The 114,476-nt window shown below is 71.8% G+C and carries 108 protein-coding genes and 3 tRNA genes (2 of these 111 running past the window's edge); 53 read left to right on the top strand and 58 right to left on the bottom strand.

Annotation, left to right across the window (positions count from 1 at the left end):
- Positions 1–733, top strand: partial view of a serine hydrolase domain-containing protein gene (locus O7616_RS06175; RefSeq protein ID WP_282305969.1) — the 3' portion only. It extends 332 nt beyond the left edge of the window; 733 of the gene's 1,065 nt are visible here — the last part of the coding sequence; the start codon falls outside the window, past its left edge; it ends in the stop codon at positions 731–733.
- A 9-nt stretch (positions 734–742) separates the two neighbouring features.
- Here O7616_RS06175 and O7616_RS06170 read toward each other — a convergent pair whose 3' ends face one another.
- Together O7616_RS06170 and O7616_RS06165 are read right to left on the bottom strand one after the other, a co-directional pair.
- Entirely contained in the window at positions 743–2,068 is a 1,326-nt protein-coding gene (locus tag O7616_RS06170) for a deoxyribodipyrimidine photo-lyase (RefSeq protein WP_282305968.1), read from the bottom strand.
- Positions 2,065–2,988: a phytoene/squalene synthase family protein gene (locus O7616_RS06165; RefSeq protein WP_282305967.1), complete on the bottom strand. Its 924-nt coding sequence runs from the start codon at positions 2,986–2,988 to the stop codon at positions 2,065–2,067. The genes O7616_RS06170 and O7616_RS06165 overlap by 4 nt, the downstream gene beginning before the upstream one ends.
- Positions 2,989–3,052: 64 nt before the next feature.
- Between O7616_RS06165 and O7616_RS06160 the strand changes: the two genes are divergently transcribed.
- The 8 genes from O7616_RS06160 to O7616_RS06125 all read left to right on the top strand — a co-directional run bounded on the left by O7616_RS06160 (position 3,053) and on the right by O7616_RS06125 (position 8,608).
- Positions 3,053–4,195 (top strand): polyprenyl synthetase family protein, encoded by a 1,143-nt coding sequence (locus O7616_RS06160; RefSeq protein WP_282305966.1) that lies wholly within the window; start codon positions 3,053–3,055, stop codon positions 4,193–4,195.
- A 28-nt stretch (positions 4,196–4,223) separates the two neighbouring features.
- Positions 4,224–5,705 carry a phytoene desaturase family protein gene (gene crtI / locus O7616_RS06155; protein WP_282263273.1) on the top strand — a complete coding sequence of 494 codons (1,482 nt, stop codon included), beginning with the start codon at positions 4,224–4,226 and terminating at the stop codon, positions 5,703–5,705.
- Positions 5,702–6,319, top strand: a complete 618-nt coding sequence (gene idi, locus O7616_RS06150; RefSeq protein WP_282305965.1) for an isopentenyl-diphosphate Delta-isomerase — start codon at positions 5,702–5,704, stop codon at positions 6,317–6,319. Before crtI ends, idi begins: the two co-directional genes overlap by 4 nt.
- Positions 6,309–7,253 (top strand): MerR family transcriptional regulator, encoded by a 945-nt coding sequence (locus O7616_RS06145; RefSeq protein WP_282307546.1) that lies wholly within the window; start codon positions 6,309–6,311, stop codon positions 7,251–7,253. The genes idi and O7616_RS06145 overlap by 11 nt, the downstream gene beginning before the upstream one ends.
- 76 nt (positions 7,254–7,329) lie before the next feature.
- Complete coding sequence (locus O7616_RS06140) at positions 7,330–8,103, top strand: polysaccharide deacetylase family protein (RefSeq protein ID WP_282305964.1); 774 nt, start codon at positions 7,330–7,332, stop codon at positions 8,101–8,103.
- A 154-nt stretch (positions 8,104–8,257) separates the two neighbouring features.
- Positions 8,258–8,330 (top strand) — tRNA-Glu (locus tag O7616_RS06135).
- Positions 8,331–8,361: 31 nt separating this feature from the next.
- Positions 8,362–8,435, top strand: a tRNA-Asp gene (locus O7616_RS06130).
- Between the two features lie 99 nt (positions 8,436–8,534).
- Positions 8,535–8,608: transfer RNA gene (locus O7616_RS06125), tRNA-Phe, on the top strand.
- A 438-nt stretch (positions 8,609–9,046) separates the two neighbouring features.
- On the opposite strand, the gene O7616_RS06120 is transcribed toward O7616_RS06125, so the two are convergent.
- Positions 9,047–10,330: a hypothetical protein gene (locus O7616_RS06120; RefSeq protein WP_282305963.1), complete on the bottom strand. Its 1,284-nt coding sequence runs from the start codon at positions 10,328–10,330 to the stop codon at positions 9,047–9,049.
- A gap of 156 nt (positions 10,331–10,486) precedes the next feature.
- On the opposite strand from O7616_RS06120, the gene O7616_RS06115 reads away from it, so the two are divergent.
- On the top strand, positions 10,487–11,011 hold the full coding sequence (locus O7616_RS06115) for an SRPBCC family protein (RefSeq protein WP_282305962.1): 525 nt from the start codon (positions 10,487–10,489) through the stop codon (positions 11,009–11,011).
- 40 nt (positions 11,012–11,051) lie between these two features.
- Here the strand turns inward: O7616_RS06115 and O7616_RS06110 are convergent, their stop codons facing one another.
- Complete coding sequence (locus O7616_RS06110) at positions 11,052–11,759, bottom strand: DUF2786 domain-containing protein (protein WP_282305961.1); 708 nt, start codon at positions 11,757–11,759, stop codon at positions 11,052–11,054.
- Between the two features lie 131 nt (positions 11,760–11,890).
- Between O7616_RS06110 and O7616_RS06105 the strand changes: the two genes are divergently transcribed.
- On the top strand, positions 11,891–12,331 hold the full coding sequence (locus tag O7616_RS06105) for a hypothetical protein (protein WP_282305960.1): 441 nt from the start codon (positions 11,891–11,893) through the stop codon (positions 12,329–12,331).
- A 49-nt stretch (positions 12,332–12,380) separates the two neighbouring features.
- Here O7616_RS06105 and O7616_RS06100 read toward each other — a convergent pair whose 3' ends face one another.
- Positions 12,381–12,770, bottom strand: coding sequence for a hypothetical protein (locus O7616_RS06100; protein WP_282305959.1), 390 nt, complete (start codon positions 12,768–12,770; stop codon positions 12,381–12,383).
- Positions 12,771–12,926: 156 nt separating this feature from the next.
- On the opposite strand from O7616_RS06100, the gene O7616_RS06095 reads away from it, so the two are divergent.
- Complete coding sequence (locus O7616_RS06095; protein ID WP_282305958.1) at positions 12,927–14,270, top strand: ABC transporter substrate-binding protein; 1,344 nt, start codon at positions 12,927–12,929, stop codon at positions 14,268–14,270.
- A 66-nt stretch (positions 14,271–14,336) separates the two neighbouring features.
- On the opposite strand, the gene O7616_RS06090 is transcribed toward O7616_RS06095, so the two are convergent.
- Together O7616_RS06090 and O7616_RS06085 are read right to left on the bottom strand one after the other, a co-directional pair.
- On the bottom strand, positions 14,337–15,080 hold the full coding sequence (locus tag O7616_RS06090; protein ID WP_282305957.1) for an enoyl-CoA hydratase/isomerase family protein: 744 nt from the start codon (positions 15,078–15,080) through the stop codon (positions 14,337–14,339).
- A gap of 52 nt (positions 15,081–15,132) precedes the next feature.
- Entirely contained in the window at positions 15,133–15,990 is an 858-nt protein-coding gene (locus O7616_RS06085) for a 3-hydroxyacyl-CoA dehydrogenase family protein (RefSeq protein WP_282305956.1), read from the bottom strand.
- A 177-nt stretch (positions 15,991–16,167) separates the two neighbouring features.
- On the opposite strand from O7616_RS06085, the gene O7616_RS06080 reads away from it, so the two are divergent.
- Complete coding sequence (locus O7616_RS06080) at positions 16,168–16,455, top strand: hypothetical protein (protein WP_282263284.1); 288 nt, start codon at positions 16,168–16,170, stop codon at positions 16,453–16,455.
- 43 nt (positions 16,456–16,498) lie between these two features.
- On the opposite strand, the gene O7616_RS06075 is transcribed toward O7616_RS06080, so the two are convergent.
- Positions 16,499–17,278: a class I SAM-dependent methyltransferase gene (locus tag O7616_RS06075; RefSeq protein WP_282305955.1), complete on the bottom strand. Its 780-nt coding sequence runs from the start codon at positions 17,276–17,278 to the stop codon at positions 16,499–16,501.
- A gap of 53 nt (positions 17,279–17,331) precedes the next feature.
- Between O7616_RS06075 and O7616_RS06070 the strand changes: the two genes are divergently transcribed.
- A complete protein-coding gene (locus O7616_RS06070; protein ID WP_282305954.1) occupies positions 17,332–17,721 on the top strand; it encodes a PPOX class F420-dependent oxidoreductase in 390 nt (129 codons plus the stop codon).
- Positions 17,722–17,796: 75 nt separating this feature from the next.
- On the opposite strand, the gene O7616_RS06065 is transcribed toward O7616_RS06070, so the two are convergent.
- Positions 17,797–18,006 (bottom strand): BldC family transcriptional regulator, encoded by a 210-nt coding sequence (locus tag O7616_RS06065; RefSeq protein WP_007073996.1) that lies wholly within the window; start codon positions 18,004–18,006, stop codon positions 17,797–17,799.
- A 251-nt stretch (positions 18,007–18,257) separates the two neighbouring features.
- Positions 18,258–19,097, bottom strand: coding sequence for a hypothetical protein (locus O7616_RS06060; protein WP_282264704.1), 840 nt, complete (start codon positions 19,095–19,097; stop codon positions 18,258–18,260).
- 193 nt (positions 19,098–19,290) lie between these two features.
- On the opposite strand from O7616_RS06060, the gene O7616_RS06055 reads away from it, so the two are divergent.
- Positions 19,291–20,373 carry a Glu/Leu/Phe/Val dehydrogenase gene (locus tag O7616_RS06055; protein ID WP_282305953.1) on the top strand — a complete coding sequence of 361 codons (1,083 nt, stop codon included), beginning with the start codon at positions 19,291–19,293 and terminating at the stop codon, positions 20,371–20,373.
- A gap of 303 nt (positions 20,374–20,676) precedes the next feature.
- Positions 20,677–20,892: a DUF3073 domain-containing protein gene (locus O7616_RS06050; protein WP_030332207.1), complete on the top strand. Its 216-nt coding sequence runs from the start codon at positions 20,677–20,679 to the stop codon at positions 20,890–20,892.
- 135 nt (positions 20,893–21,027) lie between these two features.
- Here O7616_RS06050 and amcA read toward each other — a convergent pair whose 3' ends face one another.
- From amcA to O7616_RS06025, 5 genes are all read right to left on the bottom strand, one after another.
- Positions 21,028–21,255, bottom strand: a complete 228-nt coding sequence (amcA, locus tag O7616_RS06045) for a multiple cyclophane-containing RiPP AmcA (RefSeq protein ID WP_282263292.1) — start codon at positions 21,253–21,255, stop codon at positions 21,028–21,030.
- Positions 21,236–22,327, bottom strand: coding sequence for a cyclophane-forming radical SAM peptide maturase AmcB (gene amcB, locus O7616_RS06040; protein WP_348773874.1), 1,092 nt, complete (start codon positions 22,325–22,327; stop codon positions 21,236–21,238). The genes amcA and amcB overlap by 20 nt, the downstream gene beginning before the upstream one ends.
- 131 nt (positions 22,328–22,458) lie before the next feature.
- Positions 22,459–23,613 (bottom strand): phosphoribosylformylglycinamidine cyclo-ligase, encoded by a 1,155-nt coding sequence (gene purM / locus O7616_RS06035; protein ID WP_088986889.1) that lies wholly within the window; start codon positions 23,611–23,613, stop codon positions 22,459–22,461.
- Positions 23,614–23,670: 57 nt separating this feature from the next.
- On the bottom strand, positions 23,671–25,209 hold the full coding sequence (gene purF / locus O7616_RS06030; protein WP_282305951.1) for an amidophosphoribosyltransferase: 1,539 nt from the start codon (positions 25,207–25,209) through the stop codon (positions 23,671–23,673).
- 158 nt (positions 25,210–25,367) lie between these two features.
- Positions 25,368–25,730 carry a sterol carrier family protein gene (locus O7616_RS06025; RefSeq protein ID WP_282305950.1) on the bottom strand — a complete coding sequence of 121 codons (363 nt, stop codon included), beginning with the start codon at positions 25,728–25,730 and terminating at the stop codon, positions 25,368–25,370.
- 161 nt (positions 25,731–25,891) lie between these two features.
- Here O7616_RS06025 and O7616_RS06020 point away from each other — a divergent pair, with 161 nt between their 5' ends.
- The gene (locus O7616_RS06020; RefSeq protein ID WP_282305949.1) at positions 25,892–27,868 is read left to right on the top strand and encodes a carboxypeptidase regulatory-like domain-containing protein; all 1,977 of its coding nucleotides are present in this window, start codon (positions 25,892–25,894) and stop codon (positions 27,866–27,868) included.
- A 173-nt stretch (positions 27,869–28,041) separates the two neighbouring features.
- On the opposite strand, the gene O7616_RS06015 is transcribed toward O7616_RS06020, so the two are convergent.
- The 4 genes from O7616_RS06015 to purS all read right to left on the bottom strand — a co-directional run bounded on the left by O7616_RS06015 (position 28,042) and on the right by purS (position 32,512).
- A complete protein-coding gene (locus O7616_RS06015) occupies positions 28,042–28,797 on the bottom strand; it encodes a 2-phosphosulfolactate phosphatase (protein ID WP_282307545.1) in 756 nt (251 codons plus the stop codon).
- A gap of 4 nt (positions 28,798–28,801) precedes the next feature.
- Positions 28,802–31,480 carry a phosphoribosylformylglycinamidine synthase subunit PurL gene (gene purL / locus O7616_RS06010; protein ID WP_282305948.1) on the bottom strand — a complete coding sequence of 893 codons (2,679 nt, stop codon included), beginning with the start codon at positions 31,478–31,480 and terminating at the stop codon, positions 28,802–28,804.
- Between the two features lie 88 nt (positions 31,481–31,568).
- Positions 31,569–32,252: a phosphoribosylformylglycinamidine synthase subunit PurQ gene (gene purQ, locus O7616_RS06005; protein ID WP_282263302.1), complete on the bottom strand. Its 684-nt coding sequence runs from the start codon at positions 32,250–32,252 to the stop codon at positions 31,569–31,571.
- Positions 32,249–32,512: a phosphoribosylformylglycinamidine synthase subunit PurS gene (purS, locus tag O7616_RS06000; protein WP_282263304.1), complete on the bottom strand. Its 264-nt coding sequence runs from the start codon at positions 32,510–32,512 to the stop codon at positions 32,249–32,251. The genes purQ and purS overlap by 4 nt, the downstream gene beginning before the upstream one ends.
- 356 nt (positions 32,513–32,868) lie before the next feature.
- Here purS and O7616_RS05995 point away from each other — a divergent pair, with 356 nt between their 5' ends.
- Both O7616_RS05995 and O7616_RS05990 read left to right on the top strand, forming a co-directional pair.
- Entirely contained in the window at positions 32,869–33,552 is a 684-nt protein-coding gene (locus tag O7616_RS05995; protein WP_282305947.1) for a trypsin-like serine protease, read from the top strand.
- 24 nt (positions 33,553–33,576) lie between these two features.
- Positions 33,577–34,140, top strand: coding sequence for a YbjQ family protein (locus O7616_RS05990; protein WP_282305946.1), 564 nt, complete (start codon positions 33,577–33,579; stop codon positions 34,138–34,140).
- A gap of 152 nt (positions 34,141–34,292) precedes the next feature.
- Here the strand turns inward: O7616_RS05990 and purB are convergent, their stop codons facing one another.
- From purB to O7616_RS05970, 4 genes are all read right to left on the bottom strand, one after another.
- Positions 34,293–35,717: an adenylosuccinate lyase gene (purB, locus tag O7616_RS05985; RefSeq protein WP_282305945.1), complete on the bottom strand. Its 1,425-nt coding sequence runs from the start codon at positions 35,715–35,717 to the stop codon at positions 34,293–34,295.
- Positions 35,718–35,777: 60 nt separating this feature from the next.
- On the bottom strand, positions 35,778–38,168 hold the full coding sequence (locus O7616_RS05980) for a hypothetical protein (protein WP_282305944.1): 2,391 nt from the start codon (positions 38,166–38,168) through the stop codon (positions 35,778–35,780).
- Positions 38,140–39,153, bottom strand: coding sequence for a glycosyltransferase family 2 protein (locus tag O7616_RS05975; RefSeq protein ID WP_282305943.1), 1,014 nt, complete (start codon positions 39,151–39,153; stop codon positions 38,140–38,142). Before O7616_RS05975 ends, O7616_RS05980 begins: the two co-directional genes overlap by 29 nt.
- A gap of 155 nt (positions 39,154–39,308) precedes the next feature.
- A complete protein-coding gene (locus O7616_RS05970) occupies positions 39,309–40,601 on the bottom strand; it encodes an acetyl-CoA C-acetyltransferase (protein WP_282305942.1) in 1,293 nt (430 codons plus the stop codon).
- A gap of 55 nt (positions 40,602–40,656) precedes the next feature.
- On the opposite strand from O7616_RS05970, the gene O7616_RS05965 reads away from it, so the two are divergent.
- The 7 genes from O7616_RS05965 to O7616_RS05935 all read left to right on the top strand — a co-directional run bounded on the left by O7616_RS05965 (position 40,657) and on the right by O7616_RS05935 (position 47,679).
- Positions 40,657–42,012, top strand: a complete 1,356-nt coding sequence (locus O7616_RS05965; protein WP_282305941.1) for a 3-oxoacyl-ACP reductase — start codon at positions 40,657–40,659, stop codon at positions 42,010–42,012.
- A gap of 131 nt (positions 42,013–42,143) precedes the next feature.
- Positions 42,144–42,959: a MaoC/PaaZ C-terminal domain-containing protein gene (locus tag O7616_RS05960; RefSeq protein WP_282307543.1), complete on the top strand. Its 816-nt coding sequence runs from the start codon at positions 42,144–42,146 to the stop codon at positions 42,957–42,959.
- A 93-nt stretch (positions 42,960–43,052) separates the two neighbouring features.
- Positions 43,053–43,805 carry an NUDIX domain-containing protein gene (locus O7616_RS05955; protein WP_282305940.1) on the top strand — a complete coding sequence of 251 codons (753 nt, stop codon included), beginning with the start codon at positions 43,053–43,055 and terminating at the stop codon, positions 43,803–43,805.
- Entirely contained in the window at positions 43,786–44,772 is a 987-nt protein-coding gene (locus tag O7616_RS05950; RefSeq protein ID WP_282305939.1) for a serine/threonine protein kinase, read from the top strand. The genes O7616_RS05955 and O7616_RS05950 overlap by 20 nt, the downstream gene beginning before the upstream one ends.
- A 9-nt stretch (positions 44,773–44,781) precedes the next feature.
- Positions 44,782–45,741, top strand: coding sequence for a hypothetical protein (locus O7616_RS05945; RefSeq protein ID WP_282305938.1), 960 nt, complete (start codon positions 44,782–44,784; stop codon positions 45,739–45,741).
- A complete protein-coding gene (locus O7616_RS05940; protein ID WP_282305937.1) occupies positions 45,738–47,000 on the top strand; it encodes an adenylosuccinate synthetase in 1,263 nt (420 codons plus the stop codon). Before O7616_RS05945 ends, O7616_RS05940 begins: the two co-directional genes overlap by 4 nt.
- A 58-nt stretch (positions 47,001–47,058) precedes the next feature.
- Positions 47,059–47,679, top strand: coding sequence for a DedA family protein (locus O7616_RS05935; protein WP_282305936.1), 621 nt, complete (start codon positions 47,059–47,061; stop codon positions 47,677–47,679).
- A gap of 45 nt (positions 47,680–47,724) precedes the next feature.
- Here the strand turns inward: O7616_RS05935 and O7616_RS05930 are convergent, their stop codons facing one another.
- Complete coding sequence (locus O7616_RS05930) at positions 47,725–48,366, bottom strand: response regulator transcription factor (RefSeq protein ID WP_282305935.1); 642 nt, start codon at positions 48,364–48,366, stop codon at positions 47,725–47,727.
- On the bottom strand, positions 48,363–49,514 hold the full coding sequence (locus O7616_RS05925) for a histidine kinase (protein ID WP_282305933.1): 1,152 nt from the start codon (positions 49,512–49,514) through the stop codon (positions 48,363–48,365). The genes O7616_RS05930 and O7616_RS05925 overlap by 4 nt, the downstream gene beginning before the upstream one ends.
- Before the next feature lie 167 nt (positions 49,515–49,681).
- Here O7616_RS05925 and O7616_RS05920 point away from each other — a divergent pair, with 167 nt between their 5' ends.
- Complete coding sequence (locus O7616_RS05920) at positions 49,682–50,323, top strand: DedA family protein (protein ID WP_282307541.1); 642 nt, start codon at positions 49,682–49,684, stop codon at positions 50,321–50,323.
- Between the two features lie 11 nt (positions 50,324–50,334).
- Here the strand turns inward: O7616_RS05920 and O7616_RS05915 are convergent, their stop codons facing one another.
- The gene (locus O7616_RS05915) at positions 50,335–50,973 is read right to left on the bottom strand and encodes a TetR/AcrR family transcriptional regulator (protein ID WP_282305932.1); all 639 of its coding nucleotides are present in this window, start codon (positions 50,971–50,973) and stop codon (positions 50,335–50,337) included.
- 68 nt (positions 50,974–51,041) lie between these two features.
- Here O7616_RS05915 and O7616_RS05910 point away from each other — a divergent pair, with 68 nt between their 5' ends.
- The 3 genes from O7616_RS05910 (at position 51,042) to O7616_RS05900 (ending at position 54,443) form a co-directional block, all read left to right on the top strand.
- Positions 51,042–51,494, top strand: coding sequence for an SCP2 sterol-binding domain-containing protein (locus O7616_RS05910; RefSeq protein ID WP_282305931.1), 453 nt, complete (start codon positions 51,042–51,044; stop codon positions 51,492–51,494).
- Position 51,495: 1 nt separating this feature from the next.
- Complete coding sequence (locus O7616_RS05905; RefSeq protein ID WP_282305930.1) at positions 51,496–52,710, top strand: acyl-CoA dehydrogenase family protein; 1,215 nt, start codon at positions 51,496–51,498, stop codon at positions 52,708–52,710.
- A gap of 170 nt (positions 52,711–52,880) precedes the next feature.
- Positions 52,881–54,443, top strand: coding sequence for an AMP-binding protein (locus O7616_RS05900; protein ID WP_282305929.1), 1,563 nt, complete (start codon positions 52,881–52,883; stop codon positions 54,441–54,443).
- On the opposite strand, the gene purD is transcribed toward O7616_RS05900, so the two are convergent.
- The 3 genes from purD to O7616_RS05885 all read right to left on the bottom strand — a co-directional run bounded on the left by purD (position 54,434) and on the right by O7616_RS05885 (position 58,260).
- Positions 54,434–55,699: a phosphoribosylamine--glycine ligase gene (purD, locus tag O7616_RS05895; RefSeq protein ID WP_282305927.1), complete on the bottom strand. Its 1,266-nt coding sequence runs from the start codon at positions 55,697–55,699 to the stop codon at positions 54,434–54,436. The two genes, O7616_RS05900 and purD, sit on opposite strands and share 10 nt — an antisense overlap.
- Positions 55,700–55,851: 152 nt before the next feature.
- Complete coding sequence (locus O7616_RS05890; RefSeq protein WP_282307818.1) at positions 55,852–56,415, bottom strand: DUF559 domain-containing protein; 564 nt, start codon at positions 56,413–56,415, stop codon at positions 55,852–55,854.
- A 555-nt stretch (positions 56,416–56,970) separates the two neighbouring features.
- Positions 56,971–58,260, bottom strand: coding sequence for an adenylosuccinate synthase (locus tag O7616_RS05885; protein WP_282305925.1), 1,290 nt, complete (start codon positions 58,258–58,260; stop codon positions 56,971–56,973).
- A gap of 124 nt (positions 58,261–58,384) precedes the next feature.
- Between O7616_RS05885 and O7616_RS05880 the strand changes: the two genes are divergently transcribed.
- Together O7616_RS05880 and O7616_RS05875 are read left to right on the top strand one after the other, a co-directional pair.
- Positions 58,385–59,464 (top strand): hypothetical protein, encoded by a 1,080-nt coding sequence (locus O7616_RS05880; RefSeq protein ID WP_282305924.1) that lies wholly within the window; start codon positions 58,385–58,387, stop codon positions 59,462–59,464.
- A gap of 702 nt (positions 59,465–60,166) precedes the next feature.
- Complete coding sequence (locus O7616_RS05875; protein ID WP_348773873.1) at positions 60,167–61,870, top strand: chromosome partitioning protein; 1,704 nt, start codon at positions 60,167–60,169, stop codon at positions 61,868–61,870.
- A 45-nt stretch (positions 61,871–61,915) separates the two neighbouring features.
- Here O7616_RS05875 and O7616_RS05870 read toward each other — a convergent pair whose 3' ends face one another.
- Positions 61,916–62,344: a DUF3151 domain-containing protein gene (locus O7616_RS05870; RefSeq protein ID WP_282305922.1), complete on the bottom strand. Its 429-nt coding sequence runs from the start codon at positions 62,342–62,344 to the stop codon at positions 61,916–61,918.
- Positions 62,345–62,593: 249 nt separating this feature from the next.
- Between O7616_RS05870 and O7616_RS05865 the strand changes: the two genes are divergently transcribed.
- Positions 62,594–63,787, top strand: a complete 1,194-nt coding sequence (locus O7616_RS05865) for a hypothetical protein (protein ID WP_282305921.1) — start codon at positions 62,594–62,596, stop codon at positions 63,785–63,787.
- A gap of 51 nt (positions 63,788–63,838) precedes the next feature.
- Here the strand turns inward: O7616_RS05865 and fbaA are convergent, their stop codons facing one another.
- Positions 63,839–64,864: a class II fructose-bisphosphate aldolase gene (fbaA, locus tag O7616_RS05860; RefSeq protein ID WP_088986918.1), complete on the bottom strand. Its 1,026-nt coding sequence runs from the start codon at positions 64,862–64,864 to the stop codon at positions 63,839–63,841.
- 136 nt (positions 64,865–65,000) lie between these two features.
- Entirely contained in the window at positions 65,001–65,384 is a 384-nt protein-coding gene (locus O7616_RS05855) for a phage holin family protein (protein WP_282263345.1), read from the bottom strand.
- A 122-nt stretch (positions 65,385–65,506) separates the two neighbouring features.
- Here O7616_RS05855 and O7616_RS05850 point away from each other — a divergent pair, with 122 nt between their 5' ends.
- Both O7616_RS05850 and O7616_RS05845 read left to right on the top strand, forming a co-directional pair.
- Positions 65,507–65,719 carry a hypothetical protein gene (locus tag O7616_RS05850; RefSeq protein WP_282305920.1) on the top strand — a complete coding sequence of 71 codons (213 nt, stop codon included), beginning with the start codon at positions 65,507–65,509 and terminating at the stop codon, positions 65,717–65,719.
- 147 nt (positions 65,720–65,866) lie between these two features.
- Positions 65,867–67,447 carry an LPXTG cell wall anchor domain-containing protein gene (locus O7616_RS05845; protein WP_282305919.1) on the top strand — a complete coding sequence of 527 codons (1,581 nt, stop codon included), beginning with the start codon at positions 65,867–65,869 and terminating at the stop codon, positions 67,445–67,447.
- Positions 67,448–67,560: 113 nt separating this feature from the next.
- Here O7616_RS05845 and O7616_RS05840 read toward each other — a convergent pair whose 3' ends face one another.
- Both O7616_RS05840 and O7616_RS05835 read right to left on the bottom strand, forming a co-directional pair.
- Positions 67,561–68,622: an LCP family protein gene (locus tag O7616_RS05840; protein WP_282305918.1), complete on the bottom strand. Its 1,062-nt coding sequence runs from the start codon at positions 68,620–68,622 to the stop codon at positions 67,561–67,563.
- A 2-nt stretch (positions 68,623–68,624) separates the two neighbouring features.
- Positions 68,625–69,104: a SigE family RNA polymerase sigma factor gene (locus tag O7616_RS05835; protein WP_282263350.1), complete on the bottom strand. Its 480-nt coding sequence runs from the start codon at positions 69,102–69,104 to the stop codon at positions 68,625–68,627.
- A 181-nt stretch (positions 69,105–69,285) separates the two neighbouring features.
- On the opposite strand from O7616_RS05835, the gene O7616_RS05830 reads away from it, so the two are divergent.
- Together O7616_RS05830 and O7616_RS05825 are read left to right on the top strand one after the other, a co-directional pair.
- Positions 69,286–70,857, top strand: a complete 1,572-nt coding sequence (locus O7616_RS05830) for an LPXTG cell wall anchor domain-containing protein (RefSeq protein WP_282305917.1) — start codon at positions 69,286–69,288, stop codon at positions 70,855–70,857.
- A 131-nt stretch (positions 70,858–70,988) separates the two neighbouring features.
- Entirely contained in the window at positions 70,989–71,813 is an 825-nt protein-coding gene (locus O7616_RS05825; RefSeq protein WP_282263352.1) for a DedA family protein, read from the top strand.
- Between the two features lie 169 nt (positions 71,814–71,982).
- On the opposite strand, the gene O7616_RS05820 is transcribed toward O7616_RS05825, so the two are convergent.
- From O7616_RS05820 to O7616_RS05800, 5 genes are all read right to left on the bottom strand, one after another.
- The gene (locus O7616_RS05820) at positions 71,983–72,360 is read right to left on the bottom strand and encodes a metalloregulator ArsR/SmtB family transcription factor (RefSeq protein WP_030332125.1); all 378 of its coding nucleotides are present in this window, start codon (positions 72,358–72,360) and stop codon (positions 71,983–71,985) included.
- Between the two features lie 57 nt (positions 72,361–72,417).
- A complete protein-coding gene (gene pyrE / locus O7616_RS05815) occupies positions 72,418–72,957 on the bottom strand; it encodes an orotate phosphoribosyltransferase (protein ID WP_282263353.1) in 540 nt (179 codons plus the stop codon).
- Positions 72,958–73,126: 169 nt separating this feature from the next.
- Complete coding sequence (locus O7616_RS05810) at positions 73,127–73,936, bottom strand: SDR family oxidoreductase (protein ID WP_282305916.1); 810 nt, start codon at positions 73,934–73,936, stop codon at positions 73,127–73,129.
- A gap of 11 nt (positions 73,937–73,947) precedes the next feature.
- A complete protein-coding gene (locus O7616_RS05805) occupies positions 73,948–74,613 on the bottom strand; it encodes a hypothetical protein (protein ID WP_282305915.1) in 666 nt (221 codons plus the stop codon).
- A 72-nt stretch (positions 74,614–74,685) separates the two neighbouring features.
- Positions 74,686–75,402, bottom strand: coding sequence for a hypothetical protein (locus O7616_RS05800; protein WP_282305914.1), 717 nt, complete (start codon positions 75,400–75,402; stop codon positions 74,686–74,688).
- A 419-nt stretch (positions 75,403–75,821) separates the two neighbouring features.
- Between O7616_RS05800 and O7616_RS05795 the strand changes: the two genes are divergently transcribed.
- Positions 75,822–76,115, top strand: a complete 294-nt coding sequence (locus tag O7616_RS05795) for a hypothetical protein (RefSeq protein WP_282305913.1) — start codon at positions 75,822–75,824, stop codon at positions 76,113–76,115.
- Between the two features lie 108 nt (positions 76,116–76,223).
- On the opposite strand, the gene O7616_RS05790 is transcribed toward O7616_RS05795, so the two are convergent.
- From O7616_RS05790 to O7616_RS05775, 4 genes are all read right to left on the bottom strand, one after another.
- Positions 76,224–76,811 carry a DUF4178 domain-containing protein gene (locus tag O7616_RS05790; protein ID WP_282305912.1) on the bottom strand — a complete coding sequence of 196 codons (588 nt, stop codon included), beginning with the start codon at positions 76,809–76,811 and terminating at the stop codon, positions 76,224–76,226.
- Between the two features lie 116 nt (positions 76,812–76,927).
- Positions 76,928–77,308 (bottom strand): hypothetical protein, encoded by a 381-nt coding sequence (locus O7616_RS05785; RefSeq protein WP_282305911.1) that lies wholly within the window; start codon positions 77,306–77,308, stop codon positions 76,928–76,930.
- 131 nt (positions 77,309–77,439) lie between these two features.
- Complete coding sequence (clpB, locus tag O7616_RS05780; RefSeq protein WP_282305910.1) at positions 77,440–80,028, bottom strand: ATP-dependent chaperone ClpB; 2,589 nt, start codon at positions 80,026–80,028, stop codon at positions 77,440–77,442.
- Between the two features lie 86 nt (positions 80,029–80,114).
- A complete protein-coding gene (locus tag O7616_RS05775; RefSeq protein ID WP_282305909.1) occupies positions 80,115–80,759 on the bottom strand; it encodes a TetR/AcrR family transcriptional regulator in 645 nt (214 codons plus the stop codon).
- 85 nt (positions 80,760–80,844) lie between these two features.
- Here O7616_RS05775 and O7616_RS05770 point away from each other — a divergent pair, with 85 nt between their 5' ends.
- From O7616_RS05770 to O7616_RS05760, 3 genes are all read left to right on the top strand, one after another.
- Positions 80,845–81,981 carry an epoxide hydrolase family protein gene (locus O7616_RS05770; RefSeq protein ID WP_282305908.1) on the top strand — a complete coding sequence of 379 codons (1,137 nt, stop codon included), beginning with the start codon at positions 80,845–80,847 and terminating at the stop codon, positions 81,979–81,981.
- Between the two features lie 162 nt (positions 81,982–82,143).
- Positions 82,144–82,644: a TrkA C-terminal domain-containing protein gene (locus O7616_RS05765; RefSeq protein WP_282305907.1), complete on the top strand. Its 501-nt coding sequence runs from the start codon at positions 82,144–82,146 to the stop codon at positions 82,642–82,644.
- A 5-nt stretch (positions 82,645–82,649) separates the two neighbouring features.
- Positions 82,650–83,855, top strand: a complete 1,206-nt coding sequence (locus tag O7616_RS05760; RefSeq protein ID WP_282305906.1) for a cation:proton antiporter — start codon at positions 82,650–82,652, stop codon at positions 83,853–83,855.
- 9 nt (positions 83,856–83,864) lie between these two features.
- On the opposite strand, the gene O7616_RS05755 is transcribed toward O7616_RS05760, so the two are convergent.
- Positions 83,865–84,329, bottom strand: a complete 465-nt coding sequence (locus O7616_RS05755) for a GNAT family N-acetyltransferase (RefSeq protein ID WP_282305905.1) — start codon at positions 84,327–84,329, stop codon at positions 83,865–83,867.
- Positions 84,330–84,501: 172 nt separating this feature from the next.
- On the opposite strand from O7616_RS05755, the gene O7616_RS05750 reads away from it, so the two are divergent.
- The gene (locus tag O7616_RS05750; protein ID WP_282263370.1) at positions 84,502–84,933 is read left to right on the top strand and encodes a hypothetical protein; all 432 of its coding nucleotides are present in this window, start codon (positions 84,502–84,504) and stop codon (positions 84,931–84,933) included.
- 305 nt (positions 84,934–85,238) lie between these two features.
- Here O7616_RS05750 and O7616_RS05745 read toward each other — a convergent pair whose 3' ends face one another.
- The 5 genes from O7616_RS05745 to dnaK all read right to left on the bottom strand — a co-directional run bounded on the left by O7616_RS05745 (position 85,239) and on the right by dnaK (position 89,963).
- Positions 85,239–85,421 carry a hypothetical protein gene (locus O7616_RS05745; protein WP_282305904.1) on the bottom strand — a complete coding sequence of 61 codons (183 nt, stop codon included), beginning with the start codon at positions 85,419–85,421 and terminating at the stop codon, positions 85,239–85,241.
- Positions 85,422–85,559: 138 nt separating this feature from the next.
- Positions 85,560–86,000, bottom strand: a complete 441-nt coding sequence (locus O7616_RS05740; RefSeq protein WP_088991285.1) for a helix-turn-helix transcriptional regulator — start codon at positions 85,998–86,000, stop codon at positions 85,560–85,562.
- 30 nt (positions 86,001–86,030) lie between these two features.
- Positions 86,031–87,212, bottom strand: a complete 1,182-nt coding sequence (gene dnaJ / locus O7616_RS05735; RefSeq protein WP_282305903.1) for a molecular chaperone DnaJ — start codon at positions 87,210–87,212, stop codon at positions 86,031–86,033.
- A gap of 82 nt (positions 87,213–87,294) precedes the next feature.
- Positions 87,295–88,053 (bottom strand): nucleotide exchange factor GrpE, encoded by a 759-nt coding sequence (gene grpE, locus O7616_RS05730; protein ID WP_282263373.1) that lies wholly within the window; start codon positions 88,051–88,053, stop codon positions 87,295–87,297.
- 47 nt (positions 88,054–88,100) lie between these two features.
- Positions 88,101–89,963, bottom strand: a complete 1,863-nt coding sequence (gene dnaK, locus O7616_RS05725; RefSeq protein ID WP_282305902.1) for a molecular chaperone DnaK — start codon at positions 89,961–89,963, stop codon at positions 88,101–88,103.
- Between the two features lie 221 nt (positions 89,964–90,184).
- Between dnaK and O7616_RS05720 the strand changes: the two genes are divergently transcribed.
- From O7616_RS05720 to O7616_RS05710, 3 genes are read left to right on the top strand one after another with little or no spacing between them, the layout of a single operon-like run.
- A complete protein-coding gene (locus O7616_RS05720) occupies positions 90,185–92,026 on the top strand; it encodes a GTPase domain-containing protein (protein ID WP_282305901.1) in 1,842 nt (613 codons plus the stop codon).
- The gene (locus tag O7616_RS05715) at positions 92,023–93,708 is read left to right on the top strand and encodes a GTPase (protein WP_282305900.1); all 1,686 of its coding nucleotides are present in this window, start codon (positions 92,023–92,025) and stop codon (positions 93,706–93,708) included. Before O7616_RS05720 ends, O7616_RS05715 begins: the two co-directional genes overlap by 4 nt.
- A gap of 57 nt (positions 93,709–93,765) precedes the next feature.
- Entirely contained in the window at positions 93,766–94,989 is a 1,224-nt protein-coding gene (locus tag O7616_RS05710) for a hypothetical protein (protein ID WP_282305899.1), read from the top strand.
- Between the two features lie 82 nt (positions 94,990–95,071).
- Here O7616_RS05710 and O7616_RS05705 read toward each other — a convergent pair whose 3' ends face one another.
- Both O7616_RS05705 and O7616_RS05700 read right to left on the bottom strand, forming a co-directional pair.
- Positions 95,072–95,692, bottom strand: a complete 621-nt coding sequence (locus O7616_RS05705) for a phosphatase PAP2 family protein (RefSeq protein ID WP_282305898.1) — start codon at positions 95,690–95,692, stop codon at positions 95,072–95,074.
- Between the two features lie 65 nt (positions 95,693–95,757).
- On the bottom strand, positions 95,758–96,771 hold the full coding sequence (locus O7616_RS05700; RefSeq protein ID WP_282305897.1) for a hypothetical protein: 1,014 nt from the start codon (positions 96,769–96,771) through the stop codon (positions 95,758–95,760).
- Between the two features lie 515 nt (positions 96,772–97,286).
- Here O7616_RS05700 and pdhA point away from each other — a divergent pair.
- The 6 genes from pdhA (at position 97,287) to O7616_RS05670 (ending at position 106,524) form a co-directional block, all read left to right on the top strand.
- Positions 97,287–98,462, top strand: a complete 1,176-nt coding sequence (pdhA, locus tag O7616_RS05695) for a pyruvate dehydrogenase (acetyl-transferring) E1 component subunit alpha (protein ID WP_278136806.1) — start codon at positions 97,287–97,289, stop codon at positions 98,460–98,462.
- Entirely contained in the window at positions 98,462–99,451 is a 990-nt protein-coding gene (locus O7616_RS05690) for an alpha-ketoacid dehydrogenase subunit beta (RefSeq protein ID WP_282263384.1), read from the top strand. Before pdhA ends, O7616_RS05690 begins: the two co-directional genes overlap by 1 nt.
- Positions 99,452–99,456: 5 nt before the next feature.
- The gene (locus O7616_RS05685) at positions 99,457–100,917 is read left to right on the top strand and encodes a dihydrolipoamide acetyltransferase family protein (RefSeq protein ID WP_282307540.1); all 1,461 of its coding nucleotides are present in this window, start codon (positions 99,457–99,459) and stop codon (positions 100,915–100,917) included.
- A gap of 218 nt (positions 100,918–101,135) precedes the next feature.
- Complete coding sequence (locus O7616_RS05680) at positions 101,136–101,273, top strand: hypothetical protein (protein ID WP_167393602.1); 138 nt, start codon at positions 101,136–101,138, stop codon at positions 101,271–101,273.
- Positions 101,274–101,616: 343 nt separating this feature from the next.
- Positions 101,617–104,349: a hypothetical protein gene (locus O7616_RS05675; RefSeq protein ID WP_282305896.1), complete on the top strand. Its 2,733-nt coding sequence runs from the start codon at positions 101,617–101,619 to the stop codon at positions 104,347–104,349.
- 336 nt (positions 104,350–104,685) lie between these two features.
- Positions 104,686–106,524: an NHL domain-containing thioredoxin family protein gene (locus O7616_RS05670; protein ID WP_282305895.1), complete on the top strand. Its 1,839-nt coding sequence runs from the start codon at positions 104,686–104,688 to the stop codon at positions 106,522–106,524.
- A gap of 34 nt (positions 106,525–106,558) precedes the next feature.
- Here O7616_RS05670 and O7616_RS05665 read toward each other — a convergent pair whose 3' ends face one another.
- Genes O7616_RS05665 through O7616_RS05655 form a run of 3 tightly spaced genes read right to left on the bottom strand, consistent with a single transcriptional unit; the run spans position 106,559 to position 108,940 of the window.
- Positions 106,559–107,308 (bottom strand): 5-oxoprolinase subunit PxpA, encoded by a 750-nt coding sequence (locus O7616_RS05665; RefSeq protein WP_282305894.1) that lies wholly within the window; start codon positions 107,306–107,308, stop codon positions 106,559–106,561.
- Positions 107,292–108,155 (bottom strand): biotin-dependent carboxyltransferase family protein, encoded by an 864-nt coding sequence (locus tag O7616_RS05660; RefSeq protein WP_282305893.1) that lies wholly within the window; start codon positions 108,153–108,155, stop codon positions 107,292–107,294. The genes O7616_RS05665 and O7616_RS05660 overlap by 17 nt, the downstream gene beginning before the upstream one ends.
- Positions 108,152–108,940, bottom strand: a complete 789-nt coding sequence (locus tag O7616_RS05655) for a carboxyltransferase domain-containing protein (RefSeq protein ID WP_282305892.1) — start codon at positions 108,938–108,940, stop codon at positions 108,152–108,154. Before O7616_RS05655 ends, O7616_RS05660 begins: the two co-directional genes overlap by 4 nt.
- A 107-nt stretch (positions 108,941–109,047) precedes the next feature.
- Between O7616_RS05655 and O7616_RS05650 the strand changes: the two genes are divergently transcribed.
- A complete protein-coding gene (locus O7616_RS05650) occupies positions 109,048–109,725 on the top strand; it encodes a hemolysin III family protein (protein ID WP_282305891.1) in 678 nt (225 codons plus the stop codon).
- A gap of 275 nt (positions 109,726–110,000) precedes the next feature.
- On the opposite strand, the gene O7616_RS05645 is transcribed toward O7616_RS05650, so the two are convergent.
- Positions 110,001–110,288, bottom strand: coding sequence for a DUF6458 family protein (locus O7616_RS05645; protein ID WP_282263393.1), 288 nt, complete (start codon positions 110,286–110,288; stop codon positions 110,001–110,003).
- 112 nt (positions 110,289–110,400) lie between these two features.
- On the opposite strand from O7616_RS05645, the gene O7616_RS05640 reads away from it, so the two are divergent.
- Positions 110,401–110,940: a histidine phosphatase family protein gene (locus tag O7616_RS05640; RefSeq protein WP_282305890.1), complete on the top strand. Its 540-nt coding sequence runs from the start codon at positions 110,401–110,403 to the stop codon at positions 110,938–110,940.
- A 52-nt stretch (positions 110,941–110,992) separates the two neighbouring features.
- Here O7616_RS05640 and O7616_RS05635 read toward each other — a convergent pair whose 3' ends face one another.
- The 3 genes from O7616_RS05635 to O7616_RS05625 form a co-directional block, all read right to left on the bottom strand.
- Positions 110,993–111,262, bottom strand: a complete 270-nt coding sequence (locus O7616_RS05635) for a DUF6458 family protein (RefSeq protein ID WP_030332052.1) — start codon at positions 111,260–111,262, stop codon at positions 110,993–110,995.
- Between the two features lie 234 nt (positions 111,263–111,496).
- Positions 111,497–113,353: an acyl-CoA dehydrogenase gene (locus tag O7616_RS05630; RefSeq protein WP_282305889.1), complete on the bottom strand. Its 1,857-nt coding sequence runs from the start codon at positions 113,351–113,353 to the stop codon at positions 111,497–111,499.
- 129 nt (positions 113,354–113,482) lie between these two features.
- A protein-coding gene (locus O7616_RS05625; protein ID WP_282264708.1) for a PP2C family protein-serine/threonine phosphatase crosses the window boundary here: on the bottom strand, positions 113,483–114,476 show its 3' portion. Its footprint extends 131 nt past the window's final position; the window shows 994 of its 1,125 coding nt (coding positions 132–1,125); its start codon lies beyond the right edge, outside the window; the stop codon is at positions 113,483–113,485.

Below are 114,476 nucleotides of genomic sequence, written 5' to 3'. Positions count from 1 at the left end.
GGTGCCCCGTCCGGCCACTGCGGTCGCCGACTGGGCGCTGCTCACCGGCGACCTGGCCGCCGCCGATCCCGAGTGGTCACCGGGGTCGGTGGCCGCGGAACACGCCTGGACGTACGGGCACCTGGTGGGTGAGCTGGTCCGGCGGGTCGACGGGCGGTCGGTGGGCCGGTTCCTGGCCGAGGAGATCGCCGACCGGTGGCAGCTCGACCTCGGTTTCGGACTGGCCGACGCCGACCAACGCCGCTGCGCCGAGATGCGCTACGGCGATCCGGGGTGGCCGACTCGCAAGCTCGGCGAGCCGGGGTCGTTGCGGGCGCGCGCGTTGGGCAACCCGGCCGGCGGGCTGGACCTGGCGGTGCTGAACAGCCCGCTGTGGCGAGCTGCCGAGATGCCGGCGGTCAACCTGCACGCCACCGCGTCCGGTCTGGCTCGGCTCTACGCCGGTCTGCTCGGCGGCGGCACCCTGGACGGGGTCCGGCTGTTCAGCCCGGAGCTGGTGACAGAGGCGACCCGGGTCCAGTACGACGGGCCGGACCTGCTGCTGGACCGCCAGGTCCGGTGGACGCTCGGCATGCAGTGGGAACCGGACGGCAGCTGGGGCATGGGCGGCATCGGCGGCAGCAGCGCGTGGGCCGACCCGGAACGGGGCTACGCCTTCGCGTACGCCACCGCGCACCTGGCCGAGCACGACCGGGTGGACGAGCTGGTGGAGGTGCTGCACTCCTGTCTCTGACCGCTGACCTCAGCGCAGCCAGACGGGGTCGGTGCCGGGCACGGTGAGCGGCGGCGGGTAGTCGAGCGTCCCGCGCAGCGCCTCGGGCAGTCGCCACGGTTGGTGGACGGCCTTGCCCTGCACCCCCGCCAGCTCCGGCACCCACCGGCGTACGTAGTCACCGGCCGGGTCGTACCGCTCGGCCTGCCGGACCGGGTTGAACCCCCGGTACGGCTTGGTGTCGTTGCCGGTGCCGGCGACCCACTGCCAGTTGCCGGAGTTGTTGGCCACGTCCCCGTCGAGCAGCCACCGGAAGAAGACGCCCACCCCGGACCGCCAGTCCTGCCCGAGGTGCTTGGTCAGGTACCCGGCCGTGATCAGGCGGGCCCGGTTGTGCATCCAGCCCTGCGTACGCATCTGCCGCATCCCGGCATCGACGATGGGCATCCCGGTGCGTCCCTCCGCCCAGGCCGCCAACGCGTCGTCGTCGTAGCGCCACTGCTCGGTGGCGCCCCGCCGGTACGCCGAGGTGGAGATCTCCGGGAACGCGGCGGTGACCTGGTAGTAGAAGTCCCGCCAACAGAGCTGCCTGACGAACGGGTTGGACCGGTCCCCGGCGCGGTTGGCCACCGCCAGTGGGGACACGCACCCGAACCGCAGGTACGGGCTGAGCCGGGACGTGTCGTCGCCGGCCATGTCGTCGTGCTGGTCGTCGTACCGGTGCAGGTCGGGCAGCCAGTCGGTGAGCCGCTGCCGGGCGACCCGCTCACCGCCGACCGCCGCGTCCGGCGAGTCTCCCGCCGGCGGCTTCGGCAGACCGCCCACGCGCACGCCGCTGGGCAGCGCCACCCGTTCCGGCGCGGCCAGCTCCTCGCGCCACTGACGGGCGGTCCAGGACCTGTGGTACGGGCTGAACACCCGGTAGTGGTCGCCGCCGCCACCGGGTTGAAGCGCGCCCGGCTCGACCACCGTCAGCCCGGGGAACAGTCGCAGGTGCAGCCGGTGCCGCTCGCACTCGACGCGTAGCCGCCGCTCCCGACGGCGGGCGTAGTGGCTGACGTCGGCGGAGAGCGCGACGGCGGTGGCTCCGACCTCGCCGGCCAGCCGGATCGTCTCGGCCACCGGGTCACCGTGCCGCACCACCAGGTCACCGCCGCGCTCGCGCAGCTCGGCGCGCAGCTCGGCGAGTGCCTGGTGCAGGAACCGGGTGCGGTTGGCCGACAGGTCGGCCAGCGCCGGGTCGAGCACGTACAGCGGCACCACCCGGTCGAACGCCGCACAGGTGGTGGCCAGCGCCGGGTGGTCGTGCACCCGCAGGTCGCGGGTGAGGAGCACGATCGCGGTGCTCGCGGTCACCGGCTCTCCGGTTGGACCGTCGGCCCGGGGATGGTGACCGGCGTACCGGTCGGGGTGAGCAGCGCACGGGCGGCGACCGCCATCCGTCGCCGCTGCGGCACCAGTGCCCGGCGGGTGAAGACGTCGTAGCCCTGCGCGGCCACCTCGTCGAGGATGCCGCCGTACAGGGCGTACGCGGTGCGCATGCAGGCCTGCGAGGCGGGCGCCAGCATGGTGATTCCCGGAGCGGCGGCGGCGTAGTGCGCCTGGGCGCGGGTCACCTCGTACTCGATCAACTCGCGGGTCTTCTGCGTGCCGCGACCTCGGGCGCTGGCCTCGGCCAGCTCGTCGCGGGTGACGCCGAACTTCGCCAGGTCCTCGTCCGGCAGGTAGGTGCGGCCCCGGTCGAGGTCCTCGGCGACGTCCCGGATGAAGTTGGTGAGCTGGAAGGCGAAGCCGAGCTGCCGGGCCGGCTCCCGTGCCGCCGCCGGGTCGGAGCTGCCCAGGATCGGCAGCATCATCGTTCCGATCACCGCCGCCGAACCCTCCATGTAGTCGAGCAGGTGGTCGTAGGTCGGGTACGCGGTGACCGTCAGGTCCATCGCCATGCTCTTCAGAAACGACGCGAAGTCGTCCCGGTCGAGATCGAAGACGGCGATCGTGTGCAGGACCGCCGGCAGCAACGGGTCGTCGACTGGCGCGCCGTGCAGCCCGGACACGAAACGGCTGGCCCAGTCGTCCAGGAGGGCGGCACGCTCGGCCTGGGGAAGGTCCTCGGTGCGGTCCACGATCTCGTCCGCGTACCGCGTGAACCCGTAGAGGGCGTGCACATGTCGTCGTTTCCAAGCGGGGAGCAGTCGGGTGGCGAGATAGTAGGTGCGGCCGTGACGTTTGTGCAGCTCACGGCACCGGTCATAGGCAGCGGTGAGATCAGTTTCCACCGGCCCTCCTCAATTATCGACGCACCAATCGACGCAACTCGTAGCCTAGGGTACGCTCGATCGCATGGCCAACGACGCAGTTGCGGGCAACGCCACCCGCGTGGCGCCGGCAGAGCCAGGGGACCGGGACGACCCGGTCCGCGCCGTTCTGGCCGCGTACACCCAGGACCTGATCGCGGCGGTCCACGAGACGCTGAGCACGTTCCTCACCACCGAGGTCGACACCCTCACCGAGATCGACGCATCGATGGGCCGATTCGCCTCGGCCGCGCGGGACGCCGTCCTCGTCGGCGGCAAACGGATCCGGTCCACGTTCGCCTACTGGGGGTGGCGCGGCGCGGTCGGCGGCGCCGAGGCACTGCCCCCCGTGCTGCCCGCGCTGGCCGCGCTCGAGCTGCTGCACACCTTCGCCCTGGTCCACGACGACGTGATGGACGCCTCCACCACCCGTCGAGGCCGACCCACCGCCCACGTCGCACTCGCCGAGCAGCACATCGCCGCCGGCCACCGAGGTGACCCCGGCCGGTTCGGCGAGGCGGTCGCCGTGCTCATCGGTGACCTCTGCATGGTGTGGGCCGATCGGCTGCTGGCCCAGGCGACGGTGCCGTCGGCCCGACTGTTCGAGGTGCGCCGCTGCTACGACCAGATGCGGGTGGAGACGGTCGCCGGGCAGTACCTCGACGTGCTCGGCGAGAACGACCCGGCCAACTGGTCGGTCGACCGCGCGCTGCGGGTGGCCCGCTACAAGACCGCCAGCTACACCGTCCAGCGACCACTGCTCTACGGTGCCTGCCTGGCCGGGGTCCCCCTCGACGATCCGCTGGCCTCCGCGTACACCCGCTACGGCCTGGCCGTCGGCGAGGCGTTCCAACTCCGCGACGACCTGCTCGGCGTCTACGGCGATCCGGCCGCCACCGGCAAGCCGGCCGGTGACGACCTCCGCACCGGCAAGCCGACCACGCTGCTCATGCTGGCCCGGGAGTTGGCCACGCCGGCGCAGCTCCGGGCGTTGGAGCGCGCCGCCGACGGGCCGGTCGACCGGCTCGCCGAGCTGGTCGTGGAGACCGGTGCGGTGACCCGGGTGGAGCGGATGATCGCCGAGCGGGTGAGTGACGCGCTGGCGGCGCTCGACGCCGCACCAGTGGACCGGACGGCGCGGACCGCGCTGACCGGGCTGGCCACCGCCGCCACCAACCGGCGGGCCTGATGAGCGACTTTCTCGAGGAGGTGGTCACGTGCGGACGGTGACAGGGCGGACGGACCGGGTGGTGGTCGTCGGAGCCGGGCTGGGTGGCCTCGCCTGCGCGTTGCACCTCGCCGGCAGCGGCCGGCAGGTGACAGTGCTGGAGCGCGAGCCGGTGCCCGGCGGGCGCGCCGGCCGACTCGCCGTGGACGGCTACGAGTTCGACACCGGCCCGACCGTGCTCACCATGCCCGACCTGATCGCCGAGGCGCTCGGCGCGGTCGGTGAGGACATGCGCGACTGGCTCGACCTGACCCCGCTCGATCCCGCCTACCGGGCGTACTACCCGGACGGCTCGACCCTCGACGTGCTCACCGACACCACGCGCATGGCCGCCGAGATCTCCCGGGTCTGCGGGCCGCGCGAGGCCGACGGTTACCTGCGCTTCGTCGACTACGCACGGGAGCTGTGGCGGCTGGAGCGGGCCGACTTCATCGAGCGCAACCTGGACGCGCCGACCGACCTCCTCACCGGCAACCTGCTGAAGTTGCTGGCCGGCGGTGCCTTCCGGCGCCTCCAAACGAAGATCAACCAATTCTTCCGGGACCCGCGTACCCAGCGGATCTTCTCCTTCCAGGCGATGTACGCAGGCCTCGCGCCGCACGACGCGCTGGCCATCTACACGGTCATCGCGTACCTCGACTCGGTGGCCGGGGTCTACTTCCCGCGCGGCGGCATCCACGCGGTCTCCAGGGCGATGGCCGGCGCGGCCGAGAAGCACGGCGTGCAGATCCGCTACGACACCACGGTGACCCGGGTGGAGACCGCGAACGGCCGGGCCACCGGTGTGCTCACCGCGGACGGCGAACTGATCCGGGCGGACGTGGTGGTGCTCAACCCCGACCTGCCGGTCGCCTACCGGGACCTGCTCCCGGCCGCTCCGGCACGACGGCTCACCTACTCGCCGTCCTGCGTCGTTCTGCACGTCGGGTCCCGACAGGGATATGACAAGATCGCCCATCACAACATCCACTTCGGACGCGCGTGGAAGGGCACCTTCGATGAGGTCATCCGGCGGGGCGAACTGATGACCGACCCGTCGCTGCTGGTGACCAACCCGAGCCGGACCGACCCGTCGGTTGCCCCCGCCGACCGACACACCTACTACGTGCTCGCTCCCGTACCCAACCTGCACCGGGCTCCGTTCGAGTGGCGCGGCGACCTGACCCAGCGCTACAGCGACCAGCTGATCGGCACGTTGGAGGAGCGCGGCTACGTCGGTTTCGGCGCCGGCGTCGAAGTGCTGCGGGCGATCACCCCGGCCGAGTGGGAGGAGCAGGGGATGGCCGCGGGCACGCCGTTCGCCGCCGCCCACACCCTCTTCCAGACCGGCCCGTTCCGCCCGTCGAACCTGCACCGTGACCTGTCGAACGTGGTCTTCGTCGGCTCCGGGACCCAGCCGGGTGTCGGCGTACCGATGGTGCTCATCTCCGGCAAGCTCGCCGCCGGTCGGATCACCGGGGAAGGCCGATGAGCAGTCGCGAAGGGCACCTCGTCGAGTTGGTCGACGAGACCGGCGAGGCCCACGGCGAGACGACCGTCGCCGCCGCGCACCAGCCGCCGGGGCAACTCCACCGGGCCTTCTCGGTGCTGCTGGTGGACCCGGACGGTCAGGTGCTGCTCCAGCGCCGGGCCGCCGTGAAGACCCGGTTCCCGCTGCGCTGGGCCAACTCCTGCTGCGGTCACCCACGACCCGGCGAGTCGCTCGCCGAGGCCGCCAACCGGCGGCTACGCGAGGAGTTGGGCGCGGGCCCGGTCGAGCTGACCGAGGTCGGCGTCTACGTCTACTACGCCGAGGACCCGGCCACCGGTCGGGTCGAATTCGAGTACGACCACGTGCTGCGGGGCGATTTCCTTCCCTCTGCCCCGCTGCTGCCGGACCCGGGCGAGGTGGCCGAGCTGCGGTGGGCCGACCCGACCGCGCTGGAAGCCGAACTCGACCGCGACCCCCGGTCGTACGCGCCCTGGCTGGGCGGGGTGGTGAACCGGCTGTTGCGCCCCTCGGGGTCCACGTCCGGCACACCCGGCCTGGCCGTGGCCCCGCCCGGATCGGCGGATGACGCGGCGGAGCGGTCGGGTGGTCGATGAGGCGCTGAGCGCGGGTGCGGTCGCACGCCGGCTGGGGGTCGCGGTCACGACCCTGCGCACCTGGCACCAGCGCTACGGGCTCGGGCCCAGTGAGCACGTCCCCGGTCACCATCGCCGCTACACGCCTGCCGACCTGGCCCGTCTCGAAATAATGCGGCGACTGACCGCCGAGGGGGTGAGCCCCGCCGAGGCGGCCCGCTGGGCCCGCCAGGCACCCGACCCGTCACCGAACGGCACCGCCACTCCCAGCCGCGCCCACCCGCCCGCTCGCGACGGTGGTGGAAGCATCCCGGTCGGCCGCGCCGGGCCGGCAGCCCGAGGGTTGGCCCGGGCCGCCATGCGCCTGGACGCGGCGGTGATCAGCGAGACGATCGCCCACTCCCTCGCCACCAACGGGGTCGTCGCCACCTGGGAGGGTCTGCTGCGTCCGGTGCTCGCCGGCATCGGCGAACGCCACGCCGCCACCGCCGGCCTGATCGAGGTGGAGCACCTGGTGTCCCGCTGCGTCTCGGAGGCTCTCGCGGCGGCCAGTCGGGCCAGGGTTCCCACCGGCCCCGCCCGCATCCTGCTCTCCTGCGCGGACGAGGAGCAGCACACCCTTCCACTGGAGGCGTTGGCTGCGGCTCTCGCGGAGGCCGGGGTCAGTTACCGGATGCTCGGCGCCCGGGTGCCGGTCGCCGCTCTGGTCGAGGCGGTCAACCGGACCGGACCGGCCGCCGTGGTGCTCTGGTCGCACACCCGGGCCACCGCCGACCCGGCTCAGCTCAGCGCGTTGCTCGCCGCACCACGCCGCCCGTTGTTGGCGCTCGCCGCCGGCCCCGGCTGGCGAGCCGACACCCTGCCCGCCGGGGTGGTGCGGCCGGTGGACCTGGCCGAGGCGGTCTCCCTGGCCGCCGCCGTCCGTGACTCCCTGGACCAGTCGACGCGTGACTGATCGCACTGTCGCCCGCTGATCGGGTGAACTACCGTCGGGCGGGTCCGCCCTACCCCGACCCCCCGGGAGCAAGCAGATGCAAGCCCGCGCCGTCCTGGCGTCCGTCCTCGCCGTGGCGCTGGTCCTGTCCGGTTGTGCGCAGCCGGAACGCACCATCGCGTCGCACCCGGCGGTGTCGACAGCGTCACCGGCCCCGCCGTCGCCGCATCCGACGCTCACCAAGCCGCCCAAGCCTCCGCTGCGTCCACTGCCGGCGAAGCTCCCCGCCGGCCTGCGCCGCAACACCGGCGAACGCCCGGTGGTCCTCACCTTCGACGACGGGCCCAGCCCCGCCTGGACGCCCAAGGTGCTCGACCAACTGCGGGCCGCCAAGGTGACCGCCACCTTCTGCGTGGTCGGCCGCGAGGTGCAGCGTCACCCGGAACTGGTCCGGCGGATCGTCCGCGAGGGCCACCAGCTCTGCAACCACAGCTGGCGACACGACCTCGACCTGGCCCGCCGGCCGGTCGACGAGATCCAGGCCGACCTGGCGCGCACCAACAAGGCCATCCAGACGGCTGTTCCCGGTGCCAAGGTGCCGTTCTACCGGCAGCCGGGCGGCCGGTGGACGTCGGAGGTGCTGAAGGTGGCGAAAGGGCTCGGCATGCGCCCGCTGCACTGGTCGGTCGACCCACAGGACTGGGACAAGCCGACCGCCGCCACGATCGGCAAGCGAATCCACGCCGCCGCCCGCCCCGGTGCCATCGTGCTGCTGCACGACGGGGGCGGCAACCGGGCCGCCACACTCGCCGCCTGCCCCCACCTGATCGCCGACCTGAAGAAGCGCTTCGGCATCGCCAAACTCCGCTAGACCGACTCTGACCTGCGGTTATCCCCCATTTCCCGCCCCTGCCGATACCGATTTTGTCGACCGACCGGGCATCACGTATGCTTTCGAAGCCTCCGGCGGGGCCGGATGGGAGCAAGTCCGCTTGAAGTTGCGAGTGTGCAATGATGGCGGGGCCGCCCTCATCGTCTAGCGGCCCAGGACGCCGCCCTTTCAAGGCGGTAGCACGGGTTCGAATCCCGTTGGGGGCACGACCGGCGCAAGCCGGAGCAACACAAGCTAGGTCCTGTGGAGCAGTTGGAGTGCTCGCCGCCCTGTCAAGGCGGAGGTCGCGGGTTCAAGTCCCGTCAGGACCGCAGCGCTGACGCCGCGCCCCGCGCGGCGTTCTGCGTATCGGAGCAGGTCGCCCTGCCACCGGTTCGTCCGGTAGCCGGGTAGCATGAGCCGAGCGACACGGCCAGGTAGCTCAGTTGGTACGAGCGTCCGACTGAAAATCGGAAGGTCGGCGGTTCGACCCCGCCCCTGGCCACATAGCCTTTCGCCGGGCTACAGAGGTCCCCACCAGCGAATACGCAGGTGGGGATCTTGCTGTTTCCCGCCGTTACGCCGACAGGGTGACGCAGACCCGCGCTCCGGCCCTCGGTCCCCGCCCTCCGCCCTCCGCCCTCCGCGCTCCACCCTCCGCGGTCCGCGCCCGTTCCCGCGCCCGTTCCCGCGCCCGTTTCCGCGCCCGTTCTCGCGTGATCAACTCCACTTCCCCGAAGTCGCGGTATCCCAGCACCTCCGACACCGCAATTTCCCCGAACCCGTGTCGATCACGCGGGAGCGGGGACCGAGGTGGAGGCCGGAGCGCCGGGGCCGGGGGTGGAGGCCGGAGCGCCGGGGCCGGGGGTGGAGGCCGGAGCGCCGGGGCCGGGGGTGGAGGCCGGAGCGCGGGAGCCAAGGACCACAGGCCGGGCCGGCGGCGTCAGTCGTCGCGGTGCCGCTGGGGGCGGTGCTGCGCGATGCCGCCCTGGATCGCCTCCCACACGCTGCGTCCGGCCTGTCGCAGCGTCTCCCCGGCCTGCTCGGCGAACTGGGCCGCGTTCTGGGCGGCAGCCTGCGCCGCAGCCGACAGACCGTCGTCACCGTCACCGTCACCCGACGGTCCCGGACCGGACGGGCCCGAAGCGGATGAGCCCGGACCCGACGGTCCCCGACCGGATGAGCCGGTCTGGTCCGGCCGGTGACCTGATCGCCCGGACGGCTCGCCCTCACCGCTCGATCGCTCCCCCTGCTGATGACGCGGCCCCTCCTCCGGGCGCTGGCCCGCCGGTCGCGCCTGGTCGGCTTGCCCCGGACCCCCGGTCCGCGGCTCCGGACCCCCGGCCCTCGACTCCGAGCCGACCGGACCCGGTTGTGGCCGCCCAGGAACCGGTCGGTCAAGGCCCGGCTGGTCGAGAGCCGGTCGGCCAGGACCCGGCCTTTCAGGACCTGGCCTTTCGGAACCAGGCCGGGCGACGCCAGGCCGGGCGACGCCGGGCTGGCCGACGCCAGGCCGGGCGACGCCAGGCCGGGCGACGCCGGGCTGGCCGACGCCAGGCCGGGCGACGCCAGGCTGGGCGACGCCAGGCTGGGCAGCACCCGGCCGAGCCGCACCCGGCTGGGCGACGCCAGGCTGGGCCGCATCCGGCTGGGCCGCACCCGGCTGGGCTACACCCGGCTGGGCGACGCCAGGCTGGGCCGCACCGGGCCGGGTCGCACCCGGCTGGGCCGCACCCGGCTGGGCGACGCCGGGCAGGTCACGGTCGGGGACAGCACCCAGCCGCTGACCCCGTTCGTCGACTACGCCGTCGGAGCGCCGCGCCGACGCCCGGACCTCGGCCGCACCCGCCGCCAACTGCTGCACGCTGCGGTTCACGTCGTCGACGGGGGCGGCGGTACGCGCGAGCGATTCGATGATCTGCGGGTTGGTGTCGAGGGTGTCGAGCGCCCGCCCCAGGATCCTGGTCAACTGCTCCAACCGCACCCGTAGCTGCGCCTCGGCGTGCACCCCGTTGATGTCCAGCTCGACGCCGCTCAGGTGCACCCGTACGCCGGCGTCGACCTGAAGGAGGTTGGCCACCCGGGCCCGCAGTGACAGGTCGGCGTCCAGACCGTCGACAGCCAGCCGGATCGAGTCGACGGAGACCTTCGGGATGTCGAGCAGGACGTCCGGATCCGCGCTGTCGGCGTTGGTGTCCGGCCCTCGTTGCTGCGCGTTCTCGCTCATCGTCTCCCGCCCCGCCTGCACGAAGTCCCGGTCGTCCGCGCGGTTACCCGCTTTCCGGCAGGGCATCCCGTGGGTGACGGCTCGGCAACCCTCTGTCTGGAACCGGGCACCGCGCGAAGCTGCACAGCCGGGCATCAGCCGGTATGGTCCGGGCCTATGGGACAGGAAATGACTGATCCGGCCGACATCCGGCAGGACGTCGACCGGTTCTCCCTCCGCTGCGGTCTCCTCGTCCCGGGCTCGGCCGAGCACGCGTTCGCGGTCTTCACGGCCCAGCTGACTGACTGGTGGGTCATCGAATACACCTGGTCCGGCCCGGGCGCCCTGGACGAGCTGGGCATGGAGCCGCGGGCCGGCGGGATGCTCTACGAGATCGGCCCGTACGGCTTTCGCGCCGACTGGGGGCGGGTGCTCACCTGGGATCCGCCCCGACGGCTGGTCTTCGCGTGGCAGATCGGCCCCGACCGGGCGCCGGTGCCCGACCCGGCCCGGGCCAGCGAGGTCGAGGTGCTGTTCCAGGCGGAAGGGCCGGAGCGTACCCGGGTGGAGCTGGAGCACCGGCACTTCGACCGGCACGGCGAGGCTGCCGAGGGATATCGCAAGGCACTCACCGCCGGCTGGCACGAACTGCTCACCCGCTACGTCGACACGGTGTCGCGCCACCCCGGCGTCTCCGCCTGACCGGCCGAGCCGCCGACCGGCAGCGGAACGGCGCGTCGGCTCACCGGCCGATTCGCCGATCGGCAGCGGAGCGACCGGCGAGGTCCCGGCCGCCCAGGTTCGCGCGCTGACCGGCTTCCGCACCCGCGCCGAACCCGGTGCCGCCCAGGCGTCGCGGCGGCGCGGTGCGCAACCGTGGGTACTGCTCGCTGAGGCGTCGCTGCACCCGGTCGGACCGGTCGGCGAGCACCAGCGCCACCGAGGGCGTGCCCGACTCGCTGACCGCCGCCGTCTCGGCCGCCCAGAGCCGGCCGCCGATCACCTCCGCGAAACCGGCCAGCCAGGAGCGGCGGAAGGCGGCGGGATGGTCGTCCTCCGGCACCGGGGTGGCCGCCAGGCCGTGCGCCGCCTGCACGAGCAGTGAGGTGAAGAGCAGGTCGACCCGTTCCAGGTCACTGGCGAAGCCGAAGAGGTGCAGCGCGAAGCCGTTGCCCTGCCGACGGCGTACGCAGCGACAGCGCAGCGGCTCGGCGACGGCGGCGAGCAGGCCGACCTTGTCGCGGGCGTACGGCGCGACGATGTCCAGCACCCGGTCACCGACGGGGTCGGTGGTGGGGTCCTGGACAGCCAGCAGCGCCCGGTCCACGCCGTAGCGGGCGATCAGCTCGGTGGCCTTGGCGGTGAACGCGGCGGCCTCGGCCGGCGTGCAGGCCGGGTCCTCGGCCTGGGCCAGCAGCTTGCGCACCTTGCTGAGCATGGCCTCGGACATGCCTACAGAGCTATCACACGGGGCGGACATCGACGGGGTCACGACGCAATCGATCGATACGTATCATCGTCACCGTCCGATGATCAGTCCTATCCGGACGGTCAACTTACTGTTCCCGGAGGCCCGCACGCATGCCATCTCCGACCGCTCGCCTGTCCGCCGTCGCCACGGTCGCCGCGCTGCTCCTCGCCGGCACACCCGCACAGGCCGCCCCGACCGCGCCGATCACACCGGCCGCCCCTGGCACGAACGCCTTCGCCCCGCTCGCCACGTGTTACGGCGGGGCGGTCCGGTCGTACTTCGAGAACGGCCGCTACGGCGGCTCGGCCGGCCAGTACCGCACCACGACCCGCTGCCGTGACATCAACGTCCGCAATGCGAGCGTATACGCCACCGAGGCGTGCGTGATCTTCGTCGACAAGACGAGCGCCTGTAACTACTGGACCTACCTGCCGGCCAACTCGGGCTGGACCACGGTGGCGACCAACGTCCGGGACGGGGTCAACTTCCGGGTCCGCTTCGAGAACCTGCGGTACGAGTACGAGCCGCTGATCGCGTACCACGCGTTCTGAGTGCGACGGTCGCGGCGTCCGCTCCCCGACGGACGCCGCGACCCGGTCGTCACCCGGCGCGGCTGCGCAGGGTGGCGATCGTCGAGCCGGCGAGGGTGAGCAGGCAGGCCGGCAGCAGACCGTCGGCTGCCGCAGCCCCGAACAACGCCTCTCCGGTCGGCTCGTCCCGGTTGGCGTACGCGCTGACGAAGCGGGCCACCCAGCGGGTGTCGTACTCCGCCTGGTCGATCCCCGGGAAGTCCAGCGCCGCTCCACCGGCCGCCGGGGCGTCGCCGAGCATCGTCGCGGCGAGACACCAGGCGACGCCGTACGCGCCGCTCAGGCCGGCCCGGTCGACGACCGCGTCGAACGCTCCCACCACCGCGTCCCCATCCCCGGTCAGCGCCGAGCGGAGCACGGCGGCAGCGTCGTCGAACGTCTGCTGTGGTAGGTCCGTCACCCAGCGCACAGTAGGACGGACCGTCAAGCATTCCCGCCGATCGTCACTGTCCGTGTTCAACGCGAGCTACCTGCGCTTTACGCCACCTCCACGGTCCCACCGACGGCTTCGGCACGCTAATGTGCGCAGCGGACCTTCGCCGGAGGAAGGACGACCATGCTCGTATCTCGCCGATCGCGGGTGGCCACACTGGCCGCCTGCGCGACGATCCTGCTCGCCACAAGCGCCTGCGGGGATGACAAGGCCAAGGAGGCCAGCGCCCAACAGGTGCGTCTCTACGGCACGGACGGCAACATGCTCAACTCCTATCCCGCGGAGTTGAAGGAACGCGCGAGCCTCGTGGACGGGATGAAGGGCACCACGCCACTCACCCCGCTGCCGGACAACTTCAAGAGTCGGCTGAAGGGCGTCGATCCGGCGCTGACGGACTACCTGTATGCCGCCGAGTCGTACGACGCCGTGGTGATCGCCGTGCTCGCCGCCCAACTGGCCGGGAGCACCGACCCGGCGGCCATCGCGAAGCAGATCGTCGCGGTGACGAACGACGGGCAGCGCTGCGAGGACCCGGCGAGTTGCCTCGCGCTGGCCCGTAACGGGCAGGACATCGAGTACCGCAGCGTGTCGCTCACCCGGGCGGGCTTCACGGACAAGGGTGAGCCGGCCACCGCGAGCTACGCCACCCTGACCTTCGACGGGCAGCAGATCAACGACGGCAAGACCGAGTTCGTCGGCGCGGGCATCGAGTCGGCGGCGAGCACCAAGACGCCCCCGAAGCCGAAGAAGCAGCGCGCGGGTGGAGACCCCGACCAGGAGCCACTGAAGTTGGGCGGCCTGCTGCCGAAGACCGGTGACCTGGCGATCGCGTACCCGCCGATGGCCGCTGGCGCCGCGCTGGCGATCAAGGAGGTCAACGCCGCCGGCGGCGCGCTGGGCAAGCCGGTGACCTGGGTCGAGGGCGACGACGGCACCAACCCGGCGGTGGCCAAGGCCACCGTGGCCAAGCACGTGACGAGCGGCGTCAGCGTGATCATCGGCGCCGGTGGTTCGGGCATCTCCCGGGAGGTGCTGCCGGACGTGGTGCGGGCCGGGAAGATCCTCTTCTCCCCGTCCAACACCGACAGCGGTCTGACCGACGTCGAGGACAACGGCCTCTACTTCCGCACCGCGCCGCCGGACAGCCTCCAGGGCCGGGCGCTGGCCGACGTGATCCTCCGCGACGGGTCGCAGAAGATCGTGATCGTCGCCCGCAAGGACTCCTACGGTGAGGGCCTCCAGGCCACCGTCCGTGACGAGCTGGAGAAGGCCGGCGTCGCCGCCGACCGGCTCAAGCTGATGACGTACGACCCGCCCGCCGATGCCAAGGCGCCGCCGGTCGACTTCAGTGGTGGGGCGAAGGAGATCAAGGACTTCGGCGCGGACGCCGTGCTGATCATCGGCTTCGGTGAGTCCGCCCAGGTGATCCGCGGCCTGGCCGACGCCGGGGTGCAGATCCGGCAGTAGCACGACCTCAGAAGCACGACGGCCGCACCGGCGCTCTCGCCGGTGCGGCCGTTTCGGGTCGGCGAGTCACCGCGGCCGGCGACGCTCCAGGAACTCGGTCATCCGCCGGTGCTTCTCCTCGTCCTCGAAGAGCACCGCCTGACTGACCAGGTCGAGATGCGGATGCGCGGCGGCGGGCGCGTCCACCGCCAGCTTGGTCAGCCGCAGCGCCAACGGCGAGCCCAAAGCGATCTCATCCAACAGGGCGTGCGCCACGGTCAGCAGCTCGGCGGGCTCGTCCACCACCCGGTTCACCAGACCGATCCGCAGCGCCTCCGCGGCGTCCACCCGTCGGCCGGTGAAGAGCAACTCCTTGGCCCGGCCCTCACCGACCAACGCGGGCAGCCGATGGGTCGCGCCGGCACCGGCCAGGATGCCCAACCGCACCTCCGGCTGGCCGAAGACCGCCCGCGCCGTGCACACCCGAAGATCGCAGGCGTACGCCAGCTCCGCGCCACCGCCCAACGCGGGGCCGTCGACGGCCGCCACGGTCGGCATCGGCAGCGCCCGGATCCGCGCGAACGCGGCGGAGTTGATCGCGGCGAGGGCGTCCGTGCGGCCCCGTTCGCGGAGTTGGCCGATGTCGGCGCCCCCGGCGAAGATGCCCTCCGCACCACCGGTCAGCAGCAGGAGCCGGGGCCGCGCCTCCAACTCGGCGCAGACCTGGTGCAACTCGGCGATCAGGTCGGCGTCGATGGCGTTGCGCTTCTCCGGCCGGTTCAGCGTGACGACCAGCCGGTCCGGCCGTTCCTCGATCCGCAGCCCGCTCACTGTGCCCGCCCTTCGTTCGCGACTGCGGGGCTCGCAAGCTCACTCCTCGCACTCACTGTTTGACGCCGCCTTCCCAGCGGTAGAAGCCCCGCCCCGACTTCTTGCCCAGCCGCCCCTCGGCCACCATCTCCACGAGCAGGGGCGGCGGCGCGAACCGCTCCCCGTACGCGGCCTGGAGGGTGCGGGCGATGTCCAGCCGCACGTCCAGACCGACCAGGTCGGTGAGTTCCAGCGGGCCGATGGGGTGCCGATAGCCCAACACCATGGCCTTGTCGATGTCGGCCGGGTCGGCCACCCCGTCGGCCACCATCCGGATCGCCTCCAACCCGAGGGTGACGCCGAGTCGTGACGTGGCGAAGCCGGGCATGTCGCGTACCACGACGGGGTCCTTGCCCAACCGGCCGGCGAGCGCGACGGCCGCCGTCGTGGTCTCCTCGGCGGTGGCCGGGCCGACCACGATCTCCAGGAGCGCCATCGCCCAGACCGGGTTGAAGAAGTGCAGGCCGAGGAAGCGCTCGGGCACGTCCAGCCCGTCGGCCAGCTCGCCGATGGAGATGCTGGACGTGTTGCTGCCGAGCAGAGCCGGGCGCAGGGCGGCGGCGTCGCGCAGCACCGCCCGTTTCAGGTCCAGCCGCTCCGGCACCGCCTCGACGATCACCTCGGGGGTCGGGGCGACGTCGGCCAGCGTCGGACGCAGCGTGATCCGTTGCCGGTTCGCCGCGGCCTCGTCGGCGCTCAACCTCCCGCGCTGCACCGCCCGCTCCCACAGGTCGGCGAGCCGGTTCAACGCGGAGGCTCCCCGCTCCGGGTCCACCTCGACCAACTCCACGGCGTGCCCGGTCCCGGCCGCCACGTACGCGATGCCGAGGCCCATCGTGCCGGCACCGACGACCACGAAACGATCGCTCATCACGCCTCCCTGTCCGACCCGACGGCGCGCGGGGTCTCCGCCACGCCGACCCGGGTGTCCCGCCCGTTCCGCTCGCTCATGGTGCGACCCTATGCAGCACGGCGATCCCCGCCATGCGTGGGGGAGCGCGGGATCGGGTAATGACGGCCCGTCAACCGAGGGAAGGACCGCATCGACATGAGCCAGGCACCGGAGAGCGTCACTGACGGGGAGATCGTGGAGACTCGGGGCGAGGAGCGGGTCGAACTGCTGCGCGCCGACACCAACAACGACGGCAAGACCGACGTGTGGGTGGTGGACACCGACGGCGACGGCAAGGCCGACCTGTTCCAGTTCGACACCGACGGTGACGGCAAGGTGGACATCACCATGGTCGACATCGACGAGGACGGCACCCCGGACGAGGTGGTCGACGGCGACGGCGGTCTGCCGCCCGAGCAGCTTCCCCCGACCGTCCAGGTCTGAGCCGTACGACGGCCCCCGCGCCGGCGAGCGCGGGGGCCGTCGGTCAGTCGGCCAGACGCAGGGTGGCGAGGTAGTAGGGCGCGTCCCGGTCGTCCACATCGGTCAGCCGCCAGCCGGTGCCGTGCACCAGCGCGGCGAACTCGTCCGCCGAACAGACCAGGTAGTCGAACCACTCGGTGCTCAACTCGCGGTAACGCAGCCGGAGCCGGAGCTGGCCGCCGAGCCGCCCTCGGCGGCGGTTGCGCTCGTGGTAGCCGGTGTGCACCGGGTCGCGCGTGCCGTACGGGTCGGTGCCGTGCGCGATGATCTGCGCGCCCGGTCGGGCCAGCGCGGCGAGCGCGGCCAGGAACTCGGGTGCCCGTTCCCGGCCCTCGAACAGCCCGAGGTTGTTGCCCAGCAGCAGGAATGTGTCGTACCGCCGACCGTCGGCCACGTGCGTGTCGACGGTGCCGTGCACCAGACGCCGGACACCGCGACGCCGGCTCACCGCGAGTGCGCCCGCGGAGGTGTCCAGGCCGGTGACCGGCACGCCGCGCTCCTGGAGCAGCAGGGCGATCCGCCCGGCGCCGGTGCCGACGTCGAGCGTCTCGCCACGGACCCGGTCCACCGCACGGTGGTCGTACGGCTGCCAGTCCTGCGGTTCGTCGAGGTAGTGCGCGGCCGGCGCACCGTTGACCAGCCCGTCGTCCCGTTCGATGATCTCGATGACCGGTCGGGGCAGTCGACCGCCGACCAGCGGTCGGGGGCCCACTCCGGTGGCCACTGCGAGAGTGTCCCGCAGCAGCTCACCGACCACGTCACCGATTCGAGGCTGCACCGTCACGGCGTTCACGCTATCCGGCCACTCAGTCGCCGCAGCGGTCGTATCCTGGCGGCGTGACCATGCTGGACCGGCTGTCGGCCGAGAAGTACATCCTGCTCACGACCTTCCGCAAGGACGGTCGGGCGGTGCCGACGCCGGTGTGGGCGGTACGCGACGGCGACGCGTTGGCGGTCTGGACCCGGGCCGACTCGGGCAAGGTCAAGCGGATCCGCAACAACGGCGAGGTGACAGTCGCCCCGTGCGACGTACGGGGCCGGCCACACGGGGCGGAGGTGTCGGCTCACGCGACGCTCTACGGCAGTGGTGACATCGGCCGGGTCCGTGACCTGCTCAAGCACAAGTACCGCCTGATCGGTCGGCTGAGCCTGCTGGGCAGCCGGCTCCGCCGGGGCGAGGGCGGCACGGTCGGCATCCGGGTGACGCTGGCCGAAACGCGGCGCTGAGACCTGTCGCGGGCGTGGAAAGGGGCGGCGGATCGAGATCCACCGCCCCTTGCCCGGAAAGAAACTGGTGCCGACTCAGTCGCCCTGTCGCTGCTGCGGGATCTGACCCTGCAACAGCGCCCTGACCTCCGACTCGCGGTACCGGCGGTGGCCACCCAGGGTGCGGATGGCACTGAGCTTGCCGGCCTTGGCCCACCGGGTCACCGTCTTCGGGTCGACACGGAACATCGACGCCACCTCGGCCGGTGTCAGTAGCGGCTCTGGTTCGTGCGTTCGCGATGCCATCGGTCACTCCTCCACATGTATAGACATCGGCCGGGGTCCCGCCGGCCGACGCGTCTCCCATGGTCCGGCTAGTCCCCGATGTCCGACATGGGCCGAACGGATGAAGGTCCCTAGACGGACGGATGAACCATGCCCGATTTTTACGACTTTTACACGGCAGAAAGTACCTTATTCGGACTCATGATCACGGTTCGTGATGCGTCAACTACGAGTGCACCTCACCTTGGGAGCGCTCCTAAGGCGATTTGCCCCTAGTTGCACCGCTCCAACAACTGCACCGCGCGCCACCGGGCCACCAACTTGTCGTACGCGGCCGACGCCTCGTCGGCCTCGCCGCGCGAGAGCCCCGCAAGGCCACCGGCGACCAGCTCGGGAGAGTCGTCAGCCTGCAGGGTCTCGTCGGAGAGCAGGTCCACCAGGCCGCCGTAGTCCAACTCGACGACCGAGCGGGGATGGAACTCCTCCAACCAACGGGCCGCCTCCTCCACCGCCTCGGTGATCGGCGCATCCCCCACCGACTTGCGCAGCACCGACAGTGCCCGCGAGGACCGACGACGGGCCTTGGAGATCTCCGTGCGGTAACGCAGCGCGCGTCGGCCCGGCTGGGTGACCAGGTCCCGCTCGGCCGGCTCGAAGAGCACGAACCACCGCAGCGGCACCCCCCACGTGGCGATCTGCTCGTGCACCCGGGGCACCCCGTGCTCCAGCACCCGCGCGCCGCTGCGCCAGTCGTCGACGACCGCCCTGGCCTGCCCGGCGAGCACCGGCGGCACGAAGGCGTCGGCCAGCACCGAGGGCACGCCGTCCCGCGCGCTGAGCGCCGCCTCGGCGACCCGGATCCGCAGGTTCCACGGGCAGACCAGCAGGCTGTCGTCCGTCTCCAGGACGTACGCCTCCTCCGGCAGATCGGGCAGGCGGGTCCAGCCCGCGCCCAGCGCCTCGATCACCGCCGTCCGCTGCCGGCCGGGCCCCTCGACGGGGGCGATCGCCCGCCCCTCCGACACGTAACGGCGCCAGTAGCTCTGCCGGTCCCGGTCGAAGGCGGTCAACGGCTCGTACACGCGCAGGTAAGAAGCGAAGAGCGACGGCACGGCGCGATCCTCCCACGAACCGTGGCCGTACGCGGTCAGCGGCCGGACCGCGCGCGCCGCAACGTGGGACGACGGCGGCGCGTCGAGCACCTTCACGGCGGCCGATACTAGGCTCGATCACACCGGCAGCATCCCCGCCGGGGTCCACCAGGTCCGCGTCCCACAAGGGCGCACACCACTCCAGGAGCCAACCATGGGCGTATTCGCGAGCACCGACGACCCGGTATCGACCGGCCACGAACAGGTCGTGTTCTGCCAGGACAAGCAGAGCGGCCTGAAGGCGATCATCGGGATCTACTCCACCGCGCTGGGGCCGGCGCTCGGCGGCACCCGCTTCTACCCGTACGCCAGCGAGGAGGACGCCCTCGCCGACGTGCTGGACCTGTCCCGCGGGATGGCGTACAAGAACGCGCTCGCCGGCCTGGACCTGGGCGGTGGCAAGGCCGTCATCTGGGGCGACCCGGAACAGATCAAGACCGAGGCGCTGCTGCGCGCGTACGGGCGCTTCGTGGAGTCGCTGGGCGGTCGCTACTACACCGCCTGCGACGTCGGCACCTACGTGGCGGACATGGATGTCGTGGCCCGGGAGACCCGCTACGTGACCGGTCGCAGCGTCGAGCACGGCGGCGCCGGTGACTCGTCGATCCTCACCGCCTGGGGCGTCTTCCAGGGCATGCGGGCCGCCGCCGAGCACGTCTGGGGCACCCCGAGCCTGCGGGGCCGCCGGGTCGGCGTGGCCGGCCTGGGCAAGGTCGGCAAGTACCTCACCGGGCACCTGCTGGAGGACGGCGCCGAGGTGGTGGCCACCGACGTCAACCCGAAGGCGCTGGAGTGGGTGCGCAGCAACCACCCGCAGGTCACCCTGGTGGACGACGCGAGCGCGCTGGTCGCTGCGGACATCGACGTGTACGCGCCGTGCGCGCTGGGCGGCGCCCTGAACGACGACACCGTGCCGGCGCTGCGCGCCAAGGTGGTGGCCGGCGCGGCGAACAACCAGCTCGCCCACCCGGGCATCGAGAAGCTGCTGGCCGACCGGGGCATCCTCTACACGCCCGACTACGTGGTCAACGCCGGTGGCGTGATCCAGGTCGCCGACGAGATCGAGGGCTTCAACTTCGACCGGGCGAAGCTCCGGGCGACCCGGATCTACGACACCACCCGCGAGATCCTCCGGCTGGCGGACGCCGAGGGCGTCCCGCCCGCGGTGGCCGCCGACCGGCTGGCCGAGCGACGGATGGCGGAGATCGGCCGACTGCGCGGGATCCACCTGCGCTGAGCGTCCCCGGAGGCGGGTCGACGGGATCCGCCTCCGGGCCTCCGGTACGGGCACGGCTGGGTAAGCTGAGGGCCAGATCGAATTTTTGGTGCGGTTTGTCCGGTGTCACGGGTGCTAACCGTTCCGCTCCTTACCCGGTACACTGGGTGACGGCCGGATCGACGCGACGCGCAGAGCCGGCTGACGGTAACCCGAGGTGCCGAACGGTGGCATCCCCATGTACCGTAAGAGCCACGAGAGATGCCTGACGTCATCGGGGCCCGCCTTCGGGCTGCCCCGCATTCTGTGCGAGGGGGTCGAGCCATGGGGCGCGGCCGTGCTAAGGCCAAGCAGACGAAGGTGGCCCGGGAGTTGAAGTACCACTCCCCGAACACCGACCTCACCGCCTTGCAGCGCGAACTGGCGGGTGCTGGTAAGTCTGAGCACCACTTCGACGACGACTCTAAAGAGTTCGTCGACGACGATGATGAGGATCACGCGGACGACGACCCGGATCCCTGGGTCCGTCCGACTCGTTGACCTCTCGACGCAGCTGAGCACGCGGTAATCCCCGCGTGCTCACGCACGTCCCGTGCAGGTGCAGTCGCCGACGATCAGGGGCCTGACCCGACCGGAACCACTCCGGCCGCTCGACAGGCCCCTGATCACGGTCCCTCAGCGCGGGCGGTTGTTCCAGTTGTAGAACGTCGGGATGTTCTCGAAGTGGTTCCAGGCGCAGACAGCGCTCGCGCCGTCGCCACCTGACACCTCCGAACGCCGGCGTCGCGCGGCCTCGGCCTCGCGCAACAGCGCGACGAGGGCAGGAGCAGCCTCCCGCACGCGCTCGTCGACTCGGTCATCCGCTGCGCGCTCGGGCCGCCGGTCACTGGTGCTCTCGGGCATGCTCCAACACTCCCTCCAATAGGCGGATCTTGCTGTTGCGGCAGTGCTCGGTCTCCGTACCGTCGAAACGCCCCAGCTCGAAGTAGCGGTTGGCGGCATGGCCGCCCCCGCAGAAGCCGAAGTAGGGGCAGGACACCCGGCACGCCTCCACACCGGTCAGGAACTCCCCCACCCACGGCGTCGCCGCCGCCGCGCCGAGGATGTCCGCCAGTGGGGTTCTCAGGACGTTGCCGCTGCTGAAATCGCCGTACCGCGGGTCCTCGAAACCAGCCAACTCCGGGGACAACACGATCACCGAGCCGTCGTGACCGATCGTCGGGATCGGGTCCAGTCGGCGGGGCAGCACGCCGTCGGCCGAACCGTCGAGCACCGCCGCGGCGTACCGCAACGACCACTCCACCTCGCGGAGGTGGATGCGGGGCGCACGACGCCACGCCGCGACCAGCTCCGCCCAGAACGCGGTCACCGCCGACTCCTCGTGGCGGTTGTCCCGCGTGTTGACTCCCTCGGTCTCCTCGATGTTGACGCCCAACACGTCGCAGCCCAGGTCGAGGAAGTAGTCGTACAGCTCGGTGGCCAACCCGCGCTCCGGCCGGGACACCACGGCCAGGGCGGAGAAGGGCAGACCCCGTCGGCGCAGCGCCGCGACGCCGCGCACGATCCGGTCGTACGCCGGCTGGCCTCCCCGGTTGACCCGGTCACCGTTGCGCGCCCGCGGCCCGTCGACGCTCACGCTCACCCGCATCTCGTGCCGGGCGAAGAAGTCGCACCACTCGTCGTCGATCAGGGTGGCGTTGGTCTGCACGTGGTGCTCGACCTCGGGCCCGAACGGCGCGATCAGGTCGGCCAGGTGCTCCCGGCCGGCGGCCAACGGTTCGCCACCGTGCCACACCACGGAGAACCGGCCGGCCGCCGCCCAGGGGTTGACCGCCGCCGCCACCGCCTCTGCCACCGCCACCGGCATGCGCTGGTCGGTGGCCCGGAACGGCAGGTAGCAGTACGCGCAGTCGAGGTTGCAGAGGGTCGTGGGCTGCATGACGACGTAGGACGGGACGGCGGCAAGACCGCGCATCCCGCTGAACGACTGTCCCCGAGCAGCCATCACCCTCCTCCGCCTAGCCTGAGGGGTGCCCTTCAGGCTAGGCGGCATTGGCCACTCGGGTGAAGCCCTGATCAGGTGCCCGTACGATCACCGGAGGGTGATCATCCCCGGGTGTGCTGACCGACCATCTGCACGTTGCCGGTGCCCTCGATGATCTCGCCGGCCTGCCACGCCTCGACCCCACGGCCGGTCAGCGTGGCCAGGGCCCGGTCGGCGTCCTCGGCCGACACGATCGCGAACATGCCGACGCCCATGTTGAAGGTCGACTCCATGTCCTGATCGTCGATCCGACCCTTCGTCTGGATCAGGTCGAAGATCGGCTGCGGCTTCCAGGTGGACCGGTTGACCACCGCGTCGACGTGCTCGGGCAGCACCCGGACCAGGTTGCCGGGGATACCGCCGCCGGTGATGTGGGACAGCGCCCGCACCTCGGCCTCGGCGATCAGCTTGAGGCAGTCCTTGGCGTAGATCTTGGTGGGGGTGAGGAGTTCCTCGCCCAGGGTCCGCTGCCGACCGAAGTCGTCGATGACGATGTCCAGACGCATCCGGGCCGCGCCGAGGAGCACGTGCCGGACCAGCGAGTAGCCGTTGGAGTGCAGGCCGGAGGAGCGCATCGCGATCACGACGTCGCCCACCTCGACCCGCTCCGGGCTGAGGATGTCGGCCTCCTCGACCACGCCGACGCCGGTCGCGGAGATGTCGTACTCGTCCGGGCGGAGCACGCCCGGGTGCTCGGCGGTCTCGCCGCCCAGCAGGGCGCAGCCGGCGTAGCGGCAGCCGTCGGCGATGCCCGCCCCGATCTCAGCGACCTTGTCCGGCACGACCTCGCCGGTGGCGATGTAGTCGAGCAGGAACAGCGGCTCGGCGCCGCAGGCCACCAGGTCGTCCACGACCATCGCCACCAGGTCGATGCCGACCGTGTCGTGGATGTCCATCTGCTGAGCGATCACCAGCTTGGTGCCCACCCCGTCGGTGGAGGACGCCAGGATCGGGTTCTTGTACTTCTTCGTGTCCAGCCGGAACAGGCCGGCGAAGCCGCCGAGGTCACCCAGCACCTCGGGCCGGCGGGTCTGCCGGACCTTCGACTTGAGCAACTCCACCGCGCGGTCGCCCGCGTCGATGGAGACCCCGGCATCGGCGTACGAGACCGAGCGTTTGCGCGCCTGGCGGCCGGCACCGCCCGTCCACGGCTGACGGTCGCCGCCGGCGCCGGTCGGGCTGCTTCCTGCGCCGCTGCGCTCGGACACGTGCGTCACGGTTCTCCCCTTTGGTTCTCGGTGCCGCCGGCGGTAGCCGGGCCGCGCCGGTTGGTGCTACGGGCGGTTTGCGGTAACGCCACCCGGAGTGGCGACGGACGAGCCGTTCGTGTGCGGGCCTTCCAACGCCGAGTTGGCGACGCGTCGGCTCACACCTTCGAGCACGTGCTTGCCGATCAGGTTGCCGGCCGGCAGCTCGATCGGGTACTCCCCATCGAAACACGCCCGACACAACCGGGTCTTCGGCTGCTCGGTCGCGGCGATCAGGCCGGGAAGCGAAACGTAGCCCAGCGTGTCGGCGCCGATGGAGCGCCGGATGCCGTCGTTGTCCAACCCGTTGGCCAGCAGCTCCGCCCGGGTGGCGAAGTCGATGCCGTAGAAGCACGGCCAGCTGACCGGCGGCGAGGAGATCCGGACGTGTACCTCGAGCGCCCCCGCCTCACGCAGCATCCGCACGATGGCGCGCTGGGTGTTGCCGCGAACGATCGAGTCGTCCACGACCACCAGGCGCTTACCCCGGACGTTCTCCCGCAGCGGGTTGAGCTTGAGCCGGATGCCGAGCTGACGCAGGGTCTGCGACGGCTGGATGAAGGTGCGACCCACGTACGGGTTCTTCATCAGGCCGGCGCCGTAGGTGATGCCGGACGCCTCCGCGTAGCCGATCGCGGCCGGGGTGCCCGACTCGGGCACCGGGATCACCAGGTCGGCCTCGACCGGGTGCTCCTTGGCCAACTGCCGACCGATCTGCACCCGCGCCGCGTGGACGTTGCGCCCGGCGATGGTGGCGTCCGGGCGCGCGATGTAGACGTACTCGAAGAGGCAGCCCTTCGGCTCCGGCACGGCGAACCGGGTGGAGCGCAGGCCGTTCTCGTCGATCGCGATCAGCTCACCCGGCTCGACCTCGCGCACCACGCTGGCACCGACGATGTCCAGTGCGGCGGTCTCGCTGGCCACCACCCAGCCCCGCTCCAGGCGGCCCAGCACCAGCGGGCGGACACCGTGCGGGTCGCGGGCCGCGTAGAGGGTGGACTCGTCCATGAAGACGAAGCTGAACGCGCCACGCAGCTGAGGCAGAACCTCCAGCGCCGCCGCCTCGACCGACAGATCCGGTCGACCGGCCAGCAGCATCGTCACCAGGGAGGTGTCGTTGGTCGAGCCGTCCGCGACGAGGCCGCGCTCGGCGACCTCCTTCTCCAACTCGGCCGTGTTGACCAGGTTGCCGTTGTGCGCCAACGCGATGGTCGTGCCCGAGGTGGTGGAACGGATCGTCGGCTGGGCGTTCTCCCAGTTCGACGCGCCGGTGGTGGAGTAACGGGCGTGCCCGATCGCCAGGTGGCCACGCAGGCTCGCCAGGGTGGGCTCGTCGAAGACCTGGGCCACCAGGCCGAGATCCTTGTAGACCACCACGCCGGAGCCATCGCTCACCGCGATGCCCGCCGCCTCCTGCCCACGGTGTTGCAGGGCGTACAGGCCGAAGTAGGTCAGGTTCGCGACCTCTTCGCCGGGGGCCCAGACGCCGAAGACGCCACAGGCGTCCTGGGGGCCAGGTCGTTGGGGGTCAAGGTCGTGGCTCAGCCGGCCGTCGCCTCGGGGCACCTACCGCTCCCTCATGCTGGTCTGGACCGGCCGGGCGGGATCACGGGCGGATCCACACTTCTCTGCCGGGACCACTGTCGTCGCCTGACAGTGTACGCGAATCGCTATCAACACAGATAGTGACGATTTCTGCGCTGAGCGTCACGGTGAGTAGGACATCATGACAATTCGAGGGGCAGATACGCCGAGAGGTCCGCCCGGACCCCGCTCATCTGGACGCGACCCTCGGCGACCGCCTCCGCCCAACCGATCCTCCCGGTCGCCACCATCAGCCACGTTTCCGGAGCCATCTCGACCACGTTCGGCGGATTTCCCCTGGTGTGTCGAGGTCCGGGTACGCACTGGATCGCCCCGTATGGTGGGACGCGCACCTCCACCGATCGGCCGGGGGCGCGCTCCGCGAGGACGGCCAACAACGACCTGACCGCCTCTCGGAACACTGTCCGTTCGGGCGTAGACCCCTCGTCGAGGGCCGACAACGCGGCGGCTACGGCAGCGGACTTACTGTGCGGAGAGGACACGACGGGACGATACGACCCGCAGGCCGACTACCCGACGCCAGCCCTGGGTCGCGCCGATCCAGTCGGACAAGGCATAGTTGCCGACGGCGTATTCGAACCGTGATGATCCCCGGCCCGGCGCCCCGCCGGCGAGAGGGAAGTCAGCCCGGAAGGCGGTGGACGTGTCAACACACCGACGTGCCTGGAAGCAGCGGGCCGGTGTGGTCGTAGCGCTGGTTGCCGGCGCTCTGCTCGCCGTCCCCGCCACACCAGCCCTCGCCGCTCCCAAAGTCACAAATGTCTCGGCCTCCCCCGGCACCGTCCAAGCGGGCGGCGAGACGACAGTGAGCTACACGCTCAGCTTTGACGACCCGGTAGTGCCCGCCGATGTGACTGTCAACTCGGACAACTCCAAGCTGCAGTGCATCGAGGGCTGCTCGCAGGGGAATGTGACCGAGGCAAAGACCTACACCGCCAAGTTCAAGTTGGCGGACGACGCTTCGAACGGGTCCGCCCGCATTACCGTCAGGGCCAGCGCTGGGCTCGGGAACGGGAACGGCTCGACGACGGTCAACCTCACGGGCAAGGCCGCGCCGCCACCGCAGAAGCAGACCGTGCAGTCGGTCTCCGGCAAGGTGGTCGCGCAGGCCGACGGCAAGGCCGTCCCCAACGCGGTGGTCATGCTGCTGGACAGCACCGGCAAGCGCTTCGACACCACCAGCGACGGCAGCGGCAACTTCCGCTTCACGGGCACCACTGGCAACCCGATCGCACCGGGTCGGCTCGACCTGGGTGCGAGCTTCGACAACGTGGTGGCCCGCAAGACCATCAACGCCGCAGCCGGGCAGTCCCTGACCGGTCAACGCATCAGTCTCGCGATCAAGACCGAGGTAACGCCCAGCCCCACCCCGTCGGCCAGCACCGACGCGACTCCCACCGACGAGGCGACCGAGGAGGGCACCGAGGAGGAGCCCACCGAGGACGCCAGCCCGGGTGCCCCGGCGAACGCCTCGAACAACGAGGACAGCGGTGGCGGCGCCGGTTCGTACCTGATCATCCTGCTCGGCGGTCTCCTGGTGGCCGCCGGTGTCGGCACCATCGTGCTGCTCTGGATGAAGCGCAAGGAGAACGGCGACGACGAAGACGGGGTTCCGGCTGCCGGTGGCCCGGTCCCGCCCACCCGCGGGGGCGGCTTCCGCGGTCCCGACGACCAGACCCGGGTGGTCGGTGGTCGGCCCGGCGGGGCGGACCCGACGATGGTCGGCGGCGCGGCGCTGAGCGAGGCACCGACGATGATGCACCGCCCGGTCGTGGACGACGTCCCGCCGGACCCGTACGGCGCACCGGCGCCGACGTACGGCGGTGCGGGTCAGCAGGGCTGGGGCGGCGCCGGCTACGGCGACGAGCCGGTGCCCGGTGGCTACGGTGCCGGCGGCTACGGCAACGCGCCCGCGTCGGGCGGCGGCTACGGCAACGACCCCGCCTCCGGCGGCGGCTACGGCGCCGGCGCGGCCGGTGACGGTTACGGTTCCGCGCCCAATTCCGGGGCCGGCTACGGCGGCGCGCCCACCTCCGGTGGCGGCTACGGCGGCCGGGACTACACCGCTCAGGCCGGTGCGGCCGGCTACCCGCCGGCTCCCGCCGGCGGCGGAGCCTACGGAGAGCGGTACGACGAGCCGACCGGCCGTTACACCGGCGACAACACCCAGTACCCGGCCCCGGCCGACCCGTACGCGACAGGTGTCTACCAGCCCGAGCAGGGGCAGGGATACGGCCAGCCGGACTCGGCCCCGTACGGCGGCGGACGGGCCGCCGAGCCCACCGCAGGGTATGGCGGCCAGCCAGCCGGTGGCTACGACCAGGGTGGCTACGGGCAGTCGGCCGGTGGCTACGAGCCGCAGGGCGGCGGCTACGGCCAGGAACCTCCGCAGCAACGCGGCGGCTACGACGACCGGGGCTACGACCAGGGCGGCTACGGCCAGCAGGCCGGTGGGTACGACCAGGGCGGCTACGGCCAGGAACCCCCGCAGCAACGCGGCGGCTACGACGACCGGGGCTACGACCAGGGCGGCTACGGCCAGCAGGCCGGTCGGGCCCGACCGGATACCCCGCCGCCGACCGAGCGGGGCGGCCGACGCCTCGACTGGCTGGACGACTGACCGACCACAACGCACGAAAACGGCCATCCGGATGACTCCGGGTGGCCGTTTCGTCTGCTCCACTCGGGTTTCAGGAAGTCGGGGTATCACCCGGACCCGGAAACCCCGTTTTCCTGAAGGGCGAGTCGATCACCGCCGACGGCAGGCGTAGAAGGGCGGGCGACGCAAGTCGATCAGGCGGCGGAAAAGACGCCCTGGCGGAGCACCGGCACGACGTCCGACACGCCGACCCGGACGGCGACGTCGACGTCCGCGCCGAAGCCGCCCTCGGTCAACTCGCGCCCGGAGACGCTGCCCCGCACGGCGGCGGGCACGTCCGGAGTGCTCGCCAGCGCGGCGAGCGCCATCGCCGCCTCCACGGACAACCCGCCCGGCACTCCGGAGAGGGCGTCCAGCACCGAGGCGGCACCGAGTTGGTCCTCGACCGACGGGCGCAGCGACCCGTCCGGCCACCGCTCCCCGGAGGCGATCACGCCGATCGGGGCGTCCACAGTGCCGTACCCCTGGCGGCGCAGCCAACGCCCGACGGCGCCCGCGTTGCGCAGGCACGCCGCGACCACCGGCAGGCCGGTGGCACTGGCGGCGGCGCTGATGGCGGAACCGTTCGGCGAGGGCAGGACCAGGTCCGCCACCACCGGCGCGGCGACCAGCGCGGCCGGCGAGAGCGACCACGGATGGTCCGCGGTCACCTGCCGCCGACCCACCGCGGCGACCGCGCCGACGCGGAGCGCGTACTCGGCGGCCTGCTCACCCCAGGGGAACGGGTGCACCCGCATGCCACGGGCGACCGCTACCTCCACGGAGGTGGTGAACGACAGGACGTCCACCACCACCAGCGCCGCGCAGACCCGACCGAGTTCGGCCGCGCCGGTCAGGCCCCAGTCGAACCTGGCGCCCGAACCGGGTTGGCCGTAGACGGCGGCCGTCAACGCCTCAGCGCTCGTCAGGCGACGGCTCGGTGGCACCGGTCTCCGACTCGGTGGGCCCGTCGGAGGACTCCGACGCGATCGGTTCGACAGCGCCGGTCTCCGGGGAGGGGCCTGACGAAGCGATGGGCTCGGAGACCACCTCGGCCGGGTCCACCGGTGCGGCCTCCGCGTCCGGGACGACCGGCAGCGGTACGGCCTCGACCGCACCCGCCACACCGGCGGCCGGCGCGGGCACCTCGACGGCTGCCGAGCCCCCGAAGAGGCGCGGCAACGTCTCGGTGTGCGCGGCGCGCAGCTCGTCCAGGCCGATGCGGAACTGCCCGTGCACCTCGAGCGCGCCGCCGGACGGGTCGGTGACACCGATCAGCTCGAACGGCACGCCCCGCTCGGCGCAGAGCGCCGCGAACGCCTTGTCGTGGCCGCGCGGCACCGACACCAGCGCCCGCGTGGCGGACTCGCTGAACAGGTAGACGAACGGCATCGAACCCTCGGTGAACTGCTCCGGCACCGCGACCCGGGCGCCGACGCCGCGACGCAGGCAGGACTCGACCAGGCTCTGGGCGAGACCGCCGTCGGAGAGGTCGTGTGCCGAGCTGAGGTGCCCGACCCGGGCCGCCTCGGCCAGCAGGTCGGCGAGCGCCTTCTCCCGGGCGAGGTCGACCTGCGGCGGGATGCCACCGAGGTGCTCGTGCGTCACCCAGGCCCACTCCGAGCCGGACAGCTCGACGTTGGTCTCGCCGAGCAGGTAGAGCTGGTCGTGGTCGCCACCGGCGCGCGGCACGAAGCCCATCGGCACCCGGTCGGCGACGTTGTCCAGCACACCCAGCACGCCGACCACCGGGGTCGGGTGGATGGCCGCCGCGCCGGTCTGGTTGTAGAAGCTGACGTTGCCGCCGGTCACCGGAATGCCCAGCTCCAGGCAGCCGTCCGCGAGGCCACGGACGGCCTCGGCGAACTGCCACATGACGCCCGGGTCCTCGGGGGAGCCGAAGTTGAGGCAGTTGGTCACGGCGATCGGCTTCGCGCCGGTCACCGCCACGTTCCGGTACGCCTCGGCCAGGGCCAGCTTGGTGCCGTTGTACGGGTCCAGTCGGGCGTACCGACCGTTGCCGTCCACCGACAGCGCCACACCGAGCCCGGTGCGCTCGTCGATCCGGATCACGCCGCCGTCCTCCGGCTGGGCGAGCACGGTGTTGCCCAGCACATAGCGGTCGTACTGCTCGGTGACCCAGGTCTTGTCGGCCAGGTTCGGCGAGGCGATCATGCGCAGCACGGTGTCCCGCAGCGCCTCCGGGTCGGCCGGGCGGGGCAGGGTCTCGGCCCGGTCCGCCTGGAGCAGGATCAGGTCGGCCGGCTCACGCATCGGCCGGGCGTAGACCGGGCCGTCGTCGACGAGCGAACCCGGGGGTACGTCGACGACCAGGTGGTCCTGCCAGGTGATCAGCAGCCGACCCGGACGCCCGTCCGGCTCCGGCGCGGTGACCTCACCGATCGCGGTGGCGAGCACGCCCCACTTCTCGGCGGTCTTGAGCACCGCGTCGAGCTTGTCCGGCTCGACGACCAGCAGCATCCGCTCCTGCGACTCGCTGGCCAGGATCTCGTGCGGCTCCATCGACGGCTCACGCAGCGGCACGCGCTCCAGCCAGACCCGCATGCCGGTGCCGGCCGCGGCGGCGGTCTCGGTGAGCGCACAGGTCAGGCCGGCGCCGCCGAGGTCCTGGATGCCGACGACCAGTTGGCCGTCGTACAGCTCGAGGCAAGCCTCGATCAACAACTTCTCGGTGAACGGGTCGCCGACCTGCACAGCGGGGCGACGGGCCTCGCTGCCCTCGTCGAAGGTGGCGCTGGCCAGCACCGAAACGCCGCCGATGCCGTCGCGCCCGGTCTTGGCGCCCATCAGCACGACAACGTTGCCCGGGCCGGCAGCGGCCTTGTTCTGCAGCCGGTCGACCGGCAGCACGCCCAGGCAGAGCGCGTTGAGCAGCGGGTTGCCCTGGTAGGAGGGGTCGAAGACCAACTCGCCACCGATGTTGGGCAAGCCGAGGCAGTTGCCGTAGCCGCCGACGCCGGCGACCACGCCGGTGAGGACCCGGGCGGTGTCCGGGTGGTCCGCGGCGCCGAAACGCAGCGGGTCCATCACCGCGACCGGGCGGGCGCCCATGGCGAGGATGTCCCGGACGATGCCGCCGACACCGGTCGCCGCGCCCTGGTACGGCTCGACGAAGCTCGGGTGGTTGTGCGACTCGACCTTGAAGGTCACCGCCAGCTCGTCGGAGATCTGCACGACACCGGCGTTCTCGCCGATGCCGGCGAGCAGCCTGTCGCTCTGCGGGGCCTTCTCACCGAACTGGCGCAGGTGCACCTTGCTCGACTTGTAGGAGCAGTGCTCGCTCCACATGATCGAGTACATGGCGAGCTCGGACTGCGTGGGCCGGCGGTCGAGGATCTGCCGGATCCGCTCGTACTCGTCGTCGCGCAGGCCCAGCTCGGTGTACGGCTGGAGCTCGCCCGGGGTGCCACCGGCGCGCGGCACGGTGTCCACGCCCTCGGTCCACACGGCTGCGGCCGGCTGGGCGGCAGCGGCCGCCGGGGCGACGGGCTGCGCCGCGCTCGGCTCGGCCGGCTGCGCCGGGGCGGAGTACGCCTCCGGGTTGTCCCGTACCGGGTCCGGATGGGTGGTCATGACCTCTCCTCGCTGCGCTCGTGCCCGCCGGACCGGCGGTCGAGCAGACCGATGATCGTGACGCTGGTCACCGCGGCGCTCCTCGCACTCACGCGGGCGCCCCGACCAGGTGCTTGAGGACCGACGTGAAGAAGCCGAGGCCGTCCAGCGACGGGCCGGTCAGCGCCTCCACCGCGTGCTCGGGGTGCGGCATGATGCCGACCACGTTGCCGGCGGCGTTGGTGATCGCGGCGATGTCGCGCAGGGAGCCGTTCGGGTTGCCGCCGACGTAGCGGGCGACCACCCGGCCCTCGGCCTCGAGCTGGTCCAGGGTGGCGGTGTCCGCGACGTAGCAGCCCTCGCCGTTCTTGACCGGGACGAGCACCTCCTGGCCGGGCTGGAACGCGTTGGTCCACGCGGTGCCGGCCGACTCGATGCGCAGGACCTGGTCCCGGTTGCGGAAGTGCAGGTGCTGGTTGCGCGTGAGCGCGCCGGGCAGCAGGTGCGCCTCGCAGAGGATCTGGAAGCCGTTGCAGATGCCGAGCACGGGCAGGCCACCCTGGGCGGCGTCCACGATCGTCTCCATCACCGGGGCGAACCGGGCGATGGCGCCGCAGCGCAGGTAGTCACCGTAGGAGAAGCCACCGGGCAGCACGACGGCGTCCACCCCGTGCAGGTCCGCGTCGCCGTGCCAGAGCCGGACCGGCTCGGCACCGGCGATCCGGACGGCCCGGGCCGCGTCCCCGTCGTCGAGCGAGCCCGGGAAGGTGACTACGCCGACCCGGGCGGTCACGAGCGGGCGCCCGCGGTCTCGTCGGCCTCGACCAGGCGGACGGTGAAGTCCTCGATGACCGGGTTGGCGAGCAACTTGTCGGCAATCTCCCGAGCGCGGTCCAGGTCCGGTTCACCGGTGAACTCGATCTCGATCCGCCTGCCGATCCGGACCGAGGCGACGTCACCGACGCCGAGCCGGGGCAGCGCGTTTGCGACGGCCTGGCCCTGCGGATCGAGGATCTCGGGCTTGAGCATGACGTCGACGACGACGCGAGGCACTGGGCACTCCTGACTGTGTACGCAGTTGGGTGCCGACCCACATGGGGCGAGCGCAGCCAGCGTACCTGGCAGATACGGCCACGGACGCACCGGCCGGGTGCAGTTCAAGCAGTGATCGACATTGCCCGCGCTCCCGACGGCCCGACAAGCGCGGCAGGTGGCCTCAGCAGGGCATATACGGCGCCACGGGAGGCCGAATCGTTACATTGAGTAACCTCGATCAAATCCTTGATAACGATCGGCGCGAGCCCTACTGTACATCGACGTAAGTCGATTGAGGCGACGGCGGGGACCTCCCGCCGTCGCCCATCCGCACCCGGCGACCCCGGGTCCGCCCCGTCCAAGGAGTCCACCCGATGCGCATCCGCCCCCTGCTCGCCGTCGTCAGCATCGCGATGGTCGGCGCCCTCGGCGCTGCCTCCGGCGCGTCCGCCGCCCCGCCCGGCCCGCAACCCATCATCGGTGGCACCACCGTCTCGTCGGCGCCCTGGGCCGCCGCGGTGCTCAGCAACGGCTCGTTCACCTGCTCCGGCAGCGTCATCGCCGCGCAGTGGGTGCTCACCGCCCGGCACTGCATCAACGGCACCATGTCCGTCCGGATCGGCAGCGTGAACCGCACCTCCGGCGGGGTCACCCGCACGATCAGCGCCACCTACACCCGCTACGACCTGGCCCTCATGCGGCTCTCCAGCAGCGTCAGCACCTCCACGGTGAGCCTGGCCAACAGCAACCCGCCGATCAACTCGACGAACTCGATCTACGGGTGGGGGATGACCTGCTACAGCGGCTGCTCGGCGTCGACCCAGCTGAAGACCGCCACCGTCCGGGTGACCAGCAACAGCGTCACTGACGCGTACGGCGGGCAGGCGATCCGCAGCACCGAGATCAGCGGCAACGCCTGGCGGGGCGACTCGGGCGGCCCGCAGTTCTACAACGGCCAGCAGGTCGGCGTCGCCTCCACGGCCGACGGCTACAGCATCCAGAACTACGGCAGTGTCGCGTACAACCGGGCCTGGATCACCTCGGTGGCCGGAGTCTGACGGTTACCACCCGGAGCGGCGCGGATGGTCGGCCCCGTGCCGGGCGTCCGCGCCGCGCCGTTTTGCAGCATCCGATCAGGTGAACAATGCGCCCGATCGGGTCGGGCCGCTCCTGACAGCATCGGAAACGTGCTGGTCGTGACGACGGAGCAACTGCCCGGCTACGAGATCCGCCAGATTCTCGGTGAGGTGGTGTCATCGATGGCCAGGACGCGCAACCCGTACCGCGAGGGGGTCAAGAACCTGCGCGGTGGCGCGTACGACCCGATGGCCCCGGACAACCTGACCCGGTGGCGCACCGACTCGGTGTCCCGGCTCGGCGAGGAGGCCCTGCGCCTCGGCGCGAACGCCGTGATCGGCATGCGGTTCGACAGCCGGGACTGCGGTGAGATGTGGATGGAGATCTGCGCGTACGGGACGGCCGTGATCGCCGTACCCGTCATGCCCGAGGTCATGCCGGCCGACCAGCCCGCGGTCGCCGCGGAGACCGCCACCGACCCGGCCTTCGCCGAGTCTCTCGGCGGCATCGCCGAACCGGCCAGCGCCCCCAACCTGAGAACAGCCGCCGAAACCCCCACCGGCGAATAGCCCCCACCGGGACCCCGGCGCCCGCCGTCGCCCTGTTGATCAAGAGGTTTCGGTCACCAGGGAGATCAAAGATGACGCAAACCTCTTGATCACCGGGGTGCGGAGGGGCGCCAGGGGCGCCCGGGGGGGGGTGGGGGTGGGGGTGGGATGGGTTAGAGGATGGGGGGTGGGCTGTAGGTGGCGGCTTCGGGGTGGGTTTCCACCACCTTGGTGATCCGCTTGGTCACCGCTGCCACCTGGGCCTGGGCGGCGCCGACGAAGGCGCTGCGGTCGGCGACCAGGGTGTCGATGTCGGCGCGGGACAGGCCGAGTCGGCCGTCGGCCGCCAACCTGTCGAAGAGGTCGTTCTCCGGGGAGCCCTTCTCGCGCATCGCCAGGGCCACCGCGACCGCGTGCTCCTTGATCACCTCGTGGGCGACCTCCCGACCGACGCCACGCCGGACCGCCGCGACCAGGATCTTGGTGGTGGCCAGGAACGGCAGGAACCGCTCCAACTCCCGGTTGATCACCGCCGGGTACGCGCCGAACTCGTCGAGCACCGTCAGGAACGTCTGGAACAGCCCGTCAGCGGCGAAGAACGCGTCCGGCAGGGCGACCCGACGGACCACCGAGCAGGACACGTCCCCCTCGTTCCACTGGTCGCCGGCCAGCTCGCCGACCATCGACAGGTAACCCCTGATGATCACGGCGAAGCCGTTCACCCGCTCCGACGAGCGCGTGTTCATCTTGTGCGGCATGGCGCTGGAGCCGACCTGGCCGGGCTTGAAGCCCTCGGTGGCCAATTCCTGGCCGACCATCAGCCGGATCGTGGTGGCCAGCGACGACGGCGCCGCGGCGGTCTGCGCCAGCGCGGCCAGCACGTCGAAGTCCAGCGAGCGGGGGTAGACCTGGCCGACGCTGTCCAGCACCCGGGAGAAGCCCAGGTGTTCGGCGACCCGGCGCTCCAGCTCGGCGACCTTGTCGGCGTCCCCGTCGAAGAGGTCCAACTGGTCGGCGGCAGTGCCGACCGGGCCCTTGATCCCCCGCAGCGGGTAGCGGGCGATCAGCTCCTCCAGCCGCTCGTACGCGATCAGCAACTCCTCCGCCGCCGACGCGAAGCGCTTGCCCAGCGTGGTGGCCTGCGCCGCCACGTTGTGCGAACGGCCGGTCATGACCAGCTCGGAATGCTCGTACGCCAGGAAGGCGAGGCGGGCCAGGGTGGCGACCACGCGGTCCCGGATCAGCTCCAACGAGGCACGCACCTGGAGCTGCTCGACGTTCTCGGTCAGGTCCCGCGAGGTCATGCCCTTGTGCACGTGCTCGTGCCCGGCGAGCGCGCTGAACTCCTCGATCCGGGCCTTCACGTCGTGCCGGGTGACCCGCTCCCGCTCTGCGATCGAGGCGAGGTCGACCTGGTCGAGCACCCGCTCGTACGCCTCGACCACGCCGTCCGGCACCGCGACACCCAGGTCACGCTGGGCGCGGAGCACGGCGAACCAGAGTCGCCGCTCCATCCGGACCTTCTCCTCCGGAGACCAGAGGGCGACCAGTTCGGGCGAGGCGTACCGGTTGGCGAGCACGTTCGGGATCGTCGTCACGTACCTCATTGTCCCGCACCCGCCGGTCGGTGCCTGGACCGGGCCGGAACCCCGGAGCGGTCAGGAACGGGTGAGCTCGTAGACGGTCACCGAGCCGGCGACCAGCCGAACCTGGGCCAGCCGGGCCAGCTCCGGCGACACCGCGCCCGCCCTGGCGTCGGCGAACAACCACCGGACCCGGTGAAGCGTGCGGAGGCGGTCCAGGTCGGCGACGGTCGGCGAGGTGAACACGCCGTCGTTGAGCGCGAGCAACTCCTGGTCGGGGAAGTTCTGCCGGGCGTACCCCAGGTTGTCGACGCCGTGGGCGGCCACTACCGCGTCGGTGTAACCCCAGCTCTCCACCACTGTGCGGTGCCCGCCCAGCCCGGTCACCCAGAACGCCCGGGCGTCGCAGTGCGGGGTGGTCCGCACGGGACGGCAGTGGACGTTGGTGGCGACCACGTCCTCGTCGCCCGCGTTCTCGTCCAGCCACAGCGCCGCGCGCATCTCGTCGACGGTCAGCGCGTACGGCTGGGGCCCGGTCGCCGGCACCGGCTCGGTGAGCACCGAACGGACGAGGCCGCCCAGGGGGACGGCGGCGCTGGCGCCGAGCATCGCCGCGGTGACCCCGGCCACCGCGATCGTGGCCATTCGCCGCCGTCCTCCCGCTACGGGCACCCGTCGACGCCACAGGGCGGCCACCCCGACGGCGAGCGCGGCGGCCACCGCGAGGAACAGCACGTACCGGACCGCCGAGACGCCGAGCACCCGCAGCCAGCCCTCGATGGTGGACGTCCCCGGACGGGCGATCCTCGGCAGCGCGAAACCCACGGTGCCGGCGGTGACGAGCGCCGTCACCGCGCCGGCCAGACCGGGCACCACCAGTACCGGCCAGGGCGCCCGGGCCGCGGCGAGCGCCCAGACGGTCAGCACCGTGCCGACCGGGATGACACCCATCCAGAAGTAGATCTGGCTGATCGACGGGTGCTGGAAGACCCAGGTGGTGGCGGCACCGGCGAGCACCGTGCCGGTGAGCAGCCAAACGGCCTGATCGGCTCTGCGCCCACTGTCGGCGAGCATGCTCATGCCCACCCACCGGGGTGCCTGGCCCAGCACCCACCAGACAACCACGCTGAACGCCAGCAGCCACCCGAGGGCACCGCCGTCGTTGATGCCCGGCGGCAGTGGCGCATCCGGCCAGATCCCGTCACCCCCGCCGAGGGTCTCGGCGTACGGGGCGATGAAGTGCAGCAGCGCCAACGCCTGCACGCGCAGCGTGGACGCTCCACCGCCGGCGAACAGCCGGAAACCGAGCGCCATCGCCGCGACGAGGCAGGCCAGCGCCACCAGGGCAGGCCGGGGAAGCCGCCGATCCCGCCACCAGAACACCGCCGCGGTGAGACCCAGAGCGGCGATCAGCGGTGGCAACGCGCTGGACTTCGCTCCCGCGCAGACCAGGCCGAGCGCCGGAACCATCCCCCAGGCCAGGCCGAGGGGACGTCCCCGGACGACGTCGACGCAGAGCCCGGTGAGCAGCAACAACGGCACCAGCACGTACGTCTGGGACGGGCTGCCGTACGACAGTGGAATGTCACCGGACACGCCCACGGCCGAGCCGAGCGTGACGGTCGTCCCGACGAAGCCGGTGACGCCGACCACCGGGCCGGTCCAGATGGCACCGCCCAGGTCGCGGGCGAGCCCGGCGGCGAGCACCACCGCCACGCCGACCACCGGTACCAGCCACAGCCGCAGCAGCACCGTCGTCGGTGCGATGCCAGTGATCATGCTGCCGCTGGCGATGTGGGCGTCGGAGAGGTAGTGGTAGCGCAACGCCTCCCCCGCGACGTGCGGCAGCTCGAACGGCATCGCCCGCGTCAACTCCTGCACCAGACCCAGGTGGTAGAGCACGTCCTGGTAGTAGCCGCCGGACACCGGGGGCAGCGGGACCATCCGCCACTGGACGTACCCCCAGGCCAGCACCACCAGCAGCGCCCCGCCCATGCCCCAGTGCCAGCCGACCGGCAGCGGGCGGCGCTCGCCGACCCGCCAGTGCCGGCGCAACCGGGGCACGGCGGCGAACGCGACGAGTACGGGTAGCGGCCACCACCGCAGCAGGGTCTGTTGACCGGTCGCCGCGGCCGACGCCCAAGCGATGATCTCCAACAGCAGGCCGGTGGCCGCGCCGAAGCCGAGGTCCTCGGCGAGGTTGCCGCGACTGCCGCGCAGCGCGCGGTGCACCAGGGTCCCGGGGAGCACCAGCCCGAACGCCCAGTACGCGGAGAACCGGGCGAGGTCCGGCACCGGCACGCCGCCACGTGACCACACCACGAGCAGTGCGCCGATCACGAGCACCCACGGGAGCGTGCTGAGAACCAGCGCGAGAGCATTCCGGCGCGGGGCCGAGGCGGGGGCCGGAGTGTCGACCCGCTCGGCCAGCAGGGCGTCAGCCACGGAGGCGGACGACGTCGTCACCGACACGACCACGTGCACCTGCCTCCGCGCCCGGAACACCGTCCCGGGAGTCGAACCCGACGTGGAAGGCGGGCCGGTTCTGCACTGTGGCGTAGATCCGGCCGACGTACTCGCCGAGCAGGCCGAGACAGACCAACTGCACCCCACTGAGCAGCAGCACCGCTACGAACATCGAGGTCCAGCCGGGGATGGTGGCACCGGAGACGTGGACGACCACGCCGAACACGATCAGGGCCAGGCAGAGCAGGAAGCTCGACATTCCCATCCAGGTGGCCAGGCGCAACGGCGCGGCCGAGAAGTTCGCCGTGCTCTCCCAGGCCAGCGCGACCATCCGGCGCAGCGGGTACTTCGTCTCCCCGGCGGCACGGGCCTCGCGGTCGTAGCGCACCTCGGCGCTGGGGAAGCCGAGCGACGGCACCAGCAGCCGGTAGACCGGGGCACGTTCGGGCAGGTCGCGCAGCACCTCGATCACGTCCCGGCTGAGCAACCGGAAGTCACCAGCCTGCGCGGGCAGGTCGACACCGACGAGCCGACGCATCGCCCAGTAGTAGCCCCGGGCGGTGTTGCGCTTGAAGACCGTGTCGGTGCTGCGGTCGGCGCGCACCCCGTAGACGACGTCCACCCCGTCCTCGCGGGCCACCCGAAGCATCTCGGCGATGGTCTCCGGCGGATCCTGAAGATCGGCGTCCAGGCTGACCACCCAGTGTCCGACGGCCCGGTGGAGGCCGGCGGTCAACGCCGCCTGGTGACCGCTGTTGCGCCGCAGCCGGAGCACTCGGAGTTGGGGCCAGTCGCGGCCGTGGTCGAAGAGCACCGACACGGTGTCGTCCCGACTGCCGTCGTCGACGGCGACCACCTCGTACTCGACACCGAGCGCGTCCAGGACCGGCCGCAACCGGGCGACCAGAGCCGGGATGACGGCGGTCTCGTTGAACATCGGGATGACCACCGAGAGGGTGATCGTCTGTGGAACGACAGACTCCATGGAGATACGGCCCCGTTCCGCACGCAGGAGTGATCGATTCCGCGCCGAGGGCGCGGCAAGGATCACCGTTGCGCGGTGAACTCTCCGCCAGCGGGCCGACTACTGAACGGACCGTTAACGTCTGGTGCCAGGTGACTCGGTAACCGACGTTCCGCTCAACGCTCCAGGATCGCGGTCACGCCCTGACCGCCGGCCGCGCAGATGGAGATCAGCCCGCGTCCGCTGCCCTTCTCGGCCAGCAGCTTGGCCAGGGTCGCCACGATCCGCCCGCCGGTGGCGGCGAACGGGTGGCCGGCGGCCAGCGAGGAGCCGTTCACGTTGAGCCGATCGGTGTCGACAGTGCCCAACGGGGCGTCCAGGCCGAGCCGGTCCTTGCAGAACTCCGGCGACTCCCAGGCCGCGAGGGTGGCCAGCACCTGCGAGGCGAACGCCTCGTGGATCTCGTAGTAGTCGAAGTCCTGCAACGTCAGCCCGGCCCGGGCCAGCATCCGGGGCACCGCGTACACGGGGGCCATCAGCAGCCCCTCGTCGCCGTGCACGAAGTCCACCGCCGCCGTCTCCGACCAGCTGAACCAGGCCAGCACCGGCAGGTTGTGCGCGGCGGCCCACTCCTCGCTGGCGAGCAGCACGGTGGACGCGCCGTCGGTGAGCGGTGACGAGTTGCCGGCGGTCATGGTGGCCTGCTCGGCGTCCGGGCCACGGGTGCCGAAGACCGGCTTGAGCGAGCCGAGCTTCTCCACGCTGGTGTCGGGGCGCAGGTTCTGGTCGCGGGTCAGTCCCAGGTACGGCGTCATCAGGTCGTCGAAGAAGCCCCTGTCGTACGCGGCGGCGAGCCGCTGGTGCGAGCGCAGTGCCAGCTCGTCCTGGGATCGCCTGTCGATCTGCCAGCGCAGCGCGGTGCGGGCGGCGTGGTCACCCATGGACAGGCCGGTACGCGGTTCGGCGTTGCGCGGGATGTCCGGCTTGAACGGCTGGAGCGGGCGCAGCTTCGCGGCGATCTTCAACCGCTCGCCGAGGGTGCGGGCGCTGTTGAGCTTGAGCAGCGTGCGACGCATCTCCTCGTTGACCGCGAGCGGCGCGTCGGAGGTGGTGTCGACGCCGCCGGCGATGCCCACGTCGAGTTGACCGAGGGCGATCTTGTTGGCGACGAGGATCGCCGCCTCCAGGCCGGTGCCGCAGGCCTGCTGGATGTCGTACGCGGGGGTGTGCGGGTCGAGCCGGGAGCCGAGGACCACCTCGCGGGTGAGGTTGAAGTCGCGGGAGTGTTTGAGCACCGCCCCGGTCACGACCTCGCCGACCCGTTGCCCGGCCAGCCCGTACCGGGCGATCAACCCGTCCAGCGCCGCGCCGAGCAGGTCGGCGTTGGACGCGTCCGCGTAGCGGGAGTTGGAACGGGCGAAGGGGATGCGGTTGCCCCCGATGACCGCGACCCTCCGGATGCTCTGCACGATCCGCCTCCTCGCAAAGTGTTGCTCGAACCCTACTCGCCAGTAGGCTACGCCCATGACCGACAGGTACGCGAGCTTCGTCCAATCGGCCGCCGGCCGCGCGCTGGTCAAGCGCCTCGGGCTCCCCGATCCGCCTCGACTGCGCCGGCACCACCCCGGCGACCCGCTGCTGCCCGGACCGGCAGTGCTCGGCGCGGCCACCGGCGGTCGGCTCGCCGAGCCGGTCGGCACGATCCTGACCACCGCCGGGGTCGAGCTGCGCGATGCCGCCGACGCCGGACCTCAGGACCGCTTCGGAGCACTGGTGTACGACGCCAGCGGCATCACCGACTCCACCCAGCTCCGCCAGCTCTACGACTTCTTCCACCCGCACGCCCGGGCCGTGCTGCCCAGTGGCCGGGTGGTCGTGCTGGGCACCCCGCCGAACGAGTGCCCGACGCCCCGCGAGGCGACCGCCCAGCGCGCCCTGGAAGGGCTGGTCCGCAGCATCGGCAAGGAGTTCGGTCGGGGCACCACCGCCCAGCTCGTCTACGTGACCCGGGCCACCGGGGACGGCGTTCTCACCAGCCTCGAATCGACTCTCCGGTTCCTGCTCTCCGGGCGGTCGGCGTACGTCTCCGGTCAGGTGATCCGGGTCGGCGCGGGCGAGGCGAGCGTCCCGGCCGACTGGGAGCGCCCTTTGGACGGGCAGGTGGTGCTGGTCACCGGCGCCGCCCGGGGCATCGGGGCGGCACTGGCGACGGTGCTCGCCCGCGACGGCGCGCGGGTGGTGGCCCTGGACATCCCCGCCGCCGGGGACGCGCTCGCGGCGGTGGCGAACGACATCGGCGGCACCGCCGTGCAGCTCGACCTGACCGCACCGGACGCGCCGACCCGGCTCGCCGACCACCTGGCCAGTCGGCACGGCCGGGTCGACGTGGTGGTGCACAACGCCGGTATCACCCGGGACAAGACGCTCGGCCGGATGGACGCCGACCGGTGGGACCAGGTCCTCGACGTCAACCTCTCCAGCCAGGAACGGATCAACGACGTGCTGCTGGAGCGGGGGTTGATCCCGGTCGGCGGGCGGATCGTGTCGGTCTCCTCGATCGCCGGGATCGCCGGCAACCGGGGCCAGACCAACTACGCCACCAGCAAGGCCGGGGTGATCGGGCTGGTCGACTCGCTCGCCCCGACCCTGCGGGAGCGGGGCATCAGCGTCAACGCGGTGGCTCCCGGCTTCATCGAGACCCGGCTGACCGCGCGCATCCCGCTGGTGGTCCGGGAGGCGGGGCGGCGGATGAACAGCCTGGCCCAGGGCGGCCTGCCGGTGGACGTGGCCGAGACGATCGGCTGGTTGGCCTGGCCGGCGAGCGCCGCGGTCAGCGGGAACGTGGTCCGGGTCTGCGGCCAGAGCCTGCTGGGGGCGTGATGCGGGAACCGGACGACGACCTTTCCCTGCACGAGCTGATCGACGGCCCGACCGAGGCGCTGACCGCCGAGACCCTGGCCGCGGCTCTCGACCTGGCGGCGGACGGCCGCACCCGGGTCGACCTGCCGCGGATGCCGGCGGTCGGGGCGTTGAACCGGCGGGCGCTGCTCGGCGCGCTCCCGGGTCTCGGCGGCGGACGACGAGGGGGCGGCCTGCCCCCGGTCGAGCTGACCGTCAGCGGGGTGACTGTCGACCGGGCACGCCTGGCCGACTACGACCGGGTCTGCGGGTTCCGACTCAGCGATCGACTGCCGGGGACCTTCCCGCACGTCCTGGGTTTCCCGCTAGCGCTGCGGCTGATGACCCTGCCGGCGTTCCCGCTCCCGCTCACCGGCCTGGTGCACATCGGCAACCGGATCGCCGTGCACCGCCCGATCACCGCCGACGAGACACTCGACTTCACGGCGTACGCCGAGAACCTGCGCCCACACGACCGGGGGCGGCAGGTGGACGTGGTGCTCGTCGGCTCGGTCGACGGCGAGACGGTCTGGGAGGGTGTCTCGACGTACCTGGGTCGGGAACGCAAGCCTGGCGGCGGCGACCGGGGTGGGCGGCCCGAGGCGCCGGTCGGCACGGCCCGCTGGCGGGTGGAACCTCGCGTCGGCACGGAGTACGCGCGGGTGTCCGGAGACCACAACCCGATCCACACCTCCCGGCTCGGTGCGCGGCTGTTCGGCTTCCATCGGCCGATCGCGCACGGCATGTGGAGCAAGGCGCGCTGCCTGGCCGCGGTGGAGAACCGACTGCCGGACTCGTACGCCGTCGAGGTCGCCTTCAAGCTGCCGGTGCCGCTGCCGAGCACGGTGAGTTTCGCGCTGCTGCCCGACGGCGGGTTCGCCCTGCACGACTCGCGCGGTCGACCGCACCTGGCGGGTCTCGTGCGCTGACGCGCCCCTGCCGAGCAGTTCGGGCTTGGCAGGGGCGCGCTCATGCGCTAAGTTCTTCTCACATAGAGATGTTCTCAATATGAGAGGGACGACGTGGACGAGCAGGAGTTCCTGGACGCGTACGACCCCCGGGCCTACCCCGCGGTGGCGGTGACCGTCGACGTGGTCGCGTTCACCATCCGCGACGACGCCCTGCACCTGCTGCTGATCCGGCGCGGCCAGGCACCCTTCGAGGGGCACTGGGCGCTGCCCGGCGGCTTCGTCCACCCCGACGAGGACCTGGCCGCCGGTGCCCGGCGCGAGCTGGCCGAGGAGACCGGGCTCGGCGGTGACGGGCTGCGCCGCGTACACCTGGAGCAGTTGGGCAGCTACGGCGCTCCCGACCGCGATCCGCGGATGCGCATCGTCTCGATCGCCCACCTCGCGTTCGCCCCCGACCTGCCGGACCCGGCCGCCGGCACCGACGCCGACGAGGCGATCTGGCTGCCGGTGACCGCGCTGAGCAGCCGGCAGCTCGCCTTCGACCACGGTCGGATCATCGACGACGCGCTGGAGCGGGCCCGGTCCAAGCTGGAATACACCCCGCTCGCCACCCGCTTCCTCCCCGGCGAGTTCACCATCAGCGAGCTGCGTGCCGTCTACGAGACGGTCTGGGGTCACCCGCTGCACGCCGGCAACTTCCATCGCAAGGTGCTCTCCGTGCCGGGCTTCGTGGAGAGCACCGGCGCCAGCACCGAGCGCGGCGGCAGTCGGGGCGGCCCGCGCGCCCGGCTCTACCGGGCCGGCGACGCCCGGCTGCTGCACCCGGCCCTGCTGCGCCCGGCCCGTGAGGAGACGGTGCGATGAGGACGGCGGAGGCCATCGGCCTGGTCTCGCGGCGGCCCGCACCGACGCCGACCTGTTCGGCGCGGACCAGCCGGCCCGGCGTTACCGCGAGCTGGTCGCGGCCCTGCACCCCGACCACCTGCCGGCCGACCCGGCGGTACGCGCCGAAGCGACCGAGGCGTTCATCCACGTCACCACCAGGTGGCGGGCCCGGCAGGTCACCGTCCTCGGCGACTACCGGCTCGGCGCGCCGGCCCACACCGGTGACCTGGCCGACCTCTACGACGTGGGCGACGACCGGCTGCTCAAGCTGCCTCGGCGGCCCACCGACAACGACCTGATGGCCCGCGAGGCACACGCCCTGCGCACCATCGCCGAGCGCGGCGACCCGCGCTACCTGCCGTACGTGCCCCGGTTGGTCGACGAGTTCCGGCACCGCGACGCCGCGACCGGCGCGGAACGTCGGGTCAACGTGCTGGCCACCGCACCGGGGCTGCACGACCTCGACGAGGTGCGGCGCGCGTACCCCGACGGGTTGGACGCCCGGGACGCGGCCTGGATGTGGCGTCGGCTGCTGGTGGCACTCGGCCTGGCCCACCGGGCCGGCGTGGTGCACGGCGCGGTCCTGCCGCGACACGTGCTGATCGAGCCGGACGCCCACGGCGTGGTGCTCGTCGACTGGTGCTTCTCGACCCCCGTCGGGGGCACCGTCCCGGCGGTCGTGCCCGGCCACGGCTGGGACCCGGAGGAGGTCGTCACGAAACAGCCGTGCGGCCCGGGCACCGACATCGCCATGGCCAGTCACTGCATGAGCTGGCTGATGGGGCCGCGTGCGCCCCGGGAGCTGCACACCTTCGCGCAGGGCTGCCGACAACGGCCACTCCACGCCCGGCCCGACGACGCCTGGCGGCTGCTGAGCGAACTCGACCAGGTGCTGGACCGCCTCTACGGGCCCCGCACCTTCCGACCCTTCACCCTCACCCCCTAAGGAGCTGTCATGGGCAGTGGAATCTGGTCCACCGACGTGTACGACGCCGCCGACCGCTACCGCCGGTCCACCGGCAGGAGCGCCTTCTCCTACAGCGACAGCGGGGCGCGCACCGTGCACGCCGCACTCGACCCCCGCGAGGCGACGCGCGAGAGCCGCGACTCCGACGAGCACCCCCGCTCGACGCCCATCGCGGTGCTCTTCGACGTGACCGGCTCGATGCGCACGGTGCCGCGCGTCCTGCAGACCAAGCTGCCGCAACTGCTCGGGCTGCTGCAACGGCAGGGCTACGCCAGTGACCCGCAGATCATGTTCGGCGCGATCGGCGACGCCACCTGCGACCGGGTGCCGTTGCAGGTCGGGCAGTTCGAGTCGGACAACCGGATGGACGACGACCTCGGCCGAATCGTCCTCGAAGGCGGTGGCGGCGGTCAGATGTCCGAGTCGTACGAGCTGGCGATGTACTTCATGGCCCGGCACACCAGCACCGACAGCTGGGAGAAGCGTGGCCGGCGCGGTTACCTGTTCATCATCGGCGACGAGTTGGCGTACAAGCAGGTGAAGGCGCGGGAGGTGGCCCGGCTGATCGGCGACGACCTGGCCGAGGACGTGCCGTTGCGGCAGGTCGTCGACGAGGTGACCCGCCGCTGGGACACCTACTACCTCCTCCCCGCCGGCAGCCACTACGCGGGCAACGCCACGGTGCTCGACTTCTGGCGGGACCTGCTCGGGCAGAACGCCGTCGTGCTCGACGACCTGAACGCGGTGTGCGAGACCATCGCACTCACCATCGGCCTCGGTGAGCAGGCCATCGACCTGGACGAGGGCCTGCGGGACCTGGACCGCGCCGGATCCGGCGCCACCGGCACCGTGTCCAAGGCGCTGGCGCGCCTCGGCCGGGGGCGGCGGGCCGAGGTGTCGACGCTTCCCGCGTTCCGCGACACCACCGGCGGGGTGACCCGGCTGTGAAGCACGTGGCGGTGGTCGACCTCGGCTACGGCGACGCCGGGAAGGGCACGGTGGTGGACTGGCTCTGCGCCACCCGACCCGTGCACACGGTGGTCCGCTTCAACGGGGGCGCGCAGGCGGCACACAACGTCGTGCTGCGCGACGGGCGGCACCACACGTTCGCGCAGTTCGGCGCCGGCACGTTCCACAGCGGTGTCGGTACGCACCTGTCGCGGCATGTGGTGGTGGACCCGCTGGCCCTGGCCGCCGAGGCCGACCATCTCGCCACGGTGGGGGTGACCGATGCGCTCGACCGACTGACGGTCGACTCCGAGGCGTTACTCGCCACCCCGTACCACCGGGCCGCCAACCGGGCCCGGGAGATCGCCCGGGGAGCCGACCGGCACGGCTCCTGCGGGCTCGGGGTGGGCGAGGCCGTCGCGTACGGTCTCGCCCATCCGGACGACGCGCCCCGGGTCGCCGACTGCCGCAGCCCGGCACTGCTGCGCCGTCGGCTGACCGTTCTGCGGGACCGGTTGACCGCCGAACTCGGCCCGCTGGACGCGCCGCCGGTCGAGGACTGCCTGCCCGCGTACACCGGGTTCGCCGGTCGGGTCGCGATCGTCGACCGGAGCTGGCTCGCCGGTGCGCTACGCTCCGGGACCTGCGTCTTCGAAGGCGCGCAGGGGGTGCTGCTCGACGAGTGGCACGGCTTCCACCCGTACACGACGTGGAGTACCACCACGTTCGCCAACGCCGACAGCCTGCTCGCCGAAGCGGGTCTGCCCGGCGACGTGACCCGGGTCGGGGTGCTGCGCGTCGTCACAACCCGGCACGGTGCCGGTCCGTTGGTGACCGAGGACCCGGCGCTGCCGTTCACCGACCGGCACAATGGCACCAACCCGTGGCAGGGCCGGTTCCGGTTCGGCCACTTCGACGCGGTCGCCCACCGGTACGCCCTCGCCGCCGCCGGTGGGGTCGACGGCCTGGCGTTGACCCACCTCGACCTGACCGGCCCCGACCTGCGGATCTGCCGCCGCTACGACACCACCGACCACCTCACCCCCGGCCCGCCCGGCGACCTGGACCGGCAGGCCGCGCTCACCGACCGTCTGCTGCGCTCCCGCCCGCTCTACGACGACCCGCCGACGGACTGGGCGGAGGCCGTCGGCGCGGAACTTGGCACAGCCGTGGTGCTGACCTCGCAGGGGCCCACCGCCGACGACAAGATCGCGCACGGCCCGCTGCTCGCCCCACCGGCCCTGGTCCCCGCGGGCTGAGGCGTTGTGTTCCGGCGACTCGGCCACCGGGCGGCCCCCACCCGGCGAGCATGGGGGCATGGACGCCCTGCTCGACCTCCTCCGTGGGACGGTCACATCGCCGTGGGTGTACCTGGTGATCTTCGGGCTCACCGCGATCGACGCCTTCTTCCCGGCGGTGCCGGGCGAGGCAGCGGTGATCACCGCCGGGGTGCTGTCGGCCAGCGCCGGTCACCCCAGCCTGACCTTGGTGATCGTCAGCGCCGCCGTCGGCGCGCTGGTCGGCGACCACATCTCCTACGCCATCGGTCGGGGCGGCGGGTCACACCGGCTCGCCCGGCTGCCCGACGGCAGCCGGCGGCGGGCCGGCTCCGACTGGGCCCGCCGGGCCGTCGACCGGCGCGGCGGCGTCATCCTGACCACCAGCCGGTACGTGCCGGGCGGCCGGACGGCGGTCACCCTCACCATGGGCGCGGTGCGCTATCCCCGCCGGGCATTCCTGCTGTACGACAGCATCGCGGCGGTCACCTGGGCGCTCTACTGCGGGCTGCTCGGTTACTTCGGCGGGCTGGCCTTCGAACGTGAGCCCGTGAAGGGCGTACTGGTCGGAGTGGGGATCTCGCTGGTCATCACGTTCGGTCTGGAGGGGATCCGCTGGCTGCGCCGCCGCGCCCACCGCCACGCCGCCGCCCGCCGCTGACCGCCCCGCCGCCTCCCGTTGACCGTCCCGCCGCCGGGGAACTCGTCACAGCAGGTCGGCGTCGTGCACCAGGATCGCCAACTGCACCCGGTTGTCCACGTGCAGTTTCGCCAGCGCCCGGCTGACGTGTGCCTTCACGGTGGCCTCGCTCATCGCCAACCGCCGGGCGATCTCCGCGTTGCCGTGCCCGCGCGCCACCTCGCGCACGACCTCCAACTCCCGCGTGGTGAGCGGTGCGAGCCGCTGGCGAGCCGCGTCCCGGCGGGCCGGGCCACGATCGGCGAACGAGCTGATCAACCGCCGGGTCACGGTCGGGGCGAGCATCGCTTGCCCGGCGGCCACCGTCCGGACGGCGGCGGCCAACTCACCGGGCGGGGTGTCCTTGAGCAGGAAGCCGACCGCACCGGCCCGCAGTGCCCCGTGCACGTACTCGTCGAGGTCGAAGGTGGTCAACATGATCACCTTCGCGTCCGCGGCGACCACCTCCGGCGCGATCGTCAGCCCGTCGACGCCCGGCATCCGCACGTCGAGCAACACCACGTCGGGGCGCAACCGGTGGGTCTGCTCCAGCGCGGCGGCGCCGTCCGCCGCCTCGCCGACCACCGTGATGTCCCCGGCCGTCTCCAGGATCAGCCGCAGCCCGGCGCGGACGAGCTGCTCGTCGTCGACCACCAGCACCCGGATCACGCCACACCCGCCAGCGGGAGCAGGGCGCGGAGCAGGAAACCGCCGTCCACGGGTGCGGCCTCAAGCCGGCCGCCGAGCAACTCCACCCGCTCGCGCAGCCCGAGCAACCCCTGCCCGGCACCGGGCAACTCCGGCCCCCGAGAGGACGGACCGTTGCGCACCACCACCTCCAGCCCGTCGGGGAGGTGGCGCAGGCGTACGACCGTCTCGGCGTCGGCCGCGTGTTTGCGCACGTTCGTCAACGCCTCGCGGACCACCCGGTACGCGGTGCGTTCCACCGTCGCCGGTAGGGCGGCCGGCTCACCCTCGTCCTGCCGGGAGACCCGCAGACCAGCGGCACGGGACTCCCCGATCAGCTCGTCCAGCGCGTCGAGCCCTCGCTCCGGAACCACCGCCGGGCCGTCCTGTCGCAACACGCCCAGCACCTCGCGCAGGTCGGTGAGCGCCTGCCGACCGGTCGTCCGGATCAGCGCGGCGGCCTCGACGGTCGACGGGTCCGCAGCGGTCACCTCCAGCGCACCGGCGTGCACCACCATCAACGAGACCCGGTGCGCCACCACGTCGTGCATCTCCCGGGCGATCCGGGTCCGCTCCTCGGCGCGGACCCGGTCGGCGTGGGCCTCCTGCTCGCGTTCCAACCGTTCGGCCCGGTCGCGCAGGGCGGCGAGCACGTCTCTGCGCGCCCGCACCCAGAGGCCGAAGACCAACGGGAGCCCGACCAGACAGGCGGCTAGCAGCAGCACATTGCCCGCGGTGGCGGTGGTGATCCGGCGTACGCCGCCCACCTGCACCCCGACCACGACCCCACCGGCGAGCACCACGGCGGCACCGGCGAGGTAGGTGGCGAGCTGCCGACCGCGCAGCCGAAGACCCGCCTGGTACGAGGCGACCACCCCGGCCGCCGCGGCGGCGAGCACCAGCCAACCGAGCGCCGCGGCCAGGAACAACGGCCAGCGGGAGGTGCCGACCCTGCTGGTGGCCCAACCCGAGAACACCGCGAGCAGAAGCACGACCGCGCCCGGCAACGGCGAGCGGACCCCGATCGCACCGGCCGCGCTGGCCCAGACGGCGACGGCGACCACGACGGCGAGCAGCAGCACCCCATAGCGCTGGACGACCCACCGAGGAGCGGTGCTGCTGGAGGCCACGCAGCAAGCGTAGGACTCCACGAGCGAACTCGGCCGCCCCGCGCCGTCAGACCGGGGTGTGGTGGGGGAAGACCCCGATCCGCCATCCGGGCCGGTCACTACCTAAGTAGTGCCGCCCACCTGACCGGTGGCCGATGGCGGGCACCGCCGCGCGCACCAGCATCAGGATCATGGATTTGCTGGACCTGCTGCACGACACGATGTCCTCGCCCTGGGTGTACCTGGCGATCTTCGCGATCGCGGTGCTCGACGGCTTCTTTCCGGTGGTGCCGAGCGAGACTGCGGTGATCACGGCCGGAGTGTTCGCCGCCTCGGGAGCGCCGTACCTGCCCGCGGTCATCCTGGTGGCCGCCGCCGGGGCACTGGTCGGCGACCACGTCTCGTACGCCATCGGGCGCAGCGGTGGAGCGCGACTGCTCGACCGCCTGCCGCCCGACGGCCGACGCCGGAAGGCCGTCGACTGGGCCCGTCGGGGGATCGCGACGCGCGGTGGCCTGATCCTCACCGTGGCCCGCTACGTGCCGGGTGGCCGGACGGCGGTCACCCTCACCATGGGTGCGACGCACTTCCCCAGGCGTCGGTTCCTGGCCTTCGACGCTCTCGCCGCCGGCTCGTGGGGGCTCTACTCGGCGCTTGTCGGCTACGTCGGCGGGATGGCGTTCGAGCAGGATCCCCTCCGTGGTCTCCTGCTCGGTCTGGGCCTCGCCCTGACGGTGACGGTGGTCGTCGAGGTGGCCCGCTGGCTGGGCAACCGTCGCCGAGCCGCGCGGTCGGTGCCCGAGCCGGTGAACCGGACCCCGGTGCGGTGATGCCGGTGCGGTCAGTGCGTCGGCGGACGCCAGGTCACCCCGTGCAGGAGTTGGGCCGCACCGAGCCAGGCCACGTTCATCATCCGGGTGGCCGTCTTCTCCGGGTCGGCCTCCGGGTGGTCCGCCAGCCAGTCGGCCAGCGACTCGGTGGCACCGACCAGGGCGTACGCGACGACCTCCAGGTCGGTGGACGCGATCTCACGACCCTCGGCGCGCAGCGCGTGGTCGAGCATCCCGGCGACCACCTCGACCAACCGGGCACGCATGGTGGCCAGCTCACCGGCGAACGGCTGCTCGCCCCGGGCCTGCCGGTAGAGCACCGCCCAGCCGTCGCGGTGTGCGCCGACGAAGCCGAAGAAGGCCCGCAACCCGCGCCAGAGCCGTTCGTCGGCCGGTAGGTCGGGGGCCGCCGCCCCGGCGATGGCCTGCATCATCCGGGTGCCCTCCCGGTGCAGGCAGGCGACGAAGAGCTCCTCCTTGGTGCCGAGGTACGCGTACACCATGGGTTTGGAGATGCCGGCGTCCTCCGCGATCTCGTCCATGCTGGCGGCGTGGAAGCCGCGCCGGGAGAAGACCTTCACGGCTGCGTCGAGCATCTGCTGCTCGCGGACGGCGCGTGGCAGGCGCTTGAAGGCGGGAGGGGTGGACACCTTGCGAGCATACCTACTCGTGCGTAGGGTTACGCGCGAGTAGCCAATTCTTCCGGAAGGCGCACCTGATGACTGACTTCGACCCGGCCACCTTCGCCAACGTGGGCCCCAAGGAGTTCGCCCAGCTGGTCAAGTCCACCCCGGACGACAAGATCGCCCAGGTGATGTCCGGTGACCTGCGCGGCAAGGTCCTCGGTGAGGTGTTCAACCGGATGCCGTCGCTGTTCCGTGCGGACCGGGCCGGTTCCACCAACGCGGTCATCCACTGGGTCATCACCGGTCGCCCGGACGGTGGCAGCGACACCTACGAGGTGGTCATCGCCGACGGTAAGTGCGTGGTGAACGAGACCCCGCAGCACGACCCGAAGCTGAGCCTGACCATGGGCCCGGTCGAGTTCCTGAAGATCGTCTCCGGTGGCGCCAACCCGGTGATGATGTTCATGACCGGCAAGCTGAAGGCGAAGGGTGACCTCGGCCTCGCCGCCAACATCGCCAACCTGTTCGACATCCCCAAGGCCTGACATGGCCGAGTTCTCGCTCGACCTGAACGAGGAACAGCGGGATCTACGCGACTGGGTGCACGGCTTCGCCGCCGAGGTCGTGCGCCCGGCCGCGGCCGAGTGGGACGAACGCGAGGACACCCCGTGGCCGGTGATCCAGGAAGCCGCCAAGGTCGGCCTCTACGGCTTCGAGTTCCTCGCCACCTGCTGGGCCGACCCGACCGGGCTCTCCCTACCGATCGCCAGCGAGGAGCTCTTCTGGGGTGACGCCGGCATCGGCCTCTCCATCTTCGGCACCTCGCTCGCCGTCGCCGCCATCTACGGCGCCGGCACCCCGGACCAGATGGTCGAGTGGGTGCCGCAGTGCTTCGGCGACGCCGACTCGCCAGCCGTCGCCGCGTTCTGCACCAGCGAGCCGGAAGCCGGCTCCGACGTCGGCGCGATGCGCACCCGTGCCGTCTACGACGAGGCCACCGACGAGTGGGTGCTCACCGGCCAGAAGGCGTACGCCACCAACGGTGGGATCGCCGGCGTGCACGTGGTCACCGCCTCCGTCGACCCCACACTCGGCTCCCGGGGCCAGGCCGCGTTCGTCGTACCGCCCGGCACCCCCGGCCTGGCCGCCACCCGCAAGCTGCGCAAACTCGGCCTCCGCGCGTCGCACACCGCCGACGTCTTCCTCGACGGGGTACGCGTGCCCGGCCGTTGCCTGCTCGGCGGGCGGGACGCCCTGCTGGAACGCCTCGACCGGGCCCGCTCCGGTCAACGCGCCACCGGACAGGCCGCCATGCGGACCTTCGAGCTGTCCCGACCCACGGTCGGCGCGCAGGCGTTGGGCGTGGCGCGGGCCGCCTACGAATACTCCCTGGACTACGCGAAGGGCCGGGTCCAGTTCGGACGACCCATCATCGAGAACCAGGCTGTCGCGTTCACGCTGGCCGACATGCGGATGGAGATCGACGCGGCGCGGCTGCTGGTGTGGCGGGCCTCGTGGATGGGCCGCAACAACCGCCCGTTCACCGCGGGCGAGGGCTCGATGTCCAAGCTCAAGGCCGGTGAGGTGGCGGTGTCGGTCACCGAGAAGGCGGTGCAGTTGCTCGGCGGGGCCGGTTTCCTGCGCGACCACCCGGTCGAACGGTGGTACCGCGACGCCAAGATCTACACCATCTTCGAGGGCACCTCCGAGATCCAACGACTGGTCATCTCCCGGGCGATCTCCGGGATGCAGATCCGCTGAAACCCGGCCCGACCGTCGCGCCGAACGCCCCACCAACCGTGCCGTCTTCGTCACCCCGTGCCGACGCCGACTGGGCCCTCGGCCGTGCCCCGTGCATGATCAAGGAAAGAAGCCCTGATGGACGGGGAGCCGCGTCGCCCGTCCGCGCACCACCGTAGGAGGTCTGCGGCATGGACCTGCCGTTCGTCGTCGCCACGCTGACCCGTCGCGGACTGCTCACCCCGGGCAGCCCGATCCGGGTCGCCGCACAGCTCAACGCCCTGCGTACGTGGGGTTGGAGCCTGGCGGGCGAGCTGCGTCAGGCGGCCGCCCGGGACCCCGGACGAACTGCGGTCATCGACGAGAACGGCGTCGAGCTGACGTACCACGATCTGCTCGACCGGGCCGAACGGATGGCCCGATCGATGCGGGCCGGGCTCGGCGTGCAGGCGGGCGACCGGATCGGCGTGCTCTGCCGCAACCACCACGGTCTGATCGAGACGATCGTCGCCGCCACCCTGCTCGGCGTCGACGCGGTGCTGGTCAACACCGGGCTCTCCGCGGCCCAACTGGGCACCGTCGCCGAGGAGCAGCGGCTACGTCTGCTGGTCCACGACGACGAGTTCGCCGAGCGGGTCCTCGGACTCCCCGCCGAACTCACCCGGCTCGACGAACGCGCCCGCGAGGAGCTTGTCGCCGGAGCCCTGCCGGGTGACCTGCACCCACCCGAGCGCGACGGCCGGATCATCGTGCTCACCTCCGGCACCACCGGCACGCCCAAGGGCGCGCGCCGACCCACGCCGAGCGGCTTCGGCCCGCTGGTGTCCATCATCGACCGCATTCCGCTGCACGCCCGGGGCCGGGTGATGATCGCCGCGCCGATCTTCCACACCTGGGGCCTCGCCGCCCTCCAGGTGTGCCTGGCCCTGCGGGCCACCATCGTGCTGCACCGACGCTTCGACCCCGCCGCCACGCTCGCCGCCCTCACCGCGCACCGGTGCGACGCGCTGTTCGCCGTACCCGTGATGCTGCAGCGGCTGATGGAGGTGCCGCCCCCCGACCCACGTCCCCCGCTCACTGTCGTCGCGGTCAGCGGGTCGGCCCTGCCCGGTGGGCTCGCACCGAAGTTCATGGACGCCTACGGCGACGTGCTCTACAACCTGTACGGCTCCACCGAGGTCTCCTGGGCGTCCATCGCCGGCCCACAGGACCTGCGCCAGGCACCCACCACAGCCGGTCGGCCCCCGCACGGCACCCGGCTGGAGTTGCTCGACGACGACGGGCAGCCGGTGCCGCACGGCCGGGTCGGGCGCATCTTCGTCGGCAACGAGATGCTCTTCGAGGGCTACACCTCAGGCGCCAGCCGAGAAACCCGCGACGGCCTGCTCGACACGGGCGACCTCGGCCGACTCAACACCGACGGGCTGCTCTTCGTCGACGGCCGGGCCGACGACATGATCGTCTCCGGTGGCGAGAACGTCTTCCCCTCCGAGGTGGAGGATCTGCTCGCCCAGCTTCCCCAGGTCCGCGAGGTGGCCGTGATCGGCGTACCCGACCCCGAGTACGGCCAGCGCCTCTCCGCGTTCCTCGCCCTGCACCCCGGCGAAACCCTCGACCCCGAGGCGGTACGCGAGTACGTCCGGCACTACCTGGCACGCTTCTCGGTGCCCCGGGACGTGGTCTTCGTGAAATACCTGCCCCGAAACGCCACCGGCAAGGTGCTCGCCCGCGAACTACGCCGCTACTACGGCTGAGTCGCCCCACCGGGGATGGTGATCCGCCCCTCGATCGCGGCGGCGGCGATGTCGGTGCGATGCTGCGAACCGGGCAGCTCCACCCCGTCCACCAGCACGTACGCGGCGTCCCGCGCGGCGGCCAGGTCGGGGCCGGTGGCCGTACCGCAGAGGACCCGGCCGCCGGCGGAGAGCAACGCGCCGTCGTCGTCCCGGCGGGCGGTGCCGGCGTGGATGATGCCCGGACGGTCCGCGCCGCTGATGACATCGCCGGTACGCGGCGCGGCCGGATAGCCTTCGGAGGCGAGCACCACGGTCACCGCGCTGCCGTCGCGCCACCGCAGCGGTGGGTGCTCGCTCAGCGTGCCGGTGGCCGCCGCGTGCAGCAGCCCGCCCAGTGGGGTCTCCAGCAGCGCGAGCACCACCTGGGTCTCCGGATCGCCGAAACGCGCGTTGAACTCGATCACCCGAGGGCCGGCGGCGGTGATCGCGAGCCCGACGTAGAGCAGGCCGGCGAACGGGGTGCCCCGGCGGCGCATCTCCGCCAACGTCGGGTGGACCACGTCGCGCATGACGTCGTCGACCAGGCCCGACGGTGCCCAGGCCAGCGGCGCGTACGCCCCCATGCCGCCGGTGTTCGGCCCGGTGTCGCCATCGCCCAGCCGCTTGAAATCCTGTGCCGGCAGCAGCGGCAACGCCGCCTCACCGTCGGTGACCACGAAGAGACTGACCTCCGGGCCGTCGAGGAACTCCTCGACCACGACCCGTCCACACTCGCGAGCGTGGGTCAGCGCGGCGGCCCGGTCGTGGGTCACCACCACACCCTTGCCGGCGGCGAGCCCGTCGTCCTTCACCACGTACGGGGCACCGAACTCGTCCAGCGCCCGAGCGGTGCTCTCGTCGTCGGTGCAGACGTACGCCCGGGCGGTCGGCACGCCGGCGGCGGTCATCACGTCCTTGGCGAACGCCTTCGAGCCCTCCAGTTGGGCGGCCGCGCCGGACGGACCGAACACGGGGATGCCCTTGGCGCGTACCGCGTCGGCGACCCCGGCGACGAGCGGCGCCTCCGGCCCGATCACCACCAGGTCAGCCGCGGTCTCCACGGCCAACGCCGCCACCGCGGCAGGATCTGTCGGAGTCACCGTCCGCAGCTCGGCGAGCGAAGCGATCCCCGGATTACCGGGTGCGGCAATCAGCGCAGAAACACCCGAATCAGCCACCAGCCCGAGCGCGAGCGCATGCTCCCGCCCGCCACCACCCACCAGAAGAACCCGCACGCCCGGCATCCTACTGCCCCCACCGCACCCACCCGCCCCTCACCGCCCCTCCCGGTTGATCAAGAGGTTTGCGTCAGAATCGAGCGTTGATTTGACGCAAACCTCTTGATCACCTTCGCTGGGGGGGGTCGGTCACCTTCGCTGGGGGTCGGTCACCTTGGCTGGGCGGCGGCGATCGCTTGGCGGACGGTCCAGGGGATGTAGTCGGGACGGAGAGTGTCCTGCCAGGTGAAGCGGAGGACGGTCCAGCCGGCGTTGACCAGACGATTCTGTCGGCGACGATCAGCGAAGGCGGCCTCCGGGGTGCCGTGGGCGTCTCGGCCGTCCGCCTCCGCGATGACCCTCGGACCGCGCCAGCCCAGGTCACCGATGCCGAGCAGATAACCGTCGTCGTCGCGTACCTCCAACTGGAGCACGTCCGGTGGCACCCGGCCGTCCACGCACCGCAGCCGGCTACGGGTCTCCAGCGGCGACTGCGCCCGACCGTCGGCCTCAGCCAGGTAAGCCCGTGCCGAGACCGCGCCCCGCCGTCCTCGGATGAGGCTCGGGATCACCATCAGTTGGGTGGGATCGATGCGACCTTGATTCAGCGCCGAGTCGAGGACCGAGACCGCCGGATAGCGATCGACCAGGAGGACGACATCAGAGACAGTGCGAAGCGGTGCGGTAGCGCGAATGCCCGCAACCTCGGTGATCTCGCCGGGACCAACTGTCATCTGATGCACGGTCAGCCACGGAACCGGGACGCGCTGATGCCTCGGTCGATCGACCGGCACCGAGACGTGGACCTGTCCAGTCCGCCGAAGACCCGCGATGCCGTGCAACTCGAGTGCGGTGTCCAGAACAGCGAAGGCGCCTGGGCCAAGGCTCACGACCGCAGCGCGGATCCGTGCCCGCCGTCGCGTCGAGTCGCCCAGATCCGCGTCCGGAACGAAGCAGCCGCGCAAAAGCCGCTGCCATCTGCCGGACCGGTGGAGTTGTCGAACCTCATCCCTGGTCAGGCCGGCACGCAACGCCTGCGCCAGGGTGACCATCCCGTCCTGCCGGGCCGCGACGTCACGAAGAAGCTGGTGTGGTCCCACACCCACACCCTGCCCATCCACCCCGCCCCACCGAAGCCCCTGTGGACAACCCAGGAACCCCTGTGGATAACCCCCACCCTCACCTCGGTGATCAAGAGGTTTGCGTCAGAATCCGGCCTGGATTTGACGCAAACCTCTTGATCACCGGGGAGAGGCGGGGGCAGCCGGGGGCAGGGGTGGGGGTGGGACCTAGGGGAGGAGGGGGGTCAGGATTACGTTTTCGTCGCGGCCGGGGCCTACGCCTACGACGCTGACCTTGGTGTTGCAGAGTTCTTCGATGCGCGCGATGTAGCGGCGGGCGTTCTCCGGGAGGTCCTCGGCGGTTCTCGCCTTGGTGATGTCCTCCCACCAGCCGTCGAGTTCCTCGTAGACCGGCTTGGCGTGGTGGAAGTCCGTCTGGCTCATCGGCATGTCGTCGACCCGCACACCGTTGATCTCGTAGCCGACGCAGATCGGCACCTTGGGCATGCCGGTGAGCACGTCCAGCTTGGTGATGACCAGGTCGGTGACGCCGTTGAGGCGGCACGCGTACCGGGCGACGACCGCGTCGAACCACCCACACCGGCGTTCCCGCCCGGTGGTCGTGCCGTACTCGGCACCGATCTTGCGCAGGTGGTCGCCGTTGGCGTCGAACAGCTCGGTCGGGAACGGCCCCGCACCGACCCGGGTGGTGTACGCCTTGCTCACCGCGATCACCTTGTTGATCGCGGTCGGCGGGATGCCGGCGCCCACGCAGGCCCCACCGGCGGTCGGGTTGGACGAGGTCACGAAGGGGTACGTGCCGTGGTCCATGTCGAGCATGGTGGCCTGCGCGCCCTCCAGCAGCACCGTCTCACCCCGGTCCAGGGCGTCCCAGAGCATCGCCCGGGTCTCCGCGATGTACGGCTTGAGCCGCTCCGCGTACTCCAGGTACTCCTCGACCGTCGCGTCGACGTCGATCGCCTTGCGGTTGTAGACCTTGAACAGGATCTGGTTCTTCTCGCGCAGCGCGAGTTCCAGCTTCTTGCGCAGGATGCCCGGGTCGAGCAGGTCCTGGAGTCGGATGCCGATCCGGGCGACCTTGTCGCCGTACGCGGGGCCGATGCCCCGGCCGGTGGTGCCGATCCGGGACGAGCCGAGGTAACGCTCGATCACCCGGTCCAACGCCCGGTGGTGCGGCATGATCAGGTGCGCGTCGCCAGAGATCCGCAGCCGGGACACGTCGACGCCGCGCTCGGCCAGGCCGTCGATCTCGGCGAGCAGCACCTTCGGGTCGACCACCACACCGTTGCCGATGACGATCATCGCGTTCGGCGAGAGCGCTCCGGAGGGCATCAGGTGCAGGGCGTACTTCTGGCCGTCCGGGGTGATCACCGTGTGGCCGGCGTTGTTGCCGCCGGAGTAGCGCACGACGTAGTCGACCCGCTCACCCAGCAGGTCGGTAACCTTGCCCTTGCCCTCGTCGCCCCACTGAGCGCCGATGAGCACGATCGCTGGCATCTTTTCCGCCTCCAGAAGGCTCGGGTGCCAGGTGGCGACCGGTTGGCGAGCCCGGGGTGTCAGGTTAACAAGTAGTGACGGCGCGGCCGGCAGGGGTCGCGTCGAGAGGCAGGAGGCTCCTTCCGTGTACGACGTGGTGCTGCTCACCCTCGGTTCGGAGCGGGACGCTCCCGGGGGCTGTGGCAGCGGAGGGGCCTGCTGCGGCGGTGCGGCCGACACCGACACCGACACGACCAGCCAGGCCGAGACCGACACCGGCACGACCAGCCAGGCCGAGACCGACACCGGCACGACCAGCCAGGCCGGAGGTGACAGCGGGCACTGCGCCACCGAGCGTCCACGGGTGCCGGTGCTGGCCTGCGCCGACGCGTTGACCGAACGGGGCGCCCGGGTGGAGACGGTCACCGCCCGCTCCGACGCGGAGATCGACGCGGTGTTGGCCCGGCTCGACGGCCCGGCCCGCCCGGACGGTCTCACCTGGCCGGATCCGGACGGCAAGACCCGGCTGGTCGTCGCCACGGCCAGCGACGGGCAGTTGCGCGCCGTGCTGCGCCGGCTGGTCCGGCGGTACGCCCCGGCGCCGAGTCGGCGTCCGGCGGACCTGCCCGGCAACCGGACCCTGCCCGACCTGCCGCCGGTGGCCGTACTCCCGCTCGATCCGGCCCGGGCCGGCAACCAGCGGGACCTCGCCGCGCAGCTCGGGCTGCCCCGCGACCCCGCTGCGGTGGCCGGCGCGGTGTTGGACGGCACACCTCGCCGACTGGATCTGCTGCGCAACGACGCCGGTTCGGTGACGCTCGACGGCGCGTTGCTCGGTGCCGCCGACGACGCCGGCCGACCGTTGCAGTGGCGGGCTCGGGTGGAGGTGGACGACACCATCCTCACCGACGGTGACGAACCGTTGCTGGCCTGCGCGGTCGCCAACGCCGGCGGGTACGCGGCGCTCGACGACGTGACACTGCTGACCGCACCGGATCCGGCCGACGGCCAGGTCGAGGTCGCGGTCGCCGTGCCGGTTGTCGTCCGGTCGGCGTTGGGCCGCAAGAGGGTACGCCTCGAGGTCCGGCGGGCGCGCGGTCGCGCGGTTTCGGTGCTGCCGAGGGAGGGGAAGGTGCCCTACCTCGACGATGGGGTCGAGGGCGAGCTGACCCGGAAGCGTTCGTGGTGGGTCGAGCCGGGTGCCTGGGCGGTGTGGTCGAGCTGACCTCGGCCGCGTAGAGCGGTCGCTCTCCGCTGCGCCGACCGGCCTCCGTGGGCGGTTGCGCCTATCCTCGCAGGAGGACTGGGGAGGGCCGTAATGGACGAGAACGCCGACCGGGCACAGGTGCACGGCCAGCAGCCGGTGCCGGAGCGGGACATCGAACCACTCTGGCCGCCGGAGCCGACCGACCGGGGCGAAGTCGTACCGCCGTGGGCGGCGGTCGCCGAGCAGCGGAGCACGCCGCCGCCGGTCGCGTCCGGTCCGGTGACACCTCCGGTGGCCGCGCCGCCGATCAGCCGACCGCCGGTTCCCGGCCAGCCGGGGGCGGCGCCCCTGCCGCCCCCGTCTCCGTCCGACTACCCGTCGCTCACCGGTGCCGTTCCACCACCCGGGGCGTGGGGGGCCGGCGGCTCGGCCGGCGCCGGGTCGGGGTGGGCGCCCCAGCCGAGTTGGCCGCCACCGGCGGATCCGACCACCGCGTCGACGCCGCCCGGCCCGACCACCACGTCGACGCCGCCCGGCCCGACCACCGGGTCGACGCCCCCCGGCACCGGCGCACCGCCGACGAGCAACACTCCCGCGAACAGCGGCGTGCCGGGCGGCAACGGGGCTGGCGGCGCTGCCCCGGGCGCGGCGACACCGCCCACCGCCTTCGCGCCGGGCAGCCGAGCCGAGTCGACCGGAGCGGCGACCGGAGCGGCCCCGGTGCCGACCGGTGACCGTGGCACGGCGGCCGTTCCCGTCCCGCCGAACAGCCCGGGCGGCGTCGACCTGGACCTGCCCTTCACCCTGGACCGCCCCACCGCAGCCGGCACGCCGGCCGACCCCAGCGCGCGCACCGACCGACCCACCACGGCTGGCACCGCCGCCGGGCCTGCCACGCCGACCGACCGCCCCGCCGGGCCTGCCACGCCCACCGACCGCCCCGCCACTCCGGGCACGCCCGCCGGTCGCGGCAGCGCCGCAGAGCCCGCGTCGGCGGAATCCACGCCGACCGCACCGACGCCCCCGGCTGACGGCGGCGCTGACGACGCTTCCGCCGGGGCGGCGGCACGGCCGGCCAACGAGTCGCCGTGGGCGTACCCGCCGCAACGCCCGGCGGGCGCGCCGGCACCCGACGAGGCCGCCACCGCCACACCCCCGGTCCCACCCCCGCCGGGGCCGCACACCGGCGTCGCGCAGCCCGGCCCTGCCCCGGCCGATCCGGCGATCCCCGGTCAGGTCAGCCCGGCGTCGATCCCGCCCCCGCCCGACCTGACGCAGTTCGGCAATCCGCCCCAGCAGGCGGCTGCTCAGCCGGCCACACCGCCCGGACCGTACCCGCCGTCCCCCGGTTGGTACCCGCCGCCGTGGCAGCAGGGCACACCTGGTGCCCCGCCTGGTCAGCCGTACCCGGAAGCCGAGGGCGTGAGCCGGGCGCCCACCCCTGGATATCCCGCCGCCACGGGTTACCCGGACGCGAGCTGGACTCCGGAGTCCACGCCGGTGCCGACCGCCGAGGACTTCAGCCGACGTCGGCAGGTCCGACCCGCCGACCCGGTGGCGACCATGGGCGTACGCGCCGTGGTCAACAAGATGGGCCTGCTCCGGCTCTCGCCCGGTCGTCACGAGCAGGAACTCAAGCGGGACATCGAGATGGTGCGCCGCAACTTCGGCGGGCTGCGGCAGGTGACAGTGGTCAACCCGAAGGGCGGCGCCGGTAAGACGGTGGCCATCCTGCTGCTCGCGATGACGTTCGGGCAGAAGCGCGGCGGTTACGTGCTGGCGTGGGACAACAACGAGACCCAGGGCACCCTGGGGATGCGCGCCCAGCAGGACTTCCACTCCCGCACGGTGCGGGACATGCTGCGTGACCTCGGCCAGTTCCAGGGTGCACACGGGCGGGTCGGCGACCTGTCGCAGTACGTGCGCTCGCAGGGCGAGGGGATGTTCGACGTCCTGGCCTCGGACGAGTCGGCCACGGGTGGCGAGATGTTGACGGCCGCCGCGTTCGCGGAGATCCGCGAGGTGGTCAGCCGGTTCTACAAGTTGATCTTCGTGGACACCGGCAACAACGTCCGGGCGCAGAACTGGCAGGCCTCGATGGACGCCACCGACCAGTTGGTGGTCACCATGTCGGCCCGGAACGACTCGGCGGAGACCGCCGCCCGGATGCTCGACCACCTGGAGCAGAGCGGCCGGCAACGACTGGTCCGGCAGGCCGTGACCGTGGTGTCGATGCCGCCGTCCCGCAAGGAGATCGACCTGCCGGCCATCCAGGAGCACTTCGCGGCCCGTACCCGGGCGGTGCTGCTGGCCCCCTACGAACGGCTCATCGACACCGGCGAGCCGATCCGTTACGGCGGGCTCTCCTCGGCCACCCGGGACGCCTGGCTGAAGATCGCCGCCGCGGTCGCCGAAGGGCTGTAAGCCACCGACGGCCGGCCCGAGACCGGGCCGGCCGTCGGAGCGGGATCAGTTGCTCGCGAGCGCGTCCGCCGCCTCCGGGTCGCAGTCGCGCAGGAACTGGGCACAGCGGGCCGCCTCGTCGGCCTCGCCGATCTCGTCCGCGGCCCGGGACAGCACGTAGAGGCAGCGGAGGAAGCCCCGGTTGGGCTCGTGCGACCACGGCACCGGGCCGTGCCCCTTCCAACCGCTGCGACGTAGTTGGTCGAGGCCCCGGTGGTAGCCGGTGCGCGCGTAGGCGTACGCCGCCACCACCTGGTCCTGCGCGAGCGCCCGGGCCGCTAGCTCAGCCCAGGCCGCGCTGAAGGTGGGGAAGCCGGCCGCCACGCCGGCGAACGCCTCGTCGGTGCCGGCGTCTCCGGCGGCAGCCAGGGCGGCGTCGGCCTCGTCGTTCGCGGGCAGCCGGGTGGCCGGTGGCTCTGGCAAAAGGTTCTGCATCGCCCCATTCAACCCGCTGGACAGGGCGACACGCGAGCGGGTCGGCCGACACGTTCCGCTGAACGGCTGAGGAGTTGGTCACGCCTGCGGCCTATGCCGCCGTCAGGTGTTTTCCACTACAACTAATGGTCCGGAGCCTCCCCAGGAACCGGTAACGCAGGAGCCCGGTGACCACGGTCACCGGGCTCCTGTCGTCTCCCGCCTGGCCCGAGGTTTGGCCGGGCCCCGGCGAAGGGGCAGGATGGCCCGGTGCCGACCCCACCTCCCGCCGACGTCATCGAGCCGCATCTGCACGCCGGCGAGATCCAGACCCCGGACGAGCTGCGCCGGCAGCTGGCCACCGGCCGGCTGACCGGGTTGACCGTGCAGGGCCTGCGTCTCGACCTCGCCCCGGTGCCCGACCTGACCGGCGTCGACGTGGTGGGCACCCTCTTCGTGGGCTGCCGCTTCGCGTCCCGGGAGGTCGGCGCCGACCTGGTCCGGCGCGGCGCGAACGTGGTGCCGCCGTTCTCGGGGCTGCCGTACCCGACCCAGCCGACACACCTCTACACCCCCGAGGACCTGGCCGCCGGGTTCGCCGAGGGCGGGTTCGCCGGGATGTACGACACCCGGGTGTACGACCACTACCGGGCGCACGGCGGCGCGTTGCCGGACGTCAAGGAGGCGCTGGGCCAACGGTTGCACGACCACGGGGTGGACAACGCGTTGGCCGACGCGACCCGAGCCTGGCTGGCCGGGCACGGTCCGCAGTCGGTGGTGGGCATCATGGGTGGCCACGCGGTACGGCGAGGCAGTCCCGCGTACCGGATGGCGGCGGTGTTGGGTTGGGAGCTGGCCCGGGCCGACCGCCTGGTGGTGACCGGCGGCGGTCCCGGGGTGATGGAGGCGGCGAACCTCGGCGCCTATCTGGCGGACCGGCCGGCGACCGACGTGACGGCGGCGATCGACCTGTTGGCCACCGCGCCCGACTTCACCGACCACCACCGCTACACGGCGACGGCGCTGACGGTCCGGCAGCGGTACGCGGGCGTACCCCGGCAGCGGGGTGACGACCGGGGTTGGGCGCGGGCGGGTGGGCTGGCCATCCCGACCTGGCTGTACGGGCACGAACCGGCGAACCTGTTCGCCGGGCGGATCGCCAAGTACTTCTCGAACGCGATCCGGGAGGACACCATCCTGCGGCTCGCCCGGGGAGGCATCGTCTTCGCCCCGGGGCGGGCGGGCACGGTGCAGGAGGTCTTCCAGGCGGCCACCAAGACCTACTACGGCACCGACGGTGCCAGTGGCGCGTACATCTTCCTGGACCGCCCCTACTGGACCCGGGAGCTGCCGGTGGAGTCGTTGCTGCGTCCGCTGCTGGCCGCGTCCCCGTTCGGGGACCTGTCGGCGTCGATCCACCTGACCGACGACGTCCACGAGGCCGTCCGCCTGTTGACCGCGTGAACGACGAACGGCCGGCCCCCGCGTGGGGAGCCGGCCGTCGGTGGTACGTCGTTACTTGGTCATCGTGGTGCCGGTGGAGCGCAGGTGCTCGCACGCCTCGACGACCCGGGCGGCCAGACCGGCCTCGGCGGCCTTGCCCCAGGCACGCGGGTCGTACTGCTTCTTGTTGCCGACCTCGCCGTCGATCTTCAGCACGCCGTCGTAGTTGCGGAGCATGTGGTCCGCGACGGGCCGGGTGAAGGCGTACTGGGTGTCGGTGTCGATGTTCATCTTCACCACGCCGTAGTCCAGCGCCTCGCGGATCTCGCTGAGCAGCGAGCCCGAGCCGCCGTGGAAGACCAGGCTCAGCGGCTTGTCCTTGCCGTACTTCGCGCCGACCGCCTCCTGGATCTGGTTGAGGATCTCGGGGCGGAGCTTCACGTTGCCCGGCTTGTAGACGCCGTGCACGTTGCCGAAGGTCAGGGCCGCCATGTAGCGGCCCTTCTCGCCGAGGCCGAGCGCCTCGACCATGGCCAGGCCGTCCTCGGTGGTGGTGTAGAGCTTGTCGTTGATGGCGTTCTCGACGCCGTCCTCCTCGCCACCGACGACGCCGACCTCGATCTCCAGGACGATCTTGGCCTTGGCGGCCTCGTCGAGGAGCTGGGCGGCGATCTCGAGGTTCTCCGCGACCGGCACGGCCGAACCGTCCCACATGTGCGACTGGTACAGCGGCTCCTCGCCGCGCTTCACCCGCTCCTGGGAGATGCCCATCAGCGGACGGACGAACTTGTCCAGCTTGTCCTTCGGGCAGTGGTCGGTGTGCAGGGCGATGTTGACCGAGTACTTCTTGGCCACCTCGTGCGCGTACGCGGCGAACGCCACCGCGCCGGTGACCATGTCCTTGATCGACGGGCCGGAGAGGTATTCGGCACCACCGGTGGAGACCTGGATGATGCCGTCGCTCTCCGCGTCGGCGAAGCCCTTGAGCGCCGCGTTCAGCGTCTGGGAGGAGGTCACGTTGATCGCGGGGTACGCGAACCGGCCGGCCTTGGCGCGGTCCAGCATCTCCGCGTAGGCCTCGGGGGAAGCGATGGGCATGTGATGTGCTCCTTACTTACCACTCTCGGCCGTGCTGGCCGCTGTTGTTCACGTGTGCGCCGGACCGCGCTGTCCTCCGCCCGGCAGTATCCCGCAGGTGGCGTGCGCCGGAACAACCGACCCGGGTGTCAGCCGTTCACCGGCGGTCCCAGTTGTCCGGCACGATGACGCTGATCAGCCAGGTGACCACTGTCATCACGATGGCTCCCCAGAACGCCGCCCAGAAACCGTCCACCTGGAACGGCAGGTCGAGCCCGCGGGCGATCCGGTCGGTGAGCAGGAACAGCAGAGCGTTGACCACCAGCGCGAACAGGCCCAGGGTCAGCAGGTAGAACACGCAGCCGACGACCTTGATCACCGGTTTGAGCACCGCGTTGATCACGCCGAAGATCAACGCCACCACGATCAGGGTGAGGACGGTGTTGCCGCCCGAGCGGCCGTGCACGTCCACCCCGGGCACGATCAGAGTGGTTATCCACAGCGCGACCGCCGTGATCGCCAGTCGGATGAGGAAGCCCACGGCACCATCCTGGCATCGGGTCGCGTCGTCGAGGGCTGATTCCGCCTACTCGCTTCCGGGCGCGGCGCCGCCCGAGCCCGTACGGTGGGTGGGAACCGTGCCCCGAGACCCCGGGAGGGACGATGGGTCAGCCCGACGAGGACTTCACGCCCGGCGACCACCTCGCCCCGGACGAGCGTGACCCGGAGGCCGAGCCGGTCGACGCGGTCGAGCAGGCCACCGCGGTCGGTCCGGACGACGTCGACGGCGAACCCCACCGTGGCCTGGAGGTCGGCGACTGGGACGCGATGGAGCAGGCCCGAGTGGTCACCGGCGACGAGGACGACTACCGCTGACCCGGTCGCCGGGTGGGCTGCCCGTTGCGACAGAGCCGCTCAGCCGTTCGGTTCGTTAGACGTCCATCGATCCCCTGTGGGGTGCCGGAGGAGCCTGGGCCTGCCTAGGTTGGACGAGCGTCACCGGTATCCCCACGGGAGGACCTCATGTTCAGGCAATCGATCCGCTGGCTGACCGGGCTCGGTGCCGCAGGCGCGTTGGTCGCCGCCTCCGCCACCCCCGCCGTCGCCGCGACCGTCGTCGAGCCCTACTTCCAGGACAGCACAGTGGCCGTCGGCTCGGCGGGAACCACCCGCACCCTGTTCCTGTACGCCGACGAGCCGACGGTGCTCACCGACGTCTCCGTGCGGTACGACTACCGCTCCCTGGCCGACGAGATCACCGTGGCCCCCGCCGACGGCCAGGAGTGCACAGCCCCGGAGTCGGGCGTGCTCGTCTGCGAGGAGCCCTTCGACGTCGCCCTCGACGAGCTGCCGCCGCTCGGCAGCGGGATCTACCGCGCCGTCGTCAAGCGGGTACACATCGGTCTCACCGGAGATGCGCAGCTCGGCGACTCCGGCGACGTCGCCGTCAGCTTCCAGGCGGCCGGTGGGCGGCAGGGCGGCTACACCTCGCGCGTCCGCGTCGGCGAGGGGGTCGACCTGGCCGGCGGGCCGTACACCACCGCCTCCTCCACGCCGGGCGGGAAGTTCAGCGTGCCGCTGGCGGTGACGAACGTCGGCGAGCGGACCGTCACCGGATTCGTCGTGGTCTTCGACCTCGGTTACTCGATCCGGACCACCGACCGGTTCAGCAACTGCCGCTACTCCGACGACCACCTGCTCTCCTGCCGGTTCGACCAGGAGATCCCGGCGGGCTCCGGGCTCGCCGGGACACTCAACCTCGAACTCGCCAGGGACACCTACGCACCCAGCAACCAGGCCGGCTATGCCCAGTTCATGACGGTTGCCGATTTCGAGGACCTGACCCGGGTACGCGAGGCCGTGGGCGCCCGGGCGGCCACCCCCGGCAGCGGCCCGGAACTGACTCTGGCCGAGGCGCCCGGCAGGGTGCGGCAGGCCGACCAGACCGACGTCGACCCGGGCAACGGCGACACCGGATGGACCATCAAGGTCACCGGCACGAACGGCACCGACCTCGCGGCGATCGGTGCCGCGCTCAAGGGCGGCGCGGGCACCGTCGCCACGGCGACCGTCGGCTTCCGGAACAACGGCCCGGCGACACTCGACAAGGTGAACGCCGATTACGAGGCCGCCACCCACACGGACGTCGAGCTGCCGCCGGGCACCACCGCCGTCGAGGTCCCCGAGAGCTGCCGGTTGCGGCAGGGCACCCGGACGTACCTGTGCGACTCGGAGATGCTCCTGGTGGCCGGTGCGACCTACACCATGGAGTTCCGGCTACGCATCGACAGGGTCATCCCCAACGCCCGGGGCTCGGTGCGGGTCAACGCGCCGTGCGAATGCCCCGGCGGGGACGGCTTCGCGGACGACATCAAATCGGCCAACGACACTGCCCGGATCGTGGTCAACGCGGGCCAGGGCGGCGGTGACCAGGGCGGGGACGACGGTGCCGGGGGTGGCGGCGGTGACGCGGGTGGCGGCGGTGCGCTGCCCATCACCGGTGCCCCCACCGGCCTGATCGCCGGCCTCGGCGGCCTGCTGCTCGTCGTCGGAGTGAGCGGCTACCTGCTCGCCCGACGCCGCAGCACCCACTTCGTCGCCTGACCCGCCCCCCCCCCCCCCCCCCCCCGTCCGACCGGAGCCCCGCCGTGCCGCAGCCGGACGACGGGGCTCCGTCGCGGTCCGCATGACTGCGCACCACCGCGAACTCTCGTCCGTCAACGGGTTCGGTTGACCTGCTCCGGGTGCTGCTCCACCCACTGCGCCAACCGGTCCTCACGCAGGGCGGCGAGGAACGCCCGGCCCTGCTTCGGGTCCAGTTGCAGCCGCGAGGCGTTGCCCACCGGCGGGCCGACCGGAAGGCTGAGCCCCACCGGGTCGACGCTTCGCAGCTCGGGCAGCACCGCCACCAGCCCGGTCAGCGGCAGGCCGTCGTCGTCGACGGTCAGACCCTTGCCGGCGGCCGACAGCAGCGCGGCGAGTCGGACGGGGTTGCTCAGCACGTCCTGGGCGACCGCCCGCCTGACCAGCCCGGCGACGTAGCGCTGGGCGTTACGGTCCCGGTCGACAGCGCCGTCGGGCAGGTACCGCCGTTGCCGCAGCAGATCGACCGAGGCAGCTCCGTCGAGCTGCTGACAACCGGCCGGAAAGACCCGGCGGGTGTGCCAGGACCGGACCTCGTCCGGCAGGCACACCTCCACCCCGTCGACGGCGTCGGTGATCCGGCGCAGCCCCGAGAAGGTCAGCACCGCGCCGGCGTCGACGCGTACCCCGGTCAGGTCGGTGACCACCCGGCGGGTCAGGTCGTAGCCGGCGTCCAGGTCGGGCCGGGGCTCGGCGGCACCGCCGTAGAAGGCGCTGTTGAGCTTGTCGACCCCCCGGCCGGGGACCGTCACCTCCAGGTCGCGCGGCAACGAGATGAGGTACGGCCGACTCCGGTCGGCCGGAACGTGCAGCAGCAGGACGGAGTCCGCCAACCGGTACGACGGGTTCTCGCCGAAGCCGTCCACGCCGAGCAGCAGGACGTTCAGCGCCCCGGACGGCGGGGCAGCCGGTCGAGCGGGCAACAAGGGGCCCTCCTCCGCCCGATCGGGGCGCAGTTGCGGTACCCCGACTCCGAGCGCGGCGAGCAGGGCGAACGCGACACCGGCGGCCTGGAACCGCTGCCGACGGCGACGGCGGGTCGCGGCGAGCCGGTCGATCGCGGCCCGCACCGGGCCGGTCGACGGGGTCAACTGCTCGTGCCGGGCGAAGGCGGCACGCAGGTCGTCCTCGATCATGTTCACGCCTCCACGTACTCGGCCCGCAGCGTGGCCAGTGCCCGGGAAATGGACGAACGTACGGTCCCGACGGCGCAACCGAGGATGTCGGCGATCTCGGCGTCAGGCAGGTCCTCGTAGTAGCGCAGCACCAGGGTGGCGCGTTGGCGACGCGGCAGCCGGGACAGCCAGGACCAGATCTGGTCGCGGTCCACGGCCGACTGGGCGTGGTCGGCGAGCGCCGGCACCGCCGCGTCGGGCTCCGCGCGCAGCAGCACCCGGCGGACCCAGGAGCCGCGCCGCCAGTCGACGTACTGGTTGGTGAGCATCCGGCGTACGTAGCGCTCGGGCGAGTCCGCCCGGGCGACCCGTCGCCAGTTGAGCTGGACCCGGACCATGGTCTCCTGGACCAGATCCTGAGCCTCGTGCGGATCACCGGTGAGCATGACCGCGTACCGCAGTAGCGGTGCCAGCCGCAGGTCCACGAACTCCTCGTACGTCACTGCACCTCCTGGGGGTCCTGCCTCAGATGACGGGAGTGGACCGACCGAACATTGCGGTGACGCCGATCAACCTTTCGGTTGGTCTTGCCCAGCGGGTGGCTTAGCGGGCTGCAGCCAGCCTTAACGGTTCCTTAAGATCCACAGGCTTCACCTTTCGTCCCCCGACATGAGGGAACCCCCAATGCTCGAGCACTCCACCCGGCGCTGGCTCGCCGGGCTGGGCGTCGCAGGCGCGTTCGTCGCCGCCTCCGCCACCTCCGCCTCCGCCGCACCGGCCTCGCTGGCAGCGGATCTCGACCTGTACGCCAACAATGTGATCGTCGCGCCCGGCGGCACCGAGAAGTGGCTCACCCTCTTCTCGCTCACCACGGAGCGACAGCCCGGCGACTACGCGATCACGGTGGACCGGAGCAAGGTCGACGGTTTCGCCGACGTCGAGAGCAGCGCGGATAACTGCACCGAGTCCGGTGCGATCCTGACGTGCAAGGTCGAGGACCAGGACGACGACGGCTCGTACCTGAACCTCGTCTCCCTCGTCGTTCGCGCGAAGGCCGACGCCAAGCCCGATCAGAAGGGCGAGCTGCGTTTCACCGTCACGCCGGACGACAAGTCCGGACCCGTCTCCTACAGCTCGACCGTCGAGATCGGCGAGGGCGTCGACCTCACCACCAACGAGTTGTTGGAGCTCGAGGGCGCGCCCGGCAGCACGCTGAAGGCCCCGTTGCAGGTGACCAACCGGGGCGAGGTGCCCGCGAAGGACGCCGTTCTCTATGTCGTCGGCGCGGATGGTCTTCAGCCTTCGAAGCGCTACGAGAACTGCGAGTACACCGAGGGCCTGCTGCACGACTTCGCGTTCGCCTGCCGCTTTGACGCGACCATCGACACGAACGCCGGCTTCCGCCTCGACGACAGCTTCGGGTTCACCGTGCCTGCCGACAGCTGGGCACCGAACACCTTCGGCGGGTTCTCCACCTGGTTCACGCCTGCCGACTGGGACGAGTACCGGTCCCAGGCCGAACTCCCGGCCAAGCTCGGGCCGAACGGTACCGAGGGTGAGCTGAGGCTCGAGCCGGTCGCGAACCGGCGCTCCCAGCAGACCGACGTCAACCCGTGGGACAACTCGACCTGGATCGACCTTAAGGTGACCGGTAACCAGAGGGCCGATGTGGCAGCACGCGGTGCCACGGTGACCGGTGATGTCGGCGCCACCGTCGGGCTCACTGTCGGTTACGTCAACAACGGGCCGGCGGCCGTCAACACGGGTGGCAGCGAGTCGCCCTGGGTCGGCACCACCGTCACGCTGCCGAAGGGCGTCACCGCCGTCCGCGCTCCGCAGAACTGCTTCGACTCCGACGACGACGAGTGGCAGCCGGGCAAGCCCGGCGCGCGGGTCTACCGGTGCTTCGTGGACGGCTCGATCAGGAAGGGCGAGAAGGTCGATTACGAGTTCCAGGTGCGGATCGACCAGGCCGGCAAGCACGCCGGTGAGGTCATGCTGCGCACCGGGCACGAGGAGACCGAGATCAAGGACCTGAACCCGGCCAACGACATCGCCGAGATCCTGGTGAACGCCGCCAACGGCGGCAATGGTGGCGACGGCGGCAACGGCGGGGGCCAGGGCGGTGACGACGGCGGTCTGCCGGTCACCGGCCAGTCCACCGGTCTGATCGCCGGTCTCGGCGCGCTGCTGCTCGCCGTGGGCGTCGGCGGCTACCTGGTGGCCAAGCGCCGTCGGACCCGCTTCGTCGCCTGATCCTTCCCCGCACCACCGGTGCCCCGTCGACCCGTCGCGGTCGGCGGGGCACCGTCGTCGGGCCACCCGGCGCGGGCGGGTGGTGACGGGCCGGTCCGGCGCGGCCGGGGCCTCGGGCTTCGGTACCCTTTGTGGCCGTGGACACAGCTGAGAACATCCGCGCTCTCGGGGAGAGCGTCGCCCTGAACCCGCTCGATCCCAAGGAACTCCTGCAGACCTTCGGGCTGATCGGTGTGTGGGTGATCCTCTTCGCCGAGACCGGCCTGCTGGTGGGCTTCTTCTTCCCCGGCGACTCGCTGCTGTTCCTCGCCGGAGTGGCCTCGTCGCCGGTGGCGGACGCGATCTTCGGCGACGGCACCCGCCTCTCCCTGACCGGCCTGCTGATCGGCGGGCCGATCTGCGCGATCGTCGGCGCCCAACTGGGGCACTGGCTCGGTGCCCGGTACGGCCGGCCGATGTTCGAGCGGCCCAACTCCCGGCTCTTCAAGAAGGAGTACGTGGAGAAGGCCGAGTACTACTTCCAGAAGTTCGGCCCGGCGAAGGCAGTTGTCCTGGCGCGCTTCATCCCGATCGTCCGGACGTTCCTCAACCCGGTCGCGGGCGCGCTCGGCATGCCGGCCAAGAAGTTCCTGCTCTGGAACGTCGTCGGCGCGATCCTCTGGGTGGACGGCATCCTGCTGATCGGCTACCTGCTGGCGGAGCAGATCTACCAGGCCATCGGCGACAAGATCGACCACTACATCCTGCCGGTGGTGGCCCTGATCATCGTGATCTCGGTGCTGCCGATCTTCTTCGAGTTCCTCCGCGACCGGCGGGCTCGTAAGCGCGGCGAGGCGGTCGCGGTGGTCGCGGCGGCCAGCGCCGCCGGGGCCGTGGAGGCGGCCCGTGAGGCGTTCGACCACGACGGGCACCACCAGCACGACCGCCGCCGACCGGAGCACGGCCAGGATCGCTGACCCCGGGTACGACGACGGCCGGCCCCCTAGCGAGGGGGTCGGCCGTCGGCATGTCGTGCCCGGCCTCCGGTGGTGCGACCGGGGACGAGCAGGTGTCACCCACCGGTGACGCCACCCCTGGCTCGTCACCGGACGCCGCCTCGACGCAGGGCGGCGTGTTGTGCCTACGTCAGCGGGCCTTCTTGGTGGCTCGCTTACGCGGCGGGGTCAGCAGGTCGGCGATCGTCGCGATCGCACTCGGGACCAGGCTGTAGTACGCCCAGACACCGCGCTTCTCCCGCTGCAGCAAACCGGCCTCGGTGAGGATACGCAGGTGATGACTGACCGTCGGCTGAGAGAGGCCGAGCGGCGCGGTCAGGTCACAGACGCACGCCTCGCCCTCGGGGGCCGACTGGATCAGGCTGAGCAGCCGCAACCGAGCAGGGTCGGCGAGGGCCTTGAGGACCCCGGCGAGACGCTCGGCATCGGCACGTTCGATCGGCTCGCCGTTAAGCGGCGAGATCTGAGGCATAGTCATTTCGGCCAACGCAGTTCCCACGTATTCCATCCTTCCACCAGCAGCATCGATCCGCCTGCATATCAGCAGATCCGAATCGGCAAACTTTTACGCCACAAGGCCGAGGTCAGCCAACGTATAGGCCGCCCGGTACGGCAATCCGGCGGCTCGCACCGCGTCGCCGGCGCCTCGATCAACAATAACCGCCACGCCCACGACTTCCGCCCCGGCCTCACGAAGTGCCTCGACAGCGGTCAACACACTTCCGCCTGTCGTGGACGTATCCTCCACCGCCAACACCCGGCGGCCGGCCACCTCCGGTCCCTCGATCCGTCGCTGTAGACCGTGCGCCTTGCCCGCCTTGCGCACCACGAAGGCGTCCAGGGCCCGACCGGTCGGTGCGGCGGCGTGCAGCATCGAGAGCGCGACGGGATCCGCGCCCAGCGTGAGGCCGCCGACGGCGTCGTACTCCCAGTCGGCGGTCAGGTCCAGCAACACCCGGCCGACCAGAGGAGCGGCCCGGTGATGGAGCGTGACGCGCCGCAGATCCACGTACCAGTCGGCCTCACGCCCCGAGGAGAGCACGACCCGTCCGTGGACCACAGCCAGGTCGGCAATGAATTTACGCAGGTCGTCGTGGTCCCCCATGGCGATAGAGGTTACTGCTCAAGTCTGAACGCCGTGTGCGGGGTCCACCCTGACCAGCCCGGCGGGGCACCGATGACTGGCTATGTTCGACTACGCTCAGCTACTGGCCTGACAGCGGCGCGCCAGCAGCGCCTCGGTGACCCACCGGGTCGGACGGGCCGGTCGAGGGTCAGCGTTCGTCGCGACCGATGCGACCGCGAGTGTCTTTCGCGACAGCCTGGAGTAGCCGCCGTGGCGCATGCCGCATGCCCGCGACGACCATCTTGTACTTCCACGCCGGGACGCTGACCATCTTGCCTTTGCGCAGGTCACGCAGGGCTTCGTCGACCACATCCTCGGCCCGCAGCCACAGCCATTCCGGCGTCTTCGACATGTTGATCCCGGCCCGCTGGTGGAATTCGGTGCGGGTGTAACCGGGACAGAGAGCCATCACGCGCACACCGAATGGTCGTGCCGAAAGGCCGACCGACTCGCTGAAGTTGGTGACCCACGCCTTGCTGGCCGAGTACGTCGAGCCGGGCATGGCCGCGCCGAAACCGGCTACCGAAGAGACATTTATCACTGCCCCGTCTCGCCGTTCGGTCATCGGTCGCAGCGCCGCGAGCGTCAGTCGCATGACCGCGTGCACGTTGAGCCGCAACAGGCGGGCCTCGTCCTCGGCCGTCGAGCGCAGGAACGGCTTGTTCAGGCTGATCCCGGCATTGTTGACGAGCAGGTGCACCGGGCTGCCGTCGGCGATCCGCCGCTCCACCGCGACGCAGCCGTCGTCGGTGGACAGATCCGCCGAGATGGTCTCCACGACCCGGCCGTCGGTCGATCCCAGCTCGGTGGCCATCTCGGTCAGCCGGTCGGCGTCACGGGCGACGAGCACCAGTTGCCAACCGTCGCCGGCCAGCCGCCGGGCGAACGCCGCGCCGATGCCCGCCGTGGCCCCGGTGATCAGGGCCCGACGCTCAGCGGTCGAGGGATCGAGCGGCACGGCGGATTCCTTCACCTGGGCGGGTACGGGGGCGCGGGTGGCGCCGACGGCGGCTGGTACGGGGCAGGCGTGAACGCCTGTGGTGCGGACGGCATGGTCGGCGCGGTCGAGCGGTGGCGACCGAACCAGGCGTTGGCCGCCGGCAGGACCAGCAGCGTAGCTACTACAAGGTAACCGAGCCCCTGCGCGACGGAAAGCCCGGCGTTCAGCGGGATCCACCACGACGGGTACGCGTCGCCGACCAGCCCCAGCAGCTCGGCGACCGCCTCTTCACCGGAGCCCAGTTGCAGGGGCGCGGCCCGCTCCCCGATCAGCACCGCCACACTGCAACAGCCGGCGAGCAGGCCCAGCCCGCTGACCACCCAGGTCGCCACCCGCGCGCCGTTGCGACCCACCAACAGACCGAGGGCCAGGCCGGCGAGCACCGGCGCGGAGAGCGCGGCCACCACCGCCGACAGCACGATCGACGCCCGGAGCAGAGTCACCACGTCGGCGATCTGCTCCGGACCGGCCGAGGTGTCCCGGGCCGCGGAGCGGAACGCGTCGACCGTCCCGCCCAGCACCGCCAGGTCGACCACGGCGTACGCGAGCGCGGCGACCGCCATCACCAGGAGCGCGACAGCGGCCAGCAGGACGACGGCGGGCCGGCGGGCCGGTGCCGATTCCGGGTACGACACGACGAATCCCTCCGGTAGGCGTCGGGTTGCAACCTACTCGGAGGGATCGTCGGAGTCGTGCTTATCCCTCGGTCAACTCGTCGACGGCGGAGTCGACCCGGGACGGTCCGCGGGCGGCGTGTCGTCCGGCCGGTCCGTGGCCGGCGGCGGGTAGCTCGGCTCGCCGCTCGACGGGTAGCCGGGCTCACCCGTCGACTGCGGGTAGCCAGGCTGACCAGTGCCCTGCGGCTGCCCCGGGTAGCCGGCGCCCGGGGTGGGCGGCTCCCAGGCCGCGGTGGGCTTGCGGAAGAACTCGTTGGACTTCGGAAGCGCCAGCAGGATCAGCGCCGTGATCAGCGCCAACAGCCCGACGATGTTCACCGCGGTGCTCGCCGGGCCGTACCAGGACGGCAGGGCGTCGGACATGCTGCGTTCGATCTCTGCGCCGCTCGGCGCATTCGCGCCGCCCGACCCGCCTGGCGAGAATCCGGCCGCACCACTGACGACCGAGCCGCCTACGCAGCAGACCATGATGCCGCCGACAATCCAGGTGGTGATCCGGGTGCCGTTGCGTCCACGGTTGTTGAACATCGCCAGGGTCACCAGGACGAGCGCGAGCACCAGGATTACCGCGACGCTGGCCACCGAGAAGGCAGCAGCGACCGATCCAATCGTCTCGGCATCCTCCGGGGTGCCGCTGTACGCATCCTCGAAACCCTGCCGGATACGGCCACTCACGCCGATGACCATGATCAAGCTAACCAGCTGAGTGAGCGCGAACAGCAGCAGCAGATAGGTCGAGATCGTCACGACACCCGGACGCACCGGGGCCGGCTTGCTGAGAGGATTGGCCATGGCTCTCCTTATGTGATCAGGGTGACACCGTATCGAGACGGTCCCGCGAACGACAGTGCAGGGACGAGACCCAGGCAGAGGCGTGCGTGCAATCCGTGACGCCGGGCCACCGTGGACAGAGCGTCGCCCCTTCGACGGCTGCCTGCGCCATAAGCCGAGATCCCAACATTTTAAAGAGCCTTTGAAGTGCAAAGACATGAGCGGCTACGGCGATCGGGGTTGCCAGCTAGAGCACGGCATGTTTGCATAGACGGGTGTTGACGACCGGCAATAGGTAGTCAGCGCGGCTTCGTGGGCCCGCGGGGGGTTTGCAAGCTGTTTTGGACAGCCGACCTGTCCAAACAGGGAATGTCAGACGCTCAGAAGGAGCAAGGATGCAAAAGATTGTTCGCGCTACGGTCCTGTCCGGCGCGCTCGCTGTCGGCTCGCTCACCTTGGCCGCACCAGCGCAGGCTGCCCCGACCGTTTCACCAGCTCCGACGTCCAGCGCCGCAGGGGATTTCCAGGCCCAGGGCTGGCCGGCGTGGGGCGTCTACCCAAATCTCGGCAGCTGCATCGCCGAAGGCGTGAGCCTCCAGAACGCCGGAGTTCTTAGCAACTTCACGTGCGTTTCCAATTTCTTCGGCGTCACCAGTATGCCGCACACCCTCCTTGGGCTGTTGGCTTAATTTCTAAATATCTGCGCCGCGGCCGGGTCGGTTCACCTTTGAATGGCCGACTCGGCTGCGCCGCGGCAATTGAGCGAGGACCGAACCTCAGCCTATTCGGCCCACCATTCAATTCGCTTGAGCGTCGCCGCCTGTGTGGATCGTCATGTCGGCGGTGTCGAGCAGCTCGCCGCGGGCCACCCGCCACCCCTCTTCGCCGTACGCCTCGAAGGAGAGCCGCGCGGCACCACCCGACTGGTAGTCGTGGTAGCGCACGGTGCCGGCCGACGGCAGCCCGGTCTCCCCGGTGGCGGTGTAGCGCGCCTGCCCGGTCTCGGTCCAGGTGTAGCGCCGCCTACCGAGTTCGATGGTCGGTGCACCGGGGCTGACCGTCGCGCCCGGCTCGTCCGTCCAGAGCACCAGCTCCACCTCGGGGCCGTCCTCCACGGAGAGCCGGTGCCGGGTGCCGGAGTCGTCGTCGAGCAGGTGCTGCACCCAACTCCAGTCCCCCTCGACGAGGCGGATGGTGCCGCTCACCGCGTACTCCCGGTCGCGGATGCGGAGACGGTCGTGCAGGGCCAGGCGCAGCGGGCCGCCGCGCGCCGGCCGTCCGGGCGTCGGCGTCCGGCCGGGCCGGGCCCGCACGACGATCACGACGACAACGGCCACCACGAGTACGACAACCGCCACCACCAGGTACGCCAGTGACCCGCTCACCCGACAACCTCCCCAGGTACGTCGGCGCAGACGGTAACAACCGTCGGCACTGTCGGGACCCGTACCGTGACCGACAGCTCAGCTACCGACGGCACCCGTGGTGTCCGGCGTGCGGGTCACGCCGTGGCGAGGCGTTGGGTGGCGTAGTTGCCGATGGTCTCGCGGTCCATCACACAGCCGACGAAGGTGGTGAACTCGCTCGGGTCGTCCCGCAGCGACGTCCACGCCGCTCGGGCCGCCGCCGGGTCGAGCCGCTCCAGGAGCGTCGCCGCGTACGCCCGGCCGGCGGGTGTGCCGTCGGCGAGCAGCCGGTCGAGCTGCTCGCGTACCTCCTCGGGGTGGTCGTCGAGGATGGCCGCAACCTGGTGGTACGCCTCGGTCACCGGCAACAACGTGCCGGCGATGCCGACCCCACCAAAGGCGAGCGTGTCAGCCGCGACCAATGTGTCGACGGCCGCCGTGAGGTCCCGCTCCCACTTCTTGCCGATACCAAACATGCCGAACCCATTTCCCCGCCCAGCCGCTCCCCACCCTGTTGATCAAGAGTTTTGCGTCAGGAAAGGGCAACTTCTCGACGCAAACCTCTTGATCACCGCGGTCAGGCGGGGTCAGGCGGGGTCGGGCGGGGTCAGGCGGCGGTCACCTCTAGGGTTCCGGTTTCGGCGCGGTCGACCTTGACCGTGTCACCGTCGCGGATCCGGCCGGCCAGGAGGGACTTCGCCAACTGGTCACCGATCGCGGTCTGGACCAGGCGACGCAGCGGGCGAGCACCGTAGATCGGGTCGTAGCCGTGCTCGGCGAGCCAGTCCCGGGCCGCGTCGGTGATCTCCAGGCCCAGCCTGCGGTCGGCCAACCGCCGCCGCATCCGGTCCAACTGGATGTCGACGATGGAGCGCAGATCGTCACCCCGCAACGAGGCGAAGACCACGATGTCGTCCAGCCGGTTGAGGAACTCCGGCTTGAAGTGCGACCGGACCACGGCGAGGACGCCCTCCCGGCGCTGCTCCTCGGCCAGCGTCAGGTCACCGATCACCGACGACCCGAGGTTGGACGTGAGGATCAGGATCGCGTTGCGGAAGTCCACGGTGCGGCCCTGGCCGTCGGTGAGCCGACCGTCGTCCAGCACCTGCAGCAGCACGTCGAAGACGTCCGGGTGGGCCTTCTCCACCTCGTCCAGCAGCACCACCGAGTACGGCCGACGCCGCACCGCCTCGGTGAGCTGGCCGCCCTCGTCGTAGCCGACGTAGCCGGGCGGGGCACCCACCAGGCGGGCGACGGAGTGCTTCTCGCCGTACTCGCTCATGTCGATGCGGACCATGGCCCGCTCGTCGTCGAAGAGGAACTCGGCGAGGGCCTTGGCGAGTTCCGTCTTGCCGACACCGGTGGGGCCGAGGAAGAGGAAGCTGCCGGTCGGGCGGTCCGGGTCGGCGATGCCGGCCCGGGCACGGCGTACCGCGTCGGAGACCGCGCCCACCGCCTCGGCCTGGCCGACCACGCGGCCACCCAGCGACTCCTCCATCCGGAGCAGCTTGGCCGTCTCGCCTTCGAGCAGGCGACCGGCGGGGATGCCGGTCCAGGAGGCGACCACCGCGGCGATGTCGTCCGCGCCGACCTCCTCCTTGAGCATCGCGCCGTCGGCCTGGAGCTGGGCCAGCTCCTCCTCGGCCCGGGTCAGCTCGACCTTCAGCGCGGGGATCCGGCCGTAGCGCAGCTCGGCGGCGCGTTCCAGCTCACCGTCGCGCTCGGCCCGCTCGGCCTCGCCGCCGAGACGCTCCAACTCCTCCTTCGCGGTGGAGAGCTTGGTGATGTGGCTCTTCTCGGTCTGCCACCGCTCCGAGAGCACGGTGAGCTGCTCCCGCTTGTCGGCCAACTCCTTGCGCAGCCGCTCCAGCCGCTCGGCGGAGGCGGCGTCCGGCTCCTTGGCCAGCGCCATCTCCTCGATCTCCAACCGGCGGACCGCGCGCTCGATCTCGTCCACCTCGACCGGGCGGGAGTCGATCTCCATCCGGAGCCGGGACGCGGACTCGTCGACCAGGTCGATCGCCTTGTCCGGCAGGAACCGGTCGGTGATGTAGCGGTCGGAGAGCGCGGCGGCGGCGACCAGCGCGGCGTCGGTGATCCGTACGCCGTGGTGCACCTCGTAGCGTTCCTTGAGACCGCGCAGGATGCCGATGGTGTCCTCGATCGTCGGCTCGCCGACCAGCACCGGCTGGAACCGCCGCTCCAGCGCGGGGTCCTTCTCGATGTGCTCGCGGTACTCGTCGAGCGTGGTGGCGCCGACCATCCGCAGCTCGCCACGGGCCAGCATCGGTTTGAGCATGTTGCCGGCGTCCATCGAGCCCTCGCCCTTACCGGCGCCGACGACGGTGTGCAGCTCGTCGAGGAAGGTGATGACCTGCCCGTTGGAGTTCTTGATCTCCTCCAGGACGGACTTCAGCCGCTCCTCGAACTGGCCCCGGTACTGCGCGCCGGCGACCATCGCGCCGAGGTCCAGCGAGATCAGCTTCTTGTCGCGCAGCGACTCGGGCACGTCGCCGGTGACGATCCGCTGGGCCAGTCCCTCGACGATCGCCGTCTTGCCCACGCCGGGCTCGCCGATCAGCACCGGGTTGTTCTTGGTACGCCGGGAGAGCACCTGGATCACCCGGCGGATCTCGGAGTCCCGCCCGATGACCGGGTCGATCTTGCCGTCCCGGGCGCTGGCGGTGAGGTCGACGCCGTACTTGGTCAGGGCCTGGTAGGTCTGCTCCGGGTCGGCGGTGGTCACCCGACGGTCGCCGCCGCGAACGGTCGGGAAGGCCGCGACCAGTGCCTCCTCGGTGGCACCGGCCGCCTTCAGCGGGCCGGAGACCGCGCCGCCCACCCGGGCCAGACCGGCGAGCAGGTGCTCGGTGGACGTGTACTCGTCGCCCAGTGGACGGGCGATCTGCTCGGCGGCACCGATGGCGTTGACGAACTCCCGGGCCAGTGTCGGCTCGGCGATGCTGGAGCCCCGGGCGGCCGGGAGGGCGTCGACCGCACGCTGGGCGGCCCGGCGCAGCTCGGTCGGGTCGGCCCCGACGGCGCGCAGCAGGCCGGTGGCGGTCGATCCGTCGGTGTCCAGCAGGGACAGCAGCAGGTGCCAGGGCTCCACGGTGGCGTGGCCGCGCTGGTTGGCCAGCGCGACGGCGCCGGTGATGGTCTCGCGGCTCTTGGTGGTGAGTTTCTCGGTGTTCATGGGCTCCCCCGGATCGGCGATGTCCATTGGGTTGGACACAACCAGAGTTGAGCGTATTCCGCTCAACCTTAGCGCTGTGACGCCCGTCACTCTCGGCGACGCCACCGCCAGTCGAACTCGCCCGCGGCGGGTGCCGGACCGGGCAACGGGTCCGCGGTCGGCACGGCCGACAGGCCCGCGAGCAGCACCGCGAGCTGGCGGCGGCGCAGCTCACCGGTCCGCTTCGAATCGGGTACGCGTACCGCGGCGCACGCCTCCAGCAGCAACCCCAGGTCCTGGACGACCACGTCCGGGCGCAGCCGACCGCTGGCGCGAGCCCGCTCGAACAGGGCGGCGGCCAACTCGGCGGCGCGCCTCGCGTCCCGGCCCATCTCCTCGGTGGGAGTGAAGGTGCCGGCCAGGTGGACGGTGAGCGAGTGCACGTCGGCGTCGACCACCCCGGCCAGGAAGGTGCGGAACGCCGTCCAGTCGTCCGGCTCGGCGAGAGCCGCGTCGGCCTCGGCGATGTACCGGCGCAACCCGTCGTGGCAGAGCCGCCGCAGCAGGTCCTCCTTGCTCGCGTACCTCCGGTAGAGGGCGCTGATGCCGACCCCGGCGCGCTCGGCGACGGCGGCGATCGGAGCCTTCGGGTCGTCCAGGAAAACCGCGCGGGCGGCTTCGAGGATGACCTCGTCGTTGCGGGCGGCCTGGGCGCGGCGGCCACCCAGCGTCTTCTCGGGTGAGGTCGGCATGACATCAGACTATCAGTGGAACGGATCGTTCCGGTCTGCTACCGTGATTGCAGAACGAAACATTCCGTTCCGAAGGAGTCCCGAGATGACCGGCACCGCGATCCGCCCGTTCCGCGTCGAGATCCCGCAGACCGCCCTCGACGACCTGGCCGCCCGCCTGGACCACACGATCTGGCCCGCCGACCTGCCCGGAGCCGGCGACACCTACGGAATGAGCACCGACCGGGTCCGCCGCCTGACCGAGCGGTGGCGCAACGGGTTCGACTGGCGTGCGGTCGAAGCCCGCCTGAACGCCCACCCGCAGTTCGTCACCGAGATCGACGGCGAGCAGATCCACTTCCTGCACGTCAGGTCGTCCCGACCGGACGCCACCGCGCTGGTCCTCACCCACGGCTGGCCCGGCTCGGTGCTGGAGTACCTCGACGTGATCACGCCGCTCACCGAGCCCACCGACCCGGGCTCGCCGGCCTTCCACCTGGTCATCCCGTCGCTGCCCGGCTTCGGCTTCTCCGGCCCGACCCGCAGCGCCGGGTGGAACCACCAGCGCACCGCCCGCGCCTGGGCCGAGCTGATGAACCGCCTGGGGTACGACAGCTACGGCGCGGTCGGCAACGACGCCGGCTCGATGATCGCCCCGGAGCTGGGCCGGCTCGACCGGAAGCACGTGGTCGGCGTACACGTCACCCAGCTCTTCTCCTTCCCCTCCGGCGACCCGGCCGAGTTCGCCGGGCTGAGCGAGGCGGACCAGGCGGCGCTCGGGCACCTCCAGTGGTTCTACGAGAACAAGTTCTCCTTCAACCAGGTGCACAGCCAGCAGCCGCAGACCCTCGCGTTCGGCCTGGCGGACTCGCCGGTCGGGCTGCTCGCCTGGAACGCCCAACTCTTCGACGAGAGCCTGGACGCGGACTTCGTCCTGGGCAACGTGGCGCTCTACTGGTTCACCGGCACGGCCGCCTCGTCGATCCGGTTCTACTGGGAGGACGCCCACGCCGACCAGCGACCCACCGAGCCGACCACCGCGCCGACCGCGGTGGCCATGTTCCCCGGCGACTTCCAGTCCATCCGCCGCTTCGCCGACCGGGACCACTCGAACATCGTCCGGTGGACGGCGTACGAGGCCGACGTCGACGGTCGCGGCGACGTCGGCGGCCACTACGCCGCCCACCAGGCGACCGACGTCCTGGTCACCGACATCCGCGAGTTCTTCGCCAGCCTCACCTGACGAGCAAGCGCTTGATCGACTCGACTTCCTGAAAGTTGCGGTATCCCGGCGCCGGGACACCCCGACTTCGCCGAAGTCGAGTCGATCACGGCGGGGCCGGGTCAGGTTGAGCGCTGTCACTCCAGGATCTGCGCTTTGTTCACCAAGCGGTAGCCTTGGCGGGTGCGAGTACGTGTCGAGCAGACCGCCTTACCCGGGATCGGGGTACGCCACGATCTGGTGACGGAGTCCGGACGCCGCCTTGGCGTCGTCTCCCACCGCAACGGCCGCCGGGATCTCGTCCTCTACGATCCCGACGACCCTGACTCCTGCCAGGCGGACATCCCGCTGACCGACGACGAGGCCGAGGCTCTGGCCGACATCCTCGGCGCGTCGCTGATGCTCGGCCAGCTCTCCGGGCTGCGTGAGCAGGCTGCCGGCCTGCTCACCGAGCAGATCGCCATCCCGGCGGGGTCGCGGTACGTCAACCGCAAGCTCGCCGACACCAAGGCGCGTACCCGCACCAGCGCATCCATCGTGGCGGTCCTGCGCGAAGGCGAAGTGATCGTCTCGCCACTCCCCTCCTTCCGCTTCGCGGCCGGCGACGTGGTGGTCGTCGTCGGGACCCGACGGGGTCTCGACGGTGTGTCCGCCATCCTCGCCGACAGTGACCCGGACGGCTGAGGCGGATGCACGATTCCACCACGCTGCTCGTCGAAGTCGGCGCGCTGCTGTTGCTACTCGGCGTCCTCGGCCGACTGAGCCGCCGCGTAGGCCTCTCACCCATTCCCCTCTATCTGCTCGCCGGGCTGGCCTTCGGGCACGGCGGGTTGCTTCCGCTCGCCGCGAGTGAGGAGTTCTTCGCGGTCGGTGCCGAGATCGGCGTCATCCTGCTGCTGGTGATGCTGGGCCTGGAGTACTCGGCCAACGAGTTGGTCGGCAACCTCCGCTCGGCGGCACCGGCCGGGCTGATCGACGGCGTCCTCAACGCGCTGCCCGGCGCGGGTTTCGCCCTGCTGCTCGGCTGGGACTGGGTCGCCGCCCTGGTGCTGGGCGGCATCACCTGGGTCTCCTCCTCCGGGGTGATCGCCAAGGTCCTCGCCGACCTGGGAAGACTCGGTAACCGGGAAACCCCGGTGATCCTCTCGGTCCTGGTGATCGAGGACCTGGCGATGGCCCTCTACCTGCCACTCGTCACCGCCGTGCTGGCCGGCACTGGCCTGCTCGGCGGCGGCATCGCACTCATCGTCGCGGTGGGCACGGTGCTGCTCGTGCTGGTGGTCGCCATCCGGTACGGCCACCTCATCTCGTCCGCCCTGTCGGCGAAGGACCCGGAGGCGCTGCTGCTCGGCGTACTCGGTCTGACCCTGCTGATCGCCGGCCTCGCGGCGAAGCTGCAGGTGTCCGCGGCAGTCGGCGCGTTCCTGGTCGGCATCGCTCTCTCCGGTCCGGTGGCGCATCACGCGACCGAGTTGCTCTCCCCACTTCGGGACCTGTTCGCCGCCGTGTTCTTCGTCTTCTTCGGCCTGGTCACCGACCCCCGGGACATCCCGCCGGTGCTGTTGCCGGCGCTTGCCCTGGCCATCGTCACCATGGCGACGAAGACGCTCACCGGCTACCTGGCCGCTCGCCGCGTCGGCATCGCCGAACCGGGTCGATGGCGGGCCGGTCTGTCACTCGTACCCCGTGGTGAGTTCTCGATCGTCATCGCCGGTCTCGCGGTCGCCGCCGGGAGCGTCGAGCCGAGGCTGGCGGCGCTGGCCGCGACGTACGTCCTGATCACCGTGGTGACCGGGCCGATCCTGGCCCGACTGCCGGACTTCCCGTGGTTCAAGCGGTGGCTGCGTACCCGCGCGGCCGCGCAACGGCAACTGTCGGTGCCGATCCACGACTGACCGCACGCGTCAGCGGGTGGGTCCTCCGGTCCACCTGAACGCCGCGGCGGCCTGGGTCGCACCCTCGCGAAGGTAGAAGCGGTGCGCCTCGGTCCGGGCCAGCCCGGACTCCAGGAACACGTAGTCGGCGCCCTTCTCGTGCGCCCACGTCCTGGCCACCGTCAGGAGGGTCGAGCCGACACCCCGGGAGCGCCACCCGGGGTGTACGGCGAGATCCTCGATCGAAGCCCGCCGGCCGAAGCGCACCGAGAGGATGTCCACGTAGACGCTGGCCACGCCGACCAACTGATCCTCGTCCGATCGCGCCCCGAAGAGTGCAACGTCTTCGTCGGCGAGCAATTGCGCGGTCCGCTCGATGGCACGGTCGTTGTCCCAATCCACGGGACGGCTACCGGGAGGGGCGAAAAGCCATTCCAGCCCCATCACGAACTGAGCCTCGGCACCGGGCTGGAACCGTTGAACGTGGATTGTCATAGGAGCATGATCGGCCGCACTGTCGATGCCTACGACCCGCCCGTGCCAACGGTTGCGGAATTGCTCCCCACGGGGGCTACCGCAGCACCCGACGGCGGGTTACCGTTTCGCCCCAGCAGCCAGGGTCCGCAGGCAGCGTTGCCACCCGCGGGCCAGAGCGGAAGGTTGGCCGGTGAGCGTGCAGGAGTCGACGTTCCACGGCTTCGCTAACCCCGTCGATCCGAGCCCGGCGGAGTTGCGAGCTTGGGCGTACAAGCCCGATTCGGTGCCGTTGGCCTCGATGCCACCCGACTGGGACCTCCTGGTCTCCGGCGACCGACTGGTGCTGACGCTCTTCGAGTTAGCCATGGATCCGACCTGCCCGGCGCGCCGTTTCGCGTTGCACTGCCTCTACATCTACGCGGCCGACGGCATCCGGACGAACTTCCGCGCCCATCCCAAGCGCCGCTTCCGCAAACTCGTCGAACAGGCCGAGCGTGAGGGCGACGAGTTGATGAGGATCTGGGCGCACAACGGGCGGGTGTTGCTGGCCCGACCGGACCTCTTCGTCTATCGCGACTGGTGCGAAGGCGGCCTGGTCCGCGAGAACCGCCGCCTCGGCTGAGGTCGAGCTGGTCGTCGCGGTGACGGCGGTGTCTGTCTGCGCCACTGTCGAGCTGATGTCGTAGACGATTCACGGGCTGCAGGGCTGGGGGCACCAAGGCCCTCGCCCCGACGTGATGTCGTAAACGATTCAGCTCCAAAGGCTCGCCGTAGGAACTGGGCCCTGACACCACGCACGCCCGGCCCGCACTCCTCGAACGCGAACGGGCCGGGACCCCCGCCCTGAGGTCACCAGCGTCCCGGCCCGCACATCGAACGAACGGGCCGGGACCCCCCGTGGGTCCCGGCCCGCACGTCGGTTACCGGTCAGTCCTGCTTGCGTTCCGCCTCGGTTCGACTCTTCTCGCCCGGTTCGGCGAACCTGCCGCCGGCGAGCCGGTCCCGGTAGGTCCCCTTGGTCACCTTGTCGAACTTCTCGCGGACGGTTTCGGCCAGGTCTTCCAACCGGTCCTCGGTCTGCTGGGCCACGTTCTTCGCCGGCTCCGCCATCGCTCCCCCTCGCCATGCCGGTAGGTCCGGATTAATCCGATTGGACCCGTATCGACAGGTTAACCGAAGCGGCCCGGGCCGCGCCGGGAAATCCGGTACGGCCCGGGCCGAGGAGACGGATCCGGGATGAGCGGCGAGTCAGCGACCGGGCGTGCGGCGAGGCCGCCACACCACCAGCGCGGTGGACGTGCGGTTGGTCGGCACCAGGTCACTGCCCGGGAAGCGGGCCAGCGACTCCAGTTCGGCGATCCGGCGGTACGCGGCGTCGAGCTCCGCCTCCAGCCGAGCCACCCGCTGCTGGGCCTGCTCCAGCAGTCGCTCCAACCCGATGATGCGCTTGACGCCGGCCAGGTTGATCCCGTCGTCCTGGCTGAGCCGCTGCACCTCGCGCAGCAGCACCACGTCACGGACGCTGTACCGGCGACCCCCGCCGGCGGCCCGGCCGGGCTGCACCAGCCCGAGTCGGTCGTACTGCCGCAGGGTCTGTGGGTGCATCCCCGCCATCCGAGCCGCAACCGAGATCATCAGCACCTTGGCCTCGTAGGCAGGGTCACCCGAACCGAGGAACTCGCCCGACATCCCGCTCACCTCCGCGTCCATTCCATCGGACTAACTGACCCGACGCACCCGAGCGTCGAGATGTTCCCGCGCCGCCGGCGGGCTCTGCTCGGCGAACGCCTCCAGGGCCGCGCGCGCCTCGTCGGACAACCGGGCCGGAACCACCACGTCCAACGTGACCAGCAGGTCACCGGCCTGGCCGTCGCGGCGAACCACACCCTTGCCGCGGGCCCGCAGCACCCGGCCGCTCGGCGTCCCCGGCGGAACCCGCAGGGTCACCGCGCCGTCGAGCGTCGGCACCCGCAGGTCCGTGCCGAGCACGGCCTCCGCGAAGGTGACCGGCACGCTCAACGTCAGGTCGTCGCCGGTACGCCCGAACAGCTCGTCCGGCCGAACCTTGACGTGCACGAACAGGTCGCCGGCCGGACCGCCGCGCTCGCCCGGCTCACCGCGCCCGGCCAGCCGGATGCGTTGACCGTCGGCCACCCCGGCCGGGAACCGCACGTTCATGGTCCGGGTCTTGGTGACACCGCCACTGCCGTGGCACTCCGGGCACTTCTCCTCGACGACCGTGCCGACGCCCTGACAGTTGCGGCACGGCTCGGAGAAGCTGAACGCCCCCTGGTCGCGGGTGGTGACCCCGGCACCGTGGCAGACCGGGCAGGTGCGGGGCTGGGTGCCCGGCTTCGCCCCGTTGCCGTGGCAGGTCTCGCAGACTCCCGGCGCGCGCAGCGTCAGGGGCAGCGTCACCCCGCGGACCGCGTCACCGAAGTCGAGCGCCACCTCGGTCTCCACGTCCCGACCACGGGCCGGACCGCGTGGCGCGGTCTGACCACCGGCCTGACCACCGCTGAAGATCGAGCTGAACAGGTCCTGGAAGCCGGCGCCTCCGAAGCGGCGGTCGCCGCCACCGGCACCACCGAACATGTCGGAGACGTCGAACGGCATGCCGCCCGGCTGGCCCCCGCCCCGTGCGTTGCGGCGGAAGGCTCCCGAGCCGAACAGCGAGCGCATCTCGTCGTACTCACGGCGGCGACCCGTGTCCGACAGCACGTGATGTGCCTCGGAGGCAGCCTTGAACCGCTCCTCGGCCTTCGGGTCGCCCGGGTTGTGGTCCGGATGCGACTCTCGGGCGATCTTGCGGTACGCCTTCTTGATGTCATCGGCGGAGGCGGCCTTGTCCACGCCGAGCACGGCGTAGAAGTCCTTCTCGATCCAGTCCTTGGAACTCACCGGTCCACCTCCTCTCGACCTTCGTGGCCCGGCCGTCCCGCCCACCCTCGGGTGGGCGGGACGGCCCGGTCACTGTCTCGCACTATTCCGGATCCGCGACCGCGACCAGCGCGGGGCGCAGCAGCCGCTCACCGAGCTGGTAGCCGCGCCGCATGACCTGCACGCAGGTCGGCTCGCTGACGTCGGCCGAGGTCTGGTGCGCGACCGCCTCGTGCCGGGTCGGGTCGAACGGGTCACCCTGCTCGCCGAAGGCGTTCAGGCCGAACTTGCCCAGCGCGGTGGTGAGTTGCTCCGCCACCGTGCCGAACGGCCCGACCAGGTCGCCGTGTTCCCGAGCGCGGTCCAGGTCGTCCAGGATCGGCAACAGCGCGGCCAACACCGAGCCGGTCGCCTGCTCCTGCACCAGGCTGCGGTCCCGGTCGACCCGCTTGCGGTAGTTGGCGTACTCCGCCGACACCCGCTGCAGGTCCCTGGTCCGCTCGTCCAGGTCGGCCCGGAGCGCCTCCAGTTCGGCGCCGAGCGAGCCGCCCGTGCCGCCGCCGTCGACCGGCTGCGCCGGGGCGTCCACCACCGGCGGCCCGGAGGGTTCCGGACCGTCGGTGGCGTTGACCTCGACCTCGATCTCGTCGACCACGACCTCGGCGTCCTCGACCAGACCCTCGGCCGGCACGCCGGTCTCCGCATCGGCGGCGGTGCCTTCCGGCTCCGACGTGTCGATGAGCTTGCGGTTGTTGCGGATGACGACCCCTTCCCCGTCGCCGGTGGTCGGCTCCGTGGGCGCGGAGCCACCCGGCGTCGACCCGGTGTCGCCCGGGTCGGCGGCTCGTGGCTTCTGCGTCATGCGGCTACCTCATCCCTTCGCCGTGGATACGTGTCGGAGGCCGACGGTCACTTCTTGCCGTCCTCGTCCACGATCTCCGCGTCGACCACGTCGTCGGCGCCGCCGGCCTGCGGGCCGCCGGTCGCACCGGTCGCACCCGGGCCGGGCTCGCCACCCGGCTGCTGACCCTGCTCGGCCTGCTGCGAGTAGAGCAGCGAACCGGCCTGCTGGGAGACCTGCGCGAGCTTCTCGTGCGCGGACTTGATCTTCTCGATGTCCTGCCCGCCGAGGGCGCCCCGCAGCTCGCCGAGGGCCTCGTTGAGCTGCTCCCGGTTTTCGGTGGGCAGCTTGTCGCCGCTCTCCGCCAGGAACTTCTCGGTCTGCCACTGGAGCGCCTCGGCCACGTTGCGGGTCTCGGCGTCGTCGCGGCGGCGCTTGTCCTCCTCCGCGTGCTCCTCGGCGTCCCGGCGCATCCGCTCGATGTCGTCCTTCGGCAGCGACGAGCCGCCGGTGATCGTCATCTTCTGTTCCTTGCCGGTGCCCAGGTCCTTGGCGTGCACGTTGACGATGCCGTTGGCGTCGATGTCGAAGGCGACCTCGATCTGCGGCACGCCACGCGGCGCCGGCGGGAGACCGGTCAGCTCGAAGGTGCCGAGCTTCTTGTTGTAGGCCGCGATCTCACGCTCACCCTGGAAGACCTGGATCAGCACCGACGGCTGGTTGTCGTCAGCAGTGGTGAAGACCTCGGAGCGCTTGGTCGGGATGGTGGTGTTGCGCTCGATCAGCTTGGTGAAGATGCCGCCCTTGGTCTCGATGCCCAGGCTCAGCGGGGTCACGTCGAGCAGCAGGACGTCCTTGACCTCACCCTTGAGCACACCGGCCTGGAGGGCGGCGCCGACGGCGACGACCTCGTCCGGGTTGACGCCCTTGTTGGGGTCGCGACCGGTGAGCTGCTTGACCAGGTCCGTCACGGCGGGCATCCGGGTCGAACCACCGACCAGGATGACGTGCTCGACGTCGGAGATCTTGATCCCGGCGTCCTTCACGGCCTGCTCGAACGGGCCCTTGCAGCGGTCCAGCAGGTCCTGCGTCATCCGCTGGAACTCGGCGCGGCTGAGCGTCACGTCCAGGTGCAGCGGGCCGGCCGCGCCGGCGGTGATGTACGGCAGGTTGATGTTGGTGGTGGTGGCGGCGGACAGCTCGATCTTGGCCTTCTCGGCGGCCTCGCGGAGGCGCTGGAGGGCCATCTTGTCCTGGCCGAGGTCGATGCCGTGCTCACCACGGAACGTCTTGACCAGGTGGTCGATGATCCGCTGGTCCCAGTCGTCGCCACCGAGGTGGTTGTCACCGCTGGTCGACTTGACCTCGATGACACCCTCGGCCAGCTCCAGCAGCGACACGTCGAAGGTGCCGCCGCCGAGGTCGAAGACCAGGACGGTCTGCTCCTTGGAGCCCTTGTCCAGCCCGTACGCCAGGGCGGCGGCGGTCGGCTCGTTGACGATCCGCAGCACGTTGAAGCCGGCGATCTCACCGGCCTCCTTGGTGGCCTGCCGCTGGCTGTCGTTGAAGTAGGCCGGGACGGTGATCACCGCGTCGGTGATCTGCTCACCCAGGTACGCCTCGGCGTCCCGCTTGAGCTTCATCAGGGTCCGGGCCGAGATCTCCTGCGGGGTGTACTTCTTGCCGTCGATGTCGACGGACCAGTTCGTGCCGACCTCGCGCTTGACCGAACGGATCGTCCGATCCGGGTTGGTCACTGCCTGACGCTTGGCGACCTCACCGACGAGCACCTCGCCGTTGCGGGCGAACGCGACGATCGACGGGGTCGTCCGCGAGCCCTCAGCGTTGGCGATGACGGTGGGCTCACCGCCCTCGAGAACGCTGACGCAGGAGTTCGTCGTGCCGAGGTCGATACCGACCGCACGTGCCATCTTCGCTTCCTCGCTTCGTAAGGTTGTGCAGGTGACGGGCACTGCCCGTGGCTGCCTGGCGAGCACCGCCCGCAGCGGGCCCCACCACAAGTTGAGTGAACTTGACTCAATAGTGCCACGCGTTGGCCAATCGTCAAGTCGGGTTGAGTCGACTCGACGCAACCCCGTCCGCAATTCTCGTCCGGTTGTCTTCCCTTGCATCGGTCGGGCACGCTTTAGCGGTGACGACGCACGGCGATCCCGCCACCCGTTCCGGCGCGCCTGCCGTCGCCACCCGCACCGGCCCGCCGCACGTCGCGGAGGAGCCGTCCGCCACCACCGGGGACGACAGCCTCCCCAGCGCGCTGTCGGGCCTCCGGGAGGCGATAGGTGCGGCCCGGTACCCTCTCGCGCTGCCCTCGGCCGGCGCCGCCCGGCAGACCGCCGCGGCCCTCACCGACCAACTCGACGACTACCTCCTACCCCGGCTCGCCCGGCTGGACGCACCCCTCCTCGTGGTGGTCGGCGGCTCCACCGGAGCGGGCAAGTCGACGCTGGTCAACAGCCTGGTCAAGGCCCGGGTCAGCGCCGCCGGGGTGCTCCGGCCGACCACCCGCTCCCCGGTGCTGGTCTGCAACCCGTCCGACGCCGCCTGGTTCCGCCAGGGCGACCTGTTGCCCGGGCTGACCCGCACCACCGAGCCGAGCGAAGACTCGCGCACCCTGCAGCTGGTCACCGCGCCGGCCCTGCCCGCCGGGCTGGCCTTCCTCGACGCGCCCGACATCGACTCGGTCGTCGACGCCAACCGGGCACTCGCCACCCAACTGCTGGCCGCCGCCGACCTCTGGCTGTTCGTCACCACCGCCGCCCGGTACGCCGACGCGGTGCCCTGGGAGCTGCTGCGCAGCGCCCGGGCGCGAGGCGCGGTGATCGCCATGGTGCTGGACCGGGTGCCCGCCGAGGCCACCGACGAGATCGCCGCGCACCTGGGCGAGATGCTCGCCGAACAGGGCCTCGGCCAGGCGCCGCTGTTCGTGCTGCCGGAGACCTGGGTCGACGGGCAGGGGCTGCTGCCCGAGGCGGTGACCGCGTCGCTGGCCGACTGGTTCGCCCGGCTGGCCGCCGACGCGGACGCCCGGACGGCGGTGGTCCGCCAGACGTTGGACGGGGCGCTGGCCGCGCTGCACCCCGCCGTCGAGGAGTTGGCCGACGCCGCCGACGAGCAGATCGCCACCGCCGACGCGCTGGACGAGCGGGTCCGGGCCGCGTACCGGGGTGCCGAACGCACCGCCGAGCAGGGGCTCCAGGACGGTCGGCTGCTCCGGGGTGAGGTACTCGCCCGCTGGCAGGAGTTCGTCGGCACCGGCGAGCTGTTCCGCACCCTGGAGGCCCGGATCGGCCGCCTACGCGACCGGGTCGTGGCCGCTGTCACCGGGCGTCCGGCACCCGCCACCGAACTTCGCAACGCCATCGAGTCGCAGCTGGTGACACTGCTGCGCGGGGTGGCCTCGGAGGCGGCCGAATCCGCGTACACCGGGTGGAAGGCACACCCGGCCGGTGCCGAGCTGCTCGACCCCGCGCTCGCCCACCCGAGCGACGATCTGCCGGAACGCGCCGAACGGATGGTCCGCGACTGGCAGCGCGGGGTCCTGGAGCTGGTCCGGGTCGAGGGCGGTGACAAACGGTTCGTGGCCCGCACGGCCGCGTACGCGGTCAACGCCACCGGCTTGGCCGTGATGATCGCGGTCTTCGCCTCCACAGCGTTCATCCCCACCGGCTTGGAGGTGGCCACCGGCGCCGGCACCACCGTCGCCGCGCAGGCCGTCCTCCAGGCGATCTTCGGCGACCAGGCGGTGCGTACCCTCGCTGCGAAGGCCCGCACCGATCTGCTGAGCCGGGTGCGGACGCTGCTCGACGCGGAGGCCGACCGCTTCCTGAGCCGCAGCGCGGAGGCCCGCCCCGCCGTGGAGGTCGGCGACGGCCTACGTCGGGCCGCCGGGCGGGTCGAGCTGGCCCGACACCGCAGCGGCCTGTCCGCCGACGGTGACACCCCGCCCGCCGTCGACGAGGAGGGTTCCCGGTGACGAACATCACCGGCCGGCTCCGCGAGGCTTTCCGCGGGGACCAGCGGGTCGACGCCGACGAGCTGATCGGCCGCCTGGAAGCGGTACGCCGGTTCCTGGCCGCGGTGGACGGCCTGCTGCCGGACGCCGAACTCGTACCCGCGCACACGGTGGTCGAGCGGGCCGGCACCCGGCTCGCGCTGTCCCGGGACCACACCGTGGTGGCCCTGGCCGGCGCCACCGGCAGCGGCAAGTCGAGCCTGTTCAACGCCCTGGCCCGGCTCCAGCTCTCGCCGGTCGGCGTCCGCCGCCCCACCACCGGCGTCACCCACGCCTGCGTGTGGGGTCCGTTGGAGGACGCCAACCGACTGCTCGACTGGATCGGCGTGCTGCCCCGACACCGCTTCGTCCGGGAGAGCGCCCTGGACGCTGACGACGAGACCGCGCTGCACGGGCTGATCCTGCTCGACCTGCCCGACTTCGACTCGGTGCAACGGTCCCACCGGCTCGAGGTGGACCGCCTTCTCGGCCTGGTCGACCAGGTGGTCTGGGTGGTCGACCCGCAGAAGTACGCCGACCGGGTCGTCCACGACAACTACCTGCGGGAGTTCCACCGGCACCGCGACGTCACGGTCGTCGTGCTCAACCAGGCCGACCGGCTGCCCCCGACCGAGCTGCCCCGGGTCATGGACGACCTACGGCGGCTGCTCGACACGGACGGGCTGACCGGGGTGCCCCTGCTGTCCACCACCGCCATCGACCCGGCCGGGATGGTCGGGTTGCGCGACGCGTTGGAACGGACCGTCGCCGAGCGGCAGGCCGCGCTGCGGCGGCTCGCCGGTGACGTCGACAGCGTCGTCGTCGCGCTGGACGAGCTGGTCGGCTCGGCCCGGCCCGCCGGTGGGCCGGACGACGGCGCCGTCGCCGGGTTGAACCGGGCGTTGGCCGATGCCGCCGGTGTGCCGGCGGTGAGCGAGGCGGTGGAGCGGGCGTACCGGCATCGGGCCGGCGCGACCACCGGCTGGCCGGTGGTTCGGGGCTGGCGGCGGTTGCGGCCCGATCCGCTGCGGCGGCTACACCTACCCGGCCCGGCCGGCGCGGACGCCGACCCGTCGGAGAGCCTGGTGGCGGCGACCTCGGTGCCGGACCCGACTGTCGCGCAGCGCTCCGCCCTCGGGCTGGCGATCCGCGCGGTGGCCGACCGGGCCGCCGGCGGCCTGCCCGCCACCTGGCCGACGGCGGTGACCGCCGCCGCCCGGTCCCGCCTGGACGACCTGCCGGACGCGTTGGACCGCGCCATCGCCGGCACCGACCTCGGTTTGGACCGTCAACCGGTGTGGTGGCGGGTCGTCGGCGGTGTGCAGTGGCTGGTGACGGTGGCCGCCGCGGTCGGCCTGGGCTGGCTGGTGCTCGGCTACGCGCTACGGGCGCTCGGCCTGCCCGCGTTGGACAACCCGATGGTCGGGCAGGTGCCGATGCCCACCGTTCTGCTGCTCGGCGGCCTGCTGGCCGGGCTGCTGGTGGCCGCGCTGACCCGACCGGTGGTGCGCTGGGCAGCCCGGAGAGCCCGGGCCCGGGCCCGGCAACGGCTGACGGTCCGGGTCTCCGAGGTGGGCGAGGAGTACGTGCTCGCACCGGTGCGAATCGTGCTCGGCTCGTACGCGCAGGCACGCGACGCGCTGCGGGAGGCCGCCCGCCGCTGACGTTCCGGGCGGCTCGCTACCGCTCTGCGTACGCCCCGGGCGGCGTAGGGTCGGAGCATGGCCACGCCACAGACCCCCTACGACGCGGTGCTGCACGCCGCACGCGACGTGACCAAGCTGGAGTCCGCCCTCGACGCCGAGATGCTCGGCAGCGCGCTACTGGGCAGTGTCTACGCGATCGCGGAGACCGACCGCGACACCGCCGTACGGGAGTTCGTCACCGGGTTCCTCGCCGCCACCGCCCGCCGCCGGATCGCGTCGGCGACGACCATCCGCCAGATCTTCGCCAGGCTCGTCCCGGACGCCACAGGCACCGAACGGGTGCGCCCCGGCAGCCAGGCGCCCAGCTGGACCGGTCAGCTCGGTCGGGTGCACCTGACCGGCTCCTGGGCGTACGGCGACGTCTACGGCGACCAGACCTCCTACCTCGCCACCTTCGCCTACGACGACGAGTCCGGCGGCGCCGAGCACGCGCTGGTCGCGCTGGTGGACCACAACATCGGCATCACCAAGGACATCTTCGTGGGCGGTCCGGCGGAACGGATCCTGGACCAGGTCCGGCAGATGTGCGCGGACGACGAGCTGACCTGGTTCCGCACCGAGAACCCAGCCCGGCTCCGGGGTGAGGTGGCCCGCCACCTCGCGGTGACCGACGAGCTGAGCGAGCTGCCCGGCGAGGGTTCGCTCGCCACCGACCGGGCGTTGGTCGGCGCCCGACTGGCGATGCTGCCCGCCGCGGCCGACCCGACCGGCCCGGCGGAGGTCGAGCCGCTCTCCGCCGCCGAACGCACCGACCTGGTCCGGCGGTTCCTGGCCGCACCGGAGGCCACCCGGTTCGGCCTCGATTCCGTCGACGGCCCCGAGTTGGCCTCGCTGCACTTCTGCCTGAGCCTGCTGTTGGACCACTCCGCCACCTTCCCGGACGCCGACCCCATGCGCTGGAGCCCGGCGGTGTCCGGGCTCTTCCTGCTCGACTGGGTCCACCGCCGGGCCGTGCTCGACATGGACGACGCGGCGATGCTGCCCCGCGTGCTGCGCGCCTGGGCGCGGTACGCGTCCCGTCAGCGCGGCCTGCCCGAGGCGGCGACGACGCGTACCGACGAGGCGATCGAGGAGATGGTTCCGGAGTTCGCCCGTCTCTACTCGACGGGCGAGCGGCGCAGCGCCGCCACCGCCGCCGTGGCACAACTGATGGCCGACGGGGTGGACCCGGACGACCCGGCCGCCCTGGACGCGTGGATCGAGGCGAACCGGCACCGCCTCGCCGACGACGGCGCCTGACGACATCCCGAGGCGGGCGGCGTGACGCCGCCCGCCCCGACCCGGCCCTCGGCGTCGGGCCGCCTCAACGCGGCGGGCGGGTTCAGCGCAGGGGGCCGAAGACCGCTGCGGCGATCAGCGCGCCGAGCAGCCCGCCGGCGAGCACCTGCGGCACCGTGTGGTCCCCCAACCGCACCCGGGACCAGCCGACCAACGCCAACACCGGGGCGGCGATCACCACGTGCGTGCCGAAGGTCAGCGTCAGGATGACCAGAGCGCCGGCGGCCACCGCCGAGTGGATCGACATCTTCCACCAGTGGCTGACCGACACGGTGACCGCGAGGCCGACCAGCCCGGCCAACGCCAACGCCAGCACCGGGCGGGGTGCGTCGAGCACGGTGAGCAGGCCGAGCCCGCCCGCGACCGAGCCGAGGCCGACCAGCAACGGGGCCCGGCGCTGCTCCCGCCGCCCGACGTGGTGGTCGGTGAGCCGGCCACGGCGTACTCCGCCGACGATGTAGGCGAAGGGGATGCCGGTGACGAAGACGGTGGCGAGCAGACCCCAGACGAGACCCTGACCGGGGCGGCTCGCGCTGTGCCAGCTCACGGTGAGGATCAGCAACGACACCAGCACCGCCGGTGCGGTCACCTCGGTGACCAGCCGGGCGAGTCGCTGCCCCGGGCCGGGTCGGGTGACCGGGCGGAGTTTCGCACCGCCGCCCACGCCACCCCCCGCGGTACGCGCCTACCGTCGAACGCCGTCGGCACCGGATGGGCCGCGCCTGCTCGTCACCGTACCGCTGGGGACACCGCGGAGCGCATCGGTCGGGCCGGCGGCACCGGGCCGGTCGCGGCAGCCGAGGCGTCGGCCGGCGACGACGGAATCGCGGGACCGCGCCGGCTGCTCGGTGCGGCAGTCGTCCCGGGTGTGGTGGGCGGCAGTGGCGCGGGCATCGCGGACGGCGGCACGGGTGTCCTGGACGGCGGCACGGACCGGGTGCCGGTGGGTGTGGCGGTCACGGCGCCCGTCGGGCAGGTCGGAGCCGGCGTGGCGGTCGGGTCGACAGTCGGCGTCGGGTCGAAGGTGGGCGTCGGGTCCAGCGTCAGGGTCGGGGTCGGATCGGGCCCGGTCGAGCCGGTCGGGTCCGGATCCGGCGGGTCGGTCGGGTCCGGGTCTGACGAGCCGGTGGGGTCCGGGTCTGACGAACCGGTGGGGTCCGGGTCGGTCGGGTCCGGGTCGGGTGAGCCGGTGGGATCCGGGTCGGTCGGGTCCGGGTCGGGTGAACCGGTCGGGCCCGGGTCGGTCGGTGAAGCGGTCGGTGGTGGCGGAGCAACGGGCGGGCGGGCGGGGGGCGAGTAACCCCGGGTGGGATTCGGCGCGAGCGGCCGGGTCGTCGTCCGCGGGGCAGGACCCCGGTCCGCCGGGGCCGGCTCCTCCGCCGGGCGTCGCGGAGCGGCGGGCAGCCAGCCGCTGGTCGGTACGACACTGGGGGTGCCGAGCGGCGGGAGCGCCGGCTGACTGGTCATCGGCATCGGGATCAACACCGGCCCGACCGACGGGGTCGGGATGAACGGGGTGCTGCTGTCCGGCAGTGCGGTGCTGCCCGGAGTGGCCGAGCCGGCGCTGATCGCGGCGAGGATCGGCATCGACGCGGTCCCGGCCAGCAGGGCGACGGTGAGCAGGTAGCCCCGGGTGGGGCCACCGCCCGGAGCACGGTGGACGCCCACCACGCGGCGGTAACCGCCTGCGGACCGGTGCCGGCCGAGCGCCGGTGTGCCGGGACCGTCAGCTGGCTCGTGCACCGCACACCCCTTGTCGTAGCCGTCGAGGAGATGAAGACGCCCCGCCTAAAGCTGGCAAACAACCCGATAGGCGCGATCCTGCGGGAATCAGCCTTACGTAGTCACCCTGCGTCAGCCAACCTCCACCGCGTGTCGACACGCGGGCCTGACCGAACGGTGACGAATCATCGCCGGATCGCCCTGGAAACGCAGGACGGCATGATGACGACAAACAATCGCAAAGCGTGGCCGGTCGGGATGCGGGGCGGGCGTACTGTGGGCGCGCTCACCTGCTCTGCGAATATGGAGCACGACGGCAACGCAGCCGTGACCTCCGCGCACCCTCGCGGCAGGCGCGGCCCGGCGCCGGCGCTCCCGATCCGGGTTCGGCCAGAACCCGGCTCACGCCGCGCGGCAACCCCCACCGGGGCTAGGCGCGGCCGCCAGGAACCGGTCCGGCAGCAGCCGGACAGGCGCACGAGTTGCGCGGCCGGGTGACCCCCCGGTGCCGACGCAGACACGACAGGGAGAGACCGATGGCAAAGGGCGACCCCGGGGGCACCACCCGCAGCAGGCGGGCCGCACCCCGCTCCAGGAAGGGCGCGGCCGGCGACCCTGAGCTGGTGCAGCTACTGACCCCCGAAGGCGAACGGATCGACAGCGTCACCGGTCCGGACGGCACCGAGTACCGCGTCGACTTCACCGACGAGGAATACCGCGGGCTCTACCGCGACCTGGTGCTGGTCCGGAAGCTGGACGCCGAGGCGACCGCTCTCCAGCGTCAGGGCGAGCTGGGCATCTGGGCCAGTCTGCTCGGCCAGGAGGCCGCCCAGGTCGGCTCGGGGCGGGCGCTGCGTACCCAGGACATGGCCTTCCCGACCTACCGGGAGCACGGTGTCCTCTACTGCCGGGGCATCGACCCGATCATGCCGCTCGGCCTGTTCCGCGGCGTCGACCAGGGCGGCTGGGACCCGAACGAGTTCAAGTTCAACATGTACACGATCGTGATCGGGGCGCAGACCCTGCACGCCACCGGTTACGCCATGGGGATCACCATGGACGGCAAGACCGGCACCGACGACGGCGAAGCCGTGATCGCGTACTTCGGCGACGGGGCCACCAGCCAGGGCGACGTCAACGAGGCGTTCGTCTGGGCGGGCGTGTTCAACGCGCCGATGGTCTTCTTCTGCCAGAACAACCAGTACGCCATCTCCGAGCCGTTGGAGCGGCAGACCCGCATCCCGCTCTACCAACGGGCCGCCGGCTTCGGCTTCCCCGGCGTACGGGTGGACGGCAACGACGTGCTGGCCACGTACGCGGTCACCCGCACCGCGCTGGACAACGCCCGGCACGGGCAGGGCCCGAGCCTGATCGAGGCGTACACGTACCGGATGGGCGCGCACACCACCTCCGACGACCCGACCCGCTACCGGATCGCCAGCGAGGTCGAGGCGTGGCAGGCGAAGGACCCGATCAGCCGGGTCAGGGCCTTCCTGGAGAAGCAGAAGATCGCCGACGCGGACTTCTTCGCCGAGGTCGACGAGCAGGCCCGCCGCGAGTCGGTGCACCTGCGTGAGCGGGTGCTCGCCATGCCCAACCCGGAGCCGGTGACGATGTTCGACCACGTCTACCCCAACGGCTCTCCGCTGCTCGACGAGCAGCGCGCGCAGTTCAGCCGCTACATGGAGTCGTTCGAGGGGAGCGCACACTGATGGCCACGGAGACGCTCACCCTCGGCAAGGCCCTCAACACCGGTCTGCGCCGCGCCCTGGAGACCGACCCCAAGGTCATCATCATGGGCGAGGACGTCGGCAAGCTCGGCGGCGTCTTCCGGATCACCGACGGGCTCCAGAAGGACTTCGGCGACCAGCGGGTGATCGACACCCCGTTGGCCGAGTCCGGCATCATCGGCACCGCTGTCGGCCTGGCCATCCGTGGCTACCGGCCGGTCTGCGAGATCCAGTTCGACGGTTTCGTCTACCCCGCGTACGACCAGATCGTGTCGCAGGTGGCGAAGATGCACTACCGCTCGCGCGGCAAGCTCAGCATCCCCATGGTGATCCGGATCCCGTTCGGTGGCGGCATCGGCGCGGTCGAGCACCACTCCGAGTCGCCGGAGGCGTACTTCGCGCACACCGCCGGGCTGAAGGTGGTGTCCTGCTCCAACCCGCAGGACGCGTACGTGATGATCCAGCAGGCCATCGCCTCGGACGACCCGATCGTGTTCCTGGAGCCCAAGCGGCGCTACTGGGAGAAGGGTCAGGTCGACCTGGACGCGCCGCTGTCCGAGGCGTACCCCCTGCATTCGGCCCGGGTCGTGCGGCCCGGCACCGACGTCACCCTGCTGGCCTACGGGCCGATGGTGCGGACCTGCCTGGAGGCGGCGACCGCCGCGGCCGAGGACGGCCGGGAGCTGGAGGTCATCGACCTACGCTCACTGTCCCCGCTGGATCTGAGCGCCGCGTACGAGTCGGTCAAGCGCACCGGCCGCGCGGTGGTGGTGCACGAGGCGCCGTCGAACATCGGTCTCGGCGCCGAGTTGGCCGCCCGGATCACCGAGGAGTGCTTCTACTCCCTGGAGTCGCCGGTGCTGCGGGTGACCGGCTTCGACACCCCCTACCCGGCCGCCCGGGTGGAGGAGGAGTACCTGCCCGACCTCGATCGGGTGCTCGACGCCGTCGACCGCACCTTCGGTTGGTGAGCGACATGTCCCGGATCAAGACGTTCAACCTGCCCGACCTGGGCGAAGGACTGACCGAGGGCGAGATCCTGACCTGGCTGGTCAAGGTCGGCGACACCATCGAGCTGAACCAGCCGATCGTCGAGGTCGAGACGGCGAAGGCGGCGGTGGAGATCCCGGCGAAGTGGGCCGGACAGGTGCAGGCGATCCACCACCCGGAGGGCACCACGGTGGAGGTGGGTGCGCCGATCATCGCGATCGACACCGACCCGGGCGCCGGTCCGCTGGAAGCCCCGTCGACCACCGCCGCACCGAGCGGCGACCTGCCCACTCCGTCGGCGGCTTCGCTGGCGGCGGTGGAGGTGGCGCCGGCCGAGGGCATGGTGGAGCCCGGCCTGATCGGCGGTCCGGCCCCGGGTGGTCGGACCGCGGTGCTGGTCGGCTACGGCCCGCGCACCACGACGGCGAAGCGCCGCCCGCGCAAGGGCGGCGTCCCGGCGCAGACCCCCGCCCCGGCGGTGGATCATGGAGTTGTGGCGGGTGACAAACCCACCCCAACCCCCGCTGTTCCGGCACCACAAGTCCATGATCGACGGGGCGGGGCGGTTCTGGCCAAGCCGCCGGTGCGCAAGCTCGCCAAGGATCTCGGGGTCGATCTCGCGACGTTGACCGGTTCGGGTCCGCTGGGCTCGATCACCCGCGAGGACGTGCAGCAGGCGGCGAGCGGCGCCACCGTGGTGGCCGAGCCGGTCACGGCGACGGCGACGAGCGCCGCGAGCTTCGGCACGGATCGCGAGCAGCGCATCCCGGTGAAGGGGGTACGCAAGCTCACCGCCGAGAACATGTCGCGCTCGGCGTTCACCGCTCCGCACGTGACGGAGTTCCTGACCGTCGACGTGACTCGGGCGATGAAGGCGCTGGAGCGACTGCGCGGCCGACGGGAGTGGCGCGACGTACGGGTCTCGCCGCTGCTGCTGGTGGCGAAGGCCGTGCTGCTGGCGGTGCAGCGTCACCCGATGGTCAACTCGACCTGGGCCGGCGACGAGATCGTGGTCAAGGAGTACGTCAACCTCGGTATCGCGGCAGCCACCGAACGCGGTCTGATCGTGCCGAACATCAAGGACGCCGGCCGGCTCTCGCTGCGGGAGTTGGCGGACTCGCTGACCGACCTGGTGCAGACGGCCAAGTCCGGCCGCACCTCGCCGGCGGACATGTCCGGCGGCACCCTGACCATCACCAACGTCGGTGTGTTCGGGGTGGACACCGGCACGCCGATCCTGCCCCCGGGCGAGTCGGCGATCCTGGCGTTCGGTGCGGTGCGGGAGATGCCCTGGGTGCACAAGGGCAAGGTCAAGGTGCGTCAGGTGACCACCCTGGGGCTCAGCTTCGACCACCGGATCATCGACGGTGAGCTGGGCTCGAAGTTCCTGCGCGACATCGGCGACTTCCTCGCCGATCCGGAGGCGGCCCTGCTCGCCTGGACCTGATCGTTCGCGACGCCAGCCACGGCCGGTGTGCCACGGGTTAACTCCCGGCACACCGGCCGTGTCGTTTTGGCGACGGAACCGTCGGCCAGACAGCCTGTTGACCTTTGATTGTTAGGCAAGTGTCTCAGCTCACCTAATAATCGATGGAAGTTCACCGGGTTCTGCGGTTGAATAGACGCATCAGGGGCTGACAACCGAATAGCTAGGGGGACCCACCAATGAGCATGATCGAGCGAATCCGCAACCACCGCGACGCCAACCGCCGCGCCCGTGCCATCGAGCACGCGCTGCGCTCGGCGAACTCGCCGGCGGTCCGCGAGGAGATCCTCGTCATCGCCCAGCGTCACATGAGCTGACGCTCCACGACATTCCGCACCTCCTCCAGATCGATGGCCCACCCGGCCCACCGGGTGGGCCATCGGCGTTTCCCGCCACCCACCACCGGGATTCCGCCCTGCCGCAACGCCCGGTACGGTGGGCTTCGGTCGCCGCCCGCCGACCCGGCAGAGGCCGAGCCGATAGAAGCTGCTCGACACCGACCGGTCACGCGTAGTGACGACCGGTGCTCCTTGGACGCGCCGTGCCGCTACCCGATACCGTGCGGGGAGCCGGCACAGCGGTACGCCGGTGACGCCGGCAGCCATGCCGAGGAGACCGATCGGCACCGGCGAGCCGACATGTGATGGAGGAGGCGCACCCATGACGTCCGAGGGCCCGCACCGTCCCGGCCAAGAGCCGGACGAGGTGTCACCGGGCGCCGGCGGACCGGCGCCGTACGGCGACCGCCCGGCGCAGCCGGACAACGGCCAGAACGCCGCCGGCCCCGACCTGGGCTGGGCGCCCCCGCCGCCGACGCGGCCCAACCCGTCGACGCCGGCCTGGGCGACCCAGGGCGAGCAGCAGCCCACCCCCGCCTGGGGTGGCGGCCCGCAGCCCAACGACCCCGCGCAGCCCGCCTGGGCCGCTGGCGGCGGCACGAGCGAACCACCGCAGCAGCAGCCCGGCGGCTGGCCCGGCAACGACGCAGGCGCGCCCGCCCCCGCCCAGCCCGCCGCGTGGGGCGCGCAGCAGCAGGGCTGGCAGTCGGGTGCCGCCGAGCAGCCCGAGTGGGTGCAGGCCCAGCCGGCCGCGAGGGGCGCCGCGCAGGTGCCTCCGGCCACCACTGCCTGGCCCGCCCAGGAAGACCCGGCCCAGTCCGGCGGTTGGGGTGGCGCCGCACAGGCCAACCCGCCCGCCGGTGACTGGCGCGGGGCCGAGGCGCAGCAGCCCGAGCCTCCGCAGGCCGGTGGTTGGTCCGGCGCTGCCCAGCAGGAGGGCGCGACCGGCAACGGCGGCTGGCCCGCCGGCACCGCCGCCCGCGACGACCAGCCGGTGTGGACGCCGGCCGAGCAGTCACCGCCGGCCTGGGGCCAACCCGCCGAGCCGACGGAGCAGCCCGCCCCGGCGTGGGGCCAGGCCGCCCCGCCGAACGCCGCCCGTGGGGCGGCTCAGGTGCCGGCACCGAGCCGACCCGGCCAGGAGGACCCGGCGCAGTCCGGCGGGTGGGCGGCACAGCAGCAGGCACAGCCCGCCGCCTGGAACGACGGCAGCGAGGCGCGACAGGACCAACCCGCGCAGCCCGCCGCCTGGGGCGCCGCCGAAGGCCGTCCGCAGCAGCCCGACTGGGTGCTCACCCCCCAGGACCAGCCGACCGATCGGCCGGAGCCGTCGGGGTGGACCCCGCCCGAGCAGAGCGGCCTCCCCGCTCGCGCCAGCGTCAGCGTGCCCGGCAACGACGGGGCGCCCGGCTGGCCCGCCAACCCGGACAACCCGGCCCCGAGCACTCCCGTCGTTCCGGAGGCCGAACCGTGGGCACCCGGTGAGGTGTGGGGTCGCGCCGAAGCGGAAGCCTCCGCCCAGTCCCGTGGTGGCTGGGAAGCGGACCGCGGCGGCGAGGCACCCGCCTACCAGCCCGGGCCCGCACCGGGCATCTCACCGGCGAACGCGGTGCCGCTGCCCCCGCAGGAGCAGCGCGTGCCGGGCGCCAGCCTGGCCGCCATTCCGCCGGCCGACTACCCGGCACCGCACGCCCAGTTCGCTCCGATCCCCGAGCAGCCCGCGTACGCCGAGCGGGAGACACCGGACGCCGCCGCACAGTACGAGGCGGAGCCGGCCGGCTGGGGTCGCGCGGAAGATGCCTCCGCGAGTGGTGCTGTGGTGCCCGCCCCGCGTACCTCCCCGGAGTCCGGTGCAGGCCGTGCGGTCGTACCCACGTCGGAGGCCGATCAGGCAGCGGGCGCGGCGGCCCGAGCCACCGCGAGCGCATCGGTGCCGCTGGCCAGCCGGGTGATGCCCCCGACCGACCAGGCCGCCCGACCGACCGGCACGGCTTCGCCACAACCCCGGGTGTACGGCCGCCCGGCCCGCCCCGAGCCGGAGAACGAGCCGGAGCCGGAGGCGTTCCAGGCCGAGCCGGCAGTCGAGCGGCAGGCCGCGCCGGAGTGGCAGAACGATCCGCAACGCCCGGTCGTGCCCGAGTGGCAGAACGACTCGCAACGCCCGGCCGCGCCGGAGTGGCAGGGCGACTCGCAACGCCCGATGGTGCCCGAGTGGCAGGACGACGCGCAGCGCCAGGCCGGCCCCGGCTGGGGCGGCGAGCCGGCTGCCGATCCGCGCTTCGACGACCGGCAGCCCGCACCGAACGCGTTCGGTGAGGCTCCGTCGGCACCGCCGGCGTTCCCGCCGGGTGTGCCGTCCTTCGTCGACGCGCCCGGCAACAACCGGCCGGTCAACGGCAACCGACCGAACGCCGGTGCCGAACGGCCCGCCGACCAGTTCGGCGGCCCCGGGTCGCCGGCCGCCGGTAGCGCCGCGGTCAACGGCACCGCCACCTTCGGCGTAGCGGACTTCGGTGGGCCGGGCTCCGGTGGGCCGGGCTCCGGTGGCTTCGGTGGGCCGGGCTTCGGTGCCGGGCCGGCAACGGAACCGGTGCCGGGCGGCAACTTCCCACCGTCGTTCCCGCCCGCGCAGCAGCCCCCGTCGCCGTGGGGCCAGGAGGCCGGGCAGTCGGAGCAGGGCCGGTTCGACGCGTTCAAGCCGGACGCCGACGAGCCGAAGGTGGAACCGCCGACCCCCAAGGTGCGCAACGGCCGGGTGCTGGCCGCGGTGCTGGTCGCCGCGGTGCTGATCCTCGCGGTGCCGCTCGGCCTGCTGCTGCTGCTCGGCAAGTTCGGCGACAACGACACGCCGGCCTTCGACCCGGCGGTCGGCACCTGCGTGAAGCAGTCCGGTCAGGGTGGCGCTTCGGCGGCGGACTGCGGCGAGGCGGGCGCTTTCACGATCGTGTCGAAGGTGGACGCGAAGGAGAAGTGCGCCGACCCGACGCAGCCGCACGTGGTGCTGCCGGGTGACGGCACCAACCGGGTGCTCTGCCTCAAGCCGGCCACGAAGTAACTCCGTCGACGGCGGGGCCACGGGCGACCGTGACCCCGCCGTTCGTCGTACCCGTCCCCGCGCCCAAGCCCGCCGCCGAACCGCCGCACCGTCCGAGATCCGCACAAGATCGGGGATGTTGGTGTTTCCAGCGCCTCGGAGGCAGCAACATCGGGGAACTCGCGCGGATCTCCGATCGAGACGCTGACCGTGGGCGCATATGGGACGCGGTCGAGGTCCGCGAGTACGCCGCGAAGCGTCGGGAACGCAACGAAGGCGGCGCGGGCTAGCAGCCGCTCTGCCTGCTGTCGTCCGGGTCACGGCGATCGGGCCGGTGGGGCGTGGCAGGCTGAGGGGATGGCAACGACAGCGCGTGTACGGGCGCCCGAACTGCGGGGCCGGCAGTGGCTCAACACCGGCGGCCGGAATCTGACCCTGCAGGACCTTCGCGGCAAGATCGTGATCGCGGACTTCTGGACGTTCTGCTGTATCAACTGCCTGCACGTCCTCGACGAGCTGCGCCCGCTGGAGGAGAAGTACGGCGACGTGCTCGTCGTGATCGGTGTGCACTCGCCGAAGTTCGAGCACGAGAAGGACCCGGACGCGCTCGCCGCCGCCGTCGAGCGGTACGGAGTGCACCACCCCGTCCTCGACGACCCCGAGATGGACATGTGGCAGCAGTACGCCGCCCGGGCCTGGCCGACGCTGTCGGTGATCGACCCCGAGGGGTACGTCGTCGCCACCATGGCGGGCGAGGGGCACGCCGAAGGGCTGGCCCGGTTGATCGACGAGCTGATCGCCACCCACGAGGCCAAGGGCACCCTGCACCGGGGCGACGGGCCGTACGTTCCGCCACCGGCGCCGGAGACCGCGCTGCGCTTCCCGGGCAAGGCGGCTCAACTGCCGAACGGCAACCTGCTGGTCTCGGACTCGGCCCGGCACTCGCTGGTCGAGGTGGCACCGGACGGCGAGACGCCGGTGCGTCGGATCGGCTCGGGCGAGCGGGGCCGCGCCGACGGGCCGGCTGCCGCGGCGACGTTCTCGGAGCCGCAGGGGGTGTGCCTGCTGCCCACGCACGTCGCCGAGGTGGCCGGCTACGACCTGGTGGTGGCCGACACGGTCAACCACCTGCTGCGTGGCGTACGGCTGGAGTCCGGCGAGGTACTGACCGTGGCCGGGAGCGGCCGGCAGTGGCGTGCCGAGGTGGACGACCACGCCCACGACGCGCTCGCCGTGGATCTCTCGTCCCCGTGGGACCTGGCCTGGTACGACGACAAACTGATCATCGCGATGGCCGGTATCCACCAGCTCTGGTGGTTCGACCCGATCAAGCGGACCGCCGGCATGTACGCGGGCACCACGGTCGAGGCGCTGCGCGACGGCCCGCTGGCCGAGGCGTGGATGGCACAGCCGTCCGGGCTCTCCGTCTCCGCCGACGGCACCCGGCTCTGGATCGCCGACAGTGAGACCAGCGCCGTCCGCTACGTCGAGAACGGCGTGCTGGGCACCGCCGTCGGGCAGGGCCTGTTCGACTTCGGGCACGTGGACGGCCCGGCGGAGTCGGCGCTGCTCCAGCACCCGCTGGGGGTGTGCGCGTTGCCGGACGGCTCGGTGCTGATCGCGGACACGTACAACGGTGCGGTGCGCCGCTTCGACCCGGACAGCAACCAGGTCTCCACCGTCGCCGACGGGTTGGCGGAGCCCAGCGACCTGGTGCTCACCCCGGCCGGCGAGGTGCTGGTGGTGGAGTCCGCCGCGCACCGGCTGACCCGGCTCGCTCCGGGCGCACTGTCGGCGGCGGGCGCCAGCACGGTGGACGGGCCCCGGCACCGCACCGAACGCAAGCCGACCGACGTCTCGGCCGGTGAGGTCACCCTGGACATCGTCTTCACCCCGGCGCCGGGGCAGAAGCTGGACGAGACGTACGGGCCGTCGACCCGGCTGGTGGTGTCCGCCTCTCCACCGGAGCTGCTGGTCGAGGGTGCCGGAACGGGCACCGAACTGTCCCGTCGACTGGTGCTGAACGGCGAGGTCACCGCCGGTGTGTTGCAGGTGACCGCCCAGGCGGCCACCTGTGACGCGGACGTCGAACACGCGGCGTGCCACCTGACCCGGCAGGACTGGGGCGTACCGGTCCGGGTGGTCGACGGCGCGGTGACCCGGCTGCCGCTGGTGCTTCGCGGCCTGGACGCCTGACGTACGCGGAGGGGCCCCGTGCGGGCCCCTCCTCTCACGCGAACGGTGCCAGGGTCACGCCGGCGTCGATCAGGGCGGCGCGGACCAGTTCGGCGGCGGATACCGCGCCCGGGGTGTCGCCGTGCACGCAGATGGAGTCGACCGAGCAGGGGATGACGGTGCCGTCCACCGCCACCACGACCCGTTCGACGGCCATCCGCACCGCCCGTTCGGCCACCTGCTCCGGGTCGCTGATCACGGCACCGGGGGTGCCACGCGGCACCAACGCCCCGTTGGGCAGGTACGCGCGGTCGGCGAACGCCTCGGCGACGACCGGCAGACCCGCGCCGACGGCTAGCTGGGCCAGCGTCGAGCCGGGCAGGCAGAGGACGGGCAACTCGGGGTCGTACCCGGTGACGGCGGCGACCACGGCCGCCGCCTGGGATTCGTCCGTGCTGGTCGCGTGGTAGAGCGCCCCGTGCGGCTTCAGGTAGCGGACCCGGGTGCCGAACAGCCGGCAGAACGCGTTCAGCGCCCCGAGCTGGTACGTCATCTCGTCGCGTAGCTCGCCGAAGGCGTACGCGATGCTCCGCCGACCGAAGCCGGCCAGGTCCCGGTAGCCGACCTGCGCGCCCACCGCGACCCCCCGCCGCGCGGCGTCCTCGCAGACCCGTCGCATGGTGGACGGGTCGCCGCCGTGAAAGCCGCAGGCGACGTTGGCGGACGTGACCAGGCTCAGCAACGCCTCGTCGTCGCCGAGTCGCCAGATGCCGAATCCCTCGCCGAGGTCAGCGTTGAGGTCCATGGAATCTGACGGTAGTCCCTGGCCGGGCCTGCGCGAGCGGGGTCACGTCGGTGACCACCCCGATGACCGGGTATCCGCCGGTGGTCGGATGGTCCGCCAGGAAGATCAGCGGTTGTCCGTCCGCCGGCACCTGTACCGCGCCGAGCACGATGCCCTCGCTGGGCAGTTCGCCGGCGACCGCGCGGGGCAACGGCGCGCCGGCGAGTCGCGCGCCGACCCGGTTGCTCACCGGGCTGAGGGTGTACGCGCTGCCGAACAGCCGGTCGATCGCGCTCGGCGTGAACCAGTCGTCGCGAGGACCGAGTCGCAGTGTCAACCGCAGCTCGGACGGGGGCGTGGGGCACACGGTCAGGTCCACCGGGGCGGGTGCGCCGAGCGGGTCGCCGAGCCGCAGCCGGTCACCGTCGCGCAGCGGGGGCGGACCGAGCCCGGAGAGGGTGTCGGTGGCTCGACTGCCGAGCACCGGCGACACGTCGATGCCACCCGCCACCGCCAGCCAACTCCGTACGCCCCGTCGGGCGGGGCCGACCCGCAGCACCGTCCCGGCCGGCACGGTGAGCGGACGTCCGGCGTCGGCGGGCCGATCGCCCGCCTGGACCGTGACCTCGGCGCCGGTGAGCGCCACCGTGGTGGCCCGGGTCAGCCGCAGGGTACAACCGGTCAGGGTGATCTCCAGCCCGGCGGCGTGCTCGGGGTTGCCGACCAGCCGGTTGGCCAACCGCAGAGCTGCCGGGTCGAGGGCACCAGAACGGGGTACGCCCAGGTGCGCCCACCCCGGCCGACCCAGGTCCTGCACCGTGGTGAGCGCCCCGGCGCGGAGCACCTCGATGGCAGCCGGGTGGGTCACGTCGCCACCATCCGCACCAGCGTGCCCGGTCCGAGCCGGGCCGGTGGATCGGCGTGGACGTCGAAGAGAACCAGTTCGGTGCGGCCGACCAACTGCCAGCCGCCGGGGGACGCACCCGGGTAGATGCCCGCGTACGGGCCGGCGAGGGCGACCGATCCGGCCGGCACCCGAGGGCGGGGTGTGGCCAGCCGGGGCAGCGCCAACTCGGCGGGCAGCCCGGTCAGGTAGGGGAAGCCGGGGGCGAATCCGCAGAACGCGACCCGGAACCGGGTGCCGGTCAACCGGCGCAGCACGGCGGGCACGTCCACGTTCCAGTGCTCGGCCACCGTCGGCAGGTCCGGTCCGTCGAAGCAGACCGGAACGACGACCTCCGCAACGTCGCGGTCGGCGGCTCTGGTGGTGGAGCCGCGGTCGGCGGCTCCGGCGACGGGGTCACGGTCGACGGTTCCAGTGAGGGCGTCGCGCTCGCCGGTCCTGGCGGCCGCCACGGCGCTGGCGGGACGGTTCGCGGCGGCGGCGGCGACGTCGCCCGCCCAACGGGCCAGTTGTTCGGCCGTGGCGCTCGGGTCGGGCAAACCGTCGAGCAGGACGGTGCTGGCCGCCGGCACGATCTCGACGGCGATCAGGTCGCCCTGCTCCCGACGCCGCCACAACTCGGCCCGCCACGCGTCGACCACGTCGGCCTCGGGCACGTCGTCGTGGGGCGCGTCGTCGTCGTGGGGCGTGTCGTCGTCGGTGGTGCAGTCGAGCAGGAGGGCGTGCACCCCGACGGGCCGGATCCGCATCGGCTCATCTTCGCCGATGGATCGGGGTCGTGGTGTTCACGATGACGGTGCCGGGCGTCACCGACGCGACTACTTGAAAGTAACCTACGGTGCCGTAACCTGATGTCGTGACCACCTCCGCCCCGCTTCGCCTGAAGCCGGTCGACATCGGTAAGCCCCGGATGCGCGGCTGGCTGCACACGTACGCCTTCTTCGTCGCGGTGGTGTGCGGCATCGTGCTCTGTTCGATCGCCGCCAGCCGACCGGGGTGGGCGCCCCTGGTCAGTTGCGTCATCTACAGCGTGACGGTCTGCGGGCTCTTCGGCACGAGCGCCCTGTACCACCGTCGAGTGTGGTCGGAGCGCGGCTATCAGGTGATGCGCCGGATGGACCACTCGATGATCTTCGTGTTCATCGCCGGCACGTACACACCGTTCTGCGTGATGCTGCTCGCGCCCCGACCGGCCACCGTGATGCTGGCCCTGGTCTGGGGCGGGGCACTGGCCGGCGTGGCCCTCAAGGTGGTCTGGCCGCACGCGCCGCGCTGGGTGTCCGCGCCGCTCTACCTGGCGCTCGGATGGGTGTCGGTGGCCATGCTGCCGGAGATCCTGCACGGTGGTGGCGTCGCGGCGCTGGTGCTGTTGATCGTCGGCGGCGCGATCTACAGCGTCGGCGCGGTCTTCTACGCGTTGCGGCGGCCCAACCCGTGGCCGACGGTCTTCGGTCACCACGAGTTCTTCCACGCCTGCACCCTGGTGGCGGCGATCTGCCACCACATCGCGATCTACTTCGCGCTGTTCGCCTGACCGGAACGTCCGGCACAGTCGCGGGACGAGCGAGCGCGCCCCGGCCTCGGGCAACACCCCTCAAGATCCGCGCAACTTCCGGGGAAACTGCTGCCTCAACGCACCCGCAGGCAGCAGTTTCCCCGAAAGTGTGCGGATCTTGAGAGGGCGCGAGGGCGGGGCGGGGGCAGGGCGGGTCGGGCGCACCCGCGAGCCGGGCGCGCGCAACGCGGCTGGGTCGGAACGCGAGCCGGGGCCCCGCGGCGCTGCGGGACCCCGGAGTGCGCGGGCGAGGATCAGACGGGGTGGCCCGGCCGACGAACCTCGCGGTACTCCCGCATGACCTGGTCATCCTGGACCGGCACGACGCGGTCGGCCACGACGCGCTCCTCGCGTACCGGGGCGGCGACCACCGTGCGGCGGCGGCTGTTCCAGAAATAGAGGGTGGCGAGCAGACCGGCGACGCCGGCCAGCATCAACACCCAGCCGACGACGGACAGGTCCAGCCAGCCCAGGTCGGCTTCCACGGCGAATGCGAAGATCGCGCCGAGCGCGATCAAGAAGATGCTGCCACCAATGCCCATGTCTCGCTCCTCGGCTCTAACCTGGCGTACGACGCGCCGCGGCCGTCGGTAGGGGTGCGGCAGGCATTGACTTACCCAGGCACGGAGATCGCCAATCGGGCAAGCTGGGGGCATGACGGACGCCGACCTCGAGACACGGACACTGGTCCTGCTTCGGCATGCGAAGGCCGAGCAGGGTAGCGATGCGGCGGACGACGCCGAACGCCCGCTCAGCGCACGCGGGGAGTCCGATGCGGCGGCGGCTGGTGCCTGGCTGGCGCGGAACGGCCTGCTGCCGGACGTGGTCATCTGCTCGACGGCCAGGCGCACCCGGCAGACCTGGCACGGGGTGGCGATGGGGATGACCGGTTCACCGCCGGAGGGTGGTCCGACCGGTCCTCGACCGACCGTCCGTTACGAGCCGGGCGCGTACGACGCGCACCCCGAGGAGTTGTTGGCGCTGGTCCGCACTGTCGATCCGGCCGCCCGGACCGCGCTCCTGATCGCCCATAACCCGGGCATTTCTCTGCTCTCCGCGCTCCTCGATCCGGACGGGGCGGCCGAGGAGGGTCTGCGTACCGCCGAACTGGCGGTGCATCGTGGCCGCTTCGGCTGGGCGGAGCTGAGCCGGGCGGGAGCGCCGGTCACGGCGGGCCACACCGCACGCGACTGAGCCACCCGCCGGTCACCGGCGGGTGGCTCAGGGGTACGCGCCCAGGTCGTGCTCAGGACGGCGGGGCGGTCGGTGGGGGCGGATCCGGCGGCGGCGGCATCATCGCGGTGGGATGAGAGAGCCGGTTCTCCTCCACGATGAGGGTCCGGGCCCGCTTACGCCGGTCCTGCCAGAACCAGAGCGTGGTCAGCAGTACGGCCAGCCCGGCCAGGATGAACACCCAGCCGACGGCCCGCACATCGATCCACCAGACGTTGGCTCTCAGCGCGAAGGTCAGGATCGCGCCGATCGCGATGAGAAAGATGCCGCTTCCTACACCCATGTGCGCTGCACTCCCCCGTGCGGTGGCTCTGGGCGTTCCCTTTCGAGGTCACGCGACGGTTACCCGCCACGCAGCCGGCATACCCGGCCGGGCCGGCCACATACGTGCCGTGGCGGCTCGGCAGGCGCTACCACCGGAAACGGCGGCGGCCGGCGAGGCAGGTAGCCCTCGCCGGCCGTCGGTGCCGACCCCGGGTGGTGCGGACCCGGGACCGTCAGCCGTGCCGTGGCACGGTCAGAAGGCCTCCTCCGGGAGGTCCATGATGTCGAGGTCGGCACCCTCGATGATCCGCCGGTCGGCGCCGATGCGGGGCAGCACCTCGCGGGCGAAGAAACGGGCAGCGGCCACCTTGCCGGTGTAGAACGCCTTGTCGCTGGTGGAGACCTCGCCGGCCAGGGCCTTCAGCGCCACGTCGGCCTGCCGCTGGAGCAGCCAGCCGACGACCAGGTCACCGATCGCCAGCAGGAAGCGGCGGCTGCTGAGGCCGACCTTGTAGAGCGCCCGGGTGTCGCCACCCTGCGCCTCGCCCAGCCAGCCGGTCATCACGCCGAGGATGTTCTGAACCTCGGTCAGCGCCTTACCGAGCGCCTGTCGCTCCTCCTTGAGCTGGCCGTTGCCCGCCTCGGAGGAGATGAACTCCTGGATCTCGCCGGCTACCGCCATCAGCGCCTTGCCGTTGTCCCGAACGATCTTGCGGAAGATCAGGTCCAGGCTCTGGATGGCGGTGGTGCCCTCGTACAGAGTGTCGATCTTGGCGTCGCGGACGTACTGCTCCAACGGGTAGTCCTGGAGGAACCCGGAACCGCCGAAGGTCTGCAACGACTCGTGCCCGAGCAGTTCGTAGGCCCGCTCCGACCCGACGCCCTTCACCAGCGGCAGCAGCAGGTCGTTGACCTGCTTGGCCAGCTTGGTGGCCTTCTCGTCGCCGGCTGCCTCGGCGATCGCGACCTTGTCCTGCCAGGAGGCGGTGTAGAGGACCAGAGCACGAAGACCCTCGGCGTACGACTTCTGCAGCAGCAGCGAGCGACGCACGTCCGGGTGGTGGGTGATGGTGACCCGAGGCGCGGCCTTGTCCGCCTGCTGGATCAGGTCGGCGCCCTGCACCCGGCTCTTCGCGTACTCCAGGGCGTTGAGGTAGCCGGTGGAGAGGGTGGCGATGGCCTTGGTGCCGACGAGCATCCGCGCGTACTCGATGATCATGAACATCTGCCGGATGCCGTCGTGCTTGTCACCGAGCAGCCAGCCCTTGGCCGGTACGCCGTGCTCGCCGAAGGTCAGCTCGCAGGTGTTGGAGACCTTCAGGCCCATCTTGTGCTCGACGTTCGTGGTGTAGACGCCGTTGCGCTCACCCAGCTCGCCGGTGGTCTCGTCGAAGTGGAACTTCGGCACCACGAAGAGCGACAGGCCCTTGGTGCCCGGGCCACCGACGCCCTCCACGCCGACCGGGCGGGCCAGCACGTAGTGCACGATGTTGTCGCTCAGGTCGTGCTCGCCCGAGGTGATGAAGCGCTTCACGCCCTCGATGTGCCAGGACCCGTCGGGCTGCTGCGTCGCGCGGGCGCGGCCGGCGCCCACGTCCGAACCGGCGTCCGGCTCGGTGAGCACCATCGTGGAGCCCCACTGCTTGTCGATGAAGAGCTTGGCCCACTGCTTCTGCCGGTCGGTGCCCTCGACGTGCAGCACGTGCGCGAACGACGGGCCGGAGGCGTACATCCAGATGGGGGCGTTCGAGCCGAGCACCAGCTCGGCGAGCGCCCACCAGAGGGCCCGTGGCGCGTTGGTGCCACCCAGCTCCGGCGGGAGGTCGAGGCGCCAGAACTCGGAGTCCATGAATGCCTGGTACGACTTCTTGAACGACGCCGGCAACGGCGCGGTGTGCGTGGCCGGATCGAACACCGGCGGGTTGCGGTCACTGTCGGTGTAGCTGGCGGCAAGGTCCTCGCGAGCGAGGCGGTCGAGCTCGGCGAGGAAGCTGCGGGCGGTGTCGGCGTCGAGTTCCGAGTACGGCTCCTGGCCGAAAGCCCGGTCCGCACCGAAGACCTCGAACAGGTTGAACTCAAGGTCCCGCAGGTTGCTCTTGTAGTGGGTCATGCTCGCTGGCCCCGCTTCCGGACAGTGTTACCGATCAGTAACCCCCACTGTATTACTCGCGGGTAGCCAGCGACAAGCGGATCACCCGAGTGACGGCGATTACACACCTGCAGCGTCGGGTGGGCGGAATCAGCCCTCGGTGGCACCGACCTCCCAGCTCGGGACGGCCGCGGCCGCGCCGGTACGGGCACCGACGTACTCCATCAGCACCAGCGCGATGTCGTCGTCCAGACGGCCGTGGACCCACTCGATCAGAGCGGTCTCCAGTGAGGCCAGCCCGTTGGCGACCGTGCCGTGGCCGAGCAGCCGCCAGGCCCGGTCGGCGGTGGGGAAGAACTCGCCGTCCCGCCGCGCCTCGCCGAGCCCGTCGGTGAACAGCAGCAGCCGGTCACCGGGCTCCAGGCGTTCGACCCGGGGACGGACCACCGGCATGAACCCGAGCGGAGGGGCCGGGGCCGGCGGTTCCAGCGGGATCACCGCGCCACGCCGCAGCAGCAGGGGCGGCGGGTGTCCACAGTTGACGATGGTGAGCGTGCCGCCGCGTTCCTCGACCAGCGCCGCCGTCACGAAGTCCTCGTCACCGACGTTGCGGGCGACCGCGCGGTCCAGGTCGGCGACGACGGCGCGCAGGTCGGCCCGCTCGTACGCCACGTGCCGGTACGAGCCGAGAACGATGCTGGCCAGCCGGACCGCGTCCAGCCCCTTGCCCCGCACGTCACCGATGATCATGCGGACGCCGTAGGGCGTGTCGATCGCCTCGTACAGGTCACCGCCGATCTCGGCGGTCGCGGTGGAGGAGATGTAGCGACCGGCGACCGCGAGGGTGCCGACCTGCGGCCCGAGCGGGCGTAGCACCGCCTGCTGGGCGACCGAGGCGAGCCTGGTCAACTCGACGATCTGCTCCGCCTGCCGCTGTCGGACCGAGGTCACCGCCACCGCCAACCCGGTGGCGAGCGCGACCCCGACCACGCTGACCGAGGTCTCCAGCGACATCTTCGGCTCGACCACGGCGAAGGCGGCCCCGACCACCGTCGCCGCGACGCCCACCCCCAGCACCACCGGCCAGGAGGCCAGTGCGGCGGCCAGGAAGGGTACGGCCGCCAGCAGCGCGACGTAGTGCGCC

The sequence above is a fragment of the Micromonospora sp. WMMD964 genome (genome assembly GCF_029581455.1).
Lineage (GTDB): Bacteria > Actinomycetota > Actinomycetes > Mycobacteriales > Micromonosporaceae > Micromonospora.
Note: the sequence above shows the minus strand (reverse complement) of the source record. Positions and strands in the feature narration are given on the sequence as shown.

Excerpts from the sequence above, each read along its gene's own strand:
- O7616_RS05755 (WP_282305905.1), bottom strand. The coding sequence starts at position 84,329 with ATGACAATCCACGTTCAACGGTTCCAGCCCGGTGCCGAGGCTCAGTTC.
- O7616_RS05990 (WP_282305946.1), top strand. The coding sequence starts at position 33,577 with ATGGTCGGCCCCGTGCCGGGCGTCCGCGCCGCGCCGTTTTGCAGCATC.
- O7616_RS05690 (WP_282263384.1), top strand. The coding sequence starts at position 98,462 with ATGGCCACGGAGACGCTCACCCTCGGCAAGGCCCTCAACACCGGTCTG.
- O7616_RS05665 (WP_282305894.1), bottom strand. The coding sequence starts at position 107,308 with ATGGACCTCAACGCTGACCTCGGCGAGGGATTCGGCATCTGGCGACTC.
- O7616_RS05995 (WP_282305947.1), top strand. The coding sequence starts at position 32,869 with ATGCGCATCCGCCCCCTGCTCGCCGTCGTCAGCATCGCGATGGTCGGC.
- O7616_RS05655 (WP_282305892.1), bottom strand. The coding sequence starts at position 108,940 with ATGCGGATCCGGCCCGTCGGGGTGCACGCCCTCCTGCTCGACTGCACC.
- O7616_RS05630 (WP_282305889.1), bottom strand. The coding sequence starts at position 113,353 with ATGACCCACTACAAGAGCAACCTGCGGGACCTTGAGTTCAACCTGTTC.
- O7616_RS06095 (WP_282305958.1), top strand. The coding sequence starts at position 12,927 with ATGCTCGTATCTCGCCGATCGCGGGTGGCCACACTGGCCGCCTGCGCG.
- O7616_RS06115 (WP_282305962.1), top strand. The coding sequence starts at position 10,487 with ATGGGACAGGAAATGACTGATCCGGCCGACATCCGGCAGGACGTCGAC.
- idi (WP_282305965.1), top strand. The coding sequence starts at position 5,702 with ATGAGCAGTCGCGAAGGGCACCTCGTCGAGTTGGTCGACGAGACCGGC.
- dnaK (WP_282305902.1), bottom strand. The coding sequence starts at position 89,963 with ATGGCACGTGCGGTCGGTATCGACCTCGGCACGACGAACTCCTGCGTC.
- O7616_RS06055 (WP_282305953.1), top strand. The coding sequence starts at position 19,291 with ATGGGCGTATTCGCGAGCACCGACGACCCGGTATCGACCGGCCACGAA.
- O7616_RS05840 (WP_282305918.1), bottom strand. The coding sequence starts at position 68,622 with ATGATCGAGGACGACCTGCGTGCCGCCTTCGCCCGGCACGAGCAGTTG.
- O7616_RS05850 (WP_282305920.1), top strand. The coding sequence starts at position 65,507 with ATGGGTCAGCCCGACGAGGACTTCACGCCCGGCGACCACCTCGCCCCG.
- amcB (WP_348773874.1), bottom strand. The coding sequence starts at position 22,327 with ATGCGCGGTCTTGCCGCCGTCCCGTCCTACGTCGTCATGCAGCCCACG.
- pyrE (WP_282263353.1), bottom strand. The coding sequence starts at position 72,957 with ATGGGGGACCACGACGACCTGCGTAAATTCATTGCCGACCTGGCTGTG.
- O7616_RS05870 (WP_282305922.1), bottom strand. The coding sequence starts at position 62,344 with ATGCAGAACCTTTTGCCAGAGCCACCGGCCACCCGGCTGCCCGCGAAC.
- O7616_RS06050 (WP_030332207.1), top strand. The coding sequence starts at position 20,677 with ATGGGGCGCGGCCGTGCTAAGGCCAAGCAGACGAAGGTGGCCCGGGAG.
- O7616_RS05745 (WP_282305904.1), bottom strand. The coding sequence starts at position 85,421 with ATGGCGGAGCCGGCGAAGAACGTGGCCCAGCAGACCGAGGACCGGTTG.
- O7616_RS05685 (WP_282307540.1), top strand. The coding sequence starts at position 99,457 with ATGTCCCGGATCAAGACGTTCAACCTGCCCGACCTGGGCGAAGGACTG.
- O7616_RS05935 (WP_282305936.1), top strand. The coding sequence starts at position 47,059 with ATGGACGCCCTGCTCGACCTCCTCCGTGGGACGGTCACATCGCCGTGG.
- O7616_RS05910 (WP_282305931.1), top strand. The coding sequence starts at position 51,042 with ATGACTGACTTCGACCCGGCCACCTTCGCCAACGTGGGCCCCAAGGAG.
- O7616_RS05775 (WP_282305909.1), bottom strand. The coding sequence starts at position 80,759 with ATGCCGACCTCACCCGAGAAGACGCTGGGTGGCCGCCGCGCCCAGGCC.
- O7616_RS05740 (WP_088991285.1), bottom strand. The coding sequence starts at position 86,000 with ATGTCGGGCGAGTTCCTCGGTTCGGGTGACCCTGCCTACGAGGCCAAG.
- O7616_RS05785 (WP_282305911.1), bottom strand. The coding sequence starts at position 77,308 with ATGTTTGGTATCGGCAAGAAGTGGGAGCGGGACCTCACGGCGGCCGTC.
- O7616_RS05845 (WP_282305919.1), top strand. The coding sequence starts at position 65,867 with ATGTTCAGGCAATCGATCCGCTGGCTGACCGGGCTCGGTGCCGCAGGC.
- O7616_RS05830 (WP_282305917.1), top strand. The coding sequence starts at position 69,286 with ATGCTCGAGCACTCCACCCGGCGCTGGCTCGCCGGGCTGGGCGTCGCA.
- O7616_RS05675 (WP_282305896.1), top strand. The coding sequence starts at position 101,617 with ATGACGTCCGAGGGCCCGCACCGTCCCGGCCAAGAGCCGGACGAGGTG.
- O7616_RS06140 (WP_282305964.1), top strand. The coding sequence starts at position 7,330 with ATGCAAGCCCGCGCCGTCCTGGCGTCCGTCCTCGCCGTGGCGCTGGTC.
- O7616_RS05900 (WP_282305929.1), top strand. The coding sequence starts at position 52,881 with ATGGACCTGCCGTTCGTCGTCGCCACGCTGACCCGTCGCGGACTGCTC.
- amcA (WP_282263292.1), bottom strand. The coding sequence starts at position 21,255 with ATGCCCGAGAGCACCAGTGACCGGCGGCCCGAGCGCGCAGCGGATGAC.
- O7616_RS05760 (WP_282305906.1), top strand. The coding sequence starts at position 82,650 with ATGCACGATTCCACCACGCTGCTCGTCGAAGTCGGCGCGCTGCTGTTG.
- grpE (WP_282263373.1), bottom strand. The coding sequence starts at position 88,053 with ATGACGCAGAAGCCACGAGCCGCCGACCCGGGCGACACCGGGTCGACG.
- O7616_RS05670 (WP_282305895.1), top strand. The coding sequence starts at position 104,686 with ATGGCAACGACAGCGCGTGTACGGGCGCCCGAACTGCGGGGCCGGCAG.
- O7616_RS06105 (WP_282305960.1), top strand. The coding sequence starts at position 11,891 with ATGCCATCTCCGACCGCTCGCCTGTCCGCCGTCGCCACGGTCGCCGCG.
- O7616_RS05645 (WP_282263393.1), bottom strand. The coding sequence starts at position 110,288 with ATGGGCATTGGTGGCAGCATCTTCTTGATCGCGCTCGGCGCGATCTTC.
- O7616_RS05905 (WP_282305930.1), top strand. The coding sequence starts at position 51,496 with ATGGCCGAGTTCTCGCTCGACCTGAACGAGGAACAGCGGGATCTACGC.
- O7616_RS05945 (WP_282305938.1), top strand. The coding sequence starts at position 44,782 with ATGGGCAGTGGAATCTGGTCCACCGACGTGTACGACGCCGCCGACCGC.
- O7616_RS05680 (WP_167393602.1), top strand. The coding sequence starts at position 101,136 with ATGAGCATGATCGAGCGAATCCGCAACCACCGCGACGCCAACCGCCGC.
- O7616_RS06110 (WP_282305961.1), bottom strand. The coding sequence starts at position 11,759 with ATGTCCGAGGCCATGCTCAGCAAGGTGCGCAAGCTGCTGGCCCAGGCC.
- O7616_RS05710 (WP_282305899.1), top strand. The coding sequence starts at position 93,766 with ATGGCCACGCCACAGACCCCCTACGACGCGGTGCTGCACGCCGCACGC.
- O7616_RS05770 (WP_282305908.1), top strand. The coding sequence starts at position 80,845 with ATGACCGGCACCGCGATCCGCCCGTTCCGCGTCGAGATCCCGCAGACC.
- O7616_RS05890 (WP_282307818.1), bottom strand. The coding sequence starts at position 56,415 with ATGACAGTTGGTCCCGGCGAGATCACCGAGGTTGCGGGCATTCGCGCT.
- O7616_RS06120 (WP_282305963.1), bottom strand. The coding sequence starts at position 10,330 with ATGAGCGAGAACGCGCAGCAACGAGGGCCGGACACCAACGCCGACAGC.
- O7616_RS05635 (WP_030332052.1), bottom strand. The coding sequence starts at position 111,262 with ATGGGTGTAGGAAGCGGCATCTTTCTCATCGCGATCGGCGCGATCCTG.
- O7616_RS06065 (WP_007073996.1), bottom strand. The coding sequence starts at position 18,006 with ATGGCATCGCGAACGCACGAACCAGAGCCGCTACTGACACCGGCCGAG.
- O7616_RS05795 (WP_282305913.1), top strand. The coding sequence starts at position 75,822 with ATGCAAAAGATTGTTCGCGCTACGGTCCTGTCCGGCGCGCTCGCTGTC.
- O7616_RS05820 (WP_030332125.1), bottom strand. The coding sequence starts at position 72,360 with ATGGAATACGTGGGAACTGCGTTGGCCGAAATGACTATGCCTCAGATC.
- O7616_RS06085 (WP_282305956.1), bottom strand. The coding sequence starts at position 15,990 with ATGAGCGATCGTTTCGTGGTCGTCGGTGCCGGCACGATGGGCCTCGGC.
- purL (WP_282305948.1), bottom strand. The coding sequence starts at position 31,480 with ATGACCACCCATCCGGACCCGGTACGGGACAACCCGGAGGCGTACTCC.
- O7616_RS06160 (WP_282305966.1), top strand. The coding sequence starts at position 3,053 with ATGGCCAACGACGCAGTTGCGGGCAACGCCACCCGCGTGGCGCCGGCA.
- O7616_RS05885 (WP_282305925.1), bottom strand. The coding sequence starts at position 58,260 with ATGCCAGCGATCGTGCTCATCGGCGCTCAGTGGGGCGACGAGGGCAAG.
- pdhA (WP_278136806.1), top strand. The coding sequence starts at position 97,287 with ATGGCAAAGGGCGACCCCGGGGGCACCACCCGCAGCAGGCGGGCCGCA.
- O7616_RS05960 (WP_282307543.1), top strand. The coding sequence starts at position 42,144 with ATGCCGGCGGTCGGGGCGTTGAACCGGCGGGCGCTGCTCGGCGCGCTC.
- fbaA (WP_088986918.1), bottom strand. The coding sequence starts at position 64,864 with ATGCCCATCGCTTCCCCCGAGGCCTACGCGGAGATGCTGGACCGCGCC.
- O7616_RS05965 (WP_282305941.1), top strand. The coding sequence starts at position 40,657 with ATGACCGACAGGTACGCGAGCTTCGTCCAATCGGCCGCCGGCCGCGCG.
- clpB (WP_282305910.1), bottom strand. The coding sequence starts at position 80,028 with ATGAACACCGAGAAACTCACCACCAAGAGCCGCGAGACCATCACCGGC.
- O7616_RS06080 (WP_282263284.1), top strand. The coding sequence starts at position 16,168 with ATGAGCCAGGCACCGGAGAGCGTCACTGACGGGGAGATCGTGGAGACT.
- O7616_RS05975 (WP_282305943.1), bottom strand. The coding sequence starts at position 39,153 with ATGGAGTCTGTCGTTCCACAGACGATCACCCTCTCGGTGGTCATCCCG.
- O7616_RS05640 (WP_282305890.1), top strand. The coding sequence starts at position 110,401 with ATGACGGACGCCGACCTCGAGACACGGACACTGGTCCTGCTTCGGCAT.